Here is a 115,343-nt window from a genome sequence, read left to right as displayed (position 1 = left end):
AAAGCTAGCGGAATCAGACAAGTTATATGAAACAATAATCGCTGAAACTTGATCTAAGTCGATATCTGCGCATACGAGCAGACCTACTATATCGGCAAATTTGCCATTGGTTAGATAAAAATGAAGAAGCGTTTAACGCGTTGGTTAGCTGTTATTTTATGGTTAGGGACAACCGCGGTAAGTGCGAACAATGATGAATCTTGGGACGTGAAGCGAATTTTGGTGCTTCACTCCTATGACCCATCTTATCAATGGACGAATGATATTCAACACGGTATTGAAGAAGGCTTTGCCCAAGCAACTGGCGAAGTAAAGCTGTCTATCGAGTACCTGGACTCAAAACGTGTACATTCTCATGGTTACCTGCAGAGAATGGGGAACTACCTTCAACTCAAATATGAAGGCTATCAGTTTGATGGTGTCGTTGTAACTGATGATGCTGCTCTTCAGTTTATTAAAACTTATTACCCCAATGCTGAACGCAAAACTCCAATAGTTGCGGTTGGTATTAACAATCTCAAAGCAACATTAGACAACGTTTCTACAAATGGCAGTGTGCTATATGAAGTTGATCGAATTGATGAAAATATCAGTTTGATTAATAAACTGCGTCCTAAAATCAAGACTCTGTATTATTTAGCCGATCACAGCATTACAAGTGAACACATCCGTCAACTTGTATTAGAGCATATGAACCGCTTCCCACAAATCAAAGTGGTAGAAATTCGCAGCAAGACCTTGAGTGAGACTGCTGAGCTGCTGAAGCATATCTCTCCAGATGATGCGGTATTGCTGACTCACTATAATACCGAGACAAGCAAAGGCAAATACCATACTTACCAAGAAATCTCTCATGTTATTGGTACCTCAAGTGCTGCGCCTGTTTTTGTTTTTTGGGAGCACTATTTAGGTGAACCTGGCATTCTTGGTGGCTACTTAAATCGATCTAAGAACTTTGGCTTTGAAGCCGCTGAGTTGATGGCTGGGAAAGTAGGCTTATCGCTATTACCTACCATAAAAGAGCAACCGGTTACCGAAGCCGTACTCGACCATATTGCCATTGAGAAATACAACATCAGCCGTTATTTGATACCGAAATCGGCAAAAATCATCAACAAACCAGCACCGTTAATAACGATAAATTACAAAACCTTATTAGTTGTAGGTGCGATTATTGGTGTACTTTCGTTAATTGTCGTAGTTCAGTTTATGGTTATTCGGCAACGAAAAGAAATTGACCGAAAGAACCGTAAAATAGTGGTTTTGCAAAAACGTACATTGAGTGTCCAAAAAGAGATGATACACGTATTAGGTGAAGCGATTGAATCCCGCTCGGGAGAGACAGGGAACCACGTTAAGCGTGTCGCCAAACTTTCCGCCAAATTAGCTGAGCTGTGCGGACTGAGTCATCGGGAAATTGAGATGATCGAAATTATCTCTCCAATGCACGATGTAGGAAAAATTGCAGTTCCAGAATCTATTTTGGACAAATGTGGACCACTAACACCCGATGAGTGGGAAGTGATGAAACTCCATACTACGAAGGGGTTTGACTTACTGAATACCAAAGAAGGTGATGTTACCAAATTGGCAGCAATCGTTGCTCATGAGCATCATGAACGCTGGGATGGAAATGGCTACCCAAATGGCTTAGAAGCCGAGTCTATTCACTTATTCGCCCGGATCACGGCAATTGTAGACGTTTTTGACGCACTATTGAGTGAGCGTTGCTATAAGAGAGCCTGGAGCATTCAAGAAGTGATCGAGCTTTTTGAAAAAGAAAGAGGGCAGCAGTTCGACCCGTTTTTGTGCCAATTGCTATTGGATAACCTAGATGATTTTGTAGAAGTAAGAAACATGCATCCAGATTTCGAGAATATTGCGAGCGTTTGCTCGGATAGAGATCTCACTAATTAAGAGTACTGAAAATAAATCGGTGATCTTGTCCAGAGTTTTCCTATTTTTCACCGCCATTTTACAGAAAATGCAAACTATGTCGTTTAAACATTTCTAAACTTAAATATCATGGGATTACATTTTTAGTAAAAAGAATTAAGTCGAGTTCTAATATCGACAATAGAATCGGAAGTACATCCAAACTTAACTACAACGATAATGTACCGCGATTTTGGGAGAAACGTCATGGCGATAAATAGTGTCAAATGTGTCATTTTCGATTGTGATGGCACATTAGTAGATAGCGAAAGGTTATGTTGCCAAGCTCTGGTTAATGTTTTTAGTCACTACAATGTTGAAATGCCTTTCGATGAATGTGTTGCCCACTTTAAAGGTGGCAAGTTAGCCGATATTTTAAGTGATGCAAAACAGCGTGCTGGCTTACGTGTTTCACTAGATGTTCTTGAACCACAGTATCGTGAACAAGTAAAAGAGCTATTCGTCCGTAACCTTGAGCCAATGCAAGGTGCTAAGGAGCTCATTGAATACTTAAACGACAAGGGCATCGAGTATTGTGTTGCTTCTAATGGCCCCAAAGACAAAATTGAGTTCTCTTTGGAATTAACCGGGCTACTACGTGCGTTTAAAGGGAAAGTGTTTTCCGCGTTCGATGCGAACAGTTGGAAGCCAGAGCCAGATCTTGTTCTTTACAGTGCGATGAATATGGGTTTTCTCCCTAGTGAATGTTTGTATGTTGACGACACTCCTAAGGGGATTGAGGCAGGTTTGAACGCCGGAATAAAAACGGTTCAGCTGTATAATGGCGCACCGATTAACCTTGTTGACGATGAACGTGTCATTCGTGTGCACCACTTAGAAGAACTCAAAGAGCAAATTGCTTGTTTATGATCTAATGGCAAACTTTACTGAGAGTGTGTATGTGCTTGAATTTTGTTTGTATCAAAGGGGTTTGATGTAGGCATTGAATGGACGAGAAGTTTTTGGTGTGGAATCCACATGAAGCACATGTGAACTTTTCTCCATCAGTGGAGACAATGTATTCGTCGCCTTGGCAAAGGGGGCAGTTTAGATCTTCCAAATTATTCTTATATTCTTTTTTTTTCATATAGTCACCAGCAGCAAATCAATGTTGACACTCCGAGAATAGCCCAATCAAAACGTATTTGAACGATCTTTGAACAAGAGTCTAATTTAATTGAGACTCACTTCAAAGTATATCATTCCGTATGCTTTGCAGGGGCTATTCTTTTATGGGGCAGTGGATTCTATTAATCAACGAATTTATTGTGAAACGATCTGCTTTCTCACGGTGCTTTACTTGTCTCTTTCCTTTACCGAATTCTTTTTAGAGCTCGTGTTAATTAGGCAAAAAAATAGGGCTCCAATCGGAGCCCTTTTTATTGAGTAAGCCTTTAAGCTGTTCGGTACCTTTCTAGTATCTTACCGAGCGAAACTGACGCTTGAGTAAGGTTTGCAACACCAACGGTAGATTGTTCAGCGACATCTTTGATGGTATTTGACTGGGTACGAATATCCGATAATTCTGAGGCAATATCGTTAGCAACAGCGCTTTGTTCTTCTGCTGAAGTAGAGATCTGAATGCTCATGTCCATTAACGAACGAGCGGAATCGGCGATCGATTGTACATCTTGACCAATCTCATCAATCAACTGGCTGCTTGTTTGTGCTTGTTTTACGGTTTGCTGAGTAATGGACGCAATGTTTTGGCTTTCTGATTGTAACTTTTCAATCATCGCTTGAATCTCAACGGTAGCTTGCTGCGTTCGACTTGCTAGAGTGCGAACTTCATCAGCAACAACCGCAAAACCACGCCCTTGCTCACCTGCACGAGCCGCTTCAATCGCAGCGTTTAGCGCAAGAAGGTTGGTTTGCTCAGAAATGGCATTGATGGTAGTGATTACATCGTTAATCTGAGTGGTGTTTTCATTCAGGCTTGTAACAGAGCTTGATGCTTGTTCAATGTAACTGGAAAGTGTTTCAATTTCTGAAATTACTGACTGTACGCGTTGACGACTGTTGTCAATTTGATGAGTGTCCTGCTCAGAACGTTGCATTGCATTTTGCGCAATAGATGATACTTCATTTGAAGAAGCGGTCATTTCTTCCATTGCAGTAGCTACAGAATCAAGAGACTGATATTGCTGGGTGATTTGAGTTTCACTTAACTTCATGTCTTGTTCAAACGATGAAGATGTTTCACTCAACGTATTCGCATTGTCTTTAACGTTGTTTACCAACTCTGAAAGTGTATCCATTGACTTATCAAGAGCGCAGCCGATCGTTCCAAATTCATCGCGCCCTGGATGGAAGCCTAAGCGTGATGTTAGATCTCCGTTACCAATTTTTTCAGTTGTCGTGTAAAGCACCCAAAGTGCGCCGCCTAAGAAGGTCGCGACCCAGTAAATAAAGATACCAAATGGAACAGCCCACAGATAACTGATAAAGAAAGAGGATAGGGCATCTGATTTGGCATCTTCGTAGCCTTTACTACTATCAATGGTCAACTGCACATTTTGGCCATTACCGAGTTGGCCAGATACAGTTGCAACACCGTTGTTAAAAGATGAATCGTTGATTGCATTCACCTGAGTTAGGCCGGATATGTTTGGCACGGAATCGCTACTTGAAGAAATAATACCTTCAAGCTTACTTTGTGCTACTTCAACTGCGTGATTTTCAAATTGTTCAACTTCGTTGAAATACCGTGTGGTTGCGAGTGACGTCAATGTCACGAAGAACATTAAGAATATGACCCACATTTTGTCGTTGATCGACATTTTGATAAATAGTCGATCTATGGTTCTAAACTCAACTTCTCTCATTCGTTGCTCCATTTGAGATGGTTGGGGGGGGAGATGGTTAAAGGTAAAGGTATATCGAAACAAAATATGCGATGGAGCGCAGCAAATAATGTAACAACTCATTGTTGGATTTCAATAAATGCGATCTTAGATCGCATATAACGGTATTCCATTCTAATAACTTGAGCTATTTAATAAAATAGCAAGTGCAAATGATTGAGTAGGGATTTCGTGACGGGTAAACCAGTTATTTACTAATCGAAAGGCGATCGGTGACAAACGTCAGTTTGGGCGTGGGAAGGAAGAAATAACTGTAGAATCTTGTTTTGAGCTCTTATCGCAAACGTTTACTTATGATTCCTGTCATAGCTTTCTAAAACTTTACTTCTCGCTGTCATGAATGTGTCATATAAAGGCTATAAAAAGGAGTTACTGTCATCAACGAAAAAGAGATATGGCGGTAAAAATGGAAGCATGTTTGCTTCAGGAGATATAAACAAAGGAGGTCACAATGAGCGACCAATACCAAAACGACGAATGCCTAGAGATGCTTGATGCTCTTGAAATCGGTATTATCTTGTCGGACTACATTGGCTCAGAAGACGAAGCTGAATAAGTACAATTAGTACTCTCACCGCGTCACAACAGACGTTATACTAAGTTCATGTAAGACGAGCCCAAAGGCCACTCACAGCGTCTAATGAACTTTCTAGCCCACCTGCATATTGCAGACCACTGTAATAGCCATTTAATGGGAAACTTGCTTGGAGATTTCGTAAAGGGAGATCCAAGCAAGCAGTATCAAACTGATATTTCCAATGGCATCAAACTTCATCGCTTTGTCGACCGTATTACCGATCACCACGCCATTGTTGAAGAGTGCAAACCGCACTTTACTGGCGTTGCACGTCGCTTTGCTCCCATTGCCCTCGATATGTTTTGGGATCACTGTTTAGCCAAGCATTGGCATTCATTTAGTGATCAATCGTTAGATTCCTTTGTTCGTTATGCTTATCAGCAGGTGAATGAGCAAATATCGAATGATCTACCACCTCGCTTTTTATTGCTCCATAGCCGGATGTGGAGTGGGGGGGGTGGTTGCAATCCTATCAAGACTTAGAAAACATCGAGTTTGCGCTTCATCGAATGTCACAAAGAACGCCGCGTATGGCTGACCTCACCACAACGTTCGAGGTTTTAGATAACGAATATGAGCAATTGGAAGCGAAATTTTCTGCGCTTTATCAAGATGTATTGAATCAAGCCGCTGAGCATCATCAACAGTTAATTAATTCATAACGCTTCGAGTGCTAAAGGTAGTATGACCAAAGGCGCTCTGGTAAACTCTGCGCTCCAAAAATTATGAGGTTTATCATGTCCGTTAATTTCGCTGATCTTGGCATTGAACAACAGCTGGTTGATACCCTAAGTGGTATGAATATCGTGACCCCAACGCCGGTGCAAGAAAAGTCGATTCCACACGTATTGGAAGGTAAAGATCTACTGGCTGCTGCACAAACTGGTACAGGTAAAACTGCAGCATTTGGCCTACCTATCATCCAAACGGTTCAGCAACAGAAACGTAACGGAACACCACAAGCTTTGATCCTTGTGCCTACGCGTGAGTTAGCGCAGCAAGTGATGGATAACCTGACGCAATACGCGACAAACACTGACCTTAAGATTGTTTGTGTTTATGGTGGTACGAGCATTGGTGTACAAAAGAGAAATCTAGAAGAGGGCGCAGATATCCTTATCGCGACGCCTGGCCGTTTACTTGACCATTTGTTTAATGGCAATGTAAACATCTCTAAAACGGGCGTTCTTGTGCTTGATGAAGCAGATCGCATGTTAGACATGGGTTTCTGGCCAGATCTACAACGTATTCTTCGCCGTTTGCCTCAAGATAAACAAACCATGCTGTTCTCTGCGACGTTTGAAAAACGCATTAAAACGATCGCTTACAAACTGATGGATTCTCCAGTTGAAGTGGAAGTTTCACCTGCAAACACGACCGCAGAAACCGTGAAGCAAATGGTTTACCCGGTCGATAAGAAGCGTAAACGCGAACTGCTTGCGTACTTGATTGGTTCTCGAAACTGGCAGCAGGTGTTGGTATTTACAAAGACCAAGCAGGGCAGCGATGAACTGGCGAAAGAGCTTAAGTTGGATGGCATTAAAGCGGTTTCTATCAACGGTGATAAATCCCAGGGTGCGAGACAACGTGCGCTTGATGAGTTCAAAGAAGGTAAAGTACGTGCGTTGATTGCAACCGACGTAGCAGCTCGTGGTTTAGACATTCAGCAACTTGAGCAAGTGGTTAACTTTGATATGCCATTTAAGGCAGAAGACTACGTCCATCGTATTGGTCGTACAGGTCGCGCAGGTAAATCTGGTCTTGCGGTTTCTTTGATGAGCCGTGATGAAGAGTATCTACTGCATGCTATCGAAAATCTACTCGATCAACGTTTACCACAAGAATGGTTAGAAGGCTTTGAACCAAGTCTGGTGGAAGAGGTTGAACCGGAGCGTAATGGTGGTGCTCGTCGTAAGAGCCGTTCATCTGAAAAACGTAAACTAAAGGCTAAGTTAGCTATCCACAAAAACCGTGGTAAAAACCGCCGTTAGAAAAGGTGATGGAAGATATCAGTAACCCTGATTACGCTGTCTTTGCTTCTTGGTACGCTTCAAGCGTTTGCGGCATAGCCAATAAGTAACCTTGATACATATCGAAACCGAGTTTTTTCATTAAGTTAAGTTGATGCTCGGTTTCAATTCCTTCGATAACTGTTTTCGAGTTGATTTCCCTCGCTAGCGTAAGTGCTTGTGTCAGTTTCTGGCTATCACCATTTTCGTACTGTAACAGCAGCGATCGATCGAGTTTGATAATGTGGGGTTTGACACTCTTGGCCCGTTCTTTGGTTGACGCATTTATTCCGTAATCATCAATCGCCAGCATATAACCGCTATGACCTAGTTTTCTCGTTGCATGGTGAAGTGTCGCTTCGCTACTTGCATCCACTTCGACGAGCTCCATCACAACTTGTTGTTTTTGCACACCTGCCTGCTTGAGAGTTTTCTTCAATAGGTTGTAGTAGGAGCGATCCAGTGCCAGCATTTCTGCGGCTTTTGGGAGTACGTTTAAAAACAGTTTTTTGGCGTGAAATCTGGATTGACCGAAGTTTTGAATATGGATGAGTCGACTTAAGCGTTCAACATTGAGCTGATCACTTTCGTGAACGGTGTTTGAATGAAAAAAAGAATCAGGCCTTATCATTAACCCGTCTTTATTTGAGATTCTCACTAGAGCCTCGAGACCAATGATCTTCAGCTCATTCTGATATATGGGTTGAAAGACACTTCGCAAAGTAAGGTGTTTGTACTTTGCAATAAACTGCCCATCCAACTGTTTATGAATGCAACTCACTAGTTGCTGTATGCTCATCATTGTTACGTAAACCTAAGCCAACTGCTTATTTTAAAAGACTTTTAAGTATGAGGGTTACTTATTTTTCGCCAATAATCTTTATCTAATAGATTGTTATTACAGTTAGCAAGTGATGTCGTACGAGATGATTAGAAATGTCGAGTCGTATCAAATTTAATGGTGTCAAATGTGATAGCGACAAGATTATTTTATGAGGTTCACCACTGTAAAACCGCATACAATTGAAGGTATTTTCTTACGAGCTGTTCTTTGTTTGATCGTCGAAGTGGATGCCCAAACTTGATATAGCAAGGGCTGATACCAAATCGTGAGTCCAGAGAGTGGGTTAATTGGGATTCACTCGTGTACAAGGTTATTCCTTGCTCTGTGTACTCATTTATTGAGTCAGGTAGCTCTCCCATCCACCAATGCAGCAACTCTCTACTTGTTTTGCTTCGGCTAATCCAATGATCACTTACCAGCAACAACAGATCATTTGGTTGAAGGGCATAACCATATTCGCTTTGCCACTCTGTGATCGAAGACAATAAGTTTTCACGGCACGCCTTTCCCGCACTGACCAAGTGATGAGTTAACACCCATACAGTGCCTATTTCTGATGAAATTCGGTAGTGGTGAGGCTGTTCTGGAGTGTCGAGCACCTCTAAGGATTTGATCACGCTGTTATGACCAAAATGTGAAAGCGTATGCTCCATACGACGAGCAAACGCAATACCGAGGTGGTGTTCACTCATGCCCTGATTATGTACCGCTGGGTAATGCTTCTCACACAGCTTGAGACAATCGTCTTGAAAATCATTGACGCTTTGGATAACTAAGTCGAGTAGCAAGTATATTCCCTTAACGGTTACAAATTAGGACGGCAAAAGGTTAGCATAGTCTTTTCAGGATAGACTAATTTAGATGGGCAACTTCTTGATCTAAACATCAAAATTGAGAATAGAGTTCCGCGAGATATATATGATTAAACTAGAAAGAGCACAAAAAGAAATCCTAGCTGTAGCCATTCAAGATTATATGCAAGATGAACTGAGCGTTGAGATTGGCCAGTTCGACAGCGAGTTTTTGATTGATTTCATTACGGAGAAACTGGCTCCAATCTATTACAACAAAGGGATTGAAGACGCAAAAGCAGTAATCGAACGACGCATGCTAGAAATGAGTGATGAGTTGTATGAAATAGAACAAGAAGTCCAACTCTAAGTTTTCGTTTTACAAACGGTTTTAAGTTCCTTCAAATTTTTCGAACAAGTTGTTTTAACGAGTTATATTGGTTAGATGTAAAGGATGGTAAATAATCTGTTTCACACAAGGTAAATAAGTTAATGTTGTGTTTCTTGCTCAACATCAACTTAGGAACATATCTAGGAACGTGAGATGGAAACACTGGTAAAGAACTACAACCTACCTGCACGAGTTATGCATTGGCTATCAGCACTTTGTATCATCGGTTTGTTTGCTGTGGGGTTGTGGATGGTCGACCTTAGCTACTACAGCGAATGGTATCGTACGGCACCACATTATCACCGCTCTGTGGGCATTCTACTCGCAATACTCACTTTAGCGCGCATCGTATGGAAACATGTGACGGCGTCACCAAAAGTGGAAGGGAAACCTTATGAAGTGGTCGCAGCAAAAGCTGCGCATGGTGTGATGTATCTATTGCTTATCACTATCTTTATTTCAGGTTACCTCATCTCAACATCTGATGGTCGCGGTATCGAAGTATTTAATTGGTTTACGGTACCTGGTGCAGGGGAATTATTCCCTGGTCAATCAGATATTGCAGGTGAAATTCACTTCTATGCGGCTTGGGCGGTGATCCTAATGGCTGGTTTGCACGCCGCTGCTGCACTCAAACATCACATTATCGATAAAGACAACACATTAAGAAAAATGTTAGGAGCTTCAAAATGAAAAAGTCACTTTTCGCTACAGGATTAGCTATTGCAATGGCACTACCGTTTGGTGCTAATGCAGCCGATTACGTTATCGATACGAAAGGCGCTCACGCATCTATTAACTTTAAAGTTAGCCACCTAGGTTACAGCTTCATCAAAGGTCGTTTTAATACATTTTCTGGTGACTTTTCTTTTGATGAAAACAACATCTCTGACGCTAAAGTCAACGTAGTGGTTGATACAACTAGCCTTGATTCAAACCATGCTGAGCGTGACAAACATATCCGCAGCGGTGATTTTATCGATGCAGGTAAATACAGTGAAGCGACGTTCAAGAGCACAAAAGTCGTAGATAAAGGCGACGGTAAGCTAGATGTAACGGGTGACCTTACTCTTCACGGAGTGACTAAACCAATCACGATCGAAGCAGAATTTGTTGGTGCGGGTAACGACCCATGGGGTGGTGAGCGTGCGGGCTTCATTGGCCAAACTCGTCTAGAGCTTGCTGATTTTGAAATCCCGGTAATGGGTTCTTCTAGCTACGTTGATATGGAACTGCACATTGAAGGTGTTAAGAAGTAATTTCTTAACTTTCATGACGCAAGCTTGCACTGCTTAAACTCGCATGGCTTGAACGAAGAAAGCGCTCTAAATAGAGCGCTTTTTTATTGGTGCCAACTTGTCTTGCTAGTTTTTATTGTCTTATGCAGTTTCTAGTACTTTGTCTTCAACTAGGTTTAGACGCTCGCCGTACACAGGGCGAAGAGCTTTAAGAACTTCGCAACGTGTCACTACGCCAACCATCAAACCGTTTTCTAGTACAGGAAGCACTTGAGGCTTACTTACTTTGATGCTCTTAGCACGCTCTTCTAGAGAAAGAGAAGTAAAGCGTGTCGCCATACCCATGCTTGTTGTTGGGTAAAGTTGCTCTTTGTCGATACACAAGAACTCAACTACATCCACTAGACGGTCGTTTGCGTCAATTGCTACCACGTCGCGGCTCATCAAATCGACAACCTTCTGCTCTTGAGCTGGGATGTAATCTTGACACCAAAGCTCTACCATTACGTCGTGAGCAGAGAAGAAGCCGACTAGACGATTTTCAATGTCAACAACAGGAGCACTGATTAGATTGTTGTCTAATAGGGTATCTAGTGCAGTTGATACTGGCATTTCTACGCTCAGAGTAACTGGGCTCGGGTTCATAATCTCTTTTACAATCGATGCGTTTTTCATAGTGCGTTCCTTAACTGACGTGAGTGTTGTAGTGTTTGTAATAGATGCAACTTCTGCTGCTTTTAATTCTGGGCGACGGTAAATGCACCAGTTAGCTAAGCCAACCAATACGGCACCACCGACGATGTTGCCAAGTGTTACTGGAATTAGGTTTGCAGTGACAAAGTGACCGACATTTAAATCTGCATATTGAGAAGCCGGTACACCAACTGCAGTCCAGAATGATTCCGGTGCGAAGTTCGCGATAACGATACCTAGCGGTACCATAAACATGTTTGCTACACAGTGCTCAAAGCCGCTGCTGACGAACATTGCTACTGGTAGAATCGTCATGGCTGCTTTTGTCATTGCATTTGCAGAGCTGAATGTCAGCCAGATAGCAAGACAAACTAACAAGTTACATAAAATGCCCAATGCAAAAGCTTGAACCAATGTGTGGTGTAGCTTGTGCTGTGCGATGTTTAGTGCATTTAAGCCCCATTGACCGGCATCCATTTGGTACAAGCCTGCTGCGCTTACCAATGCAAGTAGGAACATTGCACCGATGAAGTTGCCCACATAAACCTTGCCCCAAATCGACAACATCTTGCCGAATGAGATTTGTTTGTTTGCCCATGAGATGCTCGAAAGCACTGAGCTGGTAAACAACTCACCACCGCAAATAACGATGAGTATTAAACCCATACTGAATGCCAAACCACCTGCAAGACGGCTAAGACCCCAACCCGCATCCGCACTACCTGTTGTCACTGTGATGTAAAACAAGAATGCTAAACCGATGAATGCGCCTGCCATAATTGCCAAACCCAGTGTCATGCCGCTGGTTTTGTTTGCTTTACTAAGAGCAAACTTCTCAGCTTCAGCCATCATCTCTTTTGGAGAGAAATACTGGTGATTTTGAGGGCTGGTCACCGCCATAATGACTCCTTAGTCTGTGGTTCCATATGAACTCCTTGGTTAATGAACTCGAGTGTTTTCTGTACTCGAAAGTGAAGGTGTTATTGTTTTTTGTTGCGGTGTTCCCGAACCGCATATCCAGATTAAGCAGGTCAGAGCTACAGGTAAAATTGATAATATTTAGAATCCTCATCAAATTATTTGATAAGTTTTTAAAGGCAGGTAAAATGAACCTCATTGCGTATTAGCGCATGTATTTTTGGGTTGCGAGAGTATGGGGAATACTCGCCAATTAGGGAGGACACTTTGCGCTACTCACTTAAGCAATTAGCGGTTTTTGACGCAGTTGCAGATACCGGCAGTGTAAGCCAGGCCGCGGATAAACTGGCTCTAACTCAATCGGCGACGAGCATGTCGCTTGCTCAGTTGGAAAAAATGCTTGGTAGGCCTTTATTTGAAAGGCAAGGCAAGCAAATGGCTTTAACCCATTGGGGGATGTGGTTAAGACCGAAAGCAAAGCGTTTACTGCAAGATGCGCTACAAATTGAAATGGGTTTTTACGAGCAACACTTGTTGAGTGGACACATTCGATTAGGCGCGAGCCAAACACCTGCAGAACACCTAGTTCCTGACCTTATCAGTATCATTGATAATGATTTTCCTGAGATGCGTATCTCACTAGGGGTACAGAGTACGCAGGCTGTCATCGATGGCGTCTTGGATTACAAATACGATCTGGGTGTCATTGAAGGGCGCTGTGATGATAACCGTTTGCACCAAGAGATTTGGTGTCGTGACCACCTTACTGTAGTCGCAGCTTCTCACCATCCATTTGCACGTAACCCTTCGGTGAGCTTAGCTCAACTTGAACAAGCGAAATGGGTGTTGCGTGAACATGGTTCTGGTACTCGCAAGATTTTTGATAGCTCTATTCACCATCTTATTGAAGATTTGGACGTGTGGCGTGAGTATGAGCACGTACCAGTACTCAGAAGCTTGGTATCCAATGGGCAGTATCTAACCTGTCTGCCTTACCTTGATGTAGAACGCTATATTGAAGCAGGGGACTTGGTTGCGCTGAACGTACCTGATCTGAAGATGGATCGAACCTTATCGTTTATCTGGCGTGCTGATATGGCGGAAAACCCGCTTGTTGACTGTATTAAGCGTGAAGGATTAAGAATGATGAAAGGCAAACCTTCCGTTCTTTAAGTGATATCCAAAACAAAATGGTCGAATTTTGGAATTGGCTCTGCATTTTGTAGGGCCTTTTTTGTGATTTTCGCTCAATTCACTGCGTTTTTGTTATTTTCGAAATCTGTTGATTTATCGGTTGCGTCAAATTTAACGTGTAAAACATGCAACTTGGTAGGGTGTTAATGAGATCTTGATCACCGAACTCCTCGGTGGATATGCCTAGTATTGACTGCCTGATTTCAATGTATGAAGGCAGTTTTCGAACCATAACGGTACGAAACGAGCAAAGCGGGTAAGAATACCATGACCACACTTTTAGCAATTTCGATTACCACTGGCATTCTCTCTGGCGTATGGGGCTGGATCGCTATTTCCCTTGGCCTTTTATCTTGGGCGGGCTTTCTTGGCTGTACAAGCTACTTTGCATCCCCGACAAGTGGCTTGAAAGGGTTAGCAGAAAGCTTACTTACCAATATGACTGGCGTATTCTGGGCGATGGTTATCATCTATGGCTCAACATACGTGGGTTTAGAGATTGTCGGTTACGTAATTACTGCTGTTGTTGCGTTCTTCATGTGTATTCAAGCTAAGCAAGCTTGGTTAGCGTACATCCCTGGTACTTTTATTGGTTCATGCGCGACTTTTGCTGCAGACGGCAATTGGCAACTTGTTGTGCCATCGCTGATCTTAGGTGGCGTATTTGGTTACTTAATGAAAGCAACAGGACTTTGGTTACATGCGAAATCAGCCGCTACTTCTTCGCTCGCTGAGCAAGTACAGTAGTGAACCCCCGATCTTATTTGTATCCGCTGTGTATTGAGACTTATCCCGTTCAATACAGTTAATCAAAATTACTGATTCTTGATACGAGCACACCAAATTGGTGTGCTTTTTTTTGCATGCTGTTTATTGATGGTTCATGACTAAGTGTTTCCGTTTGCCATCGTGACAACACGTTTAAGTGTCCAACGTAACAACACCGGAATGCACTCCATGCCTTTCTCCTCACAATGAGCCACAATGGCTAAGGCTAAATCGGGCTTAGCGTGTTTTTTCAAGACGCGATTAACGACTTTTTTAGCGGGAATAGGGTGTTCATGAGGAACTTTGATGATGTCCTTAAAGAAAATTTCAAACCCATTGTTATATAGAAAGTGTTCGATATCGCGATCTGGTAGTTCGGTAAGGCGATGGCGCTCTTGGTCATGTTCTAGATGGGCTCGGACGGTATTAGCATATTTCTTACCGGCAGGATCGCCATCGGTGACAACATGCCAGTCGATTCCGAATCCCTGAGCGACTTTTATCAGTGACTTCAAACCAGATTGCGCAAATTCAACAATTTGAACGCCTTCTGCCGCTAAGTCATAACCACACTGTCGAGCGAGTTCATTGAATAGCCATACCTCTGTTTCACCTTCAACTAACAACCAGCAACGTGCAAATAGTGCTCCGGCCCTATGAAAACGAATATGAAAGCCAATCCTGCGTAGCTGATCGACACTGAATCGGTTCGTGTTAAGCGATCGAGCCATAGTTCGATCTGACAAGCGAACCAAGCGACGGATAGATGCCAGAGGGACGGAACCGAGTAAACGAGCACTGTTCGTGGTTAGGATTTTTTGCATGGGTAGTAGCTGTAACAAGCCCCATGCCCTTGACAGGTGAGTGGGATGTAATCGACCTTCTGGATCTTCAATCGTCAGTATGGGTCTCGCACAACGTCTAAGGTCATTAGGCCCTTTTGCTTGAAGATAAGCGTTGAGCAACCCCATCAATAGTAAACGTGTTTGCTTGTTATTCGTTTCTCTCAAAAACTGCGATAGCCCTTTTTCAGCGGAAGGACTCGCGTAGAAAAGGCCATCACGCGGTTTTCTAGGGTTACCTTTCTTCACACTGCGGAACGCAAAGTAGTGTTCCACTAATGTTTGCATTGAGTCTAAACTACTACGAACTTCACCTTTATTTACGTGCCCTGGCATAGCAAACAGACGTCGACAAGTGTTATCAATCCGTTTTTCTATACGTGCGTTTTTACTATCCCCATTGACATGATTTTGTTGTGGGAAGCGGCGAGAGTCACGAAGTCGAATGACTGGGTGTAAGGTCATTAACTCGACGGCTAACTTATCTGAATGATGCAGTTGTTTTGGCTCGCCATCACAATTTAAGAATGCGTATTTGGTCGTGATATTGTGCCCGTCGCGAGTTGCACTTAAACGGTAATAGATGACATGTTCGTTATCTTCATTAATGCACCAGGTTGGTTTTATTCGTCGATAACGTCCTGCATTTGCCTCGTGCTTATCTTGTGCTTTGAAACAGAGGATGATTTGAAGGTGTTGAGTTTGTGGGTGCGAAATCGCATAGTCGACATGAAAGTCGGTCATTTCAAATTGATAGAGCGAACCATCAGCGGGTAAGGCGAGAGACAAGGCGTCGAGTAGGGATGATTTCCCCCACGTATTCTCACCGATTAAAGTGGTCAGTTCGTCAAAAGAGAGTGAAAGGCGTTTAATGCCTCTAAACCCAGAGATTTCGATGCGTTCTAGTCTCATCTCACTCCTCCTTGCAATTATTTGAATTATCGAGAGTTCTTTTGCTTCTCCTAAAGCATATATTAAATTGATCTAGGCAAGTTAAGCTCAGTTCACAAATTTAAGAGCATTCACCCTATGAATACAGACCGTTTAGGCGTAGAGTCACTTTCAAACTTGTATGTCTAACGTGTGTTGATCACGTAAAAATGAAATAACTAATTCTCTGTTTCATAAAATTCATGATTCTGTCATGATTCAGTTCTAATAATTAAAAGGAATGAAAAGAGAGAAGATGACGATGAATAAAAATCATAAGCCAGTCAGAATCAAATTGGTACACATCAATGACACTCATTCCTACTTTGAGCCAACGTCATTACAGCTAAAACTCAATATTGATAACGAACGAACACTAGAACCTTACGTGAGCGCTGGTGGATTTTCACGTATCGCAACACGTGTAGAACAGTTACGGGACGACGCACAACGTCAAGGTCAGGGCATGTTATTTCTTCATGCTGGAGATTGTTTCCAAGGTACGTTGTATTTCTCGTTATTCAAAGGCAAAGCAAACGCCGACTTATTAAACGCGCTAAACATCGATGCGATGGCTTTAGGCAATCATGAACTTGATATGGGTAATGAACCCGTTGCTTTGTTTTGTCAGCGTACCCACTTCCCTTTGCTTGCAGGTAACTGGGATCTATCGAATGAGTTGCCAACAAAAGATCACCGCATGGGCGATTGCGATAACGTATTGAGCTTCGATACTACGACTCAAAGCGCGCAATATCTGGTGAAAGAGTTTCACGGAGAGAAAGTTGCCATCTTTGGTCTTTCTATCGACAAGATGAGCGACATTGCTAACCCAGATGCGGATACGCCTTTCATCTCTGCCATTGAAACGGCTAGACATACTGTTGAACAAATTCATCAGGCGGGCATTAATAACATCATCCTTTTAAGTCACTTAGGTTATGAAGGGGATTTAGAGCTTGCAGCACAAGTGGATGGCATCGGTATCATTGTTGGTGGACATAGTCATAGGTTACAAGGTAACTTTTCAGCTATCGGTTTAAGTGAAGATGATCCTTACGGCATCCAAGTAAACGAAACTTATGTTGTACAAGCTGGTTATCACGCTTTAACCATGGGTCACTGTGTGCTTGAGTTTGATGAAAACGGTAAAGCGACCATGTTAAGTGGTCAAAATGAATTGCTACTCGGAAGACGCATTTTCTGGGATTCGACACTAAATGAGCAGCTTGACCAAGGTGTGTTTGAAGAAGCGTGTGACTTTATTCATGGTCAACCAAACGTAGTTGTTTGTAAAAAGCACCCAGAGACACAAGCGATCTTAAACGATAAGTACATCCCAAGAGTGCGTAAGCTTCAGTCACAAGTAATTGCAAATGTGGCAGAGAAGAAGCGCCATGTACGTATTCCTGACGAATTTGGTGGAAGTGAACTTGCTCCGGCAGTCGCACATTCATTCTTGTATGCGCTTAATAAGCGTGGGCACAAGGTTCAATTTGCCATTCATAATGCGGGAGGTGTGCGTACATCTCTAAACCCGGGAAATATTACCGTGGCAGATGTTGCCGGACGATTGTTGCCATTTGCCGTTCCAATCGGTTGTTATGAGGTGCAAGGAAAAGCCGTTCGCTTGGCATTGGAAGGTGCAATCAATAACGCCCTGAATAACGGTGTCGAAGGAACGGGTTCAGGTAGCTACCCTTATACGCATAACTTAAACTTTGAATACCTAGCAGAGGCACCGAAGGGGCAACGCGTTAAAAATCTGGAGGTTTTCGATGGTAGTCGTTGGTGTGAAATGGAAGATGAGTCTTGGTATTGTGGCGCTTCTTCTGCATACACAATGAAGGGTAAAGAGGGCTATGAAGCGTTGCTCAATATGGAGGGTGAAGGCTTTATTAGCAATCTTTCCATGGCAGATTGCTTTATCGAGTTACTGACGGACCAACCGAACTGTTTGAACCAAAGTCACAAACTTTACTCCCAGAGAAACCAATGACGTAAATTGGTATCTTTTTTGCTCAAATGTTATTGCACATGCGAGTAAGAGGAAGAGAGTATGTGGAATAGCGATTGGGCTGATGCAGCGGTTGTTGTTGCGTGGGTTACTGTTTGGTCAACACTGGTTTACTTTGTACCACTAACGGGTTTATAAAGACCAAGCATTCCGAAAATTAGGAGCACATATGTGCTCCTTTTTTACGTTTGAACCTTTTAGAATTCATGCTGTTGATAAATTGTTCTCAACAAAATACTGTGTTTTTATCGATAACGATTTTTTGTTGGAGATCCCTCCGAGCAGGCGTATGATGGCGGCGTTTGGGGAGTAGTTAGCGCAAGTTTATTTATCGTCATCTCGTTAAGCATCAGCTTATCCGGTAAATAAAGGTGTCACCTGATTCGTCACGTGATCACTTCAACGAGACCAACGCATTCATTGATTAGCAGACACATGGGTAATGTGACTGCTGGTTTGTATTGTTTGCGGAAGGTCAGCCCGAATAATGTCCTTCCGCATGGGAGGAAGCATGTCTCTTATCGAAAATACCACCCAATTAACCCAGTCTGTTCCACTGCAAGAATCACTGACAATGTACGGTGTGTTCGGTCTATTTACCTTGGTTTTAGTCGCACTTGATATCTATCAGACTCGTGGCGGCGTGATTACCATGAAAAAGGCAATTGGCTGGAGTGTCTTTTGGTTCTTACTAGCGTTTGTCTTTGCAGGCTCTATCTATTTCTTCTGGGATTATTACGCGCCACACAGCGTGTATGGTCACGAGAAAGCAACGATATCATTCTTAACAGGTTACTTACTTGAGAAGTCATTAAGCGTTGATAACCTATTTGTGTTTGCGATTATCTTTGCGCAATATAAGGTGCCAGAACATTTGCGTCCACGTGCTCTATTATGGGGTGTGATTGGTGCACTTGTACTACGTGCGATTATGATCGGAGTTGGTGCTCAGTTACTTGCACAATACCATTGGGTACTTTACCTATTCGCAGCGTTCTTAATTTGGACTGGTATTAAACTAGCGCGAGATAAAGGCGAAGAAGAAGAGGTTAACCCGTACCCAGAGCAGTTCATTCGCAAATTTTTACCAGTTACGGATGAGTATCAAGGAAACCACTTGCTGCTGAAACAAGCGGGTAAGTGGGTCGCGACGCCGATGCTGATCGTTGTTGGTGTGATTGCGGTGATGGACGTAATGTTTGCTTTGGATTCGATCCCAGCAATTTTTGCAGTTACACGCGAACCGTTCTTAGTCTTGGCTGCTAACGTATTTGCTCTGCTTGGTTTACGTTCTCTGTACTTTGTACTTCAAGCGATGTTGGACAAGTTTGTGTACCTAAAACCAGCTCTATCTGTAATCATGATGTTCATTGGTACGAAAATGCTGTTGGTGGGCACACAATACGAAATTCCAACTGTTTGGTCACTTACGTTCTTGGTGACGGTAATGACAACTGCAGTTATTGCTTCTATCTATAAGAACAAAACAACCAATACAGTTAGCGTTAAAATTACTAATCAAAATCCATAGTGATTTTGTAAAATCCTAAACATTAGGAATAATTGTTAGTTAAAATAATGTTACTAGACAACTTGGGTTTACAGGCGTAAATCCAAGTTATTCAACAATAGATGCGTCAATCTGCATAAGTATGCATTTGGTTGAGTTTTGTATTTCAATGATTTGTAATAAGTTTGTTTTATAAGAAAAACTAATCTGAATTACCAAATTTTGTCATTTTTTGCTCAGAGAAAAAATGACTAATATACAACCAACGAAACAAATTACTGCTTTTAAAGAGAGGCAATCATGGCACAAGCAATGCAAATGACAAATGTAGCTTTACCAACCTCTATGGATAAGAAGACCTACTCGGTTAACTTCAAAGGATTGATTGCTCACCTATTAGACATTCTTTTCGTAGATAACTCTGCACCGCGCAGTTACTACGCAGAAGACTTGTCTTCTCATATTCAGAAAGACATCGGTATGTACCGTTAATCTGACTGGAAAGCGAATTGAAAATGCCGGCTTCATCGCCGGCATTTTTGTATCTGAAATCTACACTTCCACTAAGGAATAGTGCGGACTAGCTTTGTATTTAAAGGGAACTTTTCCAATCTGACAGAGTTTTGATGTGTTCTGGTCCAATACCGCAGCATCCACCTATAATGGTTGCCCCTTGTTGGTGCCATTCTTGCGCAAAAGTTAAGTATTCCTCTGGTGATAGTTCTCGCATTGATTGTAATGCGCTGTTCGCTTCGTGGTTAGATTTGATAGCGGTGAAGTTGTTCGCGTACACCCCAATTTCAATATCGAGCATGTGTTGGTCTAAAACCGCCTTGGTGTCACTGACGGCTTTTGCCATCGCTTCAGGTACCGAGCAGTTAAAGTAAATGGTGATGGTATTTTTTGTGCGTCCACTTTGTGCCAGACATTCAATGGCTTGAACAACGGTTTCCCCAGAGCGCAACAACGCGGTTTCTAATGAGTCATCATTAAGAGAAAAGGCGTACGCAGTAGGTTTGACACTGTTTTCGAAGACCTTTTGTAAGCAATTTAGCTCTTCTAGGCTGCAGATGGTCTCTGCTAACCAAAGGTCAACATAATCTTCTTGAGCTTCATACAAAGTACGGAAAATGACTTCGCCTTGTTTAGGTTCGAAAAGGTCAGGGCGATAGCTACCAAATGCAGGCGGTATGCAGCCCGCTACTCGAACAGGTTTCAGCGACTTGTCTGCACATTCACGCGCAATTTGCGCGGCAAAGCGTGCTAGTTCACTACCTTGTTGCTCGTAAAGCGCTTGCCCAAGGTGGAAGGGCACGCAGGCATAACTGTTCGCGATGATGATTTCAGCGCCAGCTTGAATGAAGTTATTGTGCGCTTGGTAAACGAATTCTGGCGATTCAATTAGAGCTTGTGCGCTCCAAAGCGGTTGAGAGAATGGGGCGCCCATGCGTTTTAGTTCACGTCCCATGCCGCCATCAAGGATGGTTAACTTCTTCATACTATAATCCATCTTATTTTTTCCTTCTCGAACATTAATCGAAAATGGATGAGATCGAAAGCAACCAATTTAGGAGATTACGCGGGAAGGAAGAAAGGCAGGGGAAAGAAGGAACACAGAAACGAAAACGGGGTTCCGATTGGAACCCCGTCAAACAAAGTAATGTTGAGATTACTTCTTACGGCAGTATTCTGCGATCACGTACATTGACTGACCGCCGTTTGCCTTACCTGAAACAAGTTTAGGGTCGTCACCAAGGCTGATACCACGAATAACAGTACCTTGTTTGATTACTTGGTTAGTACCTTTAACTGGTAGGTCTTTGATTACTGTTACATCGTCACCTTTCTTAAGTTCAGTGCCGTTGCAGTCAACAGTTTTGTCGTCAGCAGACATACCTTTCATAGCCCAGTTCATTTGCTCTTCTTCCATGTACATCATGTCAAGAGCGTCTTGAGCCCAGCTTTCTGTGTTTAGGCGAGTAAGTTGGCGCCATGCAGTTACTTGTACTGCAGGAACCTGACTCCACATGCTGTCGTTTAGGCAGCGCCAGTGGTTAATGTCTTTAGGATCTTCGATCTCACCATGGCACTTATCACAAACCATGATAGCGGTATCAACTGTTACGTTACCGTGTGGTGGTACGGCGTAAGCAATTAGTTGAGATTCAGAAGAACACAGTTCACATTTTGACTCGCAGCGAGCAAGCAGAGTAGCTTCGATAGACATAAGGACTCACCTTAGTAATGTTTTTTGGGTGGCGGTATTATCCACTTTATCCTGAGAAATAAAAGGGTGTTAGAGAATTAAAGGCGAGATTTTACAATATTCCAACCTGAAAGGAGCGAAGATGTAAAATATTGGCTAAACAAATAATATATAGAATATAAATAATGGTGCTAATTGTTTGAAGTGATGAATTAATCGTATTGATAAACCACAAAAGAGATAGGATAACGCCTCCCAATTTCTTAGGAGGCGAGAGGTTTAGCGTTCTATTATTTGTACTATCTCATCTTTGGAAATACTCATTTCTTTGCCATCTACATCCTCATACTCATACATCCCAGTTTCTTCATTTAAATCTGGTTTTCCGTATGAGGTGATCATTTTCCCTTCACTTGTAGACATGAGATATTGGCTGCTACCACAAGCCACTAAAAGAACAGCTGTCACTATAACGGCTAAAGCTCGCATAGAAGTTTCCTTGTGTTAGGTTGGTGAACTACGATAACTATTCAAATATAGCAGAGGCTCTGAAAAGGACTGCTTGTTGAAAGAAATAAAAACGCCCAGCCAAAAGACTGGGCGCTTAATACTCATTAATGACGCTCTATTTTAGTACTGTTGTATTCGTAACAGTGGATAGAGAGTTGTCTTTAATGAAGTCAGCATTTTGAGCCTGCATTTCAAAGTAGTACGGTTGTTCAATCGTCGTTAGCGGCACAGCAAAGGTGCTGTGTTTACCATCGCTACCAAACTGAACAAAGCTCGCACCGCCGACAACGCTTGTATCTGATGCATTGACCACTTTCAGCCCTAGCTTCGCTGCGAGTGGTTGAGTACCAGCAAAAGGAGCTCCAGGGACACTATTTGGTACTGTGTCATCGCCTTCGACTTGAGCCATGTAGAATGGCGCTGATAAGGTACCATTTGCCGTTAGATCACTGACGTTGCTAAATGGGTCAACGGTGTCTAAAGCTGTCTGTGCTGCATAGATAAATGAGCTAAACCCAGCACTCAAAGCGGCGAGCTGTTCCGGGGAAGCTACCGATTCAAATGTCTCATAACATGCTTTGTCTTCAATATCTGCACAACTTGCGTCTGCATAGCTACGATAGTCAGCTGATGCAGCATACGCTAAGTTATGTTTGATTTGTGGACCATAGCTTGCCGAACCAAGTAGCAAATTGCCAATTTGTCCGCCTGAATTAAATAGTGACGCGGAGCTAAATTTATACAGAGCATCAGCTTGGTCTGAGCCTAGCGTATTGTTTGCAGCAGCGACGGTAGACGCACCAACAATGCCACCAAGTGAGTGACCTAGCATCTTCACTTGCGAGCCCGCGAGAGGGTTAAAACCTTGAAGAGGGCCGCCAACGAATAACCCACCTTGTGCAGATACAACTAAGCTAGCTCGAAGGCCAAGTACGTCAAGAATACTTTGACGAAGATTGTCACGTGCTACCGCGAGGTTAGACAGGTTTAGGTAAGCCAGTACATCCGCATTTGCTGAACGTTGGTCATCTAGGCTACGAGTACCGTGGATTGGCAGGTCAATGGCGATAACGGCAACACCTTCTTTGACCATGTTGAAGGCAAAGCCATACGCGTTCTCTTTTGCTGAAGTAATACCGTGCTGATAGATAACAACGTCTTTTGCCACAGAATCCGCTGGAGTGAATAGTAACACTTCAACATCTTCGACTGACTTAACTTGTGGTACTGGTGAATAACGTGTAATAAGGCGCTCTTCATCCAACTGCTGACCGTTAGAAAGGTGTAGCTCGGTACCAACAAGCTTAAGCTGTTCATTCATATCAGTAGCAAGTTTAGTCGGGTCAATACCAAGTTCTAACAGCGATGCAAGAATGGCCGGGTCTTCAATCGAACCACTTACTTTAGCCAAGCTTGGCATTGCCGATTCCATCGGCTGCATGTTCCAGTTTGTATCTTGCTCTAGATAGTGAGGCAGGCGAACCACGCCTTGAGTCACATTGACGTTAGCACCAGACATTACATACAACCCTTTAATCGCCTGTTTTAATTCAGGAGAAGAAGAGAAGTATTTATCGAAATCCTCGTCGTTATCAAATGCAGTAACAAAATCTTGAGTTTGCCCCAGAGACAGTGTGTAAGCGGTCGATAGTTCAATCCCCGTTTCCGCTGGATCGTTTTTATACAGGGCGTTAAGTGTGTTTGCACCGGTAGCGAAGCCTGTTGCCGTTACCCCTTTTACTGCTGCAAGCGTGTCCCCAACAGACTGAGTGCTAAACCATGAAGAGTAAACGATATCGGTAGGGTTAATGTTCGCTAAGCCAGCTTGAGTCGCTATACCAAAGATACCCTCAATGCCAGTTGTTGCCGCTTGTACGAGTGCAAGATCACCCGTTTCATACTTAACTTCTTTAGACTTGGCGACCGCGTAGCTAGAAGAGGTGCCGATAGGATCTCCGTTTACATCATTGACTTCTTGTGTCACCGCGAATACATACTCGCTTGATTCGTCAAGAGCATCTGCAAACTGAATGTATAGAGAGTTACCATTTGCTTGAACGACAAAGTCTTGGTTGATGGTCAAGACTTCAGAGATAGGGTTTGAAGCGCCGTCCCAGTCAGTCAGGCGTTGATTAATTTTAATCACGCTAACACCAGATGCTAGCATACCTGTTGCAAAACCCTCGCCCTTGAAGTTTAGTACGATAGGCATAGTGGTTGACCAACCATCCATCGTGTTCATTGCAGCGCGAGGATTTGTTAGCTGATCATCGCCATCGGTAGGGATCGCAAGTGTACCGTCGCTTGAGTCCATTAGTAGGAATGACGGGGCAGGGACATCTGCGTTTGCTCCTTGAAGGGTAAAGCTAATTTCGGTGTTTCGATCCAACAGCGCTTGCACTGCAGGTTCAAATGTGACGGTTTCAGACGTGCCTGAACTTGATGTGTTATCACCACAACCAGCAAGAAGGATTGCAGAACAAAGCAGTGATAGTTTGAATGTGTGTTTCATTGGTTTACTCCGTTATCCCATTACTTGAAGGTGTAGTTCATCTGTACTGCACTGATGTATGCACTACCTTCTGAGTCGAACGTAATTTCTTGATCTGCAGCATTGGTTTCTTTGAAAGAACCAGACTTACTTTTCACGTAGGCAAAGCCTGCATCAAATGTCAGATTTTCTTTCATTGCGTAAGTCACACCTGCGCTGTACCAAAAACGATCGCTATCAGGGATACTCAGTGTTGCTTTACCTGCTTGCTCGTCAAATGCGATACCTGCACGCAATGTCCATTCAGAGTTCAATGTGTATGTGCCACCAAATGAGTAACGGTTGTTGTCTTCGTATTTCTCTGGTTTGTAGAAGCATTGACCAGCAACACCATCGTTACATTGCGGGCTTGTTGCTTTTAGCTCCTCGAAGGTGCTCCAGTCGGTCTGTTGCCATCCGTAATGGATAGCCCACTGATCAGTAAGTTGGTGGAATGCAGACAGCTCGATGATAGAAGGAAGAGAGATTTGTAAACGACCGTCTACTTTTGCCGCTGAAGCGATCCCTGAATCGTAACTACTAAATTCACCTTCATCGAAGTCTAGGTCTACCTTAGAGCGGTAGCCGAAACCAAAACGGTTGTTTTCATTCAGCTCGTAGAGACCGCCGATGTTCCAGCCCCAAGCAATGGTATCGCCTTCCATGCCAATCAGATTGTCAGACGTTTTGCTATCGGAGCCGAATAACGGCGCTAACGCACCTTTGTGGCGAGTAAGTTTTGCGTGCGCATAGACAAGGTTAATACCACCACCAATACTGAATGACTCATTAATGCGGTAAGCGATATTCGGGTTAATGTTCACTGACAACAGGGATGTATCACCGGCCATGTCGCCAGCAGAGATATCATTAGGATAATCTGTTGCAACGCCATAAGTCGTAAACATGCCGATACCCCAAGCCCATTGGTCATTAATTGGGCTGATGTAGTAACCAGCTGGGACAATTTGCAGTGGCGCTACGTCGTCAGCATGTTCCTTGTGGTAGGTGTCGTAAACATTTACTTCAGGGTCAACGATAGATAGTGCACCTGAAAACTGAGCCTCTTTGAAAAGTGTCATAGCAGCAGGGTTACGTGCAAGAACGCTCGCATTGTCTGCGACGGCGCCTTCACCTGAAAATGCTCTACCAAGACCAGATGCTGAGTGTTCAGCGACCTGAAAGCCCGCCGATTGGGCGTTACACGCAAACAATATTGATATTGTTAGCAGAGAGCAGTGCTTCTTGTTCATCCTTGACCCTCCTAGGGTGTCATTATGGTGGACCGAAGTCCTTGTAATTGTTGTATCGTGCCTACACCTGTTGTCATCGAAGTGAATTTCGACCTTGATGTAAACGTAATGTTAATTCTATGTTTAATATCTTGTCAAAGAATGAGTGTCTTTTGTGTTTTAAATTTGATGCATAGGTCAAATGAGGTTTTGTAAGGGCATGTATTATGGATATATTTTTATAAGAAATGGTATGACCAGAATTCTTTTGTAAATCTAATGGCTAAAACGCCATCAAATACCTCTTGTTAACAGGGTTTGTTGAAAAGGGAACTTAGGGCATAATCGTTAAACTCGTTATTCTTGTTGTTAAGGTGAATTTTGGAATTAATGAATATTGAGTTTTTAGGTCGTCCATTACGACTTGAAGGCTCTATGTCAGGGTGGCAGCAATTATTTTGGGACAATACTTTGGTGTCACAAATTTCGGCCAGTGATGACGATTCCGGACAGACAAAACATGAATTCAAACTCGTATCTGGCGAGGAAGTTCTTCTATGTCGGCTAGATTGTGAGCTAAATTGGCAACCCTTTGATTATCGCTATCAAGTTAGAGTAAATGACACAGTGGTGAGTGAAGGAAGGCGCAATGAAAAAGACATTGAACGTCAAGTCCCAGTTGAAGCGCCACCAGCAGAGAATCGCTTTAGTTTGATTGGTCTTGTATCGCTTGGAATGAAGGCGCTGAAAAGCGCAAAAGTGATTAAGGTTGCACTAGCCTCAGCAAGTTTAGCTGCGTATTCATGGTTGTTTTCCATCGAGTTTGCCTTAGCGTTAGTGGCATGTCTTGTCTTTCACGAATATGGACATATCCGCGCGATGAAGCACTTTGGTATGAAGACTAAAGGTATTTACCTTATCCCATTTTTGGGTGGGTTGGCACTGAGCGATGAGAAGATAAATACACGATGGCAAGACGTGGTTATCTCAATAATGGGCCCCTTCTTCGGGTTAGTGCTGAGCATTGTGTTTACCATTTTATATTGGATGACCGGAGAGATGATCTTTGCTGGTCTGGCGGTATTTAACGCTTTGCTAAACCTTTTCAACTTGCTACCAATTCTGCCATTAGACGGTGGGCATGTACTGAAGAGTATTACCTTTTCCATGAATTCATGGATAGGGCTAGTCGGTAGTATCGCAACTGCAGCATTGGGAATTTACATCAGCTACGCATTCGGTTTAACGTTGCTAGGGTTCCTGCTAATCATGGGGATGTTAGAAGTAGTCATCGAATGGCGGTCACGACACCATAGCCATTTGCTGCCTTTAACGCGCTACGGGCAAATGTTCTCCTTTGTTTGGTACTTGCTTTCAGTCGGTGGTTTTGTCGCCATTATTTGGTATTTTGCAGGGCTTGGGGATAGCTTACTCAGTTTGCCACTGCAAATTCTTGGGACCTAGTCATAAAGCGTTCGACAAAAAAAGCTCCGTGAATGGAGCTTTTTTTATTAGAGTTCGGGGTGTTGTGCATCAAACTAGCTGCACTTAGGTGCCTTTACGTTATAAGCCGGCAATGTGTTGATCGTAGCCTGTAGGTCTTTGATACGAGTACTGTGCGAAGGGTGAGTTGAGAAGAACTCAGGAGGCTGCTCACCGCCAGCTTTACTCATATTTTTCCAAAGGTCGATGCTTTGAGTTGGATCGAACCCAGCTTTGGCCATGTAACCCAAGCCAACAATATCTGCTTCAGATTCCTGTGTGCGACCGTACGGTAGCATGACGCCATATTGTACACCAAGGCCTAACGCGGCCATGGTTGCTTGCTGGTATTGCTTGTACTCAGAAGCGCCAATAGCCACATTTGCTAGAGAAAGCCCAGCATTGGCGAGTTGGCTTTGAGAAAGACGCTCATTACTGTGGTCTGCTAAGACGTGTGCGACTTCGTGACCAATAACAGTGGCGAGTTGATCTTGATTTTTTGCAACTTTCAATAAGCCTGTATAGACGCCTATTTTCCCGCCAGGTAGCGCGAATGCATTAACTTGGTCACTATCGAATACAACGACTTCCCAATCTTTGAATCCCGTTTGAGGTGGGATAGTGTCTGTGATGCGTTTTGCGACACATTGTACGTAAGCGTTGGTCTTTTTGTCTTTGCTGATCGGGATCTCTTTCTTCATCTGATCAAAAGAGTTGGCACCTAAGGACGACATCTCCTGATCAGAGAACATAAGTATTTGATTTCGACCGGTCGGCGAAGCACTACAGGCAGTGAGACCGACGAGCGAAAAAAGAACAGACGCTTTGATCCATGTCTTCATAATGGGCTCCATATACAAATATTTTTTGTTTTGAAGCAATAGTATAACGCTTAGTGAAGAAACGTTAAGTCATTATGTGGATTACATTTAGAGTTGTGTTTCGTCTTGAAGTCAGGATGCGTTCAGGACTATGCTAGACGCACTTTTAAAAGAAACATCAACCGGTGCAATACTGGGTGAAACAAGAGCAAACAAATGAGTATTTGGAAAAAGCCGATCGACCTGGACATTCTTAACGCAACGTCAAAAAATACTATGATGGAGCACCTACAAATCATCTATACCGACTTTACGGATGACTCGCTTACTGCGACTATGCCTGTTTGTAGTTTTACTCATCAGCCTCTTGGCATGCTTCACGGTGGTGCGTCTGTAGTATTAGCTGAAACGTTAGGTTCGCTCGCCGCAAACTTTAGCGTAGGTGAGGGCAGTTACTGTGTTGGTTTAGACATCAATGCAAACCATGTTCGAGCTATGCGGAGTGGACATGTCATTGGTACTGCAAAGCCCGTCCATCTTGGTGTTTCAACTCAGGTATGGCAAATTGAAATCACCGATGAACGTGGTCGATTAGTCTGCACCAGTAGATTAACAATTGCTGTTAAACACCAGAAAGAAAAGTCAGTGTAAGAGAGAAGACAGCGAAGATGGTTATAGAATTTTCTCTTGGAAAAATTATCGCAACGCAGCGAGAAATCGTCATTAAACTGAGCGGTAATGGAATGGTTACAATGCAAGCTCAAACCGATGCGATTCAATTACTTGGTCGCGGTGCAAACGTTGTATTGGCACATGGAGCGGAAAGTAAATGGTCGATCAAACTCGACGATGAAGATCAATTACGCCAACTGGCGCAAGAAATTGGCATCGACATTCAATAATTTGCACGTCTGAGTTTGCACTTTTTGCAAAAAATGAGGAAACTTAGTTTATCGTTATGAAAACTAAAATTTCCTCTTTATGAGTAGCCCTCGTTTACGTGTTCAGTTCGAAACACTGTTTGAAAAATTCTCTGGTAATGACACGGAAGTTCAACTCGAAGACATTACCGACGCGCTTTTCTGTACTCGCCGAAATGCTCGAATCGTCCTCAATAAATTAGAGGAAGAAGGGTGGATTGAGTGGCATCCTGCCGCTGGTCGAGGCAAGCTCTCTACACTCATTTTTAAACGTAATCGCAGTGACGTTAGCGAGAATCTTGCACGCCGTTACTTAGATGAAGGCAAAATTGGTCAAGCGTTGGAAGCGTTAGATAATGACGCTGCCAAGCTTACCCAAGTTATTCAAGGTTACCTTGGCCTCCAACATCGTCAAGGCGAGCAAGTGGTACGTTTGCCGTATTACCGACCACTCGCTATGTTAAATCCGCAAAAGCCGATGCGTCGGTCCGAGCAGCATATTGCCCGCCAGGTATTCAGTGGTTTAACCAAGCTTGATGACAACGAACAACTTCAGCCTGACTTAGCGCATTATTGGGAGGCGCTGTCTGATACTCACTGGCGTTTTTATCTCCGCCGTGGTGTACGTTTTCATAATGGTGAATTGCTCTCTACTGACTGCGTCATTGAAAGCATCAGTGCATTAAGTGAACTGAACCTTTTTTCTCATATAGAAAAAGTGGTTTCCCCTGAGCCTTGGACGGTGGATATCCATCTGGTTCGCCCAGATAAGTACTTGCCGCTCGCGCTGAGCGAATCGCAGGCGAAAGTGCTGTTATCCAAAACCCTTCGTTCCGAGGAGTTTGATAGAAAACCCGTGGGCACCGGGCCATTTCAAGTGAAAGTGAACGATGACAAACGTTTAATCCTAACGGCATTCGATGGCTATTTTGGACTACGTCCGTTACTTGACCAAGTGGAGGTGTGGGTCATCGATGAGGCGTATTCGTCGATGGTGTACCCAAGCTTAACCAAGCCGCAAATGGATAAACAAGCTTCTACCGACGAAGTCGAGCTCGATCCTGGGTGTACTTTCTTACTACTGAATAAAAATACAGGTATCGCTAAAGATCCGCGTTGGGCTGAATTTCTTAGCCAAACGTTAAACAGTTACCAAGTATACGCTCATGTGCCTCAAGACAAAGTCATCGAGCTGGGGGTGCTTCAAGCCTTTGGTCTGAAACCAGGCTGGATTGACCTCAGACCAACTTCAATGGGCGAGGTACCTCAAAAAGACAAGGCCATTTGCGTGGCCTACCAAAAGAAACATCCAATGTTCCCTGTTATTGCAAAAGCAATCAAAACCTTACTTAAACCCTATGGGGTTGAGGTTGAGTTCATACGATATGATACGCAGCCACCGTCACCAGAGGCAGTGGATGTTTGGATTAAAGCTATGGGTATTGCGACTAACCGTAACGATGCTTTAGCAGGTTGGTTGTTGGATTATAGCGACATCGACAAGTTTAGTGCTGGTTACGATTTCTCCCGCTGGGCGGGGCTGGTGGACCAATGGCGTGCTGGTCAACACAGTGATTTTCCAGCTCGTGAGTTAGGTAGACAACTCGTGAAGAGTTGCCAAGTTATTCCTATGTTCCACTGTTGGCTAGGGGTAAATAAAGATCACAGTGGTGCGCTACAAAACGCCAAGTGTAATGCCCTTGGATGGTTTGATTTCAGCAACGTATGGGTAAAACCAAAAATAGAGAAAGATGGCGAAACCAAATAAAAAACAACCAATTAAGACGGTTGAGATATATTGCGCGAAATGTAAAACACAGTTGTTTAAATACCGTAAAGGTGGCAAAGGCGCGCTGGTGAAATGCTTCAAAGAACGCATTGTTGAAGACTTCACCAATACGCCTTGCATTTGCCCAGGTTGTGAACAAGAGTTTGCAAGAGATACGTTAGTACGAGGAACACCTGCCTACAAAATGATTGGTGGCAAGGTAACGATGAAATAAGAGTCAGTTATGAGCGAACAACATGAATACTGTATGGTACTGAGCACTGCTGGCTCAGAACAGAATCGAGACGAAATCATTAAAGGTTTGTTAGGAGGCCAACTTGCTGCGTGCATTCAAACCATGGCGATTGACAGTCACTACGTTTGGAAAGGTGAGGTGTGCAGCGACAATGAATGGTTGTTGATCATCAAGACGCGAAAAGATCTTTACGCGTTAGTTGAGGACAAAATAAAAGACCTGCACGAATATGAAGTAGCTCAAATCGTACAGGTTCCAATAGTAGAAGGCTTTAACCCTTATCTAGAATGGCTTCGCCAATCGACGTTGAGTTGTCAGTAAAAACAGTGACACTATTGCACCCATTGTGTCACACAGCATGTCTTTCTGGGCATCCCAAATATCACCTTGTGATCCTAGGAAGGCAATACCCTCATCACCCCCAGCGATTGCTGCATACCACCACTCAACGATTTCGTAGCCAGCTGCGAGTGACATAATCGCAAACAACGCAAACCAAGATGCAAAACTAGCGCTGATTTTTTTCTTATTAATCAGATACTCAGCAATAGGATAGGCGTACAGGCCAATCGAAAAGTGAGCAACACGGTCGAAGTTATTACGCTCAGAGCCAATCAAGTTATTAAACCAATCGAATGGAACTTCCGCGAAGGTATATTTCGCACCAATCGTGTGAAGACAAAGCCAAATAAACATCAGCACATAAGCGGTGTTACTAAACTGGTAACGGATAGAAAGTGCCCAAATAGCGATAAGAATACCGATGGCTGGAACGATTTCTGCAAACCAAACCGCGCGAGAGCTTGGTTCTAGGGCTGAGAACAAGAAAACGATAGCGTAGAAAATGGTCAAACCCAACAGGGTGGAAGTACTTTTCATACAGAAATTGATCCTTCAATTGAATACTGAGTCTATGATTACACTTAATTGTACAGTGTGCAATTAATAATTTTAACAGCGAGATGATTACTTTTTATGTTGATATATTGGCAAACTGCTCAACAATAAAACGTTTGCGCGTAAACATTTCATTAAAGTTTGATTTACAACATGGCCATCCATAGAATCCACCGTTCAGTCTAATAAAAAAAGAAGTTAAGTCATGAAACTGGAAACTGTCGATTATCTTGCTGACGACGCTGCTCAACAGTTCGTCACCTCACTGCGCGAAACGGGCTTTGGTGTACTTAAAAACCACCCAATCCCTCAAGAGCTGGTTGAGTCTATTTACAAAAATTGGTACGAGTTTTTTTGCTCAGAGCAAAAGAACGATTTCCACTTCAATGTTGAAACACAAGACGGATATTTTCCTCCATCAGTTTCTGAAGTCGCTAAAGGTCATTCCGTAAAAGACATCAAAGAGTACTTCCATGTGTACCCTTGGGGTCAGATGCCTGAGCAATTAAAAGAAGAAATCTTAGAGTACTATGAGCGTGCAAATGCATTTGCTCAAGAGCTGCTTGGTTGGGTAGAAGAATACGCACCAAAAGAGGTGCAAGAGAAGTTTTCTATTGCACTGTCTGAAATGCTCAACAACAGTGACAAGACGCTTCTACGTGTGTTGCATTACCCACCAATGACAGGTGAAGAAGAGCCAGGCGCTATCCGCGCAGCAGCGCATGAAGATATTAACTTATTAACGGTTTTGCCTGCTGCAAATGAGCCGGGCTTACAGGTAATGAGTAAAGAAGGCGACTGGTTAGACGTGCCATGTGACTTTGGTAATCTGATCATTAACATCGGTGACATGCTGCAAGAGGCGTCGGGTGGTTACTTCCCATCAACGACGCATCGCGTGATAAACCCAACTGGTGGTCGCCAAGAGAATTCTCGTATTTCTCTGCCGTTATTCCTCCATCCTAAACCAGATACAGTTCTTTCTGAGCGTTACACAGCGCACAGTTACCTGATGGAACGTTTGCGAGAGCTAGGCGTTATTTAACCTAACGAGATCTTGCTTCAAAAGGCTGACAGTATATTACTGTCAGCCTTTTTGTATTTATGGTACAAATTGACTAGCTTTAATAACAGGTACTTAAAACGGTTAGGGGATTCATGGACGAGCAATGTAACGTTTGCCAAAACAGCCAGCAATACATGGAAAACCCATTGTTATGGCCCATTCTAGAAATCCTCAAAAAGCAACCTTCGGACTGGAAGGTGCATACACTAGCACAGGAACTTAGTGAGCACGGTTACATCCCTCAATTAGATTCATCTCCAGACAAAGACTTGTTTAAACGTAACTTCTTACTGATGAACGCGCTTTATCAGCTACAAGAAACGTTATATCCCGACGGCTGGCTGCAAGTTGAGGCAATGAATATTGTCCTGATGTCGGCCATTGAAGCCTCTCGTCACAGTATCGATACCAATGATCCTCTCAGAGAGTATTACCTTGATTGGAAAAACTACGAGGCTAATGAAGGCGAGGTGCGCCGACTACTTAATGAATTCTGGAGTCGATACCAACGTTATATAGGTGGAAGCTCATCTTCTGATTTAGATCGCGCCAAGGCGCTGAGTTTATTTGAGTTAAGTGCAGATGCTACTAAAGCAGAAATCCGAAAGCAGTGGCGCAAACTCGCACTACGTTGGCATCCAGACAGAGACAATGGGGATTCAGAGCGCTTTCGGGTTTTATGCGACGCATGGAATGTTTTACGTAACGGATGATAGGCCTTGCGTTACGACGTAACAAGGTGAGCTTGTTTGTGATACTCCCCAATCTAATTCAAACAAAAAAGGCAGCGTTCTATCACTGCCTTTTGCTATTGGTGTTGCTCAGTATTAACGAGAAGGTTTGAACTGAGACTTACGCATGCGGTTTAGCGCAGCCATCACATCAAGAGTACGTGGCTTCGCTAGATCACCTTGTTTTGGTAGTGTAGCGTACCACTCACCAGACAGCATCTCTTCGATTTCTTTTGCTGGGTGGTTGCACCAACCTGGTAGCTGTGCGATTTGGAACCATAGCCAACCAATTGTATTTACTTCATCAGCCGACTCAAGTTGCTCAAGAGCACTTAGGTTAGTGAACTCTTTACCGAAACGAAGAGAGTCTTTACCTTTTGCACTTACTCGGAACTTACCGTCGGTCAAAATGTTCATTAGTGCGACGCGGTTTAACGCACGAGGACGGAACATTTGCAAGCTTTCTTCAGATTCGTTATGACGCTGAGTAGGGTGCTGTGCAATGACTTGTTTTGCTTTTTCTGTCACATTTACGGCTTGGTAATCGTGCATTTGGATTACCGTGTCAGCAACGTCTAGATAATCACCAGAACCGCCCATAACGATGATAGTTGAAATTTCGAGCTCATCGCGCAACTGGCCAATTCGGTCAACAAGCGGGGTAATAGGTTCATCGCCTTTAGCGACCAACGCCTGCATACGTTCATCACGAATCATAAAGTTGGTTGCTGAGGTATCTTCATCGATAAGCAGTGAACTTGCGCCTGCTTCAATAGACTCTTGCAGCCAAGCAGCTTGAGAGGTTGAACCTGAAGCGTCTTGTGTAGAGAAATCAGCCGTATCTTTACCCATTGGTAAATGGTTGATGTAGTTCGACAGATTCAAATGATGAACACAGCGACCATCTTCAGCGCGAATCTTCATCGCATTAGCGTCAGTAACGATGTACTCACGGCCATCGCCAGGAATGTGATCGTAGATAGAGCGCTCAATCGCATTCAATAGCGTTGATTTACCATGGAAGCCACCTCCGACAATCAGTGTAATGCCTTTAGGAATGCCCAAACCAGTCACATAGCCTTTATTTGGCGCATGCAGTGTTACTTGCAGTGACTCTGGAGCTTTGAACTCCACTGCGTCTTTCATTGGTAAATCACAGTTACCTGCAATACGAGGAAGTACACTACCATTAGCGACGAAAGCAATAAGGTTATTCACTTCCAATTGCTCGCGCAAAGCGGCTTGGTCTTCTACAACTTTACAGTGTTCAATCAAAGCTTCTTTGTTAAGTTCACGTTCAAGTGTTGCACGACGAACGAATTTCGGTAAGTAGAAGGTTAGAATGTTATTGGCTTTCTTACCTAAAACAGAACGACCTTCAGCAGGTAGGTTTACGCGAAAACGAAGTTCGATGCCTTCCTCAGTAAAGAGCACAGCTGTGTTATCTAGAACCGTTTGACCGTTAAGTGCAATAGAGACTGCATTTTCTTGTTTTGCAAACTCATCAAAGCTGCGAGCAATGAAATCGCGTGCTGCACGTTGGAATGCCGGAGATTCATCTTTTAGCCATTCAAGACCGGTTAAAGACCAAGCGCGAGTAGCACGTAGGCGAGAAGCAGAAGCATATGGGTCACCTTGTACATAGTCGATGTACAAGTCGAAATCACCAAAGTCGTACTGACCTTTGATTTGTTGGTATGCGCGGTAGTTCTGCTTTTCGATTTTCTTAAGCGTGGCAGTCAACTGATCCATGAAGATAATGGCCTTTTTATTGGAAGCGGGCGGGGATTATAGAAACCACCGCTATCAGAGTAAAGAAAATGCTTAGGAAGAATAGTGGTATTGACCTCCTAATAGGTTTTGATTAAACAAACTTTGCTCAAATTCATTGCAAGGCATGGGTTTACCATACAAAAAGCCTTGTCCGATATCGCAACCTTCTCCAATTAAAAATTGCTCTTGCTGATGGGATTCGATCCCTTCGATGACCACTTGAAGTTCGAGCTTTTTAGCAATGTGAATGATCGAACAAATGATGGCTCTATCATCGTCAGATTTTTCCATTTGTTGTACAAAACTCTTATCGATTTTTATCGCGTCGAAAGGGTATTTCTTCAAATAACTGAACGATGCGTAACCGGTACCAAAATCATCAAGTGACAATGTCACGCCTAGTTTGTGAAGCTTATTCAGTGTGTTGCGTGCGACAACTTCGTCGGCAATGAGCGCGCTTTCCGTGACTTCCAACTCGAGGAAGTGCGCAGGCAAATGGAAGGTTTCCAGCAAGTGCTCAATCTGCTCGGCAAAATTAACATTCTGTAGCTGAATTGGAGAGACGTTCACGGCTATCTTAAAGTTGTCTACCAGCTCAGACCATTGCTTCGCCTTGTCGATAGCGGTGCGAAGAACAAACGCACCCACTTCAAATATCAATCCATTTTGTTCTGCCATGTGGATTAAAGCTTCATTTGAAACATCTCCGAGCACTGGGTGGCGCCAACGCAACAAAGCTTCTGCCCCAATCCACTTGTGCGTATGGGGTAGCACTTTAGGTTGGAAGTACAACATTAGGTCGTCATTACGCACGGCTTGAAGTAAATAGCTTTCTAATTGGTTATGGTTATTGAGGGCTTGAGTGTGACTCTCACAGAAGTAACTGAATGACTCACCGGATTCTTTACATAACAGCATTGCGTAACAGGCATTCTGTAGCAGCTGTTTTGCGTAACTACTTTTACTTGCCTGAACTACGCCAATGTAAGAATGTAGGTGGACTTCGCTCTCATTGATATAGAAGTTACCGACACTAATGTGAGTAATGTCTTCCAATAGGTGCTGAACTTTTGATTCGATGTTCTCACCCGAAACAACAATCACCAAGTCGTTAGAGCTGGGTCTTCCTGTAATGAAATAACTTGACTCACTGTGGCCGAGGCGGAAGCGAAACTCTTTAAGCACTTCGTCAAAGGCTTCGAACCCATACTTCGTCTGAATGCTGCGCGCGTTACTGAAACCGATGTTAAGGACGACTAAAGATTCTGTGTCGTGATTCATTGCACTCAGCGTATCATCTAAGAACGCTTCAAGGGCCCCACGATTCAAAAAACCAGTCCCTTGATCATGAGTTTGTTGGTAATCCACTTGCTTCTCAGCGGCTTTGCGGCGGTCAATTTCTTTGGTCAATGAGTAACTGAGTTGGGCAAGGTCCGTCGTCCGGTTTTCTACCCGATGTTTGAGTTCATTATTCAATCGTAAGAGTTTGTGCTGCTGAAAAACAACAGCGAGTTGCGCTTCAATGGATTCTTTAAACGTGCTTAATAACTCACGATAAGTATCGGAATATTGATTCTCTTGTGTGTCGAGCATACAGATGGTGCCAAAGGTTTCACCGTTTGGCCAATAGAGTGGAAGGCCACAATAGGAAATCATCCCTAGTTTAATATCTGGGTTATCTTGCCATTGCTCATCAAGCAGCGCGTTAGGTACGTTTAGCTCGCGCTTATTTTCAATGACATGCTCACAATACAACCCGTGCCCAAGCTCTTCTTTATCCCCGACGCGATAGGGGTTCCCCGGTGTTTCGCTGGAAGTGTTCACCTCAATGTGCTCTGGATGGACACGCATTATCAGTGTCGTTGGCACATCGGCGATGCGAGCTAAAAGATTGACTATGTTTTGCCAACTCTTTCGCATTGATTTTGGGATTTCATAATCTAGTGTTTGAAATGTTCCCATAAGGTCATCCTTTCCCTTAAATTCACGTCCTGTGAAAAATACATTTTGTTGTTTTTATTGTTTTAGCTTTTTACCACTTGTTTTATATAAGTATAGGGGTGACGGGTTCTGAAACAAAAAAAAGTCCTGAAAACGTTTCAGGACTTTGAAATACTGCGCACTATCTCAGTAGTGAGACTGAAGAAATTAAGGTTTTAGCGCCTTCAATGTCTTCATAGAAATGCTTTGTGAATAGTCGACATCTTCAAAGTTAAAGCCATTTAGCTTCATAAACTCATCTTTAAAGCCTTCGTAGTCACCAAGATCTTTGAAGTTTTCCGCATTCATTTGCTCTAATAATAGCGACACTTCTCTTTGTACCTGAGGAGCAAGTTCAAGGTCATCAATACGAATCAAACGCTCACCATCGACGGGTACTTTTTCTTGGTCATACAGTTTAGTCGTAAATAGGCGCTGCATTTGTTCTATACAGCGTTCATGCGTGCCTTTTTCTTTCATCACTCGGTATAGAGCAAGCAGGTAAGGGCTTAGTGCTGGTATAAAAACACTAGCCTTGGTCACCAGAGCTTTACATACGGTTGCGTACGCGCCGCCTCCAAAGTTTGCCATCTTGATATTGAGAGCGTGGCTGGTTTGATGAAGATCGACTTTTGCGCGACCCAGAGTGCCATCAAGGTAGATAGGGTGGGTTACTTCTGGTCCCATGTAAGAGAACGCAATAGTTTTGCAGCCTTCTGCCACCGACTCGGAGTTGATTAGTGCGTCGATCCAGCTTTCCCAATCTTCGCCACCCATAACTTTAATCGTTGCTTCAGCTTCTTCTTCGGTTGCTGGTTCAAGCGTTGATTCAACCCACTGGTCGTTCTCTAGCATGATAGATGCACCAGTGACGGACTCGCCAATTGGTTTAATGACACTGCGCCAGAACTCGTCAGATCCTGCTTTAGGGCGAATACCTGTTGCTAAGCTATAAATCACTAAATCGACTTCACCCTCAAAGTAAGTTTCGATAGCTTCAATTACTTGGCTACGAACAGTATCGGAAAATGCGTCGCCGACGATATTTATGGCGGTACGGCCGTGATGAATGGCTTCTTCTTTGAAGTAAATATTGTTGTACCAACCCGCGCTACCAACTCCTTTATCAGAAGGGCCTCGTTCGAACGAGACTCCGATAGTGTCAGCTTCTGCACCGCCAAAGGTGAGAGCGATGCGGGCTGCTAAACCGAAACCGGAAGAAGCACCGATGATCAAAACACGTTTGGGGCCTTTTTTGATTTGTGGTGCTTGTTGTACGTAATCGATTTGCTCTTTGATAGAAGCTCGGCACCCATACGGATGTGCAGAGCGAGCGACAACACCTTTAATTAACGGTTCTATTTGCATTGTTATTATCTGACCTTGGTGAATAAGATACCGCTCAGAGTAACGTAAAGTTTGGTAAAACTTATTGAGCTAGACCAGTAAAATTAGAGATGTTTAACCAATTCCTGGGCAACGAAGTCCGCGATAAACGGTTGTGCCTCTGGTTTAGGGTGCAAGCCATCGTCCATCATCCATTCGGGTTTTACGATGATCTGCTCTAAGAAGAATGGCATCAAAGTGACTTGTTGGTGCTCAGCTAATTTCGGATAAATGTCATAGAACATATCGCTGTAGCGTTTACCGTAGTTGGGTGGAACACGGATTTGCATCATGATCACATTCGCACCAGAATCTTTGATCATGGTAATCATTTTCGATAAGTTTGACGTAATAAGTTTAGGTGGAAAACCACGAAGACCGTCGTTAGCACCGAGCTCAATGAGGACTAAATCGGGAGAATGTTGTTCAAGGAGGGATGGTAAACGAGCAAGGCCATTACCTGTAGTGTCTCCAGAGATACTGCCGTTTACAACTTTTACATCTTGACCATGTTCTAATAGCGCATCAGGAAGTAAGCTGGGCCAGCTCTCCTCGATTGGCATTTGATAACCAGCACTTAGGCTGTCTCCTAAAACAAGCAACTTTTCGCTTGCCTGAGTAGTCGCGGAAAGACAGAAAAAGAGAACTAAGGAAAGTATACGAATCATGCAAACACCTTTACTTAAAGCACCTATTGTTCAAGCTAATTTGGTTTCTAAACAAGTCTCTACTAATCACGAGCATTTAACAATCCTTAAAAATGTAAATGTTGATATTAGAAAAGGGGAAAAGATCGCCATTGTAGGCACCTCTGGGGCGGGTAAATCGACACTAATGACATTGCTTGCCGGATTGGATACACCAACCTCAGGTGAAATCACATTGCTCGGTCATGAGCTGTCAAAATTAGACGATGAAGCGCGTGCCAAAATTCGTGCAGACTCACTGGGTTTCGTTTTTCAAAGTTTCCTTCTAATCCCAAGTTTAAATGCGTTAAGAAACGTGACCCTACCTTGTCTTTTACGTGGCGAAGCTGAGAATGATGCAAGAGCGAAAGAGCTGCTCACTGCCGTGGGGCTTGAACAGCGCCTAACTCACTTGCCAAGTCAGTTATCCGGTGGCGAGCAACAACGTGTGGCGCTTGCACGTGCTTTCATGACTCAGCCAGAACTCTTATTTGCGGATGAACCGACTGGAAACCTTGACCACCAAACGGCGGAGAAAGTTATTGAGCTCCTCTTTGATTTGAATGAACAACATGGCACGACCTTAATACTTGTAACGCACGATAGTCACTTAGCCAGCCGTTGTGACCGAGTTTATCGAATGGAAGCAGGAGAATTACAGGAGGAGACAATATGACCGTGATCTCTTCCAGTGAACAAGAGCAAACTCAAGCTAGCAATCATGTAAAACAATCACCAAACAAAAGCCTATTGCGCTGGAGCTTAAGTGAAATACGTCAAGGCAATCTGTGGCCGATCAGTGTTGCTCTGATTTTAGTGATTGCGAGTATTTTTGCGCTTTCTGCATTAGCTGAACGAATGGAGCAAGTGATTGTTAAGCAAGGTAAAGACGCTTTAACGGCGGACGCGGTGTTTGTATCTGCCAATCCAATCCCAGACACGTTACTAGCTGCTACTGATGAGATGCAACGATCTTCCATGACACGATTTGCTACCATGGCTTTTAGTAATTCGGGTATGCAGCTTATTAATGTTCGCGCGGTTGACGAGCAATACCCTTTGATGGGGGATTTAGTGCTCGACAACAACTCGTCAGGTCATATCAAAGAAAGCCAACTGTGGTTAGATGAACGCATTATGGCGCAGTTGGATGTAGACAAGGGTGACATTGTCACAATAGGCGATGCCGATTTCACCGTTTCTGGTGCAGTCTTAATGGAACCCGGATTGAGCTTTAACCCTTTCCAACAAATGCCTTCCGCTTACATTCATAACAGTGACGTTGATAAGACAGGGGCTATTCAGGTGGGGAGTCGAGTGCAATATCGCTTATTCCTTAAAGGGGATGATGCGACACTAACACAACTGCAAGACAGTACTGAGCTTTCGCCAAGTGATCGTTGGCGTACGCAAGATACGGCAAGCCGAAGTAATGAAGTTTTTGAGCGCACGACTCAGTATCTTTCATTGACCGTGGCAATTGTCATCATCATGGCGGCGACAACGTTGGTTTTAACTTGCCAAAGCTACGTAAACAGTCGAACCCAAACTATCGCGATGCTGAAGAGTCTGGGTGCTAGTCGTCGTTGGATTGAAAAATGGTTGCTGATTCAAGTTACCATCTTGTTGGTTAGTGCGAGCATCGTAGGTTTGCTGCTTGGTAGCGGCTTGGAATATTTATTGAGAATTCCATTAAAAGATCTGCTACCTAATCCACTACCAAGTTACGGTGTCACTCCAATTTTAATTTCAGTTGTATCTGCGGTTCTCATCACAGTGCCTGCTTTGGGTATTCCTCTACTTGGGTTGATTAAAACACCAGCCCTTGAAGTGCTTCAACAAAGTTCAGGTAAGCGTTCATGGAAACGTATGTGGTTGGTCCTAGTGCCGGTTGTACCATTACTTGTTCTTTACGCAAACAATACGTTGGTTTGGATTGTGATTGCAGGCATCACGGGACTGTTTGTTGTACTTGCTGCGGTGAGTGTTGCATTAACCAAATTATTTGCTCGCTTCTCAACTCGCCCAGCGATGAAACTCGCACTCAGTCGAATTAACCGTACGCCAGTGACAAGTGGTTTGCAGTTTGGTGCCTTATCACTTTCTCTCATGTTGCTTTCAATTATCTGGCTAGTTCGTAGTGACATTCTTGCCGATTGGGCGAGGACACTACCTGCGGATGCTCCTAATGTTTTTGCTTTGAACATTGCCGACTATGAGTTAGAGAGCTATTTGGAAACATTAGATAATAACAACGTGACGCGGTCACAGGCTTTCCCGATCATTCGGGGTAGATTATCGGAAATTAATGACGTCAGCGTTAAAGAACTAAAATCAGAAGGTCAGGGCTCTGACGCGGTGAGTCGTGAACTCAATCTTACTTGGGGAGATTCTCTGCCAGAGTACAATGACATTCTTTCTGGAGAGTGGACCAACAAAGGCAGTGTATCGGTAGAAGCAGAAGTTGCCAGTGAGCTTGGCATTGAGTTGGGCGACAAATTACGATTTGTTATCAACAGTCAGAACTTCGATGCGACAGTAGACAGCATTCGTCATGTTGAATGGCGGGATATGAAACCGAACTTTTATTTCATATTCTCATCAGACGTCATGGCCAGTTTGCCTGGCTCATACCTGATCAGTTATCGAATTAATGAGGATAACGAAGCGCTGTTAACATCGATGTCACGAGCGCACCCGACCGTGTCTGTGCTCGACATTCGTACGATGGGAAATAAAATTCAAGAATTGATTCAACAGATTGTATCAGCGATAACGATCCTAGCATTGTTAGGGGTCGTTTCGGGACTGTTGTTGATATTCACGTTACTTCGTTTGAGTCTATCTCAGCGTCAACAAGAGATCCGACTATACCGAACATTAGGATCAAGCAAGAAGCGTATCAATACGACACTGTGGGCTGAGTATGGCATCATGGCGATAGTGGCGAGCGGGGTTGCCGTATTTGCGGCAGAAGCGTGTGTAGCAGCGGTAATGACCTATGGGTTTGGACTTAATGCACAGATCCACCCTGAATTGTGGATAGCTTTGCCATTTGTGACGTTTGTTGTACTTGCGCTGGTGGTCATGAGTCTGTTGAAAAGATTGTTAACGCCGGTAAACACTTAAATAGCCTCTATTTAACGACGGCGGGAGTACTCCATGACAGTTTTATTTTAGTTATCCACAAAAACAGTGGATAACTTTTGGGATAACTGAAGTCATAGTTATATGGGGTATTTCCGCAGGCTTTATGCCATGGGTGTTAGCGGAAAAATATTATTCACATAGGTGCAAAAACAGGGGTTCTCTACAATCTCGTCAAGCATTTTTTTTGGATTTTTTTTGCTTTCAAAAGTAACTTTTTACGTAAACCCTTAACAAACGCAAACCCATGAACTTTTTGTGATTTTAATCGTTCACAAACCCGAGTAGAATCCACCTTAAGTAAAGATTTGTTCTTATAAAGTTTTCAGTGAAGCAATGAAGTCTGAGTTTTCAAGCCGTAAAGATAAACACATCGCTATTGTTGGTGGAGGAGTAGCAGGCTCTACTGCTGCCATTCATTTTGCCGAACTAGGTTTTAAAGTGTCTGTGATTGAGAAAGGGGTCTCTTTGGTTAATGGGCCTCCGATTTGTCACTTACACGCGGGTGGTAACCTTTACCGAGAAATATCTGAACAACAGTGCTTAGACCTGCTTACCCAATCTATTGATACGATTCGTCTGTATCCTCACTCATTGAACATCCGTCCAACTATTATTGCCGTTCCACATTCGGATGGCGGTGATCCAGCAGTCTTGTTACCGCGTTTAGACATCATTAAGCAAGCTTATCAGACTCTTGTATCGAAAGATGAGCGTAACCAAGTGCTAGGGAGGCCTGAAGAGTATTATAAGTTGTACTCAAAAGAAGCACTCTTGGAACTTGCAAAGCAGATTCAACCTAAACAACCTCAAAGTATTGATGAATGGTGTATTCCATTTGCTCAGCATGCAGATCTCGATACGCTAAAATATCCAGTCGTTGCCGTTCAAGAATATGGGTGGAGTGTATTCAGACTTGCTGCTGTGGCCAATATGACCCTAGAGCGACTTCCAAATGTTGATGTATTTGCGCAAGCAGAACTTAAGCAAACACATTGGAATGGTTCTGATTGGGAGCTGGCTTACCTTCAAGCTGATGAGCAAAAAACTCTGTGTTGTGATTACTTGGTTAATGCTTGTGGCTTTGAAACGGGGGCAGTAGACGATGCGATTGGTGTAAAGCGCGATCGACTTGTGGAGTTCAAAGCTGCTTACGTTACACGTTGGAATGAATGTTCTCAGCAATGGCCAGAAGTTATTTTTCATGGTCCTCGTGGTACCGATAAGGGTATGGCTCAATTAACGCCTTATGGCGATGGGTATTTTCAGCTACACGGCATGACCAAAGGCATTACATTGTTCGACGATGGTTTAGTCGAGAGTTCGACGGCATCGGCACAGCCTGAACTACCAACTCGTTTGTTGTCGAAAATTCGTAATGGTTGGCGACAAGAGATTTTGGATGAACGTACCGATAACGCGATAAAGCACATGGCGCAGTTCATTCCGGAATTCCACGAAGCAGTGAAAGGTGGGAAGGCATTATTTGGTGCACAGCAAATCCCTGGGACAGACCCGGTGTTACGAGCGGCTGACGTCACGTTTGAAGATAAAAACTATGCTCGTATAGAAGTCGTTAAGGCGTCATCGACATTACTTGCAGCACAAAAAATGGCACACTGCTGGTTTGACATTGAACCTAATGACAATATAGAGCAACAACATCCCGAGACCGTTAGTTGGAGTGAAGATGAGGTGGAGAGATTCGCTGTCAAACTCACTCAAGAGCGAGGCTATCCAAAAGCATTGGCTGAGCGTTACGGATTGTAACGCTAACTCCCAACCATCAGCTTACTATATGGGCTCAATAGCCAAAAAACTGAGCCCATTGGCACCAAACATCTTGCAACCCTTGTCTATCTCCTTGTACGAAGCTAACGGATTGTCCTGGCTTAGCTTGGGCTAGGCGCGGTAAATCGATTCTTGCAACACAGCCAAACTTTGGATAACCGCCAATTGTCTGGTGATCATTAAGCAAAATAATTGGGTTGCCATCGTTAGGAATTTGAATTGAACCGAGTGCAATGCCTTCTGATAAAATGCCTTCATATGGCGGTTTGATCGTTTTACCTTCTAGCCGATATCCCATGCGATTAGAATTCGGTGAGATTTCAAAATGTCCAGAATAGAACTCGCTTACTGATTCTGGGGAAAAGTCATTATGCTGGTAGCCCTCAATGACTCGAAGCGTGATAGGGAGGTTATAATCCGGTTTGAAGCGAAAAGTCATTTGCCTAGATTTTCTAGTAGGGACGGGATGTGGCTTGAATCCTATGATGTCACCAGCTTTTAACGCATCACCATTTCGCGCGATTCCGCCTAAAGACTCCCTTACCACAGTGGAAGTACTTCCTAAGTGTTTCTCGACTTCAAATCCGCCTTTAACTGCTAGATAGGACCGTAGGCCGTTACGTGGCATACCGAACTTGAGTGTTTGCCCTTTTCTTAATGAAAAATCAGACCAATTGGAAATTGGCTCCCCATTTATGGAAGCGTTTAAATCACCGCCACAAATCGCCAGATGGCAGTCTTCTAGCGCTTTAAAGCTGGCATTACCCAAGGTGATTTCAATGGTCGAGCAATTAACAGGGTTCTCTAAGAGGTGATTTGCCCAACTGTAAGCGTAGTCATCAACAGGACCACCTTGTGTGATACCAAGGTGTGCTAGCCCAAAACGACCAAAATCTTGAATCAAAGAGAGCGAGCCAGGTTTTTCAACGATCAAGCCAGTAAAACTCATAATTTGCCCCCTAAGTTAATGTACTCTTGTTTTGTTATTGAACCAAACGTGACCTTGTCACCAACTTCGAAAGGAATAAACGGAGGTGTATCAGTGAACAATGAGATAGGCGTTCGGCCAATGATATTCCAGCCTCCCGGACTGTCTGATGGGTACACTGCCGTTTTACTGTCAGCTATAGCAACACTGCCTGCAGGGACATAAGTGCGCGGAGTTTTGTGCCTTGGCATCTGTAATGCTTTTGGTACGTCTGAAAGAAATGCAAAACCCGGAGCAAATCCGATCGCTGATACCGTAAAAACGGATTGGGTATGCAGTTCAATTATCTGCGCCAATGATATGCCAATATCCTTAAAGCGATCTAAATCAAGTGCGGTTTCGTCAGAGTAGTAAACTGGAATTGAAATATAGTTAGGTTGCTTATTGTCCATAGACTGCACATCAAAACGAGCGATGATGTGGTTTAGCTCTTGCAGGATTTGGGACTCATGAATTCTAAAGGGCAGGTAATCGATTAAAATGGTTCGGTATGAAGGAACGACATTCATGACAATATGGCTAAGCTTATCTGTAATTTGATGTGCTAATTCACCAATGTGTTCAACCGTAATCTCTTCGTGAAAGCGAACTAAAATGCTGCACTCCGAGATGGGAGAGATAGAGAACTGCCCTTGATTCATTAATTTCCTCCGGTGTAGAGACTTTGTCGAATCTTTTGAATCAAAGCGATAGACTCGTCATTATCTCCATGGACGCAGATTGTATCTGCTTCTAATAGAATGTATTGCCCAGACGCGGTTTTGACTCGCCCTGATTCTGCAAGCATTTTGACTTGTTCTAGGATAGCGTGTTCACTGTTTAACACCGCATTAGGTTGCGCTCTTGGTGTTAACATTCCATCATCTTGGTAAAGACGGTCAGCAAATGCTTCAAATAATAAGGGGACGTCAAAGTCATCTGCTATTTCGAGATACTTTTCATTTTCTTGAGAGGCGAGAATCATCAATGGGACTTTAAATAGTGCTGCGGCTTTAACGACAGCAAGAAATACACTGTCGCTCTGCATCATGTCATTGTATAGCGCACCATGGGGCTTTATATAGCCAATATCGGTGTATTGTGCCTTACACAGTGCCTGAAGTGCCCCAACTTGATAGATGACCATGTTAGTAATTTCTTCATCGGTCATACGCAAACTTCTTCTTCCAAATCCCTGTAAATCCGGGTAGCTAGGATGGGCTCCTATTTCAACATCATGTTGATTGGCAAGTTGAATAGTGTCATGCATGACACAGGGATCGGACGCATGAAATCCACAGGCAATATTTGCCATGTCAATATAGGGCATTGCCTGCTCATCAGCGCCCATTTTCCAAGCACCAAAGCTTTCACCCATATCACAATTTAAAGTCAGGTCTGCTTTATTCAAAGTAATGATTCTTCTAACTGTATGATTATATCCAAGTGACTTCGAAGTGAAGAATTCAGTGTGCCTTCACTGATTCAAGTTCAAGGAAAACAACGCAGCGTAATCGCTATTGCCTCCCAGTTGTTAATTGCTGAACTGAACCAAGTACCTCGATATCACGTGGGCATATATAAAAGTGCATGAAAATGGTTCCCGCTTCAGTGACGAGAATCATCATTCGTGCGTTTGGTTATAACGAAACGACAATTTTAGCATTAGCTTTATTTGAGATGACGCGAATTCTCAATAAATTAATAACTTAATACTATATCTTTTTGCCTAATAAGGTTTATTAATTACGGTTCTATACTAACCTTTTCTTCTTAGATGTGAGATTATATGCATAGCTATATTAATCAGACTATGCACATAGATTGTGTCAGGAATTATTATGTCTGTTCGTACCAAATTACTTTGGCCTATTCTGCTTCTTGTTTTGTTCGCTTTCATTACATTGAAGGGGTATCACTCCTATAAGATCTATCAAGTAGAAAAGTCACAATTGATAGAAAGCACTCAGGTGTTAATCAAGGGAATCTCACACGGTTTCGAAGCCCCTATACGCGAAAGAGACATCGTTGGAACTCAGTCTCTAATGAGTGCTTTCTTTGCTGAACCTTCGATCGTTCGTGTGAAGATACTTGATTCTGAACGATCATTGTTTGCAATGCTTGAGTCTGATACTGGTGTGGCACGGGTTCCTAATGACAGAGAAAAACAAGAGATCACTTCTATTGGTTACGCGTTCTCTCATCAGTTCGTTTATGTCATGGAACCCATTCTTTCAAATGGAGAAGTCATCGCATTTGTGCGCGTGACCCTATCATCAGAAAGCTTAAAGCAGATAAAAAAATCACTCTTTAAAGACGCTTCACTCTTCGTATTACTCACTCTTGTAACTAGCTCTTTACTCGTGTACCTACTAAATAAAATCGTTGTCTCACCAATTAGCGCATTAAGTCATGCGATGAAAGACTTTACGGAAGGAAGGGATTCGAAACCCTTTATTCCATTTGAATCTGCCGATGAGATTGGCGATTTAATCACGAGTTTTCAAACGATGGTCGCCAGATCTCGGCTAAAAGAGAGTCAGGCACAATTCACAATGCAGAAACTAGAGAAAGAAAGAGCGTTTCTAGAATCAATCATTAATGGTGTGCAATATTCGATAATCGTAACTGATAATGACGGACATATACATTATCAAAACCAACAGTCCCAGAAGTCATTCAATACAGCGCCATCAAGTGAGGCTCCGAGCAATATCCTAGAGCTCGTTCGAACTCGTGAGCCACAGATTTTGGACAAAATAGTGAAGCTCTCATTAGAAAGAAGTCAGATCCATCTCAGTCAGATGGGAGAAGAAACACGTCAATTTAGTTTAACCAGTGTTCGTCTTACTGGCGTGAACAAGATGTTATTTGTCATTGAGGACATCACGAGAGTAGAGGAAGCACTAAGCAGGCAACGGATAGCCACGAGGGTGTTTGAAAATAGTGATGATGGACTATTGGTTCTGAATCAAGATGGCCTTATTACTATGGTCAATTCGGCCGTTACGTCATTATTTGGTAGTACTTCCGAGAAACTGACAGGCATGCCATTCTTCAAGTGTATAAAACTACGAGAGCTGCAAATCCGCATACCTAGCATCATAGAAAGTATCGAGCACTATGGTCAATGGCAAGGAGAGGTTGTTGAACAAAATCACCTCGGCAAGCTTATCCCACTATTTGTAAAGGTTAACCGCATATTCAAAGAAGGAAGAACGGATCAATACGACATTGTTATTTTGCTGACCGATCTTTCTGGTTCAAAAGAGATGGAGCGATTAGAGTACTTGGCTCATCATGACCCCCTTACCGGACTCGCTAACCGAGCGAAGTTTCATCAACAACTCGATGCATTGCTTGACCAATCAGGGTATTTAAGAGATGAGTTTGCGGTTCTTTATCTGGATTTGGATGGGTTTAAAGCAGTAAATGACACCTATGGTCATGATGCTGGTGATGAAGTCTTGTCTGTGATTTCGCGAAGGTTAAGTGGCTTAACCAGACATGACGATTTAGTTGCTCGCCTATCAGGAGACGAATTTGTCTATTTGATGACCCCAACAAACCAAACTGAAGTGACGAAGTTTGTCGAAAAAATAATTAAAAGTGTCCGCCAACCAATAGAATATAAAGGAGCCCAACTCACTGTTGGTGTAAGTATTGGTGTCAAACTGGTAGGGCATAATGAAAAAGATGCATCTAGAGTCTTAAAAAATGCTGATAACGCGATGTACGAAGCTAAGAGAGCCGGTAAAGGGCAAGCAGTACTGATTGGTGCAGAGTTAGAAGGTACTGTTTAAAAAGACAAAAGAAATCTATAGACTAGCTAAAGTTGCGTCAGAAGGAACAAACAATGAAAGTACTTGTTACGGGTGGTATGGGCTATATCGGCAGTCACACTTGTATTCAAATGATCGAAGCTGGTATGACACCGGTGATCTTCGATAACCTCTACAACAGCAAATCAACAGTGCTTGACCGCATTGAAAAGGTTTGTGGTGTGAGACCTGAATTCATTCAAGCAGACATTCGCGATAAAGCAGCGTTAGTAGACGCAATGACTACGCATCGTATCGAAGCTGTGATTCATTTTGCTGGCCTTAAAGCAGTTGGTGAATCAGTTGAAAAGCCGCTTGAGTACTACGATAATAACGTCAGTGGCACTCTTGTTCTTGTAGAAGCTATGCGTGAAGCTAACGTTAAATCGATCGTATTTAGCTCTTCAGCGACGGTTTATGGTGACCCTGCGACAGTGCCAATCACTGAAGACTTCCCAACCAGTGCGACAAACCCTTATGGTCGTAGCAAATTAATGGTTGAAGAATGTCTAGCGGATTTCCAAAAAGCGAATCAAGATTGGAGTATTACGCTTCTACGCTACTTTAACCCTGTAGGTTCTCATCCGACGGGTGAACTTGGTGAAGATCCCCAGGGTATTCCTAACAATCTAATGCCTTTCGTTTCTCAAGTCGCAGTAGGTCGTCGTGAGTTCCTATCAGTATTCGGTAGCGATTACCCAACGAAAGATGGTACTGGCGTTCGTGATTACATCCATGTAATGGATCTTTCTGATGGTCACGTTGCTGCGCTAGAGAAAGTAGGCCGTAAAGCGGGACTTCATATCTACAACCTCGGTACAGGTAATGGATATAGTGTTTTAGAAATGGTTAAAGCATTCGAAAATGCATCAGGCAAAGATGTGCCGTTTAAGCTAGTAGAGCGCCGTCCAGGAGATATTGCAGAATGTTGGGCAGATCCTTCTAAAGCAGCGAACGAACTTGGTTGGAAAGCTGAACGTTCGTTAGAAGAAATGACAGGCGATACTTGGCGTTGGCAATCAAATAACCCTCAAGGCTACCCAGACGCTTAAAAGATTAAAACTTACACGTTTTTAACATAAAGGCACAACTCTGCGCCTTTTTTGATCTAAATCGGAAAAATTCGTAAATTTCTGGTTAAAAGCTAGCTAAGGTGAACAGAAGTGTTAAACTATGCGCGACTCTTAATTTAGAGCGTAAATTTTCTTAAGACTATCGGGGTAGTTAATGGAACTTGGTCTAATCATCGCATTCATTGTGGCAGCAGCAGTCATGGTGAAGAAAGAGATGGCAAAGCAGTAGTTTTTCATTTTTCATTCTTTTCTTAACATTTTTGAAATGAAAACGCGTTAAAAAAGCCAGCATTATGCTGGCTTTTTTGTTTTTGTAACACTTAGAATTCGTATTTCACACTAATGTTGTAGTTTCGCTCCGCTTGAGTGTTATCAGGGCTAAGCTCAGTCGCACCACGAACATCATTCCATAAGTGGTACTCTTCGTTAGTCAAGTTCATCACACCAGCACGAACGGTTAGGTCTTTCATAGGTTTATAGTATGCAGTCAAGTCAACCACGGTTGCTGATGGAAGTTCCACTTGGTCGCTAGTTCCACCGTTGTCACCGTCAGAGTTGATATCGTTGTTAGACTTCTTCGCCGTATAGTTGACTTTCAAGCTTGTGCCCCAAAGCGTATTTGGCGAATCATAGTTAATTGCTGCAACTGCATTCCAAGGGTTGACACTGTTAAGTGGTTTGCCATCGCCGCTCTCACCATCTGTATACGCAGCTACAAAGCGAGTTGTCGTACCTTTCGGCAGATTTGCAATTTCGTGCCAATCGAGGCTATTTGATAGCTCAATGCCCTTAATCGTTGCTTCAGCAATATTGATGTTCGTAAACTCCAACATCCCACCATTATTTGTAGACGTTTGCTCAATGAAATCGCTGTAGTCGCTGTAGTATAGTGAGAATTCAGTCGCCGATGCTGAAGTGTTATGACGGTAACCCAATTCATATGACAAGCTCTTTTCAGATTCTAGATCCGGGTTAGGGCGATTGACGTAACCGTGTCCAGGGTTGTCATATGTGTAGTACAACTCATCAAATGATGGGGCGCGGAAGCTTGGCTAATCTGCGCAAATACAGTACCTGGTTGGTTGACTTTGTAAGTCGCACCCAAACGACCAGTGAATGCAGAGTCACTGAATTTATTGAATGTTTCTTCGGATGTACTTGATGGATCTGTAGAGAAATAATCGTAACGAACACCAGGAGTGATGATTAACTTGTCGTTAAGCAGCGTGATTTCATCTTGCAAGAATAGGCCGAAGCTCTGCTCTTTGGCATCCGGAGTGTATACATAGATTTTATCCGGTGTACCTGGATCAGAGTTGAACTCTCGGTTTGTGTTGCTAATATCACTGTGCTTGTAAGACAAACCATAAACTAAGTAATGGTTTTGAATCTCTTTATCTAACTGAGTCTCGAATTCAATTTTGTCTTCGGTGTAGTCGTAGTCTTTCTTCTGTTGATTATCTCCACTCGCTGGCACGTAAGGAGGAAAGCCTGGACTTGCCTCTTTAAAACGATTGGTGACACCATTTTCTTTTTTGCTCGTCCAAGTTAATTGAGAGGTAATGGTGTCAGACACTACAAAGTCGGTAAACCAAATATGCTTCAAGCCAAGACGGTTTTGCTTAGTATGGTCTTCAGAATTGAAGTTTTTGTAGGACTGATGCGCAATGTCTGAGTCTGTTTGGTTATAGATGGCTTCACCTAAAAACTCCAAACGGTGGTCTTCATTCAATTGCGATTGAAGTTTAACCAACAAGTCATTCTTGTAGTAATCCTGGCCGGTTACAGAGTAATTCTCATAAGGTGCTTTTGAAAAGTTTTGTAACTCAGAACCATCACGGCGAGTGTATGCGACTAATGTTTCAAGGTTATCGAATCGCTTGGCTACAGCGACATGCTCACTAAAAGAGTTATCTTCTGATGAATAAGAGAGCTTAGCCTGTCCACCGAAGTCTTTACCGTCTTTTAGAAAGTCACGCGGGTCTTTGGTTTCAAACGCGACAACACCACCGATAGCATCACTACCATGTAAACTAGAAGCTGCGCCTTTTACAATCTCAACGCTTTTTAGCATGTCAGGGTCAACAGTAACCGCGCTTGAGTTGATAAAAGAGTAAGGACCGCCGTCAAATGCACCTGGCTGAGATGCTCCGTCTACCAAGATCTTGACTCGTTTGCCTTCCATACCACGAATATTAATGCTCTGAACCCCCTGACGTTGAGTACCATTGACTGTTACTCCAGGTGTATACTCGAATACGTCGCTGAGATCTTTCGCCATGTTTTCTTCGAGATCTTTCTCAGAAATAACGGCAACAGAAGCGGCTACTGTATCCATAGTTTGGTTGGTTCGAGTTGCAGATACGACGACTTCATTAAACGTCGATTGCTCTTCAGCGTATACCCCTTGAGATAGAGCGATTAGTATAGAGGCTGACAAAAGTGATTTCTTATACATTTGACTTAAATACCTTGATCCATAATAGGTAACAACAACGTGCGGTATCTTAGTTTATGTAAATAATAATTACTATCATTACCTTTGCGATTAACTCGTAATTTTTGTCAGTGACCGTTTGCGTTATTCATAAGCTAGTCTTTAATTATCAATCTGTTATATTATTTTAAATCGTTTTTTAGAATTAGTTTTTAAATGACACTACTGTGATTTAAATCACACAAATAGGGAGCTATTGTGCAGAGCCCAATCACGTTAGAAGCACTTCATATCTTGGATGCTATTGATAGAAGAGGAAGTTTTGCGGCTGCCGCGAATGAGTTAGATCGCGCACCATCTTCTCTTAGTTACCAAATACAAAAGCTAGAACAAGACCTCGACATCATTATTTTCGATCGCTCGGGGCACAAAGCGCATTTCACGGATGCTGGTAAACTGATTTTGGAACGGGGAAGAGCGATTCTTCAGGCAAGCGAGAAACTTGTAAATGATGCGACTTTGCTTGCGAATGGCTGGGAGCTTGATATTACCGTCGCGTTCGATGGAATTATTCCGATTTCAAACTTCTTTTCTATGGTAGACGCTTTAGCCAACGTCAGTAGCACGAGAGTACGCCTACAAGAAGAAATTCTCGCAGGAAGTTGGGAGTCCTTGAATACAGGAAGAGCCGATTTACTGATTTGTCCTGCTCTAGATACACTGCCGCAAGATGTCAAAGCGGAGAAAATCGGTAAAATGAGCATGGTATGGGTGGCTGCGGCCGATCACTATGTTCATAAACGTAGTGGTGAATTCAATGATAGCGCCCGAGAAAAATATCGCGTTATTGCCATCGCTGACACAGCGAGAGAGCAGCCAGCCATGTCAATTAATGTCATGCAAAAGCAACCGAGACTCACAGTCACCAATTTCCCAGCTAAAGTTGAAGCACTAACTTCCGGGTTAGGTATCGGCACACTACCGAGTCAAATCGCACAACCTTTGATTGATAGTGGTGTTCTAAAGCGTATCGAAGGTACGGAGGAGCAGCCAATTGATATTATCTTAGCGTGGCGCAGGAATACGATGGGCGAAGCCAAATCTTGGTGTGTACAGTACTTGAAGAAAAACTGGAAACTCAAATGACAATGTCACATTTTGAGTTAGTCTAAAGGGACAATTCATTGTCCCTTTTTTATCGTGTTATGTTCTTGATACAGTCACTAATCGTTGCTGAGCGGCAACACCATATCGGCAGTGCCATCGGCAAATTGTACGTCTAACTCAAATCCTAGACTTTGAGCAAGAGATAACATACCTCTGTTAGTCGGCATCGTCATACCAGAAATTTGCTTGGTACCTTTCGCTTGGCAGTAACCAATGATTTTTTGCATCAGCACTTTACCTAACCCTTTGCCTTTTAAATCAGAGCGAACCAGAATCGCAAACTCTGCATCACTATTGTCTGGTGTTATCAGTGCACGAGATACACCAATAATTGAAGGTCCGTTATCATCGAAGGCGACAGCAACAAACGCCATCTCGCGGTCGTAGTCAATCTGTGTAAGGTTCGCGAGCGTCTCATGATTAAACTCACCGACGTCAGAGAAAAATCGGTTATAGAGATCTTCTTTAGAAACGCTATTTATGAACTGAGCGTGGGTAGGCTCATCTTCGGGTAAAATTGGGCGAAGTAGGATAGGTTGACCATCGCGAAGCGTGACAGTTTCAACAAACTCTGCGGGGAAAGGGCGAATTGCCAAACGCTCTTGCGCATCACCTTGGTACTTCTTAAGTGTAACATCGGCATCAATAATGGTTAAATCACTGCCTGATGCTAGCACTGGATGTATATCCAGCCTTTCAATTTCAGGTAACTCTACTGCCATTTGAGAAATTCGAACCAAAAACTTCGATAGTTCGGTTACATCGATTGCGTCTTTGTGTTTTTGCAGGCGCACCTTCCCAGATTTTAGTGCAATAACCACTAAATAGCGCGCTAAGTTCATGTTAAGAGGTGGCAACGCTGCTACGGCATCCTGAGTAATATTCCAATCAGAGCCACCTTGTCCAAGTAGAATGACAGGGCCAAATACCTTATCAACGACGATGCTCACTCGTAACTCTTCAGCGCTACCTAATTTCGCCATACCTTGAACTAATAGTCCTTGAAGGTTGGCAGAGGGATAGCTCAATTTTGCAGTGTCAAGAATGGCTTGTGCTGCGCTTGATACTTCTTGGCTATTGCGCAAGTTAAGTGCGACACCATGTACATCAGACTTATGAGGAATATCAGGTGAACGAAGTTTAACAGCGACGGGATAACCGATATTTTCGGCCATATGTACTGCTTCAGTTACTTCGGATGCAATCCAAGTAGGGAGGATATTAAAGCCAAATTCTTCAAACAGAGGGCTTGTTTGATGCGTATCTAGCGTAACTGTGTTTTTATCCAGCAGTTGTTCGTCCACCCATTCACGCGCAGAACTTACACTACCGGAGTGCAAAGGCTCTGCTGTTGTCGGCGTTTCCATGAGCTGCTTTTGATTTCGCCTATATTCCACCAAGTGCATGTAAGCAACTACCGCACTTTCTGGCGTTCGATACGTTGGGATTCCGGCTTGAGTAAATGCTAAGCGGGCTTCTCTTGATGTTTGTTCTCCAGACCAATTCGTTAGAATATTGAAATGCTTATGCCGTGGGTGATTTTGAATAGCTTCAATGACCGCATTTGCTGTTTCTAAAGAATCTGAGACTGCAGAGGGGCTGTGCATAATTAAGATTGCGTCTGCGCAATCACCATTCATAAGCGAGTTGAGCGTATCAACATAGCGTTGTTTAGTGGCATCACCAGCCAGATCTATTGGGTTTGCTCCACGCCAATTACTCGGTAATACAGCTTTTAGCTGAGCGACAGACTCTTCATCAAGTGATGCTAGCTTGCCACCACGCTCTAATAATGTATCAACTGCCATTACTGCAGGGCCCCCGCCATTGGTTGCGATGGCAAGGCGCTCACCACGGAGTGGTACTGAGTGAGTAAGGGTTTCTACTGCAGCAAACAACTCATGAGTATTGCCAACACGCAGCATACCCGTTCTTCGAATAGCAGAGTCATAAATGATATCGAGCGAATCAATGCTGCTAGCGCCAATAGGGCGGGCCTGGGAGGACTTACCCGCTTTTAGCACTAAGGTACGTCGGTTACGGGAAGCCGCACGAGCAGCAGACATAAACCGGCGAGCGTCTTTAATTGAATCGACATAAAGGAGAATAGCTTCAGTTCTTCCGTCCATACTCAAGTAATCAAGCAGCTCTGCAAAATCTATATCTTGGCCTTGCCCAATCGAAATAAAGGAGGAAAACCCAATGCTCTTATCGTTTGCCCAATCGAGCACTGTGGTACAGACCGCCGCTGATTGAGAAATAAAAGCGATCTTACCAGGCTTTGCAGCTACGGGAGAAAAAGAGCAGTTAAAATTATGCCAAGGAAGGATGAGACCAAGGCTGTTTGGACCTAATACTCGTATATTTAACTGTGAAAAATCGATACTTTCAGCGTCATCTGAAATAACAATTGCAAACTCAGTTCCTCGTTCATCAAGCTCTTTTAGTAATTGGTTGTTTCGAGATACATTGGTACACAGAATCGCAATATCTGGCGTATAGGGCAGGGAAGCGACATTTGGATATGCAATCACCCCGGAAACGGATTTGTACTTAGGTGTGACAGGCATAATTGCACCACCAAAGCCACTTTGCAGTAAATTGCGCATTACTATTTGCCCCGCACGTAACTCTTTTTGAGATGCGCCAATGACCGCCACTGAGTTAGGTTTGAAGAGCTTTTGTAGTTTATTCATTGTCACTCCTGTGCCTATAGTTCCATGATAGTTGCTCATTCTTCCTACAATCATAAACGAAGATTGCTTTCATTTAACAATGGCAACTCAGACAATGACGAAAAGATGAGCCATGCTTATACAGTTTGTGTCACTCATCACACCAAAATCACAGTTTATTGTGTTTGGTGCTTGATAAAATAGCCGGCTATCGGCATGATTTATCGTAATATTTATTCAGAGCGTTTGTTACTTCATGAAAAAAATCGCAATTATCAGTCTGTCAGTACTATTATCTGCTTGTGCATCTGAAACTTATCTCACAGATGTAACTAGTGAAAGCTACCGTGAAGACTATCAAACTCAGCCTGTTTCTAAGCCGGTAATGGCGCCAGAAAGCGGCATCGTAGAAACGAGTGTTGAAACAACCCAAGTTGTTAAAGTTCCGGTTGTTCAAGAAGAAAAGAAAGTGGTGAAGCTCACACCACAAAGCCAACAGAAACCCGTTAAAATCGTACCACCTAGCAAGCAGCAACATGCTGTCCAACGCTTTGGATATACAATTCAGGTTGTAGCAGTGGGTAGCCAAGCTAAAGTAGACCGCTTCGCGTCGAAGTTACCAAGTAACGAGCAGCCGATATGGGAAAACTATAAAGTAGTAAACGGTACAAAATGGTTCACGGTTCTATATGGCGATTACGCGACACAGCAAGAAGCTAAGTCGGCAATTTCAACTCTTCCTCTTGAGTTCAGACAGTTAAAGCCTTTCGTGAAAAGCATTGATTCTATCAAAAATTCGGCTTATCCAACGCTTAACAAGCTTAATTAATTGAATATGAGAAGGGAGCGTTTGCTCCCTTCTTTCTTTGGTTAAATCCTATTCGAACAGTATTCCTCACAGTAAAATTACTGTACGTAGCTACACAAAGGTTTATCATACTGAATAGTATCTTTTGTAGATCACGGAAAGATTGATTCATGATTAAAAATATCCTTTTACTATGCGGTGGCGGCTCTTCTGAGCATGAGATTTCATTACTGTCAGCAAATTTCGTTGAGCAGCAATTAAACCTTATTGATGATGTAAGCGTTACACGTGTAGAAATCAAAAACGAAGGTTGGGTGACGAACCAAGGTGAGTTGGTTTATTTAGACCTCAACACCAAAAAGCTGTGTTCTGAAGATCAAAACTTAGACATCGACTTCATTGTTCCTTGTATACACGGTTTTCCCGGCGAAACTGGTGACATCCAATCGATGTTTGAAATCGCAGGTATTCCTTACCTAGGCTGCGGCCCTGAGGCGAGCAGCAATAGCTTCAACAAAATTACTTCGAAGCTATGGTATGACGCAATTGGTATTGCTAACACACCCTATTTGTTCCTCACCCGTAATGATGAGCAGGCTCATGTCCAGGCGCAGCAAGCGTTTGATAAATGGGGCAAAGTATTTGTCAAAGCCGCTCGACAAGGCTCTTCTGTTGGTTGTTACAGCGTCATAAAAGAAGATGACTTGTCCCAAGCTATCAATGATGCATTTGGCTACTCTGACCAAGTTTTGATTGAAAAAGCGGTGAAGCCACGTGAACTTGAAGTTGCGGCCTACGAGATAGATGGTAAATTACGCATCACAAAACCCGGGGAAGTAATAGCTCCAGATGGTGCATTCTATTCATACGATGAGAAATACAGTAGTACGAGTCACTCACTGACTGAAGTCGAAGCTAGTAATCTAACTGACGAACAGGTTGAAATTATTCAACAAGCTTCAGAGACGGTCTTTAAGCAAATGAATTTACGCCATTTATCGCGTATTGATTTCTTCTTAACCGAAGAGGGTGAGATTTACTTAAATGAAGTAAATACTTTCCCAGGCATGACTCCAATCTCCATGTTCCCTAAAATGCTACAGAATAACGGCGATGAATTTCATCTATTTCTAGAATCTTGCATTAATCACGCAACTTTCGAAAAATAAGCCACTTTTGCAGTGAACTTTATATTTTAATTATGTGATTTTGGTGACTTTTTGCTTAGTTATTTAGAATAATGTGACTACAAAGTGTTTGCGATTCATTACATAGCATTTATGATTAAATTACCGCAAGAAAAGACGATTCAGTGATATGGCAATTTCAAATTATCGAGGCTTCAATCTTCAGTCCGGCGGACCTGATGGAAGTACATGGAAAGTTAAAATTAAAAATCACGTGCTACAAGGTAACCTAAGTGCTGTAAAGAAGAGCATAGACTGGTGGTGCGACACCGCGTCAATCATTGACCCAAAAGAGTTTGCTTCCCTTGGACAAAAACGAGGTGAAGGTGGAGCTAATCAAGTTGAGAATTTCAACGGTTACTCACTTAAAAATGACACTGGTGAGCCAAATGCTTGGTATTGCATGTTTAATGGCAAGTTAATCAAGGGGTCAAAAACGGCCATACAAAGGCATATTGAAGCTTACTTAGTCGCGAAGCAAAAAGCACTGCAGGCACAGCAACAGAAGAAGTAACAATGACTTTAGTATACTCAACTGAAACCGGAAGAATCAAACAAGAGCCTGAGAAAACCGAACGTCCGAAGGGCGATGGTGTTGTGAGAATCCAGCGTCAAACTAAAGGCAGAAAAGGTAAGGGAGTGTGTATCATTACCGGCCTTGATTTGGAAGATACAGCACTAAAGCTACTAGCAGCAGAGCTGAAAAAGGTTTGTGGTTGTGGTGGCTCAGTTAAGGATGGCAACATTGAGATCCAAGGCGACGCTAGAGATAAAATTAAAGCGCACCTTGAAAAGAAAGGCATGACAGTCAAACTTGCCGGCGGTTAAATACAAAGCCTTCTAGAAATAGAAGGCTTTTTAGTAACCAATAACTGATCTTGAATAGTGGCTGTTCTTCAGTGCTCTTTTCAAGCAAACGGCGATCAACATGCTTAATGACACTACAAAAATAAGCACTGTTAGAAATAGAACTATATCTGCCTGAAGCCCGTTTGCGTGTTGATACAACGGAGTTCGCTTCATTACCGTTAACACCCAAGGGTGTATAAAAAACACACCAAAACTAATTTTTGCTAGAAATGACAGCCACCCAATTTTAAATGGGAAGGCTTCAAGCAGAAAATAAATCCCCACAACTAAACATACCTTTTGAAGATACATTGTATCGATGCCGTTGTAAGTGATTAGCGGCTTAATGTAATTACCTTGATGGCCGATACTTGCATCGTATATAGCGAGAGCGATTGCTAACGATAGAAACAGAAGAGACTTAATTTTTGCATTAGAGGCGAGGGAAGTTCGGTACAAAGATACATACATGCCGATTAGATAATATGGTGTAAAGTAGATTAACATTTGCAACGGGTTGGTATTTTCGTACGAGCGATGAACTAGCATCGACACAAGACTTAAAGTAAATATTATCAATAACTTGTACTTTCTACGTACGACGAGAAACCTATCATGCAATGGTGCCATTGAAAAAAGCATGACCACAAACGGTACATACCAATAGGCTGTAAGCATCCGTCCACTTAAGTAGTATTTACCAATTATAATAAGAGCGTGATCATCAGTATTGAAAATGGTTTTTCCTTCAAATAGCTCCTCACCAGAAAAGAATCCGGCTTTAGAGATGTATAAGAGAAAAATAGCTCCGGTTCCCAATAGCAGATACGGCAGCAAAACGTTTCGAAACTTACTACTCAGGAATTCAATGTATGGCGTTTTCTGTTTGAAGAACACATGGTGATACATGTAGCCAGATATAAATACAAATGCAGCAGTCGCACCATAGATTAGATTCTGGAAGACTAGCCAAGGACCGGAGTCAACCGACATTCCATAAGGCATGCAGTGTACAGCGACGACCAATATAATAGCGATCGCACGAAAATTATCGATTGAAGATATATGGCGTGCCAATACAAGCCCTCCTAAAATCAATAAGTTTATCGGTTCAGGACACGTTGTGTATTAAGCCGTGTAAAAATCAGAAGTAACTCAATCGATAACACTTAGAGCTAATAGGTCTTTTCTAATGATTTCTAGCCAAGGACTGAGAGCGTGACTTGATTAATATAGATCTTAACAATCGTAGATTATTAAGATCTATATTAAGTATTTTATGGTAAATCGCCATTATGTTTAATGACATCGCCAAAAAGCGCAGCATTTTAAAATCTGAACGGGATAGGAGACCAAACTAGAGAAGATTTGGCGTACATGGATAGTTTATTTAACATAACACATATAATGCGCACTTGGTAACTTCTAGGTTTTAAGTATACCAAGATGTAAGTTATTGCCCGATTAAGCTAACACGCAGTTATAAGGTGCTTAACGTAACGCATTGTAAAATTCCATGCGTTACGTTCGCCACTAAGACACGATCTGCATAGCTAACCATACAGCGGTCAACGCTGGTTTTGTTTCACCTTCGATTTCAACAACCACTTCTGTACTAAACACATACTGTCCGGGCTTCCTTTCATCAACGGCTATCAACTTGGCATGCGCCCGAATACGGCTATTCACTTTTACTGGGTGAATAAAACGCACCTTATCGAACCCATAATTGAGACCAAGCCTAGCACCCTCCAAATGGTACCCAAAACTCTCTGCAAAATATGGAAGCATAGACAAAGATAATAAGCCATGCGCAATTGTAGATTTGAACATTGTAGCCCGTGCTTTAGCCGGATCCGTATGGATAAACTGATGGTCTAAGGTACAATCTGCAAATTGATTAATTTGGTCCTGATTCACAACAAACCAATCTGTTGGCTCGATATCAACACCGATATACTTATCGATGTCATTCGTTGAGATTACTTTCATAGCTTCCTTTACGTCGAACTAGATTTTTCTATGGCACCAAGTGTATCAAATGAGCTAACGTCAACTGGAATGACTTCGAGTTGATACTCTAATCATTGAGCATATTACCCAGCGTTAGAATAGAGCTTGGAACTGTGGCAAGAATCAAAGCTAAACCCACGATATATGACTCTCCTCGCCCAAATCTGGATTCCCTAGCACTCCTCAGTATCCTCTTTTACCCAAATAAGTCACAGTGTAACACATAAGTAAAATCAATAGGTGAAACTACATAAGCTGACAATGTAAGCAAATGATCATTTATTGAAAATCTACCTGCACCAATTTCGCCTTAATCCAACTCGGAAAGACGAATTCATCCGTTATTTTCACATCTAAAAATCGGACCAGGCTTGAAAGCCAAATTTGATTGCAAGCACTTACTGCACCCACTAACTCCTATTTGTCTACACTATTTGTCATCTCATAAAGTGACGGCGTCTCTTTTAGATTTCTTCAGAATATTCCACTGCTGAATTCGACAGCGAAATTACACTCTGTAATTTAATTACAAGACTGAGTGGTACTTAGGTGTAAACCAGGCACTTATCTCGCCTTAAGTAATTGTATTTAAAGAAATAACCGAGATTACTAAGCTTTAGGTAGTGTTTTTGCCTATCTATAATAAGTGACAGTTAACTTCTATTGGTAAAGTTTTACCTACTTATTATGGTAGAGTTTTCTTCTCTACTTGAGGGTTATTGTTGTGACGTGGTAACGCATTATTTTGTTAGAAGTAATGCAGCGGTAGGTCGTGAATAGTTAATTTTGCGGTGTGTACGACGGGCATAAAAAAGCAGGGTCTGTGCCCTGCTCTTCGTAATTTCTTAGTCTTGTTTCTTTGCTGCGTATTCTGCTCGAATTTGCTCAGCAACGATCTTAATCGCTTCTGCGGTACTGGTACCCTTTTGCATTAGCTCTTGAATACGTTCTACTGCTTGTTGTTGTTCTTGATGGGACAGAGGTGGTAAATCATCAAACATAAAAAAAGCTCCTCAATGTGAGGTGCTGACTATAACGATTCAGTTAGTAGGTCGCAAGGAAATTAATCGAAGCACCCATTGCATTTTCGTTGGTATATTGAGCCGCGATATCGAGTTCAATCAGATTGAGTGGTGATAATCCGATACCTGCGGTAATCGTTCCATCCTCACTTGAGCGAGCCATGTTTTTCTTATAGCCTCCGCGCAGTGCCATCTGTCTTAAAATGTCGACTTCAAAGCCAGCTCTTAGCATTTGGCTATTATCATCAAATGTTGAAAACTTTTTCTCTTCATTTAAGTCATAATCAACACTTACTGTGAAGTAGTCGGCGACGATACCTGCACCAATTGTATAGAGCGGACGCATGCTGTATTCGTACGAAGCGATTGGATCACCGTTCGGAGCTGTAAATGCTTTAGTCTTAATATCTCGACCCACTAAGTTTTTTGCAGCTAAACCTACACGGAAAGGTCCATAAAACCAGAGAGCACCTGCATCCAAGTTGAAGATGGTGTCAGCAGTCTCATTTTCTCTTAAATCTTTTGTGTCAAACGCGGCAAAGCTACTTGCATAAGAGTATGTATAAATGCGTTGCAGTTTTGGCGTAAAACCAAAAGAAAGATGCTGATTCATGAATGTCGTGTACTTAGCAAGCGAAATACCTGCTTCGGCAACACCGATTGAAACACCACGCACATAACTGTTGTCGAGAGAACTAGCTGGTACCGAAGTGTCGACTTCAGGTGTAACAAAGGATTCAGTATACAGCTTGCCGTAAGCGGTCGCAGAAAGAAACTTGTTTGGAATACCAACCGCCACTACACCGCCTAAGTCAAAGTCCAATTTAGCGTTATCGATGTTATTTAGCGAGTTAACGATTTCAGTGTCGTCGGTGAGTTTGCTAATACGATCAATTTCGTCGATCAATCCATCCTGATCGTCATAACTAATACCAAAGCTTGGTACTATCATGCCGGCGTCATCGTTTCTACGATAGATTGCTGTGAGTGCTGGGTTAAAGAAAGGTGCGGTTAGGTAAGAGGCAGATACTGTACCTACTCCACCCATCGCATCACTGCGAGCTTCGATTGCGTATGTAGCTGCATTGGTTGAAAAAGAAAGGCATGCGCTAGTGACGCTGAGTGCTAATAGTTTGTGTTGAATCTTCATATGGGACTAATTCATTGTGCGTTATGAACTTTGTATCGACCAATATGAAGATTCTTTAGCTATTCTTCTAGGGAAAGATCATAAGTGCGGCTAATAGTTTGAGCTTGCTCAACAATTATGTCCCCTTGCCAACGTCGGCTGTTAATACCAACTGCGAGCACGTACCGATCGTTAGGGATACCTTCTAGCTCAAGAGAGTTAGGGTAATTGGATTCGTAACTCTTTTGCCAAACTTGTTCGTACTGACCATCTACATAATCATAGAGGCCAACATTGAGCTCAGGAAGTGGACAGTGTGGATTTCTCAAGGCACTTTTTTCGACTTTCCAATTCTCTTTTGATGTCCATCGTACATATTGTGAAGAGTTGGAGTCACCCAAGACTATCCATGTTCTAAAAACGCGACCATCAACGGCAACGATAGATAGGTGATACAGGCCAGCTTCGATTTTTCCTGTTAGGTTGTAGCGTTTTAGGTAACGTTTTTCATTCGCAATCGTGTTGGTAACAACGTCTTCTTGGCTTAACGAAGCGTCGGCTGAGATAGACTCATCAACCCAACGTTCAAACATGATGTCATCTAGCTCAGTCACTGCCCTAAGTTTTATAACCAAGCGGTAAGTATCGCGGCCAGGGCTCTGAATGGTTTGGCGAATGATATTAACGCCACTAATCCATTCAGGTAACGTAACCGTAGATAGTGATTTGCCACAATCCTTAGTAAGAGATTGTGCTAACAGGTCATTTAAATGGGGGGGGTAATAGCCTTATTCGGTTCTGACTGCCAAAGTTCCACTAGAGAAAGAAACATATCTGGCAAGTTATCTTCCAATAGATGTTGGTGGGCTTGGCTTAAAGGCGTGTTAGACGAAAACCAGTCCATACCATGGACTGGTTTCATCAAAGTTGCCGCTAATAATATTGGCAGGACTAACTTCATCGTTACGCTTTCATTTTGTAGCCAACGCCACGCAACGTTTCAATTTCAAGACCAGGCAGCTTTTGGCGAAGCTGTAGCACGTGTGTGTCTACAGTACGCGTCGTTGGGAAATGGTTGTAACCCCAAACGTGGTCAAGTAGCTCGTCACGCGTAAATACACGGCCTAGGTTTGAAGCTAGGAACAACAATAAATCAAACTCAGTACGGGTTAAGGTGATAAGTTCGCCTTTAAAAAGAACCTCACGTGTTGCACGATCGATTTCAAGCTCGTTTGTAATAACTTTGTCCGCATTGCCCTGTTCTGCTGAATCAGGAGCACGAAGCTGAGCTCTAATACGAGCAAACAGTTCTGCTTCAGCAAAAGGTTTTGTTAGGTAGTCGTTTGCACCTGAGTCCAGTCCTGCAACTTTGTCTTTCACAGTAACTAATGCGGTTAATAGAATAACCGGGACATCTTTAATTTTCTTCCACTCTGGCAGAGATTCTACTGAATCACCATCCGGTAGTTGGCGATCTAGAATCACTAAATCAGCCTTTTTCCATTGTGGTTCTACATCTGAAATACGCTCCACATGCAAACACTCATACCCTGCTTGTTCAAGGCTCACAAGTAGGCCATCAGCAAGGTTTTTATCATCTTCAACGAGAAGCAGAGTCTGTTTCACAAGGTATCTCCAGTATAAATGTTGTAGGTGGACCTATCAGAGACATTTTGCCTCCCATACGTCCCATCATAGATTCGACAATAGTTAATCCCAATCCTAGGCCACTCTTACTTACAAATGGTTTTCTTAAGTGAGCCCAGTCTTTAGATGAAAGTTTCCCTTCATCGATGACACGAATAACTAATTTTTGAGCACTGGTTTCAACATCAAGTCTTACCGGTGCTTCACCATATTTAATTGCGTTTCTCAACAAGTTATCGATACAAGTACCTAGCCAGTATACGTTAATTTTGGCCGAGATATCCTGGTTGATAACAAATTGAATGGATTCGTTAAATTCTTCTTCAATCTTAAACTCTAACCACTCTTGAACAGAAGGAACCCATTCTGTTGCAAGCGGTTGGTTGTCCGATTGCAAGTAATCTTTACTTGCTTCAGCTAACTGCCTTAAGCGTCTTGTATCCTCACACAAACGACGAAACTCGTCGTATACACTTTCAGGAAGACGTTCAAACTCACGCCTAAACCCCTCTACTGTTAACGATAATGAGGCGATTGGAGTTCTAAGCTCATGAGTCAAAATCTGTAAAACAAGCATTCTGCTACGTAGCTCTTGTCGCTTGCTATTCCAGCGATAGACAGCCCAACCGATAACAAGAAATATGTTGGCAATCACCAGGATGATCATGCTGATCCGCAGCACTTGCGAATGATCTTCTACATCCCAACATATATTGCCGCGTTTAACGAAGCAGCTTTTGGTTTGACTCGCTAATTTAAAAGAGAGTCCTGCGTTGGCAACGTTTTCCTGCCAGACTGACTTCGGAAATACGAAGTAGTGATCTCCTCTTCTAAGCCAAAGCTCGTTTTGTTCGATAAACATGCTCGCACCTGCGATTAAAGCGTTTATCGCGTCATCGTTCATACTCTTTAGGCTTGCGAGTAATTCATCGCCTTGCACATTCTTGCGTTCTTTAATGTGCATGTATTGCGCAAGTTTATCTTGGAGCTCTGGATACTTATCAACATACCGAGCGGCATAACTACCGCCTCCGGGATGGATAAGCCCACTTCTAGAAAACCATCTTGGAGTCAGTTGCGTACCTTTACAGATAGCTCTCGTAAACACCAAAGGTTCGGTGATTAAGGGGCTCAAAGGTAGCTTACCACGGCAAGTGTTCGCTAATTGGTACAGCTGCTGTATATCCTTCAACGGGTAATCAGCAGTTTGAGGCAACATTGAATCCGGCGACAATAGCTTAGTCGGATAATTGGATTGCAAAACCCGTATGTCGTACGATTTCTCGGCCAATTGGTAGTTAAACAACTCGGTAAAAGTGTCTATTCTTTCTGGCAGTGAGTCTGCCTTCACGATTGGTGCTGCAGCTAGTATTGCGACACTAAGTAATAAACGTTTAATCAAACTGTAACCGTTGTTCGTTCCATTGCTAGAAACTATACATCATCCAAATTAAAGTTGTCATCGATACAAGTAAAGGTTTTGCATTTCTATTACATTGAATGTACAAAAAAAAGACCAGCATACGCTGGTCTTTTCAATTAATGGCAATTCCAAATTACAAAGCTTTGAAGATTGCTTCGACACTTTCTTTTGCATCACCAAACAACATTGATGTGTTTTCTTTGAAGAATAGTGGGTTTTGAACGCCAGCATAACCAGTATTCATTGAACGCTTGAATACAATGACATTTTGCGCGTTCCAAACTTCTAATACAGGCATGCCCGCAATTGGACTGTTCGGGTCGTCAAGCGCTGCTGGGTTTACAGTATCGTTCGCACCAATAACCAGAACCGTATCAGTCTCAGAGAAGTCATCGTTGATCTCGTCCATCTCTAGTACGATATCGTAAGGTACTTTTGCTTCTGCCAGTAGAACGTTCATGTGACCTGGCAGACGACCAGCTACAGGGTGAATACCAAAGCGCACTTCAATACCCTGATTACGTAGTGTTTCAGTAATTTCATGCACTGGGTACTGTGCCTGAGCTACTGCCATACCGTATCCCGGAGTGATGATCACTGATTTTGAGTTCTTCAGCATTTCAGCAACTTCTTCTGCTGATGTTTCGCGGTGCTCGCCCTGCTCTTCATCACTTGAGATCACAACTTCTTGACCGAAGCCGCCAGCGATAACGCTGATGAACGATCGGTTCATTGCTTTACACATGATGTACGAAAGGATCGCACCTGAAGAACCAACTAGTGCACCTGTTACGATCAATAGGTCGTTTGCTAGCATGAAACCTGCTGCTGCTGCTGCCCAACCTGAGTATGAGTTCAGCATTGAAACCACAACCGGCATATCTGCACCACCGATCGATGCTACTAAGTGGTAACCAAACGCGAATGCAATCAACGTCATTACAATCAATGCGAACATGCTGCCGTCCGCTTTTACGAAGTAAATCATAAGAAGGGTAGAAACGACGATCGCAGCAAGGTTCATTTTGTGTTTGTGAGGCAAGTTAAGTGGCGAAGAAGAGATCGTGCCACGTAGCTTACCAAACGCTACGACTGAACCAGTGAAGGTTACCGCACCGATGAACACGCCAAGGAATACTTCCACTAGGTGAATCACATGCTCAGCGTGCATACCAGCAAGGTCAGTTGAAACTGGCGCCGGTGGCTCTAGGTAGCTGTTGTAACCTACCAATACTGCTGCCATACCTACAAAGCTGTGTAGGATAGCAACCAGTTCCGGCATCTGAGTCATTTCTACTTTCTTAGCGTAGTGGATACCGATGCTACCACCGATAACCATCGCGATGATGACCCAAACAAACCCTTCCGCATTTGGGCTGAAGATCGTCGCAATAAGCGCAATCGCCATACCCGCAATACCGTAGTAGTTACCGTTTCTTGCCGATTCTTGTTTAGAAAGTCCCGCGAGACTTAAGATGAAAAATAGCGCAGCAATGATATATGCCGCTTGTACTAATCCTGCAGACATTGGTCACTCCTATTATTTATCTTTGCGGAACATTTCAAGCATACGTTTGGTCACGGTAAAGCCACCAAAGATATTTATGCTTGCTATGAGTACAGCAATGAATGATAGGAAGGTAACGACACCATTACCCTGACCAATTTGTAGCAACGCACCTACTACAATGATACCTGAAATCGCGTTGGTAACAGACATAAGCGGAGTATGCAGTGCGTGTGTTACGTTCCAAACTACGTAGTAACCTACCACACACGCCAGTACGAATACGGTGAAGTGAGATAGGAACGCTGCCGGAGCAACAGAAGCAACCCATGCAAAGGCACCTAAACCGACAGCGAGCACACCAAACTTCTTCACTGGTGACGTTGGCTCCTCAACTTTAGGTTGAGGTTTAACAGGTTCTTGCGGTTTAGCTTGAGGCTGTGCTGACACCTGAATTGGTGGCGCAGGCCATGTCACTTCGCCTTCTTTTACTACTGTTACGCCACGAAGTACGACGTCTTCGAAGTCGATATTGATGTTGCCATCTTTCTCTTTGCAAAGCAGTTTTAGAAGGTTTACAAGGTTGGTTGCATAAAGCTGAGAAGATTGTGTTGGCAGTCGACCTACCATATCGGTATAACCAACGATTTTGACACCGTTCGCCGTGGTGATTACTTGATCTTTTACCGTGTATTCACAGTTACCACCGTTTGCGGCAGCAAGGTCAACGATCACGCTACCCGCTTTCATGCTATCCACCATTTCTTTGGTGATAAGCGTTGGTGCAGGTTTACCAGGAATCAGTGCCGTTGTGATGATGATATCAACGTCTTTCGCTTGCTCAGCGTATAGCTCAGCCGCTTTTTTGTTGAATTCATCCGACATTTCTTTCGCGTAGCCGTCACCTGAACCTGAATCTTCTTTGAAGTCTACCGTTAGGAACTCTGCGCCCATCGATTCAACTTGCTCTTTTACTTCAGGACGAACGTCAAAAGAGCGAACGATAGCGCCAAGGCTACCAGCAGCGCCGATAGCAGCAAGACCTGCTACACCTGCACCTGCAACCAGTACTTTCGCTGGCGGTACTTTACCTGCTGCGGTAATTTGACCGGTGAAGAATCGACCGAATTCATGAGCGGCTTCAACCACTGCGCGGTAACCGGCAATGTTCGCCATAGAAGAAAGTGCGTCTAATGCTTGCGCACGAGAGATACGAGGAACCGCGTCCATTGCGAGAACGTTAATGTTCTTGCTAGAGAGTTGTTCCATTAACTCTGCATTTTGAGCAGGCCAAATAAAGCTGACTATTGTCGCACCGTCTTGCAGTAATGCGATTTCATCAATGCCATTTTCTTCATCTACGATTGGCGCATTAACTTTAAGAATTAAGCCTGATGTCCATACTTCTTCACTAGAAACAATTTTCGCTCCTGCTGCTTCATAAGCTGCATTGTCGAAACTGGCTAGCACCCCCGCTTGAGATTCGATTGCGACATCGAATCCCAATTTAATTAGCTGCTCAACCGACTTAGGCGATGCAGCTACCCGCGATTCACCCGCGAGTATTTCTCTAGGTACACCGATTTGCAAAACGCATACTCCTTGTATACATATCAATAATTAGTCCCAAAACAGAGCAATGCTCTACTCTAATTCTTTTTTATTTCTATCTGTTCACTACGCAAGAAAACGCAAACGAATGATGGTGTTTGGGGTCACCCATTTGCACTGCCACATCTCGCCTCACAGTCCGTTATTATTCTGTTTTTAGCGAACGTCAATCGTGACTTCAAGTATTTTGTAATAAAAATACTAAATTTCATTACATATAACGTCTAGTAATGAATAATTCTCTACTTCAATCTGAAAAATAACAACGACTGACTTTACTAAGCAGAGGTCTAACCAGATGAGTGCTAACCGCTTATTTAACAAATATTTAAGTAAATAAAAAAAGAGTCATCAGCATATACACTAATGACTCTCTTTTTGATGATTCGTATCAAGTTGGAGTGAATTGTTAATCGAAGATCTTTTCACCCATTTGGTCGATAAACATCTGCGATTTTTTCAACATCAACTCGTTAGCATCTTGTTCTGAACCCAACAAGTCAGACCGAATGAAACGGTGTGACTTCCCCTTCGAAAGCTTTTTCAATGCGGCCTGCAATACGATATTGGCCTCCTTCTGAAATGCTTTCTTGGTAGATTAGATAGCCTTTGTATTCGACAGGCTCAACAGTTTTTACCTCAGCAGACTTTTGACTGCCACCAAACAAGCGTGAAAAAAATCCCACGACTCCTCCTTGGTTTTTCTCTGCGTCTCTTACAATAGTCAGAGACAAACTAGAATTACTTAATATTGATGTTGAGGATTGGTTTTTCGAACCAATCCAGCTCTTGTTCTTCATCATAACTGGTGTGGGTCAATATGACCGGAACTTCGTGGTCGCGATTCTCACGTCGGTCCTCACGAATCATAGCAGCTGCATTTTCAACGGCCACATCGACACTTAGCTTAAACTGAGTCAGCTTGCTTTCAGGTAACGCCGACAAGAAGTCGATATCATGACGGATGTAGACAGGCTTTAGCTGGATCAATGCGAGACACGCGATATCAGCTAATTGTTCGTTATCGAATTGCTCAACATAGACGTCTGAAGCTAACACCTGGCCAACTAATGTTTCCATATAATTGTGTACGTCTGAACTGATTTGCATCAACTTTCTCCTTTAGGCAACAGACCTAAAGTATAGCAGTCGATAAAGCCCTGCAACTCATTGATTGGTCTAAATTTAGTCAACCTCTCCATTTTTGTGTTAATACGTCCTAAAATACTTGGAAAATCCGCAAATAAACGTATTCTTGTTAGTTTCGAGTCTGTGATAATTAATACCTAATTTAAAGCATTAAACAAGATTCATAATTTATTTGAATAACATACGATTAAGATAAGGTTTTGAACTGTAGATGGTTTCATCTTTAATGACCTCTCCCGCTTTTCGCTTTCTGTTCCCACTCCTGTTACTGGGAGCTGTCAGCTTGGGCATGGATAATATTATTGAAATGACCAGAGCGAACTGGGGCATAGCATCAAACCTACCTTATATCTTACTTAGCTGTGCGTTGATCATGTGCTACTCGTTCAAACAAGGGCGAGAGTCTATGGTGTGCATTAGCATGATTTTTGCCTATTTCATTATTCAAACTCGGTTGCAAGTTCCGTTGCACGTTGGCACAACGTTGCTTGAACTGGCCATTTTGACATGCCTGTTACCTGTCTCTTTTTTAGCTGTATTTTTATTTAGTAAAGAAGGGTTCAACTCAAAGTCGACCGCAGCGTACGTCTTTATGCTGTTTATGTTTTCTTTTTGGTCTTACATCACGCTTATTTATTATGTCGAGGGTGGGTTTGATGAATGGACTGCGGGTTCTTTGTTTATCGTACCGAGTGTGTCGAAGTTACCCTTTGTTTTAGTGCTGTATTGCTTTGCTCTTGCTTGCTTCCTAGGAATCCTTGTTCTCAAAAAAATAGAATCATTCACGCGATCACCTATTCAGCCATGGTGTTAGCAACTGCAACTTTTGTGTTTTTTGATGTTCAGTACATATCTAGTACCATGTTTACTCTGTCTGGACTCTTGATCATCATCTATTCTACCTCTGCGAGCCATCAACTTGCGTTTACCGATAGCTTAACGCTGATTCCAAGTCGCCGAGCTTTAGATCTCGACCTGAAACACACCGGACGAAAGTTCACAATTGCAATGCTGGATGTTGACCATTTTAAAAAGTTCAACGACACCTATGGCCATGACACAGGTGACGACGTGTTAAAAATGGTAGCAGCTCGATTGGGCAAAACGCAGGGTGGTGCCAAGGTTTACCGATTCGGCGGAGAAGAGTTTACCATCGTCTTTAAGGGTAAATTCGCAGAAGACTGTGAAGAATTTATTGAAGAAACTCGTGAGTCCATTGCACAGTATGAAATGGTACTACGAGATCAAGACGGCCGCCCTGACGATCATAAAGAAGGTAAAAAGCAACGTGGCAAGGCGTCCGAAAAAAGAGGTGTGGTAAGTGTAACAGCAAGCTTTGGTGTCGCTGATAGCCGCAGTGCCCGCAACCCCTCAGATGTCATTAAGCTCGCAGATGAGGCCCTTTATAAAGCCAAAAAAGCTGGGCGAAATTGCGTTAAATTCTGCCGTACTTAATGGCCTTTTTCAAAATGAGTGATGATACTCAACCTAATTACACCTGATTGAAAAACATAACCAAGCTGCCACCCTTAAAAGCACTACCATAGTTTAGACTCATGCCCACTCCCATGTTGATAACAAATGGAATTTTAATTGGTGGTGTCATTAGCCACCCCATACTAGCCTCATAGTAATGATCTGTATTGAGAGGCCTTTTCGTATCCCCTCCGATATCAACACGATTAAAACTAGTGTAGAAAGATTGAACCATGTTTTGCCAAATCGCTAAGCGATAAAAAACCTTTACCCCATTCACCCAATACCAACCCTCTGGGTTAATCAAAGTATCACCGTTACCAAGGTTTGCTCCAAATCCATTGAAGTAGTGCGGAGAAGACCATAGATACCATTGCTCAAAATGCCCATAAGGGCTATATCTTAGCGTTGCATTGAGCTCTGCCACCATCGCTAATGAACTGGTATTAACGTAAACACCATCTATTTGGCTTTGGTAATCTTCAAGCGCATTGCTTTGATAGCGATAATCATTTTGGTAGTACATTAGGTGTGTGCCTGCTGCACCACTCAAAATGAAGCTGCGGTTTAAATATGCTTCTTGCTCGACTTCTAAATATCCACCCAAGATTAATTCATCCAGATCATCAGGCTTAGTTGCATCCAATGCATATACCTCCTGGTTACCGCTAAGCAGGTATCCACGTCCATTGACTTTAGTTTGATATGGTGAATACCGATTACGGCCAACTGGAACACTAAACGGTAGCGACATCACTGAAAGCTTCTTACGGAGCTCTACAGATTCACTGCTACCCAACAGGTCTTCATCTAGGTTTAGATATTCATTAGGATCAAAATTTGAAAAACCGAAAGTAAACACATCGCTATCGGAAAGTACGATACTTGCCGCATAGTTATAATCGAATTCTTTCTCAAGTTGCTTTTGGATGGAGCTGGAGTGAGATGAAGTTGAAGCGAAAATCATCGCTAAGTAAACCAACTTACGCATGAGTCTTTAATATTTACAAGAGTCATCCGATGACTAAGGTTATGTGCTTATGTTCCTATAAGCCGAAATGGGGCGCGATTTTGGCTCGAATATGTGATTAATGCAATGGTTTTCTTTGCGTATTTATTACTCTTGATTGAAGAACAATACTAAACTCCCTCCCCTTAGCGCACTGCCATAATTCACAGTGATTCCAAGGCCAATATTATCTATCCAGTCAGACTTAAATGGCGGCGTCATTAACCACCCAACACTTGCTTCATAATAGTGTGAGGTATTCATTGGTCTGCTTGTGTCTCCTCCCACATCAACGCGATTAAAACTCGTATAGATAGACTGAACGGTGCGGCCAACTTTGGTAAAGTCATAGAAGAGTTTTACGCCATTTACCCAATACCATCCTTCTGGATTGCCAATATCACCGTTATTGCCGTCGCCCCAGCCTGTACCATAAAAATAATGTGGTGAAGACCAAACATACCACTTGCCCCAGTTTACGGTGTCTTTGTATTTCAGCTCGGCGTTGATCTCTCCAATCAAAGCCCATGCATCGGTATTAAGATAGATGCCTTCTAGGTATGGCTTAAGCTCATCAAGAGCATCACTACGATATTCATACCGGTTACGATAATACATGAGATGCGCGCCAGCAGCTGCACTGAACGTTATATGATCAGTTAGCTTATTTTTGCGCTCTACCTCGCTGTATGCGCCAAGAATCCACTCTTTATTTCTGTCTGGAGCTTTACTTTCGTTCAAATGAACGTCTTGGTCGATGCCCAAGACATAGAGGCGCACTGAGTAAGAGATTCATCGTCATCAGTGAGGGATAGATGATAAGGGAGTGTAGAAAGCGCAACCTGCTTTCTTAAATCAACGGAGTCTTGAGTCCCAATATCTTCATTGTCGATATTGAGATATTTATTTGGATCAAAGTCATGAAAGCCAAGGTTAAATACATCGCTATCAGACAACACAATGCCTATTGCAAAATTACGCTCAAATTCCTTTTGTAATGTGTGTTGTACTGGGCTAGCGTGAGAAATGGTCGAAATTAGTGACAACGTCACCACAAAATACTTCATTATTTGTCTAACTTAACTTGCGTTTACCACTGTGTACGTATTTCTACCGCGAGATTTTGAAGTATATAGCGCTCGGTCCGCTGTTGCGTAGAGATCGGCAACATTTTCCTTACCCGTGGCCTGGAAAACAAACACCCCTTGTGACACGGTCACGAACGGTTCAACACTCGAATACTCATGCTTATACTCTAAGCACTGTATTGCTTTATGAATACGCTCGGCTTCTTTTTCTGCTCCGTTAGCATCCGTACCACCAAGTAAAATGACAAACTCTTCGCCACCATATCTACCTACATATTCTCCCGAGCGGCTGAATGTCGCTTTTAGTTGATTTGCTAACGCTTGAAGGCAGCGGTCACCTTCAATATGGCCATAGTTATCGTTAAAAGGCTTGAAAAAGTCTACATCTAACAGGATAAGCGCCATAGATTCACCACGCCTCCCATGCCAAGCCACCATATCCGTTAGTTGCTGGTCTATATAGCGTCTGTTATAAAGCTTAGTAAGCCCATCTTCGTTTGCTTGCTGCTGTAAGAGCTCGTTAACTGTCTCTAGCTGCGCCGTGGTCTGCTTTAGCTCTCTTCTCATATGAGCAATGCGCTGCATTGCGATAAGCTTTGAATTAAGGACAATCTTGTCTACGGGCTTAATCAGGTAATCATCCCCCCCCGGCATCAATTGCTTTTGCAATCATTTCAGGTTCTTCGTGACTACTTAAAAATATGATTGGGATCCAATCTGGAAAGGCTTCTCTGATATGAAGCGAGACTTCAAAACCATTCATGCCTGGCATGGCAATATCAAGAAGGATTAGCTCTGGGTCAAAGCCTTCATATTCATTCAGAGCTTCGAGACCGCTTCCTACGGCTTTAACAACGTGTCCGAGCTGTTTTAACCTAATCGCCAACTGCATTCTATCAAGTTGTACATCATCAACGAGTAGAATGCGCATCGATGTTCCTAGTGGCTGCATACCATGGTCCATTTCTAGTTGTTTATTAAACGTATACCATATGAAAGTGGTATGTGCATTACTACCCTCACTAATCTGCGAGATTTTTGCGGCTTTATCACGTAATCAAGAGGTCGTTATGGTAGCTATTTGATGAATTTGGTATTAATATTCCCGCCTTTTGTAACGAGAGACACACCATGTCAGAAGCAACTAACAACGAAAGCAAAAAAATCGATCTAGAAACCATTTCTCCTGAACTACGCAAAGTTATTGAATTTGACGAAGTACCTGAGCAAATGTTCGAGATGGTTACCTCTATCCATGAAGTGTCTGAAGAAGCTGTGCGTGCATCTTGGGATGAAATGCCAGCAAGTGCACAAAACATTCTGGACAACTTTGAGCAATTCCACGCTCTAGTGACTGTAGGTCAAGCATTTGCAGGTCTAAATGTAATGGAAGAGTTCCCGACTCTAAATCTGCCAGAAAACATGACAGACGAAGACAAAGAAGAATACCGTTCTCAACTGTTAGACAATGTCCTACACAACTGTGTAAAAGACATGGTTAAGCAGCTTAAGAAAGCGCGTCGTGACCCTCTTCTTAAGCGTGAATTCAAAGAAGTATTCGAAAAGTAATTTCAATACTGACTTTAAAGTAAAGGCCGCAGATGCGGCCTTTTTTATGTACATAATTCGCGAAATTTAATGATGTGCTAATGCTATATCTCGTTGCGTGACACTCACACCTTTTACTTGTGCATAAACCGCATCACCAACTTTCAGGCACAGATCATCCAACGCCCAAGGTGTAATGGTTGCCCACAAATGACAACCCTCATCTAACTTGAGTGATACTGTGATACTCTGCTTGTCTTCACCGGTATTAAGTTCTTCTATAGATGCGACGGTCGCTGTTAACACGTTACGTATCGATGTAGATACAGGTTTCTCTAACGCGATAGATACGTCGTTTGCACGCACTTGAAGCCGAATTGGTGTATCTGGCTCTCCATCGACTTTTTGAACCCACAAACAAGCGCTCGGTGCGAGCTTTACGCACGTCAGCGCGTATTTCTCGTGGTGCATCGCGATCTTTCCTTCGAATAAGCTACTGTGGTCTGAGAATGACTGCCAAGGACGCATGGCATGAGATGCCCACACATCCTCTAACTTACCAGACATCATGATTCGACCCTTATCGAGAATTGACAGATGCTGCGCTAAACGAAGAATCTCTTGCAAACTATGCGTGACATAGACGATTGGAATATTGACCTGTTCAGATAACTCTTCCAAAAATGGCATCACTTCTCGCTTACGGGGCATATCCAACGAAGCCAAAGGTTCATCCATCAATAGCAGATTAGGTTTCGAAAGAAGCGCTCTCGCGATTGCTACACGCTGTTTCTCCCCACCGGATAAAGAAATTGGAAAGCGTTTAAGTAGAGGCCTAATCGCGAGCAGTTCTGTCACTTTGTCGAAGTAATCATCATCTTTTTCAACTACGCCGTAGAGTAAGTTGCCTTTCACGGAGTAATGCGGAAACAAGCGAGAGTCTTGGAATACATAGCCAATCTTGCGCTTGTGTGTTGGTAAATTAATTCCGGTATTACTATCGAAAAGAACGTGTTCACCAATCAACACTTTACCTTGCTTGGGCGTCACCAACCCGCTGATAACGTTAATTAGTGTGGTCTTCCCGGCACCAGAACGGCCAAACAATGCGCTTATCCCGTTACCCGGTAACGAAAGATCGATATCAAAATTTGTTTCACCAAGTGATTGTTTAAATTGAATTTCTATACTCATCGTTTAGCTCCCAGTCTCGCTGCAGCTTTGCGATTTAACCATTCTGATATCATTAATGTCGAGAGAGCCAAAGCAATGGAAATGATGCATAAGCGCGCGGCTTCCATCTCTGCTCCCGGCGTTTCGATAAAGTTGTACATCGCCAAAGGAATGGTTTGGGTCTCGCCGGGAATGTTAGAAACAAAACTGATTGTAGCGCCAAATTCGCCTAAACTGCGAGCGAAAGAAAGCATCGTACCTGTGATAATACCTGGGATCGTTAAAGGCAAAGTGATAGTAAGGAAGACCTTTAAAGGTGATGCACCTAGTGTCGATGCGGCATGTTCGAGCTTAGGATCAACGTTATCTAAGCTGAGGCGAACTGAACGCACCATCAAAGGCAACGCGACAACAATACACGCGACAACAGCCCCTTTCCAGTTGAAGCTAAACACCAATCCAAAGTGCTCATAAAGCCAGCTACCAATTACCCCTTGTCGGCCTAATGAGATCAGCAATAGGTAACCAATCACCACGGGCGGCAATACCAATGGTAGGTGAATTAAGCTATCGAGAATGGATTTACCGATAAACTCTTTTCGAGAAAGTAGCCAAGCCAGAGCAATGCCCAGTGGTATTAACCAAACGACGGCATAGGCGCCAACTTTTAGGCTTAGTATTAAGGCTTGGTATTCAAGTTCTGTCACTCTGTGCCCTTTTTATTGAAAGCCGTATTGCACAAAAACTTGTTTAGCATCGTCAGATTTCAAATATTCAAAAAACTGCTTAGATTGTGTCGAGTATTTAACAATGGCCGCTGGGTAAACAATATCCGCGTGTGAGTCATTCGCAAACTCGCCGACCACTTTTACTTTTTTTGTTAAAAGCGCATCGGTTTTGTACACAACACCAAGCGGTGCCTCACCACGCTCAACTAATGCTAATGCAAGACGAACATTTTTCGCTGGCGCCACTTGTCGCTCAATCTGCTTCCAAACACCAAAGTGAGTAAGAGATTCTCGAGCATACATACCAGCAGGCACCGAGACAGGGTTGCCAAGCGCAAGGCGATTGCCATCTAATGCTTGGCTCCATGCATTGCCATCTGAGAAGTTAAAAGGAGTAACACTTGAAGCTAGTGGTGCAATAAGAACGAGGCTGTTGCGCACCAAATCAGTGACACCGTCACTCTCAATTGCGTTTGATTTTACTAAGTAGTTCATCCATTTAGTGTTCGCAGAAATGAACACATCAGCTGGTGCGCCATTTAGGATTTGGCGAGCAATAGATGACGAGCCTCCGTAAACGGGAGTGACTTTCACATCATATTGCTGTTCAAATTTTTGTGCGATATCGTCAATCGCGTTAGTCATAGACGAAGCCGCGTAAACTTTAATATCGGTCGCTGCGTTTGCTGCTGATGAAACGCTCAATATTGCCGCTAGGCAAGCATGAATCTTCCATGCTTTCATAAAAACACTCCGGTGCTAGACTGGCAGAAAAAGAAATTGTGGAACAATGCGCCCACTTTTATTTATGCTTCAAACAGTTAAAAACTGGTTTTATTTGAACAGAAAGTCAAGATTCATATGTTGTTCTATCGCATCTGCAATGCGATTAATGCCTTGTTCCTTTAACTCTTCAAAGTCTTGTTGTTTGATTTGAGTCCCGTTTACCCATTCAGCCACAAGGCTTAAAACGTCGGCCTCATCAAAGAACCCGTGAAGGTATGTTCCCATTACTTGGCCACACTCACTTATCGCGCCCTCTGCTTCGCCAGAACTCAATGTCAGAGGTTGAGCGCCCTGCACTTCACTTCGACCAACATGAATTTCGTAGCCTTTCACATCTACAGTTTTACCGTTTAGGCAAATCTGCGCTTGTGTATGCGTTAATTGTTTGCTGTTGGTTAGAATCGTATTGACGTCTAACAACCCTAACCCTTCACTTTGGCCAGGGGTGCCTTCCACACCATTGGGATCGTCAATAATCTTACCAAGCATTTGGTAGCCACCACAGATACCAATGACTTTTCCGCCAAGTCGGATATGGCGTTGAATGTCTTTATCCCAGCCTTGGCTACGCAGATAATCCAAATCGTCGCGAACTGACTTAGTGCCCGGCAAGATAACCAAGTCGGCTTTGTCGATTTTTTCGCCTTTACCAATGTAGCGAAGGTTAATGTCTGGATTAAGACGCAACACATCAAAATCGGTATGATTACTGATGCGTGTTAATACGGGCACCACAACATTGAGTTTAACGTGTGAAGATAGCTCTTGCTGAGCCGTAATGGCGTCTTCTGCCTCTAGGTTCAATCCGTGAAGATACGGCAATACACCGAGTACAGGCTTGCCGGTTTTATCTTCTAGCCAATCAAGACCAGATTCAAGCAAGCTGATATCGCCACGGAAACGGTTTATTACGAAGCCTTTAACGCGAGCTTGTTCTGATTCGGATAGTAATGCTAGCGTTCCGTACAGATGGGCAAATACACCACCACGGTCAATATCCGCAATAATAATGACTGGAACGTCGGCTTCTTCAGCAAAGCCCATGTTAGCGATGTCATTTTCTCTTAAATTGATTTCTGCTGGGCTGCCAGCACCTTCAATCATAATCGATTCGTATTCGTCCGTCAGTTGTGCAAATGAATCCAGCACCGTTCCCATTGCAACTTTCTTATAATCATGAAACCCGACTGCGTCCATATTCGACAATGCTTTGCCTTGTAAGATGATCTGAGCACCTGTGTCGCTGTTAGGCTTAATTAGCACAGGATTCATGTGAACCGTAGGCTCAACGTTGCAAGCTTGCGCCTGAACGGCTTGAGCACGCCCAATTTCTCCCCCATCTTTGGTAACTGCACTATTCAGAGCCATATTCTGTGGCTTGAATGGGGCAACTTTTACCCCTCGCCTTGCCAACACACGGCATAACCCTGCCACAAGGACACTTTTTCCGGCATCTGAAGTTGTGCCTTGAACCATTAATGATGGGATTGGTGATTTCATGAACGCTTAATAAGAGAAAAAAGAAGGTGAACAATCATAACGTTATCTCAGCATAGGACTCAAGAAAATGAATCGAATATGAATGTTCGAATCAGTAATGGTTCAAATAAGGTTTGTTTTAATAGCATCATCAAAAACGAACACCTATATAGAGAAGCCAAATTATGAAAAACACTGTTATCACTACTATCGCTGTACTTGCTATCGCTCCTACTGTTGCAATGGCGAAAGACGACAACCACGGCCAATCAAGCATTCAATTTAATGGCCCTGTTACGGTAGAGAAAGTCGACGCTTTGATTAAAGATTCAAGCATGTTTACCGAGAAAGACGTGGTTGTAGAAGGTAACCTACTTCGTCAAACGCGCGCCGACCAATTTATCTTCAGCGACGGTTCTGGTGAAATCATGGTTGAGCTAGATGACGATATTCGACTAACGACGCCAATCGACCAAACCACGAAAGTACGTCTGTTTGGTGAGTTCGAAGGTGGTAACAAACCAGAAATTGAAGTAGAGCACCTTGTGGTACTGTAAAGCTCAAGTACCTATGCTTACTGTCTAACCTAGCATAGGTAATCTCAGAAAAGTGATATAAAACACAACTTTGGCCTGCTAATTGCAGGCCTTTTTCTATATTATTGTTTTTTCACTTTATAAAGCCCGGAGACATCATGCTAGCAAAGGCTCTCAAACTAACAGCTATCGGCGTGTGTGCCCTATTACCACTTTCATCACATGCTAATAATTTCAACTACAACATGTTGGAGTTTAGAATGGGGACAAGCCCGGGCACCTTTGGTGGTGAGTTTACAACTTATTTTACTGAAAACACTCACTTTATCATCCGTGGAGATACCGAGTTTAATTCTGATTGGGATGTAGCTGGAGGTATAGGTTTCAATGGCCCAGCAGGTCAATTTGCAGATATATTTGGCCAAATGCTCGTTCACAATATTAATGAAGAAGTCGTCGAACAGTATAGCTCTTACTACGATAATAACTGGCGTGCAGAAGTAAATTTAGGTACCAGAATGTGGTTGATGCAAGATATTGAGGTACATGCTCAATTTGGACAGTTGATTGCAAATGACGGTAACGCAACAACCTACTCTTTAGGGGGCCGTTTTCATTCGACCCAACAACTATCTCTTGGCTTAGAAGTAAGAAATACTGGTGTTTACGGTTCTCAGGTAGCCATGGCTGCAAGATTTTCATTTTAAAAAAAGCCTTCCATATGGAAGGCTTTTTTATTTACTTTTTCTTGTTTGGTTTTTTCTGAACATATTTCTGAGACACATCTATGATTGCCACGTCTCTAAAAAAACTACGCCCAAGTAGAATTGGAAACTTCATATGGCCTCGTTCAGCTAGCGTAAACTCGGTTTGTTCATTCATATCACCAACCTGTATGTACGCCACAACAACCGCTCGCTTATCAACTTCATCACTTGATGACTGCTTGATCTTCGCCCATCGCTCCACCGGTAGCTTGAACTCTTTGCTGGCCTTGCCATTCACATCAATTTTGAACTGTACCCAGTCTTTACCGTCCCGCTCAAACGGTACAATATCTGTTGCACTAATTGACGATGTTGTTGCTCCAGTATCGATACGAGCTTTAAATGTCTGGTCAATAGCTGGTACATAAACCCATTCTTCAGCACCTAAAACCAATTTCCCATCCGGCGTTTTTGTTACCTTCGGTGGCTTTTCAGGCTTAGGCTTAACCTCTGGTTTAACTTCAGGTTTTTGTTCGGGTTTAACCTCAGGCTTAGGTTCAATTTCTGGTTTCACTTCCGGTACATCGACTGGTTGCTCTACCTTTGGTGTATCTGGCTCAACAGGCTCAGTAGTCGTTGGCGTCGACGTACACGCAATAAGACCGCCGCTCATCATTAGCGGCAGAATCAGTTTCCAGTTCTTCATCAACTCTCCCAATTAACGTTGAGATACTTTTTGGATAGCGTCAGCAACGTAAGGAATATGAGTTTCGGTCAAACCAGCGATGTTAATACGACCATCACCGACACCATAAATACCATAATCTTCACGCAGTTGCGCCATTTGGTTTTCACTAAAGCCTAGCACAGTAAACATGCCTTTGTGGCTCTCAATGAAATCAAATTGATCTGTATTATGGTTATTTCTCAACTCGTTACATAAAGTTTGACGAAGATTCAGCAAGCGTTGCTGCATTTCGCTTAGTTCTTGTTTCCAAACTGAAGTCAGATTTGCATCTTGCAGGATCGTTTTTACCAATGCGGCACCATGGTCTGGCGGCATCGTGTAAGTCGAACGCGCTAATGTTAGCAGCTTGCCTTTCGCGTTTGCTACATCCTGGGTGTTCTTACCGATCACAATCGCAGCACCAGTTCGTTCTCGGTACAGGCCGAAGTTTTTCGAACATGAAGTTGTGATCAGCATTTCTTCAACATTGTGAGCCATAAAGCGGAGACCTTTTGCATCTTCCTCTAGACCGTCACCAAAGCCTTGGTACGCAATGTCGACAAATGGCGTAAAACCGTTTCTTTGCGAAAGTTCGGTGATCGCTTGCCACGCAGAGAAATCAATATCCGCACCCGTTGGGTTGTGACAACAGCCGTGCAGAAGCACAACGTCAGAAGGGCCTGCTTTAGATAGGTCTTCTAGCATTTTCGCCGTATCAACTTGTTTCGTTTCTGGTGAGAAGTAATGGTAGAACTTCACTTTCAGTCCAGCTGCTTCCATTACTGGCTTGTGGTTTACATAGCTTGGGTTTGAAATCCAAACTGTCGTATCTGGTTGTGCAACCTTCATTAGGTCACCCAACATACGCAATGCTCCACTCGCACCAGGCGTTTGAATAGCGGCTACACGATCCATTGCTGACGTATCCGTCAGAAGAAGATCGATCATGCTTTGGTTGAATTCTTCACAGCCTGCTAGACCAACGTAAGATTTGGTCTTTTGATTTTCGATAACCACTTCTTGCGCCATCTGAATGGCTTTCATGATTGGTGTTTCGCCAGCACTGTTTTTGTACACGCCAATACCAAGGTCAACCTTGTTTGGACGTTCATCGCCGCGGTATGCGACGGAAAGAGATAAAATAGGATCTAATACGGGAGTTGGTAGATTAGAAAACATGAAAGTCATAACCCTTTGAAATTCAAGTATCGAACCTCACGGTAACACTTTCGTTAAAAATGGCGAAACTATTTTTCACTCATTTCGCCAATTAGAGTACAAAATTCTGGTGACTGCGGAATTTTATGAACTCAATCGTTCACAAAAAGTACAACTCACTAATCAAAGTGCGAATCAAGCTTTCCGTTTTTCCTAAATTCACGTGGCGTCATGCTCGACCAGGCTTTAAAACGCGTACTGAAGTTCGCCCCTGTTGGGTACCCTACTATCTCGCCGATATGTTGAATCGACCATTCAGTTGACCGCAATAAACGCGCCGCATATTCCATTCGCATGCGGGTTAGGTGCGCCATTGGACTTCGTCCAAACTGCTGCTGAGTCAAACGGTGTAGGTGTGGTTCAGAACATGGGTACAACGCAGCAAGTTGTTCAACCGTCCAGTCTTTGTGAAGCTGCCTTTGAACCAAGTCAAACACACGACGCAGTTTTAATTGATTACGTGATATAGAATCTGAATGTGGCATGTTCAGCATGAGTTCGAGCTGAGCAACGCTATGCGCCCCCACCTCACCGCCATAATCGATAGGCAGATTAATACTACGTAATAGCGTTTGAATGCAGGAATACATCACTTCTGGTGCCGATGTAAGTTGATATTCGATTTCTTCATTGACCATCGGCCATCCTTTATTTTGAGAAAGGAATACCCACGCGATTTGCCACGTTTCATCTTCCATTCCAAAGCCATTTTCAATGCCCGCGGGCACGATCACTAACGATCCTGGCTCCAGATCATAGCGGCAGGCACCGCTCTCTAACCAACCTTTGCCGCGGACAGTGTAAAGCAACATGTGTTTCTTCTGGTTTTTGCGGTAAACAGAAAAGAACTCTCGACAAGTGGCGATACCACACTGGACGATCCCCCTTTCTTCGAGGGCAAGGACTCGCGTATGGTCAACGAACTCTTGGTAGGTCTTCTCTGAAATTGTGTAACGTTCTTGCTTTTCTTCCATGATTCGATGGCTCACAAGTGCACTAAGGGCAAGCGTGCTCTATCAAACAATCGACAGACACTGGATAGTTTGACAAAACTTTTGGATGTATTTGAAAAATACAACGTCAAATCATGGGGATAAACTACTCGCATTGTTCTTAAAGGAGAAATGCGATGCTCTTAACACGCGAATACATAGACAAAGCATTTTGGAAAAAACTGGTTGCAATTGGCGTTCCTGTGTCACTGCAATCCATGTTGTTTTCTCTGCTGGGTGCTGTAGACATTTTTATGGTGAGTCAACTTGGTGAATCAGCCACTGCAGCTGTTGGTGTTGGCAACCGAATCTTTTTCTTTAACTTGGCCGTCGTATTCGGATTGTGTGGCGCAGTGACGGTATTAGCGTCTCAATATTATGGCTCTGGCAACATGGCTGGTATACGTCGAACACTTGCCCAATCTTGGTTTATTTCGATGCTTGTTACCTTACCATTCATTTGGCTGTATGTGGTTTATGACAAAGAGATTGTCTCATTCATGGCAAATGACCCTGAGTATGTTAGCTATGCTCGTGAATATCTGGTGGTGACTGGATTGAGTTTATTAGGCACCGCTGTCGTCGTACCTATTGAGTCAGTCTTGAGATCAGTAGGCGAGGCAAAGATGCCAACTTATGTAAGCATTGCTGCCATCGTTGTGAATGTCTTCCTCAATGCGGTTTTAATCTTTGGTTTACTTGGGTTCCCACAATGGGGCGTATTTGGAGCTGCTGTCGGTACTTTTATCTCGCGCTTTTTCCAAACTGCAGTGCTGGTTTACTTCTTTTGTCGTCGATATTCACATCTTCTTCCTACTCGTTCAGATTGGCTTGAAGGGACATTAAAGAGGTACAGAAACAAATATTTCAAAGTGTCGATGCCAATGTTGATCCACGATGCGTTGTGGACCGGCGGCTTGATTGTCTACAGCATTATTTACGGTCAATTAGGTGTCACGGAGCTTGCGATTATCTCTTTCCTATCCCCGATTGAAGGTGTATTGATTTCAACCTTTATGGGATTTGCTGTCGCTGCATCCGTACTGCTGGGCAATGACATTGGTGCTCAAGAGTATGACCGAGTGGAGAAAACCGCTTGGTGGTATGTGTTTACCAGCGCTGTGCTCGCAACAATATTATTCTTAGTTGTTTGGGCGTGTTCACCATTGATTTTGAACTTACTTGAGATGAGTCCACTTACCGATAAGCAAATGGCACTAAATGTATGCTTGGTGTTAGCACTAGGTATGATTCTGCGAGTGTTCAACATGGTCGGCATCGGCGGCGTGTTGAAAAGTGGCGCAGATATCCGCTATAGCATCTTCATCGACACGTTTGGTCAATGGGCGATTGGTATTCCACTCACTTACTACACTGGAATGGTATTAGGTTTACCACTGCACTGGGTGTTGATGTCCCTACTTGTTGAGGAACTAGTGAAAGGCATTCTGACCACCCATCGCATCCAGTCTAAGCGTTGGATTAATAATATGGTTGAAGACGACTCCGGAGTGACAGCGTAACTACAAGATTATGCTATGTTTATACAAGCAAGAGCTAGCATAAGTCTCTGTTTATAATGAATAGCTTTAAAGAACTCACACCAAAAGGGCACATTCGAAATGTACGAATGTGCCCTTTTCTTATTTGGATCTTGCTCGAAATTGAACGACTAGATATCCGTAAAGCGATGGATAATTTGATTCGAGCTGCCTCGCCATTCTAGATTGAGGTCTCGTTTATCTTGCTCATATTTGCCATCAATTAATGTGTCGATGTATTGCGTCACTTCACGCTGTTCATCGTTTAGCTCTTCAAGCGTGTAACCCGTCCAAACCCAAATGTCTTTGCCTGGGCACTCTTCTCTTACCCGTTTCACGAGCTTAAGAATGTGCGGCACGTTTGCTGGATGCAGAGGATCACCACCAGACAGAGATAAACCACGGCGTTTGATGCGCGTGTCGTTTAAGTCTGCGATGATTTTATCTTCAGCTTCTTGCGTGAAAAACACACCCGAGTCCAAACGTTGTGTCGACTGGTTATAACAGCCGCGGCACTGGTGTACACAGCCCGACACAAACAGCGTGCAGCGTGTACCTGGTCCGTTAACAACGTCGATTGGATAGTATTGGTGGTAGTTCATAATCGTGCCTTGTTTTGCTGGCTAGAAAAGAAAATCAACCCACGACAGGTTGATTTTCATTATTAGGTTCGAGCTTGAGTTAACCTTATAGGTGCTTAACTCGACGCTTCACTTCTTCTTGTTTACCAAAGTTAAACGGGCGTGCATCTGGGCTGCCTAGGTAGCCACAAACGCGGCGTGTTACTGACACTTTCGTAGAGTCATGGTTGCCACAGCTTGGGCAAGTGAAGCCTTTACTTGTACAGTCAAACTCACCGTTGTAGCCACACTCGTAACACTCATCGATTGGTGTGTTGGTACCGTAGTAAGGAACACGTGTATAACTGTAATCCCATACGTTTTCTAAAGCTTCAACGTTACGCTGCATGTTCGGGAACTCGCCGTAACAGATAAAGCCGCCGCTTGAGATTTCTGGGTAAGGCATCTCAAAGTCGATCTTGTCGTATGGGTTCACCTTCTTCTCTACATCTAAGTGGAAGCTGTTGGTGTAATAACCTTTGTCTGTTACACCTTTAATCACACCGAATTCTTTTGCGTCGATGCGGCAGAAACGGCTGCATAGGTTTTCACTTGGTGTTGCGTATAAGCTGAAACCATAGCCAGTTTCATCAGCCCAACCATTAACCGTATCTTTTAGGTGCTTGATAATAGATACTGCTTTTTCACTCAGAACCGCATCGTCGTATACGTGCGCTTCTGTACCGAATAGCGCGTTGATTGTCTCGTGTACACCGATGTAGCCAAGAGAGATAGAAGCTCGACCATTCTTGAAGATCTCTGCGATAGAGTCATCGGCTTTTAGGCGAACACCACACGCACCTTCCATGTATAGGATTGGCGCTACACGTGCTTTCACGTTTTCTAGACGCTGGATACGTGTCTCTAGTGCTTTACGAGCAAGGCGAAGACGATCGTTTAGTAACTCGTAGAACTTCTCTTCACTTCCGTTTGCACGGATAGCGATACGAGGAAGGTTCAAGCTCACTACGCCAAGGTTATTACGGCCTTCGTGGATTAGCTCACCGTTCTCTTCATAGGTACCTAGGAAGCTACGACAACCCATTGGCGTTTTAAATGAACCTGTCACTTCTACTACTTTGTCGTAGTTAAGAATGTCTGGGTACATGCGTTTTGTCGCACACTCAAGCGCAAGTTGTTTGATGTCGTAGTTTGGATCTTCTGATTTGTGGTTCAAACCATCTTTAATACCAAATACCAGTTTCGGGAATACCGCTGTTTTACGGTTTTTACCTAGACCGGCAATACGGTTCTTCAGAATAGATTTCTGGATAAGGCGAGATGCCCAGCTTGTACCAAGACCGAAACCGAACGTAACAAATGGTGTTTGACCGTTTGCGGTATGCAGCGTGTTTACTTCGTATTCTAGAGATTGGAACGCGTCGTAACACTCTTTTTCTGTACGCGCTTTTGCAAACTCTTCAGGCTGCGCAATATCCCATTCTTTAGCGATCTCTAGGTGTTTCTCATAGCTTGTCATTACGTACGGTTCTAGTACTTCATCAATACGGTTGATGGTTGTACCGCCGTAGATGTGGCTTGCTACTTGAGCAATAATCTGTGCTGTTACCGCTGTTGCTGTTGAAATTGATTTTGGCGTATCAATCTCAGCATTACCCATTTTAAAGCCATGAGTCAGCATACCTTTCAAATCGATAAGCATGCAGTTAAACATTGGGAAGAACGGTGCGTAATCCAAATCGTGGTAGTGGATATCGCCCACTTCGTGCGCTTGAACCACATCTCGTGGAAGGATGTGTGTCTTCGCGTAGTGTTTCGCTACAATACCTGCCAACAAGTCGCGTTGAGTCGGAATTACTTTGCCGTCTTTGTTCGCGTTTTCATTGATTAGGTCTAGGTTGCTTTCTTCAATCAAACCTTCAATTTCGCGAGTCAGTGCGCTTTGCTTCTCACGCGCGATGTCGCGATCGTGACGATATTCAATGTACGAACGCGCAAGTGACTTGTAAGGACCTTGCATGAGTTCATTTTCGACTAGATCTTGAATCTCATGAATGTGAACCTCATCGTGACCCTGTAACTTAAGCTCAACAGCAAGCGCAACATTTAATGCATGAATTGCGATATCTTTGTCTTTTTTCTCCGCTGCAGATTCCACTGCTGATTGAATACGATCCCTGTTAAACGGAGCTCTTGAGCCGTCACGCTTGATTACGATTGGTTTCACTTTTTCTCCTTACCCAGAATGTTCACAGACTTATCCACAAACACACTATATAGGGCTAATTTTTATTCGACTGACACAATATATTGTGGCGTATTTAACGAGAAGCACCAATTGAAAACATTGATTTTGATCAATAAAAATTGGCTAGCGGATAAGATCAAATCGATCTTATCGGAGTTGATCTCAGTTGCGAAGAAAACTGTGAAAATTGCAAAATTGGAGCGAAATCCACTTGCTTTTTTTAGAGGTCTTATAGGATAAAGGATGGAAAGGAATGCGCTAAAAAATAGGAGTGCAACAGACCAAAATGCGATCACTTTTTGTTACGACGATATTACTTTTTAGTTCTTTTTCATTTGCTCAAAATTCAATCAAATTAACCAGCTGGAATATTGAATGGTTATCTATAGATGGCAGTAAAGTTTCTAGAACATCACAAGATTTTGAAAAACTGAACCACTATGTGGATAAAACCCAGGTGGACATTCTTGCTTTCCAAGAAGTAGAAAGCGCCGCTGCTATACAAAAAGCCGTTGGTAATGATTTCACTATCTATCTGTCTGATCGCGCTAACAAGTCTAACCAACATCTTCAGTTCAACGACACCAATCAGTACACGGGCTTCGCAGTGCGTAGCGGTGTGAGTGTGTTAGATAAGCCCGATTTTTCTATCACACGAGGCAATAGCAAACTGCGCTTCGCTAGCTACCTTGTTTTGAATCCAAATCAAGATGAAGAGACTCACCTACTCTCTGTACATCTAAAAGCGGGTTGCAGTGGCGCGTATCGCAATAACCGCGATTGTAAGATTGTGAAACAACAAGGACAGGCGCTAGCCAAGTGGATAAAAGCGCGCGAGGACAATCAACAACAATATGTCGTACTGGGCGACTTTAACCACAACCTAGGCTATCGAGGTGATTGGTTATGGGAAGTGCTATCGGATAATACCGATGCAAAGCTAGTGACCAAAAACACCAAAGCGGAATGTAAGGTGCGTTCTAATCGTAACCCGAATAAAACCCACCAATTCCGCTCAGTGATAGGCCACATCATTGTGAGCGGTGATTTAAATGCATCTTCTGGTGTGCAAACCGTTTTCAAAACACAAGATGTGCTTGACTATAAACTGAGTGACCATTGCCCGGTGTCTACAACGCTCACTTTTTAGCATTGAAGAACTCTTTAGCCACGAACCATTCTTTTAGCGGTGAACGAACCGACCAGCATCGCTGCAATAAATAGCAGGACTTGCGTGTTGCCAGTGAAAAGGCTGGCAACCGCAGGACCCGGACACACTCCCAGCAAGCCCCACCCGATACCAAACAGTGCCGCACCAACAACTAGCTTTTTGTCTATCGCTTTTGAAGTCGGACATATGATCTCATCACCAAACACAGATTCGCTTCTTGGCTTTATTAATAAAAGATAAGCTGGAACGAATACCGCAAGTGCTCCGCCCATAACGAAGGCTAAGCTTGGATCCCATGCACCAGTGATATCAAGAAAACCAATCACCTTTGCCGGATCAGCCATACCGGAAATCACCATACCAATACCAAAAAGAACACCAGAAAATGCAACGATGGAAATTTGCTTAACATTTTTCATAACGACACTATTCCTCACGATACTAGCAAGACGGTTAACATGGCTGTTGCCATAAAAGTACACGTCGCGACAACAGAACGGACAGAGAAACGCCCCATCCCACAAATACCATGACCACTCGTACAACCATTACCTATACGTGTACCGATTCCGACAAGTAAACCAGCAACGACAACCAAACCAAGAGAACCGCTGTACTCAGTTGGTACGTGTCCGCCAATGGCATAAACGGCAAACACACCGCCCAATGCCATCGCAATTAAGAAGACAATTCGCCAAACGCGGTCTGCATTCTCAACTGCACCATTTAAGATCCCACTAATTCCAGCAGTCTTACCAGTAAATAGCATCAATATGACTGCCGATGCGCCAACCATTATGCCGCCTAATAACGACATCCAAGGAACTTCAAACATAGCTACCACCAAAATAAAGTTTGAATTATTGCTTACAGAAAACTTGGTTAAACGCTTCAATAAGCGGCCCAACTCTTTCATCTGAAATGGAATAGAAGACGTGCTGAGAAACCTTGCGGGCTTTGATAATGTCGTGTTTTCTCAAAACGGTTAAATGTTGTGAAAAAGCAGATTGGGTTAAAGTAGAACCTTCAAACAACTCTCCAACCCCTTTTTCGCCCTCTATCAGCTTGCACATTACAATTAAACGCTCTGGATGAGCCATAATTTTAAGTAGATCACTCGCTTCAGTTGCGCTTTGTAGCATACTGTCGCCCATTCTTATGCCCCTTCATCAATACGTTAACTTTTATTAGATATTACTAATTAACATTATTAAGTCAATACTAATGTAGAATAAATAACATTAGACACTGCTAATTTATTTAAGTAAGGTGTAGGCGTTTTCGATCATTCAGTAGGAGAAATCCATGAGCAAAATCGTGATTATTGGTGGCGTTGCTGGCGGTGCGTCTGCAGCAGCTCGTGCCCGTCGTCTTAGTGAAGACGCAGAAATCATTATGTTTGAACGCGGTCCATTTGTTTCTTTCGCAAACTGTGGTTTGCCATACCACATTGGTGGTGACATCCAAGAACGCAGCAAATTACTACTTCAAACTCCGGAGAGTTTTTTAACCCGCTTCAACGTAGACGTTCGTGTGATGAACGAAGTGGTTTCAATTAATCGTCAAGACAAAAGCGTAACCATAAAGAACTTACTTGATGGTTCTGAATACCAAGAAAGCTACGATTTTCTTCTATTAAGCCCTGGTGCAGGTCCAATTGTGCCGCCTATTCCAGGTATTGATAACCCATTAACGCACTCGCTGCGCAATATTCCGGATATGGATCGCATCATCAAAACAATTGAGACTAACAAAGTTGAACATGCAACGGTTGTTGGTGGAGGGTTTATTGGCTTAGAAATGATGGAAGCATTCCACCAGCTAGGCGTGAAAACCACATTAGTTGAGATGGCGGATCAAGTAATGACGCCAGTAGACCGTGAAATGGCTGGCTTCGCTCATGCCGAGATTCGTGAGAAAGGCGTCGACCTACGCTTAGGTGTTGCCCTTTCTTCGGTCGAATACGTTGCAAACCAATCTGTCGCTAACACAGAAGCAGGTGAAGATGATGAGCATCAACACCTTCAAGGCAAGCTAACACTATCACTCAACAATGGTGAGCAACTGGATACCGATATCCTAATCATGGCGATTGGTGTGCGTCCTGAGACAAAACTTGCACAAGAAGCGGGTCTACAAATTGGCGCCCTCGGCGGTATCTACACCAACGAATACATGCAAACCAGCGATCCCTCAATCTATGCGGTTGGTGATGCAGTCGAAGAGAAAGACTTTGTCACTGGTGAACAAACGCTTGTTCCCTTGGCAGGTCCAGCAAACCGTCAAGGCCGTATGGCGGCAGACAACATGCTTGGTCGCCAAGAAACTTACCAAGGAACACAAGGTACTGCGATCTGTAAGATCTTTGATTTAGCAGTGGCTTCTACCGGTAAAAATGAGAAACAGCTTAAACGTGAAAACATCGCTTATGAAAAAGTGTATGTTCATGCCGCAAGCCATTCTAGCTACTACCCTGGTTCAGAAACTGTATCATTCAAAATGTTGTTTGACCCTGCATCCGGCAAGATCTTAGGGGCGCAAGCCGTAGGTAAAGATGGTGTCGATAAGCGAATTGACGTAATGGCCGTAGCTCAACGTGCCGGAATGACCGTAGAACAGCTTCAGCATCTTGAGTTAACTTATGCGCCACCGTATGGCTCTGCAAAAGACGTGATTAACCAAGCAGCTTTTGTTGCCAGCAACATCATTAAAGGCGATGCAACTGCGATTCACTTTGATGAAATCGACAACCTGTCAGAGGACCAAGTTCTGCTTGATGTTCGTAATCCGGGAGAATTGGAATCTGTAGGTTTCATTGAAGGCGCGATCAATATTCCTGTCGACCAACTTCGCCAACGTATGAATGAACTGCCGAAAGACAAAGAGATCGTGATTTATTGTCAGGTCGGTCTACGCGGTAACGTCGCTTATCGTCAACTTGTAAACTCAGGGTTTAAAGCATGTAACCTGCTTGGCGGTTATCGTACCTATAAGTTCGCAAGAGCTTAATCTCTAATTCTGCCTAGTTAGACAAAGGGGCACGTTATGTGCCCCTTTCTACATTTCGGATTCGACTAAATGAATAATTCTGGTCGCTTTTTCGAAGTGGTCAAGTTGATGAGTTTGAATCCACCAGGTTGCGGCTTCCATCAATAGCTCAGGATTGTCATTCTTATTAGCGAAAAAGGCATAAAAGGACACGCCAACATTGTCGCCTTTCTGCTCTATTTTCTTCTTACACACCTGAATGATTTTGTCTCTTAACGCGATGTTCATTGCCTTTCCCTTTCTCTTTGCGATAGCAAAATTAACCCAAAACAAGAATAACTGTATTTATATACAGTTATTCTTAGTAAGGCAAACAAACATAATCATCTAGATGAATATTCTCGCGCGAAGACCTAATACCCAAGTGCTACTTTTGTTCGAAAATGCTGGGTCTTTGATGTACTGAATATCCGGTGTGATTTGAATGTAGTCGTTCAACTGCATGTTGTAGTAAAGCTCGGCGGTAAATTGTTCAGAGTCATCCACACCATAAGCGTGTTCTAGGTTATCGTTTACATGGCTCCAGTTAACCGCGAAGCCTAGGTTGTTGGTTGGTTTACCTAAACCAAAGTAACCAATCCCCACCGTTAGCGAGCGATCATAAAGCGCTACATCACCTTCCGAGAAACCACCGCGAACAAATGGCATCAATTGCTCTGTAGCAAAATAACTTGCTGAAAAGTTAATACCCTGCCCGCTGTCTTTATTCGTTAGGTTATGCTGCGTGTCGCCATCCAAATGCCACGCCGTTAGGTGGACGTTATCGGTATAGATTTGATCTTGAGAAGCCGTCCAACCCAGTTCAAACGTCGTAAACAATTTATGATCGTTGAATAAGGTATCGAAGCCATCAAAAGGATTGTCTGAACGACCTTTACCATCAGCCACACCAGCAACCATATAGAAGTTATCTGTCAGCATGTGTCCAACGGCTAAGCCAAGAATACCATCATCAGGCAGACCAATTGCCCCTCCGCCTGTACTGAAAGCAAGGTTAGTAAAACCTGTCCAAGGACTGGCTAATGCATATGTATCAACATAGTCACTTGTATCTAAAAAGCCGACCATGAACGCGGTTTTTCCACCATTCAGTTGCTGCTGCCAGTAAAGGTTGGTTAAACGCGCGCCTTGATCGCTATATGCAGAACCAATCATGCCCGCGTAACCTAACCCGTTACCGATAAAGCTAAACTCTTTTGGCGATAATTTACTGTAAGCATGGCGGTGTTCCACTTTCCAAACCAATCCACCAGTATTACCAGATTCAAGACCTACCAAATTCCAACTACCATAAAAACGCGCTACGCCAGCACTTGCGGCATCTTCACCGGCACTTTGTGGGTCAGAGGCCGTTAAGCCAAGCGCTTGGTAATCCAAACCAAACGTTAAGTTATGATCTTCGGCTAGCAACTCTCGCCATGTGCGTTTTTCGCGAGTGTTTTCTGTTATAGTATTGTCTACCGAATTTGGGCTACCGAAGTTTGCCGCATTAACCGATGACGCCATTACAAGTGAAAGAGCGATAGAACTAAGCTTTGGAACAGTTACTTTCATATCTGGCTTCTCATTAAGTTGATGTATACAACAAGAGTTTAATGATTCAGATTTTTGAAAATTGCCATTAAGCGACAGCTCACTGCTTTCTGGATTTTCTGTATTCGATTCTTACTGATAAGGTCGAATAGAGACATCATCCATTTGGTAAATAGTCTCTACGTTTGCAGCTCCATCCGAATAAGATACATCCGCTTTGGTCTTTTTAATGTGCAGATCCCCTTTAACCCAAATAGGTTCGTAAAGAGATGTGAGCTTTAGGCCTTTCGGGTAATCGACTAATACAATCTGGTTTGCTGGTGGTGGTGGCGTATGGATACAAGCGCCCATGGTTGGAACAAGAAAGAATTTTGTGACAACGTCATTGTTAAATTCTACAGGCGTTACAAAACCAGGAATTTCATACGTTTCTTCTGTTAGTGTTACGTTTGGCGTCGACGCTAGCATGCGACGATGTTGAGTAATTTCTTTGCGCTTTTTGAACAGCCATTCAATGTTTAAATCGTCAGCTTTTAAGCTATCTTCCAACTCTTTCATGGTTTGCTTTTGCTGGTCATTGAGATTTTGAGAATCGCGATACCTAGCAAGAGAACCAAGTTCGAAAAGCTGTTGATCGGTGAGTTTTACAAATGGGTCTTCAATTTGAGGAACATTCACCGGCAGCAGTTGCTCCCAGCTCAATTGATCGGCAGATACATTCGATGAAGCTAGCAAAACTAAGCCAGCCAATAGGTACTTCTTCATACGTTCCCTTGAATAGGTTCTTTGTCTTTTTGAGAAAAATTTGGGGACAACCTGTGCCCCCAAATAGTCGAAAGAGTTTACTACAAGGTGTTCTTGTGGATCTTGCCGTCTTTCATAATTACTTTGAATTTATCTTGGTAATCGTTAAGAATTGTGATGTCTTGCAGAGGATTTCCGTCCACCAGCACAACATCAGCATAAGCCCCCGGCTCTACCACGCCTAGTTTTCCGTATTTATAAGGGTTCATACCACCCGACCAGCTCAAGACTTCCGCTGCGTTCGATGTGCCCATTTTCATGATCTGATACGGCGTAAACCCGACTTTTTCCATCCATACCATATTGTCTGCTTGGCGTGTATTGTAAGCCGGACCAAACATATCGCCGCCCGTCACAATCAACAGGTCGTATTTACGTGCCCATTCAAACATTTGTTTCGCGCCTTCGTTTACCTTGGTCGCTTTGGCTTTTTGATCTGGACTGAAGAAGGTGATCTTTTCAGGTTCGGCAAACGCTTCGAGAGACATCACCGCTTGTGCAGAAAGTGCTACGCCCTTCTCTTTCATTCGCTTAATGGTTTCCTCAGAGATAAGGAAGTTATGCTCGATGACTTTGACGCCAGCATCAATGGCACGGTTAACCGAACGATCATGATAAGCGTGGGCCATCACATACGTGCCGTAATCTTCGGCGACGCCTACAATCGCTTCCATCTCTTGTTTGGAGAATTGCGTCATGTGAATTGGATCGAACTCACTCGCAACACCACCGCCAGCCATGATTTTAATTTGAGTTGCTCCTGATCGAAGGTTCTGACGTGCGGCTCGGCGAGCTTCCGTTTCGCCATCGACGATATAGCCAAAACCATGACGTTCAAGATCATCAACACGCCCAGGAACATCGTTAAAGCTGCCTGTATCCGCGTGACCACCAGTTTGGCTCAAGAAACCGCCAGCTGGGAACAATCTCGGCCCTTCAAGCAAACCATTGTTGATTTCTTTTGCTATCCCAAGAATATTGCAGCCAGCATCACGAGCGGTCGTAAAGCCTTGGTCGAGATACTACATCATGGAGACATGAGCACGAGCGCCCATCGCCATTTGATCATAACCATCTCTACCAACCAACATACCCTCCTGAATGCACATGTGGGAGTGCATATCGATCAAGCCAGGAATCATGGTTAAGCCTTCACCGTTAATCGTCGTAGTTTTCTTGTCGGTTTTAATTGGCTTCGATGAGATTTCCTTAATCATGTTATCCACGACTAAGACGTTCTGGTTTTGAAGTAGCTTTTCATCCGTACCATTAAAAACATCCACGTTAGTAAACAGTGTCGAGGCTGCATTCGCGTTTAAGGCAAATGCACAAGATAGCGCAATGAAAGAAAGGTTCTTCTTAGAAATTGTCATTATTACACCTACGTTTTTGGATAGTTGGGGTCCATTTCCTATAACTTCCCTGTAAGAACAGTGGTGTTATGAGGGCGCCTGATTCAGTGATAACCAAAGACAAATAATCACCAAATACAAAAAGTACATATGAAACAGACGGCTTACGTTAAAACTAGGAGTAATAATGAAGAAGTTCAAGCAGGGTTAATTGCCTTTACATGACAACATGCGATATTAACTCTGTAATGTGAATTCACACTAAAACCTCCAAAAATCCAGAGGCTTTATGTGTTAGTAATGATTACAAAGACTGACGATATGCTTTAGGCGTGAGATTCATCATTCGCTTAAATGCTCGGGTGAAATGAGCAGAATCTGAGTAACCTGTTTTAAGCGCTATATGTGTAATACTGAGGTCTCGGTCAGCTAACAGTTCTAGTGTTTGTTTAAACACTAGTCCTTCAATCACTTCGCGATATGTTGTGTTCTCATTTGCTAGGCGTCTTTGAATGGTTCGAGCATTCATATCAATCAATTCACCAGCAAACTGAATCGAGATTTTACCCATAGAGAGGTATGGGGTTAGTGCTCTTGCTAAGGCGGCACTAAACTTATCGTCATCACCACGAATAGCTGTATGATGAACGGCTTGTGATGGCGAAAAAACTATCGCTTTATCAATCCATTCATTAGGAATAGAAATTGCGGTAACGGGGCGTCCAGTAAAAAACTGGGCACTTTTCATTCCCGGGAGTTGGTGGAACGGCTCTGCTTCGACATCTTGGATTCCGACTTCTGCTAGTCTCCATTGCGTACCAATCAACTTCTTCAACAATTCATTCATAAACATGGCAGAGAACATTTCTGCATAACGAAACCACTCTCTATCTGCGTTCTGCTTTTCTCTAACGAGCCACCATTTACCGCCACTAGATTGGACAGAAATACTGACGTTATCGGAGATCTGTTTTAGCAATTCAGAGACTTCTTCTAATGCCGCTTTAAGTGAGTGCGTTTGGGTAATTTGATTGGCAAACCTAGGAACGTAGATGTCGTGGCAAAGCGTCCAAGTTAGCAAGGCAAACTTCTCAGGCGATGCACGCTCACCTAAGGTTTGGAATACTGACTTTAGTGCACTTTCCGGTACAAACGTATCAAGGGAATTGTTGGACAAAATATCTTGTGGCATACGTGCGGTTTCGAGTAAGGAATGAATATCGCCATCGAGTTCGTTGAGCATCGTGGCAAACAACTTTACTTCTTCCGAGTGGACCAAAGGGATATCTGTATTGGGCATGCAAGCTATCATCTTAAAATACCGAGGATTATTCTAGTTTATGCACAAACGTCCATGCTGTCATTAGTCGCGCCCTAAGTGCTATGTGATATTGAGAGACGACTCACTCAGGGTTAGACGAGTCTATTCGTCTAGATATGAGAACATAACTCTGCAGCCATATTAATACTTGCCAATTCACGCCATATATACTTATTCGCACTTCTATTTATAGAACTATGAATGTGACGATTTTCACGCTTTCAGGTTCAATTTTAGTTTTCTAGGAATTTTTCCTAGTCGATCTAAGCCCTCCTCTCATGTGGTTCAAAAGCGGACTCTCTACAATCGCCGACAGTTAAAAGAAAGCGAGCACGCAAGTGCATCACACTAATACAAGAGAGTTCACGATGTTAAAATTCCTTGAACAAGTCCGGAAGCCTACCCTAGACCTTCCAGTCGAAGCGCGTAGAAAAATGTGGTTCAAACCATTTATCCAATCTTACCTAGTGGTATTCATTGGTTACTTGACCATGTACCTGATCCGTAAAAACTTCAACGTCGCACAAAACGACATGATTTCTACTTACGGTTTGTCGATGACAGATCTAGGTTTGATTGGTCTGGGTTTCTCGATCACTTACGGTATCGGTAAGACCGTGGTTTCCTACTATGCCGATGGTAAGAACACCAAGCAGTTCCTTCCTTTCATGCTTATCCTTTCTGGTCTGGCAATGCTTGGTTTCAGTTTCAGCATGGGCGGTGGAAGCGCGAGCTTGTTCTTGATGGTGGCGTTCTACGCACTAAGTGGTTTCTTCCAAAGTACTGGTGGCCCTTCTAGTTACTCGACCATTACTAAGTGGACGCCGCGTAACAAGCGTGGTTCTTACCTAGGCCTTTGGAACATGTCTCACAACGTAGGTGGTGCAGGTGCTGCTGGTGTCGCTCTGTTTGGTGCTAACTACTTGTTCGACGGTCACGTAATCGGCATGTTCGTATTCCCTTCTATCATCGCGATCATCGTTGGTTTCATCGGTATGCGTTTTGGTAATGATTCTCCAGAAGCATATGGTCTAGGTAAAGTAGAAGAGCTATTTGATGAAGCAGTCAGCGAAGAAGACGAAGCGGCTGAAGAAAATCAAATGACTAAGAAAGAGATCTTTGTTGAGTACGTTCTAAAAAACAAAGTAATCTGGCTACTTTGCTTCGCAAACATCTTCCTTTACATCGTGCGTATCGGTATCGACCAATGGTCAACGGTTTACGCATACCAAGAACTTGGTCTATCAAAAGAAGCTGCAATCTCTGGCTTTACCCTATTCGAAGTGGGTGCGTTAGTCGGCACATTGATGTGGGGTTACCTGTCTGACCTTGCAAACGGTCGCCGTGCGTTAGTGGCTTGTGTTTCTTTGGGTTTGATCATCGTATCACTAGAGTTCTACCAACACGCAACCAGCGAGTTCATGTACCTAGCGTCGCTATTTGTTCTTGGCTTCCTAGTGTTTGGTCCTCAACTTCTTATCGGTGTTGCTGCGGTTGGCTTTGTTCCTAAAAAAGCAATCAGTGTTGCAGATGGCGTCAAAGGCACATTCGCTTACCTAATTGGTGACAGCTTCGCGAAACTGGGTCTTGGTATGATTGCAGATGGCACACCAATCTTTGGTCTAACTGGTTGGAAAGGCACGTTTGCTGCCCTAGATACCTCCGCCATGATTTGTATTGTTTTGCTTGCTTTCGTAGCTATCGCGGAAGAGAAAAAGATTCGTCAAAACAAGAAGAAGCTTGAACTCGCCGAAAACCAAGCTTAACCAACTCGCGCGCTTTGCCAGTCAAAGCGCGAGATCATTAAATAAACTGGGTCAATTTAGTATCATTGTAGGTTTTTATTGAGCTCTCTATATCAAAGGTGCCAAAGGATTGTCTCCTATCTCGCGCCAATTGGTATTGAGCTCATTTTCGTTTGTGTATTGCTGAAGTTTGGTATTTAAGATGATTAACGTAGCGCTTGTCGATGACCATGTCATTGTTCGCTCTGGATTTGCTCAGTTGTTGAGCCTTGAAACAGATATGAATGTTGTAGGTGAATTTAGCTCGGTAGCAGAAGCTCGAGTGGGATTACCTGCGTGCAAGCCAAATGTAGTTATCCTAGATATCTCGATGGCAGACGAAAGTGGGCTTACCCTACTCTCCGAAATCCCTTCTGGCATTGCTTGTGTCATGCTTAGCGTACACGACTCTCCCGCAATGGTTGAAAAGTCACTCAAACTGGGCGCGAAAGGTTACCTAAGTAAACGTTGTAGCCCTGACGAGTTGATTCAAGCAGTAAGAACCAGTGCATCGGGCGGTTGTTACTTAACGCCGGATATTGCATTGAAGCTCGCGACACCAAGTGACAAAGCAGCGACGCTAACTCAACTGACTCGCCGAGAAAACGAAGTGTGCCAATTGCTGGCTCGTGGTTTAGATGTGAAGTCCATCGCCACTGAGCTTGGCTTAAGCCATAAAACGGTTCACGTTCACCGTGCAAACGCCATGGATAAGCTTGGCGTGAAGAACAACGTTGAGCTCGCCAAATTATTCTCGCAAGAGTCGTTTTAATGCGTAGTTACACCATCACCTCCATTTGCGGTTTATTCATGACAGGATGCTCGTGGTTCTGTCTGTGGGTGATCGCTTATTACTTTGTGAACGATGCGGAGCTGGCGATCTTGTTGTTTCCCTTCGCGTTGCGTTTGGGTCTAACACTGCACACACGCACAAAGTATTGGGCAACGATTTATCTCGCCGAATGGGGGTTGACCGTTGCACTGGCTCTGCTGCTTGAACAGCCGCAATGGTTAATGGTGTTGGTAGCCAGCGTATTAAGCATTCCCGTGGTTTACCTTGCTAAGCATTATTACAAAGGCGATCAGAATCAGCACTTAGCGGTGATGGCGGTCGTGTTGCTCGTCACATCTTGCATTAACGTACTTGCGGTTGGTTATCACGTCCAATCTGTCTATATGGCATGGTTGGCGAGCATTGCTGGCGGTTTGTTGGTGCTGCCGATGTGTTACTTGCTCTGGAATTATCTCTTCCAAAGCCCTTGGTCACCGCTGACCTCGAACTTGTTAGCCAACGAAGTTCAATTCAAAGTTCGTCATATTCTACTTTATAGCGTGCTGTTGATTGCCAGCATTTTGGTTCAAACCAGCTTGCCTGATGAACTGGCTCGATTTGCACCTTTCTGTATGGCGATCCCAATCATTGTCTTGGCACTGCGTTACGGTTGGCAAGGTGCACTGCTTGCGACCATGTTAAACAGTATTGCCTTGATTGCTGCGCGAAGTGGTGTTTCTAATCTAGAAATCACTGACCTTCTGTTGTCCCTTTCGGCGCAAACCTTAACGGGAATCATGCTCGGTTTAGCGGTGCAGAAACAAAAAGACCTTAACCAAAAGCTTCGTGGCGAATTGTCGAGAAACCAAACCTTGTCCCGACAGCTCATTCAAGCAGAAGAGTCGGTACGCCGTGACGTGGCAAGAGAACTGCACGATGAGATTGGTCAGAACATCACAGCGATTCGTACCCAAGCCAGCATCATTAAGCGCGTTGATAACGCAGAAATGAACACGCGCTGTGCCGACATGATCGAGAACCTCTCACTCAATGTTTATGACACCACCAAACATCTGCTGAGCAAACTGCGTCCGAAAATGCTCGATGATTTGGATTTGAAAGATTCCGTTCACCAGCTAACCCGTGAAATGGAGTTCGACAATCATGGCACTCGCGTGGTGCTTGATTGGCAAGGCGACTATGAGTCTTTGGGCGACACGTTAAAAGTCACCCTATTCCGTTTGTGTCAGGAAGCGTTAAACAACGCAGCTAAATACGCGAATGCGACGTCTATCGTAATCGAGTTGTCTATTGACGAGAGCATTTCGTTGAACATCGCTGACAACGGCATTGGTTTCAAAACCGAAGACTGCATGAAAGGCATGGGCGTTCGCGGCATGCAAGAACGTGTGCAAGCGCTTGGTGGAAAAATGTATATCTACTCTTTGAACGATCATGTGGATGGTACGCAAATCGCCATCACATTACCTAAGGTGTAACGAGCATGTTTGGATTATTTCAGTCTCCGAGCTATAACCAAGCTCCCCTTAGCAAAGACCAAGTGGATGAACGTTATCGTTATTGGCGTCTGCACATCATGCTAGGCATGTATCTTGGTTATGCAGGCTTTTACTTCACTCGTAAAACCTTCAACTACGCTGCACCCGCGATGATTGCTGATTTAGGTTTAGATAAAGCCGATATCGGTATGATTGGTACGCTTTTCTACATCACCTATGGTTTATCGAAGTTTATCTCGGGCACCATTTCTGACCGTTCTAACCCTCGCTTTTTCATGGGGGTCGGTTTAATTGCGACGGGCTTGATCAATATCGCATTTGGCTTCTCTAGCTCTTTGGTTGCACTCGCAGCACTGTGGGTAATGAACGCTTGGTTCCAAGGTTGGGGTTGGCCTTCGTGCTCTAAGTTACTTACCACTTGGTATTCACGCTCAGAACGTGGCTTCTTGTGGGCAATTTGGAACACCGCTCATAACGTAGGCGGCGCTTTGATTCCCCTACTCGTGGGATTTCTTACATTCCATTACAGCTGGCGAGAAGGCTTTATCGTACCGGGCGTTATCGGCGTGATTCTTGGTGTGGTTGTTTGTTGGCGCTTGCGCGATAAACCGACCACTCAAGGACTGCCAACGGTTGGTCAATGGCGTGATGACAAGTTAGAACTGGCGCAAGAAAATCACGGGCAAGGTCTTAGCTACAAAGAGATCCTCAAACAATACGTGTTCAACAACAAGTACATTTGGTTACTCGCGTTCAGTTATGTTCTGGTTTACATCGTGCGCACTGCCATCAATGACTGGGGGAACTTGTACCTGACAGAACAACACCACTACAGCCTAATCAACGCTAACGCTGCGCTGTCGATGTTTGAGATTGGTGGCTTTGTTGGTTCTCTGGTGGCTGGTTGGGGCTCGGATAAACTGTTCGGTGGTAACCGAGGCCCAATGAACCTCTTGTTTGCCGCAGGTATATTCTTATCTGTCGCTGCACTGTGGTTGATGCCATTAACCAACTTCGCGTTCCAAGCTGCGGGCCTATTCTCGATTGGCTTCTTCGTATTTGGTCCACAAATGTTGATTGGCATGGCGGCAGCGGAATGCTCACACAAAGATTCCGCTGGTGCTGCCACAGGCTTTGTTGGTTTGTTTGCTTACATGGGTGCCGCACTTTCTGGCTACCCATTGGCATTGATTCTTGAAGAATACAGCTGGACCGGATTCTTTATCACTATCTCGGTATGCGCAGCCGTTATTGGCTTGTTGTTATTACCGTTCTTACAGGCTCAACCTTCCAGAAAGCCGCTCGCTCCCAAGCTTAGGTTGTAGACACATCATTGTAGAAGCGACTTCTACACCTCTTAGGGTGAGTTAACCGCTCACCCATCTAATCTCCACTATTTTTTGCTTCCGATTCAGTTCGGAGGGTTTTCTACGGGTAAAATTCATGAATTCGAATACTATTTCATCAAAATGCTTCTTCAAAATGGACAATAAAATCCAAAACTACGACTGGGGAAGCCGCACAGCTATCCAAGATTTGTTTGGTTTTGCTAACGAAGCTCAACAACCTCAAGCCGAGGTTTGGATGGGCACGCATCCAAATGGTTGTTCTATGATTGAAGAAGGAAGTTCGTCAGTTTCATTGTCAGAATTGATCAAGCAAGATCCATCTGCATTTCTATCGCAAAGCGCGACTAAAGCCTTTGGTGACCTACCTTTCCTCTTCAAGATTCTTGCCGCAGATAAAGCGTTGTCGATTCAAGTGCATCCAAACAAGCAAGATGCAGAGCTTGGTTATGCAAAAGAACAACAGCTAGGTGTACCGCTGAATGCATTTAATCGTAATTACAAAGATGCCAACCACAAGCCTGAGCTGGTTTACGCCCTAACAGAATACCAAGCGATGAACGGCTTTCGTCCGTTTGATGAAATCATCGCTGAGTTCCGCCAGTGTGACATTCCCGAGATTAACGGCTACCTAGAACAGTTTGAGCGTAACCCTAACCAAGACGGCTTGTGTCACTTCTTCGTGGAGATTCTTTCTATGGAAGAAGCACGTAAGGTTAACGCAGTGGATCACTTATTAAGTTACGCAGCAATGAACAAAGAACGTTCAGTATGCGAATTGATTTTAGACCTTGCTGATCAGTACCCAAATGACGTTGGTTTGTTTGCTCCAATGCTACTAAACGTTATTACGCTCAAGTCGGGTGAAGCCATGTTCCTAAGCGCAAGAACGCCCCACGCGTACATTAAAGGCACCGGTCTTGAAATTATGGCGAACTCAGATAACGTACTTCGCGCTGGTTTGACACCAAAACACATGGATGTGGAAGAACTGGTTAAGTGCACCGACTTCATTCCAAAGCCAATGAACACGCTACTAACCAAAGCAGAAATCAAAGGCTGTGAGCATCACTTTCCTGTTCCTGTGCAAGACTTCAAGTTCTCTGTAATCCAAGAGCCAAAAGATCAACAAGTCGAGATGAGCAGTGCGGAAATCTTGATGCCGATCGATGCGGACGTAACACTACTCGCAGAAAGCGGTGAAACATTAGTACTTGGTAAAGGGCAATCGGCTTTCATTCCTGCTTATGTAGGGAACTACACAATCAGTTGCGAAGGTCGCGTCGCTCGTGCGTTTAATGGCTAAGTTCATTACCTCTTAAAACAAAAATGGCGGAGACTCTTCAGCTCCGCCATTCAAATCACTCCGTCTTATATCTAGCTCTGCGCTTGAGCCAAACGAATACTCACCAAACTTGCCACCATAATGGCCAGATAGAAGCTCCCGACTATCGCCTCAAAGAAAACGAAGAACTGAGCCACTGGAACTGTTGGTGAAATGTCTCCATACCCCACCGTCGTCAACGTGATAAAGCTAAAATACAACGCATTAAACAAGTTCGACAGCCAAGGCTTTGCTTCTAATCCAGTGAAAGAGCTCGGGAAGAACTCCAACACCAACAAGTAAATCACCGCCCATGCAAGCCCTAGTAGCAGATAGATACAAATCGAACCGATGATGTGGTTTGTCGTCACCGACTTAGTTAACACCACCTGCTTTAGCGCCGAGTATATGTGCGAAAACAAGAAAACCAGTAACGCACCTAGCGTCAAAATGGACAGATCTAAATGCTCTAGAAACGACATCCCATAGGAGATGACGGCCACAATCAGTAACACGCCATACCATGTTCGGTTGGATTTGTTCTTCTTGTTGATACCTGCAATCGAAGCACCTAATGTCACCACCAAAAGAGCAAGAACAAATTCCTGCCCATCTGGATAAAACTGATGCATCACAGCACAGCCGAAGAACAGCGCAATGAGCGCGAAAAACAAAAAGTAGAAGTTATCTTCCCTTGTCATCGGTTTCATGATACCACCTCTACTTTGTCTTCCTCCTTCGCTTTTTGGTCAATGTTCAGAGCTTTGTTTGCTTCAGCGTCATCTTCATCTAACCAGTTCACCATCAACTGGTAAGTCAGGCTCAGTACTACGGCACCAACAAACAGACCAACGATGCCAGACATTGCCATACCACCCAGTGCACCTAACAGTGTCACAAGCATCGGTGTGTCAGAGCCACGGCTTAGAAGTACTGGTTTCAGTACCGCATCACTCGCACTCACCAAAATACACCAAACTAGGAAGATGCCAGCAACCAGTGTTGATTCGACGCTAAACACGTAAATAATCGCAGGAATCAACGCCAGAATCGGCGGCAACTGAACAATCGCAATCAGAATAACGGCAACCATCCAAAGTGCAGCAGCAGGAACGCCAACCGCGACCATACCAACACCCGCCATGACAGATTGAATCAGCGCAACGCCAATTACACCTTGAACGACACTGCGAACGGTCGATTTTGAAAGATCAATCAACGCTTCGCCTTTCTTGTTGGTGAGGCGGTCTGCTAGTTTGGTAAAACCTTTCTGGCATACTTCTGCATTGCTCATGAACGCACCAGCAATCATGGTCGAAATAATGAATTGAACAAAACCACCACTTACCGAGCCAACAATTGAGGCAGCTTGAGAAATAAAGCCTTTCACTTGTTCGCCATACTTAACTAAGAAGCCTTCCATGTTGGTCGATGCGTAGTTAATCGCAACGAACAGCTTGTCGCCCACTACAGGGATCTCTTTTATGCTTTCTTGGGGCTTAGGTACGACTAAAGTGCCATCTTGTAACCCAGTGACCACCTCGGTTCCACTGGTATAAAGACCGGATGAAAGTGCAATGAGGGGAACTAAAAGTAACAGCACACCGATGGTACTGAGGAGCGCACTCGCCTTGCCTTTTGAAATGCCTAAGCGATTATGAAGGGATATCATGACTGGGTAGAGAGCAATGGCAATAATGCCACCCCACACAACCAACATAATGAATGGACTGAGGATAGAGAAACACCACCAGATCAGTAACGCTACGGCTCCGATCTTGATAGCGGCGTCTATCGCCTGTTTAGAGAAATCATTTGAAGCTTTCATAGCGTTACCTTTTCACTGTCTGTTAAGTGTTATGTTTGCAAAAACTTCCATTGTCTGGTTTCCAAAAAGAGTGATGCGAGGATCATGTATGTCCCGACCAACACCAGTTGGAAGATTCGAATAAATGTGTTGCTGTCGATATCGCCGGAGCTCATTAGCGTGCTGCCGATTAAGACAAGCAAGGTGCTGAACGCCGTGGCGAATATCGGTGCCTTCTCTGGTGCGGTGTAAATCTTCTTCCCGATCAATACCGCCAACAACGCGATAAAGGCGGTGTAAAAGAAAATGTTTGGCACGATGGCGAGTATCGAGAACGCCGAGATGGCAAGTATCCCGCCGATACCGTTACTGATGATTAAAAACGCGCTTAATTTGACTGACTTCTCTGACGTAATCATCAAAGACAGCAACGCGACAAACATCATGGTGAGCAATGCTTCTGAAATCTGAAAGACAAAGAAGAAGCACACCACAGGAAACGAAATCAGCATGGCTCGAAATGACGCATGCCAACGTTGTTCTTTACCAATTGGTGGAGCCGCATACCCCGCGAACTCACTGTCTGGCTCTGGTAGATAAATATGAACCAGAGCAAAAATCGCCACCGATACCGCACCGGAAATTGCCAAGCCACTCGCGAGCACAATAGAAATTGCTGGGTTATTTATTGCCATAAACGGCAACATCAACACCGCAATCAACAAAATGGTCGCGAACAGATTCCATTTGGGGTCAGTAAACAAGTAGTAACCCCATGCCATCATCAAACCGACAGCAATCAGTAGAACAATTGGGTACTGAGTAATGCCTCCTGAAAGAAGCAGCCCCAATCCCATGGTGGCAATCAATGCCAGCAGCAACTCGTAAATCGTTTCTCTGTGAAGGTTTGGCTTATCAACCAAGAACTTCGCGGTAAATACCGGCGCGACAAACGCCAGTTGCCAATTAATCCAAGCAGCGAGAAACACCGCCAGACCTACACCAATGGTGAAGCGCAGAATCCGGCGTTGAGTTGCGTTATCGATGCTCAGGTTATCGGACATAAGACAGTACGCTCAGTAGACGAATCCAAAGTTTGCCAAGGGTGTTGAACACGAAGTTGTCACCGCTGTAAACAATCACGTCTGCTTGCCCACCAACACGTAGCATTCCTGTTACTTCTTCACGATCAAACTCAATCGCGATTGGTAACATTTGCGTTTGACGTAACCAACCTGTTTGTTGATTAGCTTGCGCGAGCTTACCCGCTTGTTGGTTTTGTCCCCAATCGACACCCCAGTCGATGCTGCTCACTTTGCCTTTGATGACTTTGCCAGGAACAAAATCGAGGGCAATTTCTACTTCGTCACCAATGCTGACGTTGCCTAAACTGTTTTCACGAAAGTATGCTTCTATCCAGATGTCCTCTGTCGACACAAACGTCATGATTGGCTGACCTGCTGAAGCATAGAAGCCTTCGGTCAAACTGAAGTTTGAAACACCACCTTGAGTTGGCGCACGAATCACAGTACGTTCTAAGTTCAGCTGAGCTTGCTCAAGTGCCAGCAATGCCGCTTTAACTTGGCTGTTTTCTTCACCTTCAGCACCGAGTTGTTGTTTCGCTTTTTCAAGATCCGCTTCGGCATTTACGACGTTTGCTCTAGCGGTTGCTAAGGACGCTCTTGCTTTATCTGCGTCTGATTTCGACACTACGCCTTTCTCTGCCATGGCAAGGACACGGTTCGCTTGCGCTTCTGTGTTTTGGCGTTCAACAATCGCAGAGGTTAATCTTGCTTGAGCCGAAGCGATGGACGCGGTTTGCGCTCCAACATTTTGCCCAGCGATTTCTAGATTCTCTTCGGCTTGCTTCACCACGATCTCGTAATCAGATTTATCGAGAACGGCAAGCTCATCACCTTCTTCAACAAGTTGGTTAGGACGAACGTTAATGTTGAGGACATTGCCAGAAACCTGCGGTTTTATAGGTACAATGTAGCCTTTGACTCGTGCATTGTCGGTCACTGGAATAATACGGTCTGACACAATGCTGAAGCCGAGCATGACGACAATGAACAAAAGCAGATAGTTGGTGACCGTCTTCACCTTGTCTTTTTTACTCGTATCTTTACTTTCCGCCACTTCCGCTGGCTGTTTTTCTTTTTCGTTCTCAGACATGTTATCCCCTTGCCATTGAATAGATTGAACATTTTAAGAATATACCGTCCTGTCCAACCTGCCATTAATTGAACAATAATTATCGAGCTATATCTAAAAGCAAGCGTTGTGCGCTAAGATAGTTTGAGGTTAATTGGCTATACATGGAGTATCCGCTTAATGCCAAATCCCGCGTTTCATTTCCCCGTTGTTCAAAGCAACTACGCACGAATTATGGTAGAAGTCTTTGCCAACTATGGTTTGGACAAGCACAAACTACTCAGTGACGCCGGACTACCAGCGGATCTATTCCAGTCTGACAGCGACTATATTCCATCTGAATCGATAAAACGTTTAATCCACTTAACCTCTTCTCAACTTGGTGTCCGCAAGTTTACTGACTTATTAGTACTCATCTTTCGTCGTCGTGTCATACCTAATGTCTTGCATCAGTTTATGCCATTTCAGACCATTGGTGATTCGATGCAACACATCGACGAGATATTCAGTTTAGACTCACCCGGAAGTAACGTTTCTTTCGAAATCCACCATGGTCACGCTTGGTTCTGTCGTTTCTCAGAACAGAAAGACACTCAAATCGCCGACTGGTCAGAAGCATTTGCAGTCATTTACATTACTGAGCTCATCAGCATTTTGACCAAAACCACGTGGTATCCAAGCAAGGTGCGTCTACAAGGGCACAACAGCGACATCGTAAAAAGTATCGTGCCTAACCAATGCCAGATCTTTGTGGGTCAAGAAAAAGCTGGCGTTTACATACCAGAAGATATTCTGGCCTTACCAATCCAAATATCAGACTCTCAATTAGGCGCCAAACCTAGTCAGCTCCAGTGGCATACGAGTTTTACTGATAGCGTGTTTGAACTCCTTCGCCCTTATGTGCGAGAGCGTAATTTGTCGATAGAAGAAGCGGCTCAGTTGCTGAGCTATTCTGTTCGAACCTTTCAACGAAAGTTAAAGAATGAAGGGACTTCTTTTCGACATATTAAAGAGTCATTGATGTTCTCTGTGTCTTGCGAATTGATGGAAGAAGGACACTCTCTCACTTATATATCCAATCAACTTGGCTACACCAGTATTTCGCACTTTTCACGCGCATTTAAAAGAGTGTCCGGGTTATCTCCTAAAGTGTATAAACAGTCTATTGCGCTGAACGCATCCAGCACTTCGTGACGTTATACTGCTCAGTCCATTTGAGGCTTGGTAGTTGGTAATTGTTTGAGCTTGGCTTGCATCAGTGTTGCGAGGTCTATTTCATCACACAGCACTTCTACGTCCTGAACTCGAAAGTAAACAATCATACGTTACCCTCAATTGAAAACGTGGGGCTATTATGCCGCAGCACTACTCAAGTTATTTACCATTTTACGCCACGTTAGCATATTTCAATTTCATCATTTTGATGTTCAAAATTAGAGTAATTCACCCACTTTGCGTAATTTTAACAATGATGAGAATTCGGCGTTCTTTTCGCATCTTGTTCATCTACCTCACGCGCCATTGCGATTTTTAATTAATTATTTTCAATAGGTTAAGTCTCAATAAAATCTCATATCTCGTCTTTCATGCAGCCGTTAGCACGCGATCTTCGGCTTAATCCGAATATTCATCTGTTTGAAGCTGAGCAACCTTTTGTTGCAAAACGTATACGCGGGATTGTAATCACGTTTTGTATCACTACAATTCCAAACCAAATGAATAAAGAAACGTTTGTATGCCGAAATTAAATTTAGACAGCGCAAGGAATAGCTCTGCACTCTCCGAGAATGAAACCTGCGAAAAAGTACAATCGGCATTAGAACCGAAATACCACAAGCCAGAAAAGAAACTCTGCCTTAGTGCAGGTCTGACGGAAAAGCACATTGCACGTCGTTGGAAAGTTCTAGAATCCATGACGGACAAAGATCTTCTTCTGGATCCTTTCACTCAATCGAATTACAACCAATACGCCAACAACATTGAGCACTTTATCGGCACGGTGAACCTCCCTGTAGGCATTGCTGGCCCACTTCGCATTAACGGCTTGTTTGCTAATGACGACTACTTAGTTCCACTTGCTACAACAGAAGCTGCCCTAGTTGCCTCTTATAGTCGCGGTGCGAACTTAATTACGGCCTCTGGTGGCGCAAGCACGCTTTTGATCAGCGAGGGCGTCAGCCGTACACCCGTATTTGGATTCCAATCTCTCGCAGAAGCCGCACAGTTTGTTAGTTGGGTGGTTACCCAATATGACATCTTCCGTAGAGAAGCGGAGTCAACTACGACGCACGGAAAGCTAAAAGATATCAACGTCAACATTGAAGGTAATCATGTTTACTTGGTGTTTGAATACGTAACGGGGGACGCTTCTGGTCAGAATATGGTGACCATCGCAACACATAAAGTGTTCCACTACATTCTTGAACACAGTCCTATCCAACCAATTGATGCTTTCTTAGATGGCAATCTGTCCGGTGATAAGAAGGCAAATGCGCATACTTTACGTTCTGTGCGCGGAAAAAAAGTATCAGCGGAAGTGACCATTCCAAAAACACTTGTTGAGAAATACCTCCATACCACCCCAGAAGCCATGGTTAAATTTGGCAAAATGACCATGGTTGGTGGTTTACTCAGTGGGTCGATTGGTATCAATGCACACTATGCAAATGCTCTTACCGCACTTTACATCGCGTGTGGGCAAGACGCGGCATGTGTTGCCGAATCAGCCGTTGGTATTACAAGAATGGACGTTGACACAGACGGTAACCTGTACGCTTCTGTGACTCTTCCAAACATCATGGTCGGTACGGTTGGTGGCGGTACTGGCTTGCCAACACAGAAAGCGTGTTTGGATATTCTTGGCTTGCATGGGAATGGCAAAGCGAAAGCCTTGGCAGAAGTTGCTGCCGGCCTATGCTTAGCGGGTGAGCTTTCAATTGTTGGCGCATTCTGTGCCGATCATTTTTCTAGAGCACATCATAAGCTCGCCAGAAATAGTAACTGATTACTTTGTTGTATAGGTAGCACGCGAAGTGCTGCCTACCTTATCCCTCAGCCTGAAAAATGAGCTATCAGCTAAAGTAATTCATGCTTTTGCATGATGGTTTTTGCCCCCAACACGCCGTTAAATAGCCCGCCAATACTTATTGTTTACATAAAATTAATTGATGCTTAGATCACGTTTTTATACGGCTGTTTCAATCTTTTACCTCGTTTTTTTGAACTAACGAAAGCCTTGATTTTAGTATTTGTCTCACGCACCCGCTAAATCTCCGCTTTAGTTTGTCTATACTCGCTTTGAAACAGTATGTTAGCTTTTTCTTAATTAGCTCAAACGATTTTGCTCTTTCATTGTCACTCACTCCCATACGGCTATACGTAGGTAAGAGAGTTTATATGAAACGTCAGAAACTATATCACTTAACCCTATTTTTCTTCTTCGTGCTTTCAGTTGGTTCCATGCAACCCGTTATGGCTGAATTAACACAGCAACAAATTACGCGCACACTATATCAAGCGACTTTTGGGCCTACTCCTCAGAGTAGAGCGCAGCTTGAGTCGCAAGGCTTAAACCTTTGGCTAGAGAATCAACTCAATTATCCACCCACTCTCCACATAAACTTGTATCAAACCCCATTTACTCGAGGAGCCCAAGCAAATAGAGAAAATTCTTGGTATCAAATTTCAGTAACGTCTCAAGATCAATTAAGACAACGAACTGCGTTCGCACTAAGTCAAATACTCGTAGTGTCTAGGTATGGAAACAGCCTTTCAGGCAAAGCACTAGGACTCGTGACCTACTACGATCTTTTAGTTGAAAACGCATTCGGTAATTATCGGGATCTACTTTATAAAACGGCCACACATCCAGTTATGGGCAGCTACCTCTCGATGATGGGAAGTAAAAAAGCAGATAATACGACTGGCTCCCTACCCGATGAAAACTATGCCAGGGAGCTTATGCAGTTATTTACTATTGGCTTATATGAGTTGAATCTGGATGGTACAAAGAAACGAGACTCCGCTGGAAACGCCATTCCTACCTATAGCCAGTCAGATGTGCAAGAGTTAGCTCGTTCACTAACGGGATGGTTGAAATCAGATAGCGCTTTTACAAAACCCATGCGTATTGTTGACTGGCGCCATGACGATGGCTCAAAAGCTTTTCTTGGGAGCACGATTCCTTCCGGTTTGAACGCCGATGATGAACTAAATCTAGTCATGGATATTTTAATGGCCCATGACAATATTGCACCTTTCGTGTCAAAACAACTAATACAACGCTTAGTAACATCGAATCCAACACCTGACTATGTCGAGCGAGTTGCGTCGGTATTTAATGACAACGGTAGCGGGACAAAAGGCGATTTAGGTGCGGTTGTTAGTGCAATATTGACTGATCCCGAAGCCTTAGGCTTAAGCACGGTACAACCTATTAAATTAAAAGAGCCCATTATAGTTTTTATGAACTTTCACCGTGCTCTAGGGTTTGAGCCAATCGATAATCGCTATTACGGTGCTGTCGGCCTAATGAACTCAGCTAACCAAGGCGCATTGCGCTCGCGAAGCGTTTTCAATTTCTATTCTCCGGATTATGTGCCTTCTACATCATTTAGCAATGCGGGTTTAGTGGCCCCTGAGTTTGAACTGCTCGATTGGTCTGTTTACACCGATGTGGTGAACACAATGTACAACGAAATACGCCAAAATGGCGGAAGGACTCATGCTCTGGCACTTAATGAGTACTACCAACTGCTTGATGATCATCCTGCACTCGTTACATTAATCGACCAACGACTGCTTGGTGGTGACGCATCAACTGAACTCAAAGAGACTCTGCTCAACGTTCTAGATGCCTACAAATCCAATTACGTTGCCAAAACCAAATTGTCGTTAGCCTTTTTTACCGTGTTATCTAGCCAAGAATTCTTTGTTCAAGATTAGGAGCTCAACATGGATATATCTCGAAGAAACCTATTGAAAAGCACTGCCTCCCTTAGCGTCCTAGCATCCATGGGCTTGCCGAGTCTGACGCTTGCCTCACCAAGTAATGATTACAGAGCGCTGATTTGTGTATATTTGTCCGGCGGAAACGATGCAATTAACACCGTACTACCTCTGTCTGATTCCCATTATCAAGCGTATAAAGCGGTGAGAAGTAATTTGGCTGTAGAGCGAGATACGATTCTCTCAACTCACTTAACTGCCACCGATAATTATGGAAATGAAGTCCCTCTGGGCTTACATCCAAGCCTTTCAGCACTTCAGCCCCTGTTCGAACGCGGTGATGCTAACGTCGTTTTAAACAGTGGTATTCTTGAACGCCCTCTGAGCAAGTCTGAAATAGAACAAGACAAGGATGTACTCCCTACTCACTTATTTTCTCATAACTCTCAAAGGAATAGCTGGTTATCCGGTGGAATGCCCGTTGATTCAAATTTAGGCTGGGCCGGAAGAATGTTGGATGTATTGAGTTCACAGGCTGATGTAACACCGTTATATAGTATCCATGGAGATTCTCTATGGCTCAGATCTGTCGACCATACACAGACGGTTTTAAAACAAGACAGGGTACTTCAACTAACAGCAATTAATAAAAGTGATTTCAACGAGGCATACGCAAAAATACAGGCCATTAAACCTGCAAGTCTTTTCGGTAACCATTTCAATACGATGACAGAGCAATCTATGTTGATGAGCCAACTTTTAGCGAGTGAGCTTAAATCCGTCGAGCCAGTTGCAGGGTTTAGTAAATCAAGCTTAGGGAAACAGCTTAATATGGTATTTAAGCTAATCTCACGCCAGAGCTCTCTGTCACAACAACGACAAATCTTCTTTGTTAAACATACTGGCTATGACGTGCATGATGCTCAGTTAACAAAACATCCTTCGCTTTTAAAAGATCTTTCGGAGAACCTCAGTGCTCTATATCAAGCCCTTGATGAACAAGGACTTAGTGACAGCGTAACTACCTTTACCATGTCTGATTTTGGCAGAAGAATGACCAGCAATGGTAACGGCACTGACCATGGTTGGGGTGGGCATCAGCTCGTCATTGGAGGGGCAGTAAAAAGCGCTCAACCAATTGGTACTTGGCCTGAACTAGTATTAGGTGGTGAAGATGATTATTCCAAAGGTCGGTTAATTCCTAAGATTGCCGCAGACCAAGTCGGTGCTACTTTGGCTCAGTGGATGGGGATCAGTGATGGCGCGGCACTAGATTACGTATTCCCTAACATTCGAAATTTCTCGACATCGAACTTAGGCTTTATGGCTTAATTTACCAAAACACAAAAGACAAAAAAGGGAGCAAAATGCTCCCTTTTGTTTATCGCATGTATTGCTTCGTTTACGCGTCTTCACTGCGAGGGCGTTCGTTACA

At 43.5% G+C, this 115,343-nt stretch carries 98 protein-coding genes and 7 pseudogenes (2 of these 105 cut by a window edge); 47 read left to right on the top strand and 58 right to left on the bottom strand.

The window, feature by feature from the left end; translation table 11 throughout:
* The 3 genes from B853_RS23150 to B853_RS23140 all read left to right on the top strand — a co-directional run.
* Nucleotides 1–52 carry the 3' portion of a hypothetical protein gene (locus B853_RS23150; protein ID WP_010451916.1) on the top strand. The gene continues 458 nt to the left of window position 1, outside the view, so 52 of the gene's 510 nt are visible here — the last part of the coding sequence; its start codon lies off the left edge, out of view; its stop codon occupies nucleotides 50–52.
* Between the two features lie 68 nt (nucleotides 53–120).
* Nucleotides 121–1,917: an HD domain-containing phosphohydrolase gene (locus B853_RS23145; protein ID WP_038884035.1), complete on the top strand. Its 1,797-nt coding sequence runs from the start codon at nucleotides 121–123 to the stop codon at nucleotides 1,915–1,917.
* 225 nt (nucleotides 1,918–2,142) lie between these two features.
* Complete coding sequence (locus B853_RS23140; RefSeq protein ID WP_010451912.1) at nucleotides 2,143–2,805, top strand: HAD-IA family hydrolase; 663 nt, start codon at nucleotides 2,143–2,145, stop codon at nucleotides 2,803–2,805.
* Nucleotides 2,806–3,329: 524 nt separating this feature from the next.
* On the opposite strand, the gene B853_RS23130 is transcribed toward B853_RS23140, so the two are convergent.
* Nucleotides 3,330–4,760 carry a methyl-accepting chemotaxis protein gene (locus tag B853_RS23130; RefSeq protein ID WP_038884037.1) on the bottom strand — a complete coding sequence of 477 codons (1,431 nt, stop codon included), beginning with the start codon at nucleotides 4,758–4,760 and terminating at the stop codon, nucleotides 3,330–3,332.
* A gap of 679 nt (nucleotides 4,761–5,439) precedes the next feature.
* On the opposite strand from B853_RS23130, the pseudogene B853_RS23120 reads away from it, so the two are divergent.
* Both B853_RS23120 and B853_RS23115 read left to right on the top strand, forming a co-directional pair.
* Nucleotides 5,440–6,038, top strand: a pseudogene (locus tag B853_RS23120) (acyl carrier protein phosphodiesterase).
* A 75-nt stretch (nucleotides 6,039–6,113) separates the two neighbouring features.
* Nucleotides 6,114–7,367 (top strand): DEAD/DEAH box helicase, encoded by a 1,254-nt coding sequence (locus B853_RS23115; protein ID WP_038884040.1) that lies wholly within the window; start codon nucleotides 6,114–6,116, stop codon nucleotides 7,365–7,367.
* Nucleotides 7,368–7,398: 31 nt separating this feature from the next.
* Here B853_RS23115 and B853_RS23110 read toward each other — a convergent pair whose 3' ends face one another.
* Both B853_RS23110 and B853_RS23105 read right to left on the bottom strand, forming a co-directional pair.
* Nucleotides 7,399–8,187, bottom strand: a complete 789-nt coding sequence (locus tag B853_RS23110) for an EAL domain-containing protein (protein WP_038884041.1) — start codon at nucleotides 8,185–8,187, stop codon at nucleotides 7,399–7,401.
* 197 nt (nucleotides 8,188–8,384) lie between these two features.
* Complete coding sequence (locus B853_RS23105) at nucleotides 8,385–9,017, bottom strand: hypothetical protein (protein WP_038884043.1); 633 nt, start codon at nucleotides 9,015–9,017, stop codon at nucleotides 8,385–8,387.
* Nucleotides 9,018–9,147: 130 nt separating this feature from the next.
* On the opposite strand from B853_RS23105, the gene B853_RS23100 reads away from it, so the two are divergent.
* The 3 genes from B853_RS23100 to B853_RS23090 all read left to right on the top strand — a co-directional run bounded on the left by B853_RS23100 (nucleotide 9,148) and on the right by B853_RS23090 (nucleotide 10,670).
* Nucleotides 9,148–9,390 carry a DUF2164 domain-containing protein gene (locus B853_RS23100; protein WP_038884045.1) on the top strand — a complete coding sequence of 81 codons (243 nt, stop codon included), beginning with the start codon at nucleotides 9,148–9,150 and terminating at the stop codon, nucleotides 9,388–9,390.
* Between the two features lie 174 nt (nucleotides 9,391–9,564).
* Nucleotides 9,565–10,104 (top strand): cytochrome b, encoded by a 540-nt coding sequence (locus B853_RS23095; protein ID WP_038884047.1) that lies wholly within the window; start codon nucleotides 9,565–9,567, stop codon nucleotides 10,102–10,104.
* A complete protein-coding gene (locus tag B853_RS23090; RefSeq protein ID WP_010451889.1) occupies nucleotides 10,101–10,670 on the top strand; it encodes a YceI family protein in 570 nt (189 codons plus the stop codon). The genes B853_RS23095 and B853_RS23090 overlap by 4 nt, the downstream gene beginning before the upstream one ends.
* A gap of 120 nt (nucleotides 10,671–10,790) precedes the next feature.
* Here the strand turns inward: B853_RS23090 and focA are convergent, their stop codons facing one another.
* Complete coding sequence (gene focA / locus B853_RS23085) at nucleotides 10,791–12,242, bottom strand: formate transporter FocA (protein WP_010451887.1); 1,452 nt, start codon at nucleotides 12,240–12,242, stop codon at nucleotides 10,791–10,793.
* Between the two features lie 285 nt (nucleotides 12,243–12,527).
* Between focA and B853_RS23075 the strand changes: the two genes are divergently transcribed.
* Together B853_RS23075 and B853_RS23070 are read left to right on the top strand one after the other, a co-directional pair.
* On the top strand, nucleotides 12,528–13,433 hold the full coding sequence (locus B853_RS23075) for a LysR substrate-binding domain-containing protein (RefSeq protein WP_010451883.1): 906 nt from the start codon (nucleotides 12,528–12,530) through the stop codon (nucleotides 13,431–13,433).
* Nucleotides 13,434–13,721: 288 nt separating this feature from the next.
* Complete coding sequence (locus B853_RS23070) at nucleotides 13,722–14,201, top strand: DUF1097 domain-containing protein (RefSeq protein ID WP_010451881.1); 480 nt, start codon at nucleotides 13,722–13,724, stop codon at nucleotides 14,199–14,201.
* 140 nt (nucleotides 14,202–14,341) lie between these two features.
* On the opposite strand, the gene B853_RS23065 is transcribed toward B853_RS23070, so the two are convergent.
* Nucleotides 14,342–15,976, bottom strand: a complete 1,635-nt coding sequence (locus B853_RS23065) for a DUF2813 domain-containing protein (RefSeq protein WP_010451879.1) — start codon at nucleotides 15,974–15,976, stop codon at nucleotides 14,342–14,344.
* A 274-nt stretch (nucleotides 15,977–16,250) separates the two neighbouring features.
* Between B853_RS23065 and B853_RS23060 the strand changes: the two genes are divergently transcribed.
* From B853_RS23060 to B853_RS23050, 3 genes are all read left to right on the top strand, one after another.
* Nucleotides 16,251–17,993 carry a bifunctional metallophosphatase/5'-nucleotidase gene (locus B853_RS23060; RefSeq protein WP_038884049.1) on the top strand — a complete coding sequence of 581 codons (1,743 nt, stop codon included), beginning with the start codon at nucleotides 16,251–16,253 and terminating at the stop codon, nucleotides 17,991–17,993.
* A gap of 529 nt (nucleotides 17,994–18,522) precedes the next feature.
* On the top strand, nucleotides 18,523–19,542 hold the full coding sequence (locus B853_RS23055) for a TerC family protein (protein ID WP_038884051.1): 1,020 nt from the start codon (nucleotides 18,523–18,525) through the stop codon (nucleotides 19,540–19,542).
* 279 nt (nucleotides 19,543–19,821) lie between these two features.
* Nucleotides 19,822–20,013: a hypothetical protein gene (locus tag B853_RS23050; protein WP_010451858.1), complete on the top strand. Its 192-nt coding sequence runs from the start codon at nucleotides 19,822–19,824 to the stop codon at nucleotides 20,011–20,013.
* 100 nt (nucleotides 20,014–20,113) lie between these two features.
* Here B853_RS23050 and B853_RS23045 read toward each other — a convergent pair whose 3' ends face one another.
* The 5 genes from B853_RS23045 to B853_RS23025 all read right to left on the bottom strand — a co-directional run bounded on the left by B853_RS23045 (nucleotide 20,114) and on the right by B853_RS23025 (nucleotide 26,020).
* Nucleotides 20,114–21,019 (bottom strand): homocysteine S-methyltransferase family protein, encoded by a 906-nt coding sequence (locus B853_RS23045; RefSeq protein ID WP_038883075.1) that lies wholly within the window; start codon nucleotides 21,017–21,019, stop codon nucleotides 20,114–20,116.
* 171 nt (nucleotides 21,020–21,190) lie between these two features.
* Nucleotides 21,191–21,748 (bottom strand): PhnA domain-containing protein, encoded by a 558-nt coding sequence (locus B853_RS23040; protein WP_038883072.1) that lies wholly within the window; start codon nucleotides 21,746–21,748, stop codon nucleotides 21,191–21,193.
* Between the two features lie 258 nt (nucleotides 21,749–22,006).
* Nucleotides 22,007–22,216 (bottom strand): YgdI/YgdR family lipoprotein, encoded by a 210-nt coding sequence (locus tag B853_RS23035; RefSeq protein WP_038883070.1) that lies wholly within the window; start codon nucleotides 22,214–22,216, stop codon nucleotides 22,007–22,009.
* Between the two features lie 136 nt (nucleotides 22,217–22,352).
* Nucleotides 22,353–24,749 carry a VolA/Pla-1 family phospholipase gene (locus B853_RS23030; protein WP_038883068.1) on the bottom strand — a complete coding sequence of 799 codons (2,397 nt, stop codon included), beginning with the start codon at nucleotides 24,747–24,749 and terminating at the stop codon, nucleotides 22,353–22,355.
* A 20-nt stretch (nucleotides 24,750–24,769) separates the two neighbouring features.
* A complete protein-coding gene (locus tag B853_RS23025; protein ID WP_038883065.1) occupies nucleotides 24,770–26,020 on the bottom strand; it encodes an outer membrane protein transport protein in 1,251 nt (416 codons plus the stop codon).
* Nucleotides 26,021–26,434: 414 nt separating this feature from the next.
* Between B853_RS23025 and B853_RS23020 the strand changes: the two genes are divergently transcribed.
* Nucleotides 26,435–27,463, top strand: coding sequence for a site-2 protease family protein (locus B853_RS23020; protein WP_171052007.1), 1,029 nt, complete (start codon nucleotides 26,435–26,437; stop codon nucleotides 27,461–27,463).
* A 74-nt stretch (nucleotides 27,464–27,537) separates the two neighbouring features.
* Here B853_RS23020 and B853_RS23015 read toward each other — a convergent pair whose 3' ends face one another.
* Entirely contained in the window at nucleotides 27,538–28,323 is a 786-nt protein-coding gene (locus B853_RS23015; RefSeq protein WP_128827022.1) for a M48 family metallopeptidase, read from the bottom strand.
* Between the two features lie 195 nt (nucleotides 28,324–28,518).
* On the opposite strand from B853_RS23015, the gene B853_RS23010 reads away from it, so the two are divergent.
* From B853_RS23010 to cutA, 5 genes are all read left to right on the top strand, one after another.
* Nucleotides 28,519–28,953 carry a hotdog fold thioesterase gene (locus tag B853_RS23010; protein ID WP_038883062.1) on the top strand — a complete coding sequence of 145 codons (435 nt, stop codon included), beginning with the start codon at nucleotides 28,519–28,521 and terminating at the stop codon, nucleotides 28,951–28,953.
* Between the two features lie 17 nt (nucleotides 28,954–28,970).
* On the top strand, nucleotides 28,971–29,204 hold the full coding sequence (locus B853_RS23005) for a DUF3389 domain-containing protein (RefSeq protein WP_010451840.1): 234 nt from the start codon (nucleotides 28,971–28,973) through the stop codon (nucleotides 29,202–29,204).
* 79 nt (nucleotides 29,205–29,283) lie between these two features.
* The gene (locus B853_RS23000) at nucleotides 29,284–30,990 is read left to right on the top strand and encodes an SgrR family transcriptional regulator (protein WP_038883060.1); all 1,707 of its coding nucleotides are present in this window, start codon (nucleotides 29,284–29,286) and stop codon (nucleotides 30,988–30,990) included.
* Nucleotides 30,974–31,225, top strand: a complete 252-nt coding sequence (locus B853_RS22995) for a hypothetical protein (protein WP_038883058.1) — start codon at nucleotides 30,974–30,976, stop codon at nucleotides 31,223–31,225. The genes B853_RS23000 and B853_RS22995 overlap by 17 nt, the downstream gene beginning before the upstream one ends.
* A 9-nt stretch (nucleotides 31,226–31,234) precedes the next feature.
* A complete protein-coding gene (gene cutA / locus B853_RS22990) occupies nucleotides 31,235–31,567 on the top strand; it encodes a divalent-cation tolerance protein CutA (RefSeq protein ID WP_038883057.1) in 333 nt (110 codons plus the stop codon).
* Here the strand turns inward: cutA and B853_RS22985 are convergent.
* A complete protein-coding gene (locus tag B853_RS22985; protein WP_038883055.1) occupies nucleotides 31,529–32,125 on the bottom strand; it encodes a DUF2238 domain-containing protein in 597 nt (198 codons plus the stop codon). The genes cutA and B853_RS22985 overlap by 39 nt on opposite strands.
* 223 nt (nucleotides 32,126–32,348) lie before the next feature.
* On the opposite strand from B853_RS22985, the gene B853_RS22980 reads away from it, so the two are divergent.
* Together B853_RS22980 and B853_RS22975 are read left to right on the top strand one after the other, a co-directional pair.
* Nucleotides 32,349–33,188: an isopenicillin N synthase family dioxygenase gene (locus tag B853_RS22980; RefSeq protein ID WP_038883054.1), complete on the top strand. Its 840-nt coding sequence runs from the start codon at nucleotides 32,349–32,351 to the stop codon at nucleotides 33,186–33,188.
* A 113-nt stretch (nucleotides 33,189–33,301) separates the two neighbouring features.
* Nucleotides 33,302–33,922 carry a DNA-J related domain-containing protein gene (locus B853_RS22975; protein ID WP_038883053.1) on the top strand — a complete coding sequence of 207 codons (621 nt, stop codon included), beginning with the start codon at nucleotides 33,302–33,304 and terminating at the stop codon, nucleotides 33,920–33,922.
* A 114-nt stretch (nucleotides 33,923–34,036) separates the two neighbouring features.
* On the opposite strand, the gene B853_RS22970 is transcribed toward B853_RS22975, so the two are convergent.
* The 4 genes from B853_RS22970 to tesA form a co-directional block, all read right to left on the bottom strand.
* Complete coding sequence (locus B853_RS22970) at nucleotides 34,037–35,692, bottom strand: ABC-ATPase domain-containing protein (RefSeq protein ID WP_038883052.1); 1,656 nt, start codon at nucleotides 35,690–35,692, stop codon at nucleotides 34,037–34,039.
* Nucleotides 35,693–35,764: 72 nt separating this feature from the next.
* Nucleotides 35,765–37,675, bottom strand: coding sequence for a bifunctional diguanylate cyclase/phosphodiesterase (locus tag B853_RS22965; protein WP_038883051.1), 1,911 nt, complete (start codon nucleotides 37,673–37,675; stop codon nucleotides 35,765–35,767).
* Between the two features lie 186 nt (nucleotides 37,676–37,861).
* Nucleotides 37,862–39,061, bottom strand: a complete 1,200-nt coding sequence (gene fabV, locus B853_RS22960; RefSeq protein ID WP_128827021.1) for an enoyl-ACP reductase FabV — start codon at nucleotides 39,059–39,061, stop codon at nucleotides 37,862–37,864.
* 83 nt (nucleotides 39,062–39,144) lie between these two features.
* Nucleotides 39,145–39,747: a multifunctional acyl-CoA thioesterase I/protease I/lysophospholipase L1 gene (gene tesA, locus B853_RS22955; RefSeq protein WP_010451818.1), complete on the bottom strand. Its 603-nt coding sequence runs from the start codon at nucleotides 39,745–39,747 to the stop codon at nucleotides 39,145–39,147.
* On the opposite strand from tesA, the gene B853_RS22950 reads away from it, so the two are divergent.
* The 3 genes from B853_RS22950 (at nucleotide 39,746) to B853_RS22940 (ending at nucleotide 44,682) form a co-directional block, all read left to right on the top strand.
* Nucleotides 39,746–40,441: an ABC transporter ATP-binding protein gene (locus B853_RS22950; protein ID WP_010451815.1), complete on the top strand. Its 696-nt coding sequence runs from the start codon at nucleotides 39,746–39,748 to the stop codon at nucleotides 40,439–40,441. The genes tesA and B853_RS22950 overlap by 2 nt on opposite strands.
* Nucleotides 40,438–42,894: an ABC transporter permease gene (locus tag B853_RS22945; RefSeq protein WP_038886350.1), complete on the top strand. Its 2,457-nt coding sequence runs from the start codon at nucleotides 40,438–40,440 to the stop codon at nucleotides 42,892–42,894. Before B853_RS22950 ends, B853_RS22945 begins: the two co-directional genes overlap by 4 nt.
* Before the next feature lie 354 nt (nucleotides 42,895–43,248).
* Nucleotides 43,249–44,682, top strand: a complete 1,434-nt coding sequence (locus tag B853_RS22940) for an FAD-dependent oxidoreductase (RefSeq protein ID WP_038886353.1) — start codon at nucleotides 43,249–43,251, stop codon at nucleotides 44,680–44,682.
* A 34-nt stretch (nucleotides 44,683–44,716) separates the two neighbouring features.
* Here B853_RS22940 and B853_RS22935 read toward each other — a convergent pair whose 3' ends face one another.
* The 3 genes from B853_RS22935 to B853_RS22925 are packed head-to-tail and all read right to left on the bottom strand — an operon-like array spanning nucleotide 44,717 to nucleotide 47,087.
* Nucleotides 44,717–45,652 (bottom strand): 5-oxoprolinase subunit C family protein, encoded by a 936-nt coding sequence (locus B853_RS22935; RefSeq protein ID WP_038886355.1) that lies wholly within the window; start codon nucleotides 45,650–45,652, stop codon nucleotides 44,717–44,719.
* Entirely contained in the window at nucleotides 45,649–46,332 is a 684-nt protein-coding gene (locus B853_RS22930; RefSeq protein WP_038886356.1) for a 5-oxoprolinase subunit B family protein, read from the bottom strand. The genes B853_RS22935 and B853_RS22930 overlap by 4 nt, the downstream gene beginning before the upstream one ends.
* The gene (locus B853_RS22925; RefSeq protein WP_029561102.1) at nucleotides 46,332–47,087 is read right to left on the bottom strand and encodes a 5-oxoprolinase subunit PxpA; all 756 of its coding nucleotides are present in this window, start codon (nucleotides 47,085–47,087) and stop codon (nucleotides 46,332–46,334) included. The genes B853_RS22930 and B853_RS22925 overlap by 1 nt, the downstream gene beginning before the upstream one ends.
* A 424-nt stretch (nucleotides 47,088–47,511) precedes the next feature.
* Here B853_RS22925 and B853_RS22920 point away from each other — a divergent pair, with 424 nt between their 5' ends.
* Complete coding sequence (locus B853_RS22920) at nucleotides 47,512–49,473, top strand: diguanylate cyclase domain-containing protein (RefSeq protein ID WP_038886357.1); 1,962 nt, start codon at nucleotides 47,512–47,514, stop codon at nucleotides 49,471–49,473.
* A 53-nt stretch (nucleotides 49,474–49,526) separates the two neighbouring features.
* Nucleotides 49,527–50,543 (top strand): UDP-glucose 4-epimerase GalE, encoded by a 1,017-nt coding sequence (gene galE / locus B853_RS22915; protein ID WP_038886358.1) that lies wholly within the window; start codon nucleotides 49,527–49,529, stop codon nucleotides 50,541–50,543.
* Nucleotides 50,544–50,884: 341 nt separating this feature from the next.
* Here the strand turns inward: galE and B853_RS22905 are convergent.
* A pseudogene (locus tag B853_RS22905) lies at nucleotides 50,885–53,022 on the bottom strand (TonB-dependent hemoglobin/transferrin/lactoferrin family receptor).
* 237 nt (nucleotides 53,023–53,259) lie between these two features.
* Between B853_RS22905 and B853_RS22900 the strand changes: the two are divergent.
* Nucleotides 53,260–54,147 carry a LysR family transcriptional regulator gene (locus B853_RS22900; protein ID WP_038883079.1) on the top strand — a complete coding sequence of 296 codons (888 nt, stop codon included), beginning with the start codon at nucleotides 53,260–53,262 and terminating at the stop codon, nucleotides 54,145–54,147.
* A 77-nt stretch (nucleotides 54,148–54,224) separates the two neighbouring features.
* Here B853_RS22900 and B853_RS22895 read toward each other — a convergent pair whose 3' ends face one another.
* A complete protein-coding gene (locus tag B853_RS22895) occupies nucleotides 54,225–56,864 on the bottom strand; it encodes a bifunctional acetate--CoA ligase family protein/GNAT family N-acetyltransferase (protein ID WP_038883081.1) in 2,640 nt (879 codons plus the stop codon).
* Nucleotides 56,865–57,099: 235 nt separating this feature from the next.
* Here B853_RS22895 and B853_RS22890 point away from each other — a divergent pair, with 235 nt between their 5' ends.
* The 4 genes from B853_RS22890 to yciH all read left to right on the top strand — a co-directional run bounded on the left by B853_RS22890 (nucleotide 57,100) and on the right by yciH (nucleotide 59,666).
* Entirely contained in the window at nucleotides 57,100–57,672 is a 573-nt protein-coding gene (locus tag B853_RS22890; RefSeq protein WP_038883082.1) for an SPOR domain-containing protein, read from the top strand.
* Nucleotides 57,673–57,821: 149 nt separating this feature from the next.
* Entirely contained in the window at nucleotides 57,822–58,820 is a 999-nt protein-coding gene (locus B853_RS22885) for a D-alanine--D-alanine ligase (RefSeq protein ID WP_038883084.1), read from the top strand.
* A gap of 148 nt (nucleotides 58,821–58,968) precedes the next feature.
* Entirely contained in the window at nucleotides 58,969–59,352 is a 384-nt protein-coding gene (locus tag B853_RS22880; protein WP_038883086.1) for a DUF3319 domain-containing protein, read from the top strand.
* 2 nt (nucleotides 59,353–59,354) lie between these two features.
* A complete protein-coding gene (gene yciH, locus B853_RS22875; RefSeq protein ID WP_038883089.1) occupies nucleotides 59,355–59,666 on the top strand; it encodes a stress response translation initiation inhibitor YciH in 312 nt (103 codons plus the stop codon).
* Nucleotides 59,667–59,696: 30 nt separating this feature from the next.
* Here yciH and B853_RS22870 read toward each other — a convergent pair whose 3' ends face one another.
* The 11 genes and pseudogenes from B853_RS22870 to B853_RS22820 form a co-directional block, all read right to left on the bottom strand.
* Nucleotides 59,697–60,764: an acyltransferase family protein gene (locus tag B853_RS22870; protein WP_038883090.1), complete on the bottom strand. Its 1,068-nt coding sequence runs from the start codon at nucleotides 60,762–60,764 to the stop codon at nucleotides 59,697–59,699.
* 456 nt (nucleotides 60,765–61,220) lie between these two features.
* Complete coding sequence (locus tag B853_RS22865) at nucleotides 61,221–61,679, bottom strand: MaoC family dehydratase (RefSeq protein WP_038883092.1); 459 nt, start codon at nucleotides 61,677–61,679, stop codon at nucleotides 61,221–61,223.
* Between the two features lie 866 nt (nucleotides 61,680–62,545).
* Entirely contained in the window at nucleotides 62,546–62,701 is a 156-nt protein-coding gene (locus tag B853_RS22860; RefSeq protein WP_005427041.1) for a YoaH family protein, read from the bottom strand.
* 43 nt (nucleotides 62,702–62,744) lie between these two features.
* Nucleotides 62,745–63,872 carry a conjugal transfer protein TraF gene (locus B853_RS22855; RefSeq protein WP_038883094.1) on the bottom strand — a complete coding sequence of 376 codons (1,128 nt, stop codon included), beginning with the start codon at nucleotides 63,870–63,872 and terminating at the stop codon, nucleotides 62,745–62,747.
* A gap of 59 nt (nucleotides 63,873–63,931) precedes the next feature.
* Nucleotides 63,932–64,812, bottom strand: a pseudogene (locus B853_RS22850) (DUF2861 family protein).
* Between the two features lie 2 nt (nucleotides 64,813–64,814).
* Nucleotides 64,815–65,477: a response regulator transcription factor VxrB gene (vxrB, locus tag B853_RS22845; protein ID WP_038883097.1), complete on the bottom strand. Its 663-nt coding sequence runs from the start codon at nucleotides 65,475–65,477 to the stop codon at nucleotides 64,815–64,817.
* The gene (vxrA, locus tag B853_RS22840) at nucleotides 65,452–66,900 is read right to left on the bottom strand and encodes a sensor histidine kinase VxrA (protein ID WP_038883099.1); all 1,449 of its coding nucleotides are present in this window, start codon (nucleotides 66,898–66,900) and stop codon (nucleotides 65,452–65,454) included. Before vxrA ends, vxrB begins: the two co-directional genes overlap by 26 nt.
* Nucleotides 66,901–67,054: 154 nt before the next feature.
* Nucleotides 67,055–68,449 carry a Re/Si-specific NAD(P)(+) transhydrogenase subunit beta gene (gene pntB / locus B853_RS22835; RefSeq protein ID WP_010451772.1) on the bottom strand — a complete coding sequence of 465 codons (1,395 nt, stop codon included), beginning with the start codon at nucleotides 68,447–68,449 and terminating at the stop codon, nucleotides 67,055–67,057.
* Between the two features lie 12 nt (nucleotides 68,450–68,461).
* Nucleotides 68,462–70,018, bottom strand: a complete 1,557-nt coding sequence (locus B853_RS22830) for a Re/Si-specific NAD(P)(+) transhydrogenase subunit alpha (RefSeq protein ID WP_038883101.1) — start codon at nucleotides 70,016–70,018, stop codon at nucleotides 68,462–68,464.
* Between the two features lie 430 nt (nucleotides 70,019–70,448).
* A pseudogene (locus B853_RS22825) lies at nucleotides 70,449–70,725 on the bottom strand (HlyU domain-containing protein).
* A gap of 55 nt (nucleotides 70,726–70,780) precedes the next feature.
* The gene (locus B853_RS22820; RefSeq protein ID WP_010451766.1) at nucleotides 70,781–71,149 is read right to left on the bottom strand and encodes a late competence development ComFB family protein; all 369 of its coding nucleotides are present in this window, start codon (nucleotides 71,147–71,149) and stop codon (nucleotides 70,781–70,783) included.
* Between the two features lie 250 nt (nucleotides 71,150–71,399).
* On the opposite strand from B853_RS22820, the pseudogene B853_RS22815 reads away from it, so the two are divergent.
* Nucleotides 71,400–72,643 (top strand): annotated as a pseudogene (locus B853_RS22815) (GGDEF domain-containing protein).
* Nucleotides 72,644–72,680: 37 nt separating this feature from the next.
* On the opposite strand, the gene B853_RS22810 reads toward B853_RS22815, so the two are convergent.
* The 3 genes and pseudogenes from B853_RS22810 to B853_RS22800 form a co-directional block, all read right to left on the bottom strand.
* Complete coding sequence (locus B853_RS22810; RefSeq protein WP_038883102.1) at nucleotides 72,681–73,655, bottom strand: Solitary outer membrane autotransporter beta-barrel domain; 975 nt, start codon at nucleotides 73,653–73,655, stop codon at nucleotides 72,681–72,683.
* Nucleotides 73,656–73,781: 126 nt separating this feature from the next.
* Nucleotides 73,782–74,740, bottom strand: a pseudogene (locus tag B853_RS22805) (Solitary outer membrane autotransporter beta-barrel domain).
* A gap of 12 nt (nucleotides 74,741–74,752) precedes the next feature.
* Nucleotides 74,753–75,713, bottom strand: a pseudogene (locus B853_RS22800) (GGDEF domain-containing response regulator).
* A 179-nt stretch (nucleotides 75,714–75,892) separates the two neighbouring features.
* On the opposite strand from B853_RS22800, the gene B853_RS22795 reads away from it, so the two are divergent.
* Complete coding sequence (locus B853_RS22795; protein ID WP_010451758.1) at nucleotides 75,893–76,330, top strand: DUF3069 domain-containing protein; 438 nt, start codon at nucleotides 75,893–75,895, stop codon at nucleotides 76,328–76,330.
* 66 nt (nucleotides 76,331–76,396) lie between these two features.
* Here the strand turns inward: B853_RS22795 and modC are convergent, their stop codons facing one another.
* From modC to B853_RS22775, 4 genes are all read right to left on the bottom strand, one after another.
* Entirely contained in the window at nucleotides 76,397–77,503 is a 1,107-nt protein-coding gene (gene modC / locus B853_RS22790; RefSeq protein WP_038883106.1) for a molybdenum ABC transporter ATP-binding protein ModC, read from the bottom strand.
* Nucleotides 77,500–78,189, bottom strand: a complete 690-nt coding sequence (modB, locus tag B853_RS22785; RefSeq protein ID WP_038883107.1) for a molybdate ABC transporter permease subunit — start codon at nucleotides 78,187–78,189, stop codon at nucleotides 77,500–77,502. The genes modC and modB overlap by 4 nt, the downstream gene beginning before the upstream one ends.
* A gap of 12 nt (nucleotides 78,190–78,201) precedes the next feature.
* Entirely contained in the window at nucleotides 78,202–78,954 is a 753-nt protein-coding gene (modA, locus tag B853_RS22780) for a molybdate ABC transporter substrate-binding protein (protein WP_038883109.1), read from the bottom strand.
* Nucleotides 78,955–79,044: 90 nt separating this feature from the next.
* Entirely contained in the window at nucleotides 79,045–80,496 is a 1,452-nt protein-coding gene (locus B853_RS22775; RefSeq protein ID WP_038883112.1) for a cobyric acid synthase, read from the bottom strand.
* Nucleotides 80,497–80,660: 164 nt separating this feature from the next.
* Here B853_RS22775 and B853_RS22770 point away from each other — a divergent pair, with 164 nt between their 5' ends.
* Nucleotides 80,661–81,032, top strand: a complete 372-nt coding sequence (locus B853_RS22770; protein ID WP_038883114.1) for a YgiW/YdeI family stress tolerance OB fold protein — start codon at nucleotides 80,661–80,663, stop codon at nucleotides 81,030–81,032.
* Nucleotides 81,033–81,169: 137 nt separating this feature from the next.
* Entirely contained in the window at nucleotides 81,170–81,718 is a 549-nt protein-coding gene (locus B853_RS22765; RefSeq protein ID WP_038883116.1) for a hypothetical protein, read from the top strand.
* A gap of 31 nt (nucleotides 81,719–81,749) precedes the next feature.
* On the opposite strand, the gene B853_RS22760 is transcribed toward B853_RS22765, so the two are convergent.
* The 3 genes from B853_RS22760 to B853_RS22750 form a co-directional block, all read right to left on the bottom strand.
* Nucleotides 81,750–82,424: a putative ATP-dependent zinc protease gene (locus tag B853_RS22760; protein WP_038883119.1), complete on the bottom strand. Its 675-nt coding sequence runs from the start codon at nucleotides 82,422–82,424 to the stop codon at nucleotides 81,750–81,752.
* A gap of 12 nt (nucleotides 82,425–82,436) precedes the next feature.
* On the bottom strand, nucleotides 82,437–83,624 hold the full coding sequence (locus B853_RS22755; protein WP_038883120.1) for an amino acid aminotransferase: 1,188 nt from the start codon (nucleotides 83,622–83,624) through the stop codon (nucleotides 82,437–82,439).
* A 158-nt stretch (nucleotides 83,625–83,782) separates the two neighbouring features.
* Nucleotides 83,783–84,637: an AraC family transcriptional regulator gene (locus B853_RS22750; RefSeq protein WP_038883121.1), complete on the bottom strand. Its 855-nt coding sequence runs from the start codon at nucleotides 84,635–84,637 to the stop codon at nucleotides 83,783–83,785.
* Between the two features lie 155 nt (nucleotides 84,638–84,792).
* Here B853_RS22750 and B853_RS22745 point away from each other — a divergent pair, with 155 nt between their 5' ends.
* Nucleotides 84,793–86,178: an MATE family efflux transporter gene (locus B853_RS22745; protein WP_038883122.1), complete on the top strand. Its 1,386-nt coding sequence runs from the start codon at nucleotides 84,793–84,795 to the stop codon at nucleotides 86,176–86,178.
* A gap of 149 nt (nucleotides 86,179–86,327) precedes the next feature.
* Here B853_RS22745 and nrdG read toward each other — a convergent pair whose 3' ends face one another.
* Both nrdG and nrdD read right to left on the bottom strand, forming a co-directional pair.
* Nucleotides 86,328–86,798, bottom strand: coding sequence for an anaerobic ribonucleoside-triphosphate reductase-activating protein (nrdG, locus tag B853_RS22740; RefSeq protein ID WP_038883124.1), 471 nt, complete (start codon nucleotides 86,796–86,798; stop codon nucleotides 86,328–86,330).
* A gap of 85 nt (nucleotides 86,799–86,883) precedes the next feature.
* A complete protein-coding gene (gene nrdD / locus B853_RS22735; protein ID WP_038883126.1) occupies nucleotides 86,884–89,004 on the bottom strand; it encodes an anaerobic ribonucleoside-triphosphate reductase in 2,121 nt (706 codons plus the stop codon).
* A gap of 307 nt (nucleotides 89,005–89,311) precedes the next feature.
* On the opposite strand from nrdD, the gene B853_RS22730 reads away from it, so the two are divergent.
* The gene (locus tag B853_RS22730; RefSeq protein WP_038883128.1) at nucleotides 89,312–90,175 is read left to right on the top strand and encodes an endonuclease/exonuclease/phosphatase family protein; all 864 of its coding nucleotides are present in this window, start codon (nucleotides 89,312–89,314) and stop codon (nucleotides 90,173–90,175) included.
* A gap of 14 nt (nucleotides 90,176–90,189) precedes the next feature.
* On the opposite strand, the gene B853_RS22725 is transcribed toward B853_RS22730, so the two are convergent.
* From B853_RS22725 to B853_RS22715, 3 genes are read right to left on the bottom strand one after another with little or no spacing between them, the layout of a single operon-like run.
* Nucleotides 90,190–90,615 carry a YeeE/YedE family protein gene (locus B853_RS22725; RefSeq protein WP_038883130.1) on the bottom strand — a complete coding sequence of 142 codons (426 nt, stop codon included), beginning with the start codon at nucleotides 90,613–90,615 and terminating at the stop codon, nucleotides 90,190–90,192.
* A 14-nt stretch (nucleotides 90,616–90,629) separates the two neighbouring features.
* Entirely contained in the window at nucleotides 90,630–91,031 is a 402-nt protein-coding gene (locus B853_RS22720) for a YeeE/YedE family protein (protein WP_038883131.1), read from the bottom strand.
* A gap of 25 nt (nucleotides 91,032–91,056) precedes the next feature.
* Nucleotides 91,057–91,350, bottom strand: coding sequence for an ArsR/SmtB family transcription factor (locus tag B853_RS22715; RefSeq protein ID WP_010451739.1), 294 nt, complete (start codon nucleotides 91,348–91,350; stop codon nucleotides 91,057–91,059).
* A gap of 151 nt (nucleotides 91,351–91,501) precedes the next feature.
* On the opposite strand from B853_RS22715, the gene B853_RS22710 reads away from it, so the two are divergent.
* On the top strand, nucleotides 91,502–93,205 hold the full coding sequence (locus B853_RS22710) for an FAD-dependent oxidoreductase (protein WP_038883132.1): 1,704 nt from the start codon (nucleotides 91,502–91,504) through the stop codon (nucleotides 93,203–93,205).
* Nucleotides 93,206–93,253: 48 nt separating this feature from the next.
* Here the strand turns inward: B853_RS22710 and B853_RS22705 are convergent, their stop codons facing one another.
* From B853_RS22705 to B853_RS22685, 6 genes are all read right to left on the bottom strand, one after another.
* On the bottom strand, nucleotides 93,254–93,472 hold the full coding sequence (locus B853_RS22705) for a DUF6500 family protein (protein WP_038883134.1): 219 nt from the start codon (nucleotides 93,470–93,472) through the stop codon (nucleotides 93,254–93,256).
* A 99-nt stretch (nucleotides 93,473–93,571) separates the two neighbouring features.
* Nucleotides 93,572–94,798, bottom strand: coding sequence for a carbohydrate porin (locus B853_RS22700; RefSeq protein ID WP_038883135.1), 1,227 nt, complete (start codon nucleotides 94,796–94,798; stop codon nucleotides 93,572–93,574).
* 111 nt (nucleotides 94,799–94,909) lie between these two features.
* Entirely contained in the window at nucleotides 94,910–95,542 is a 633-nt protein-coding gene (locus tag B853_RS22695) for a DUF3299 domain-containing protein (RefSeq protein WP_038883138.1), read from the bottom strand.
* Between the two features lie 80 nt (nucleotides 95,543–95,622).
* The gene (locus B853_RS22690; RefSeq protein ID WP_249027438.1) at nucleotides 95,623–96,537 is read right to left on the bottom strand and encodes a metal-dependent hydrolase family protein; all 915 of its coding nucleotides are present in this window, start codon (nucleotides 96,535–96,537) and stop codon (nucleotides 95,623–95,625) included.
* 66 nt (nucleotides 96,538–96,603) lie between these two features.
* A complete protein-coding gene (locus B853_RS26625; RefSeq protein ID WP_227741879.1) occupies nucleotides 96,604–96,954 on the bottom strand; it encodes a hypothetical protein in 351 nt (116 codons plus the stop codon).
* Between the two features lie 283 nt (nucleotides 96,955–97,237).
* Nucleotides 97,238–98,233, bottom strand: a complete 996-nt coding sequence (locus B853_RS22685; RefSeq protein WP_038883140.1) for a helix-turn-helix domain-containing protein — start codon at nucleotides 98,231–98,233, stop codon at nucleotides 97,238–97,240.
* Nucleotides 98,234–98,622: 389 nt separating this feature from the next.
* On the opposite strand from B853_RS22685, the gene uhpT reads away from it, so the two are divergent.
* The 5 genes from uhpT to manA all read left to right on the top strand — a co-directional run bounded on the left by uhpT (nucleotide 98,623) and on the right by manA (nucleotide 104,982).
* A complete protein-coding gene (gene uhpT, locus B853_RS22680) occupies nucleotides 98,623–100,020 on the top strand; it encodes a hexose-6-phosphate:phosphate antiporter UhpT (protein WP_038883142.1) in 1,398 nt (465 codons plus the stop codon).
* Nucleotides 100,021–100,201: 181 nt separating this feature from the next.
* On the top strand, nucleotides 100,202–100,810 hold the full coding sequence (gene uhpA, locus B853_RS22675) for a response regulator transcription factor UhpA (RefSeq protein ID WP_005435246.1): 609 nt from the start codon (nucleotides 100,202–100,204) through the stop codon (nucleotides 100,808–100,810).
* Nucleotides 100,810–102,309, top strand: coding sequence for a signal transduction histidine-protein kinase/phosphatase UhpB (uhpB, locus tag B853_RS22670; RefSeq protein WP_038883143.1), 1,500 nt, complete (start codon nucleotides 100,810–100,812; stop codon nucleotides 102,307–102,309). Before uhpA ends, uhpB begins: the two co-directional genes overlap by 1 nt.
* A 5-nt stretch (nucleotides 102,310–102,314) precedes the next feature.
* Nucleotides 102,315–103,655: an MFS transporter gene (uhpC, locus tag B853_RS22665; protein ID WP_038877356.1), complete on the top strand. Its 1,341-nt coding sequence runs from the start codon at nucleotides 102,315–102,317 to the stop codon at nucleotides 103,653–103,655.
* 118 nt (nucleotides 103,656–103,773) lie between these two features.
* Nucleotides 103,774–104,982, top strand: coding sequence for a mannose-6-phosphate isomerase, class I (manA, locus tag B853_RS22660; protein WP_038883146.1), 1,209 nt, complete (start codon nucleotides 103,774–103,776; stop codon nucleotides 104,980–104,982).
* Nucleotides 104,983–105,053: 71 nt separating this feature from the next.
* Here the strand turns inward: manA and B853_RS22655 are convergent, their stop codons facing one another.
* From B853_RS22655 to B853_RS22640, 4 genes are read right to left on the bottom strand one after another with little or no spacing between them, the layout of a single operon-like run.
* Entirely contained in the window at nucleotides 105,054–105,710 is a 657-nt protein-coding gene (locus B853_RS22655) for a potassium channel family protein (RefSeq protein ID WP_005446913.1), read from the bottom strand.
* Nucleotides 105,707–106,828 (bottom strand): AI-2E family transporter, encoded by a 1,122-nt coding sequence (locus B853_RS22650; RefSeq protein WP_038883149.1) that lies wholly within the window; start codon nucleotides 106,826–106,828, stop codon nucleotides 105,707–105,709. The genes B853_RS22655 and B853_RS22650 overlap by 4 nt, the downstream gene beginning before the upstream one ends.
* A gap of 29 nt (nucleotides 106,829–106,857) precedes the next feature.
* Nucleotides 106,858–107,871, bottom strand: a complete 1,014-nt coding sequence (locus B853_RS22645; RefSeq protein WP_038883152.1) for a DUF2955 domain-containing protein — start codon at nucleotides 107,869–107,871, stop codon at nucleotides 106,858–106,860.
* On the bottom strand, nucleotides 107,861–108,982 hold the full coding sequence (locus B853_RS22640) for an HlyD family secretion protein (protein WP_038883154.1): 1,122 nt from the start codon (nucleotides 108,980–108,982) through the stop codon (nucleotides 107,861–107,863). Before B853_RS22640 ends, B853_RS22645 begins: the two co-directional genes overlap by 11 nt.
* Before the next feature lie 159 nt (nucleotides 108,983–109,141).
* On the opposite strand from B853_RS22640, the gene B853_RS22635 reads away from it, so the two are divergent.
* The 4 genes from B853_RS22635 to B853_RS22620 all read left to right on the top strand — a co-directional run bounded on the left by B853_RS22635 (nucleotide 109,142) and on the right by B853_RS22620 (nucleotide 115,240).
* Nucleotides 109,142–110,155, top strand: a complete 1,014-nt coding sequence (locus B853_RS22635) for a helix-turn-helix domain-containing protein (RefSeq protein WP_038883156.1) — start codon at nucleotides 109,142–109,144, stop codon at nucleotides 110,153–110,155.
* Nucleotides 110,156–110,696: 541 nt separating this feature from the next.
* Nucleotides 110,697–111,965 (top strand): hydroxymethylglutaryl-CoA reductase, encoded by a 1,269-nt coding sequence (locus tag B853_RS22630; RefSeq protein ID WP_038883159.1) that lies wholly within the window; start codon nucleotides 110,697–110,699, stop codon nucleotides 111,963–111,965.
* Nucleotides 111,966–112,357: 392 nt separating this feature from the next.
* Nucleotides 112,358–113,905, top strand: coding sequence for a DUF1800 domain-containing protein (locus tag B853_RS22625; protein WP_038883160.1), 1,548 nt, complete (start codon nucleotides 112,358–112,360; stop codon nucleotides 113,903–113,905).
* 9 nt (nucleotides 113,906–113,914) lie between these two features.
* Nucleotides 113,915–115,240, top strand: a complete 1,326-nt coding sequence (locus B853_RS22620; RefSeq protein WP_038883162.1) for a DUF1501 domain-containing protein — start codon at nucleotides 113,915–113,917, stop codon at nucleotides 115,238–115,240.
* Nucleotides 115,241–115,310: 70 nt separating this feature from the next.
* On the opposite strand, the gene B853_RS22615 is transcribed toward B853_RS22620, so the two are convergent.
* Nucleotides 115,311–115,343 carry the 3' end of a ketoacyl-ACP synthase III gene (locus tag B853_RS22615; protein ID WP_038883163.1) on the bottom strand. The gene runs 1,065 nt beyond the window's last position, so only the last 33 of its 1,098 coding nucleotides appear in the window; its start codon lies beyond the right edge, outside the window; its stop codon occupies nucleotides 115,311–115,313.

Origin of the sequence: Vibrio rotiferianus CAIM 577 = LMG 21460 (genome assembly GCF_002741985.1) — a bacterium.
Classification (GTDB): Bacteria; Pseudomonadota; Gammaproteobacteria; order Enterobacterales; family Vibrionaceae; genus Vibrio; species Vibrio rotiferianus.
The sequence above is the reverse complement of the archived record's forward strand: the minus strand, read 5'-3'. Positions and strand labels throughout refer to the sequence as shown.

What these genes read in the sequence shown, in the direction of transcription:
- tesA (WP_010451818.1), bottom strand. Translation starts at nt 39,747, where the DNA reads ATGATTCGTATACTTTCCTTAGTTCTCTTTTTCTGTCTTTCCGCGACT.
- B853_RS23010 (WP_038883062.1), top strand. Translation starts at nt 28,519, where the DNA reads ATGAGTATTTGGAAAAAGCCGATCGACCTGGACATTCTTAACGCAACG.
- uhpC (WP_038877356.1), top strand. Translation starts at nt 102,315, where the DNA reads ATGTTTGGATTATTTCAGTCTCCGAGCTATAACCAAGCTCCCCTTAGC.
- uhpB (WP_038883143.1), top strand. Translation starts at nt 100,810, where the DNA reads ATGCGTAGTTACACCATCACCTCCATTTGCGGTTTATTCATGACAGGA.
- B853_RS22865 (WP_038883092.1), bottom strand. Translation starts at nt 61,679, where the DNA reads ATGAAAGTAATCTCAACGAATGACATCGATAAGTATATCGGTGTTGAT.
- B853_RS23005 (WP_010451840.1), top strand. Translation starts at nt 28,971, where the DNA reads ATGGTTATAGAATTTTCTCTTGGAAAAATTATCGCAACGCAGCGAGAA.
- B853_RS22730 (WP_038883128.1), top strand. Translation starts at nt 89,312, where the DNA reads ATGCGATCACTTTTTGTTACGACGATATTACTTTTTAGTTCTTTTTCA.
- B853_RS22880 (WP_038883086.1), top strand. Translation starts at nt 58,969, where the DNA reads ATGGCAATTTCAAATTATCGAGGCTTCAATCTTCAGTCCGGCGGACCT.
- B853_RS22885 (WP_038883084.1), top strand. Translation starts at nt 57,822, where the DNA reads ATGATTAAAAATATCCTTTTACTATGCGGTGGCGGCTCTTCTGAGCAT.
- B853_RS22760 (WP_038883119.1), bottom strand. Translation starts at nt 82,424, where the DNA reads ATGAAGAACTGGAAACTGATTCTGCCGCTAATGATGAGCGGCGGTCTT.
- B853_RS23090 (WP_010451889.1), top strand. Translation starts at nt 10,101, where the DNA reads ATGAAAAAGTCACTTTTCGCTACAGGATTAGCTATTGCAATGGCACTA.
- nrdG (WP_038883124.1), bottom strand. Translation starts at nt 86,798, where the DNA reads ATGAACTACCACCAATACTATCCAATCGACGTTGTTAACGGACCAGGT.
- B853_RS22975 (WP_038883053.1), top strand. Translation starts at nt 33,302, where the DNA reads ATGGACGAGCAATGTAACGTTTGCCAAAACAGCCAGCAATACATGGAA.
- B853_RS22725 (WP_038883130.1), bottom strand. Translation starts at nt 90,615, where the DNA reads ATGAAAAATGTTAAGCAAATTTCCATCGTTGCATTTTCTGGTGTTCTT.
- B853_RS22705 (WP_038883134.1), bottom strand. Translation starts at nt 93,472, where the DNA reads ATGAACATCGCGTTAAGAGACAAAATCATTCAGGTGTGTAAGAAGAAA.
- B853_RS22685 (WP_038883140.1), bottom strand. Translation starts at nt 98,233, where the DNA reads ATGCCCAATACAGATATCCCTTTGGTCCACTCGGAAGAAGTAAAGTTG.
- B853_RS22965 (WP_038883051.1), bottom strand. Translation starts at nt 37,675, where the DNA reads ATGGGAACATTTCAAACACTAGATTATGAAATCCCAAAATCAATGCGA.
- B853_RS23095 (WP_038884047.1), top strand. Translation starts at nt 9,565, where the DNA reads ATGGAAACACTGGTAAAGAACTACAACCTACCTGCACGAGTTATGCAT.
- B853_RS22645 (WP_038883152.1), bottom strand. Translation starts at nt 107,871, where the DNA reads ATGTCCGATAACCTGAGCATCGATAACGCAACTCAACGCCGGATTCTG.
- B853_RS22890 (WP_038883082.1), top strand. Translation starts at nt 57,100, where the DNA reads ATGAAAAAAATCGCAATTATCAGTCTGTCAGTACTATTATCTGCTTGT.
- galE (WP_038886358.1), top strand. Translation starts at nt 49,527, where the DNA reads ATGAAAGTACTTGTTACGGGTGGTATGGGCTATATCGGCAGTCACACT.
- B853_RS22895 (WP_038883081.1), bottom strand. Translation starts at nt 56,864, where the DNA reads ATGAATAAACTACAAAAGCTCTTCAAACCTAACTCAGTGGCGGTCATT.
- B853_RS23100 (WP_038884045.1), top strand. Translation starts at nt 9,148, where the DNA reads ATGATTAAACTAGAAAGAGCACAAAAAGAAATCCTAGCTGTAGCCATT.
- B853_RS23065 (WP_010451879.1), bottom strand. Translation starts at nt 15,976, where the DNA reads ATGAGACTAGAACGCATCGAAATCTCTGGGTTTAGAGGCATTAAACGC.
- modA (WP_038883109.1), bottom strand. Translation starts at nt 78,954, where the DNA reads ATGAAAGCATGGAAGATTCATGCTTGCCTAGCGGCAATATTGAGCGTT.
- B853_RS22720 (WP_038883131.1), bottom strand. Translation starts at nt 91,031, where the DNA reads ATGTTTGAAGTTCCTTGGATGTCGTTATTAGGCGGCATAATGGTTGGC.
- B853_RS23035 (WP_038883070.1), bottom strand. Translation starts at nt 22,216, where the DNA reads ATGCGAGCTTTAGCCGTTATAGTGACAGCTGTTCTTTTAGTGGCTTGT.
- B853_RS23050 (WP_010451858.1), top strand. Translation starts at nt 19,822, where the DNA reads ATGGCACAAGCAATGCAAATGACAAATGTAGCTTTACCAACCTCTATG.
- B853_RS23145 (WP_038884035.1), top strand. Translation starts at nt 121, where the DNA reads ATGAAGAAGCGTTTAACGCGTTGGTTAGCTGTTATTTTATGGTTAGGG.
- B853_RS23130 (WP_038884037.1), bottom strand. Translation starts at nt 4,760, where the DNA reads ATGAGAGAAGTTGAGTTTAGAACCATAGATCGACTATTTATCAAAATG.
- B853_RS22855 (WP_038883094.1), bottom strand. Translation starts at nt 63,872, where the DNA reads ATGAAGATTCAACACAAACTATTAGCACTCAGCGTCACTAGCGCATGC.
- B853_RS22980 (WP_038883054.1), top strand. Translation starts at nt 32,349, where the DNA reads ATGAAACTGGAAACTGTCGATTATCTTGCTGACGACGCTGCTCAACAG.
- B853_RS26625 (WP_227741879.1), bottom strand. Translation starts at nt 96,954, where the DNA reads ATGACAATTTCTAAGAAGAACCTTTCTTTCATTGCGCTATCTTGTGCA.
- B853_RS22765 (WP_038883116.1), top strand. Translation starts at nt 81,170, where the DNA reads ATGCTAGCAAAGGCTCTCAAACTAACAGCTATCGGCGTGTGTGCCCTA.
- B853_RS22940 (WP_038886353.1), top strand. Translation starts at nt 43,249, where the DNA reads ATGAAGTCTGAGTTTTCAAGCCGTAAAGATAAACACATCGCTATTGTT.
- B853_RS22985 (WP_038883055.1), bottom strand. Translation starts at nt 32,125, where the DNA reads ATGAAAAGTACTTCCACCCTGTTGGGTTTGACCATTTTCTACGCTATC.
- B853_RS22970 (WP_038883052.1), bottom strand. Translation starts at nt 35,692, where the DNA reads ATGGATCAGTTGACTGCCACGCTTAAGAAAATCGAAAAGCAGAACTAC.
- B853_RS22945 (WP_038886350.1), top strand. Translation starts at nt 40,438, where the DNA reads ATGACCGTGATCTCTTCCAGTGAACAAGAGCAAACTCAAGCTAGCAAT.
- B853_RS22640 (WP_038883154.1), bottom strand. Translation starts at nt 108,982, where the DNA reads ATGTCTGAGAACGAAAAAGAAAAACAGCCAGCGGAAGTGGCGGAAAGT.
- cutA (WP_038883057.1), top strand. Translation starts at nt 31,235, where the DNA reads ATGAGCGAACAACATGAATACTGTATGGTACTGAGCACTGCTGGCTCA.
- B853_RS22650 (WP_038883149.1), bottom strand. Translation starts at nt 106,828, where the DNA reads ATGAAAGCTTCAAATGATTTCTCTAAACAGGCGATAGACGCCGCTATC.
- B853_RS22655 (WP_005446913.1), bottom strand. Translation starts at nt 105,710, where the DNA reads ATGAAACCGATGACAAGGGAAGATAACTTCTACTTTTTGTTTTTCGCG.
- B853_RS22630 (WP_038883159.1), top strand. Translation starts at nt 110,697, where the DNA reads ATGCCGAAATTAAATTTAGACAGCGCAAGGAATAGCTCTGCACTCTCC.
- B853_RS22995 (WP_038883058.1), top strand. Translation starts at nt 30,974, where the DNA reads ATGGCGAAACCAAATAAAAAACAACCAATTAAGACGGTTGAGATATAT.
- B853_RS23055 (WP_038884051.1), top strand. Translation starts at nt 18,523, where the DNA reads ATGTCTCTTATCGAAAATACCACCCAATTAACCCAGTCTGTTCCACTG.
- B853_RS22700 (WP_038883135.1), bottom strand. Translation starts at nt 94,798, where the DNA reads ATGAAAGTAACTGTTCCAAAGCTTAGTTCTATCGCTCTTTCACTTGTA.
- B853_RS23045 (WP_038883075.1), bottom strand. Translation starts at nt 21,019, where the DNA reads ATGAAGAAGTTAACCATCCTTGATGGCGGCATGGGACGTGAACTAAAA.
- B853_RS22935 (WP_038886355.1), bottom strand. Translation starts at nt 45,652, where the DNA reads ATGAGTTTTACTGGCTTGATCGTTGAAAAACCTGGCTCGCTCTCTTTG.
- modC (WP_038883106.1), bottom strand. Translation starts at nt 77,503, where the DNA reads ATGAGTATAGAAATTCAATTTAAACAATCACTTGGTGAAACAAATTTT.
- B853_RS23025 (WP_038883065.1), bottom strand. Translation starts at nt 26,020, where the DNA reads ATGAACAAGAAGCACTGCTCTCTGCTAACAATATCAATATTGTTTGCG.
- B853_RS23115 (WP_038884040.1), top strand. Translation starts at nt 6,114, where the DNA reads ATGTCCGTTAATTTCGCTGATCTTGGCATTGAACAACAGCTGGTTGAT.
- B853_RS22620 (WP_038883162.1), top strand. Translation starts at nt 113,915, where the DNA reads ATGGATATATCTCGAAGAAACCTATTGAAAAGCACTGCCTCCCTTAGC.
- B853_RS23000 (WP_038883060.1), top strand. Translation starts at nt 29,284, where the DNA reads ATGAGTAGCCCTCGTTTACGTGTTCAGTTCGAAACACTGTTTGAAAAA.
- fabV (WP_128827021.1), bottom strand. Translation starts at nt 39,061, where the DNA reads ATGCAAATAGAACCGTTAATTAAAGGTGTTGTCGCTCGCTCTGCACAT.
- focA (WP_010451887.1), bottom strand. Translation starts at nt 12,242, where the DNA reads ATGGCGGTGACCAGCCCTCAAAATCACCAGTATTTCTCTCCAAAAGAG.
- B853_RS23110 (WP_038884041.1), bottom strand. Translation starts at nt 8,187, where the DNA reads ATGATGAGCATACAGCAACTAGTGAGTTGCATTCATAAACAGTTGGAT.
- B853_RS22755 (WP_038883120.1), bottom strand. Translation starts at nt 83,624, where the DNA reads ATGTTTTCTAATCTACCAACTCCCGTATTAGATCCTATTTTATCTCTT.
- B853_RS23030 (WP_038883068.1), bottom strand. Translation starts at nt 24,749, where the DNA reads ATGAAACACACATTCAAACTATCACTGCTTTGTTCTGCAATCCTTCTT.
- B853_RS22920 (WP_038886357.1), top strand. Translation starts at nt 47,512, where the DNA reads ATGTCTGTTCGTACCAAATTACTTTGGCCTATTCTGCTTCTTGTTTTG.
- B853_RS22810 (WP_038883102.1), bottom strand. Translation starts at nt 73,655, where the DNA reads ATGCGTAAGTTGGTTTACTTAGCGATGATTTTCGCTTCAACTTCATCT.
- B853_RS22625 (WP_038883160.1), top strand. Translation starts at nt 112,358, where the DNA reads ATGAAACGTCAGAAACTATATCACTTAACCCTATTTTTCTTCTTCGTG.
- B853_RS23060 (WP_038884049.1), top strand. Translation starts at nt 16,251, where the DNA reads ATGACGATGAATAAAAATCATAAGCCAGTCAGAATCAAATTGGTACAC.
- B853_RS22950 (WP_010451815.1), top strand. Translation starts at nt 39,746, where the DNA reads ATGCAAACACCTTTACTTAAAGCACCTATTGTTCAAGCTAATTTGGTT.
- B853_RS22745 (WP_038883122.1), top strand. Translation starts at nt 84,793, where the DNA reads ATGCTCTTAACACGCGAATACATAGACAAAGCATTTTGGAAAAAACTG.
- B853_RS22860 (WP_005427041.1), bottom strand. Translation starts at nt 62,701, where the DNA reads ATGTTTGATGATTTACCACCTCTGTCCCATCAAGAACAACAACAAGCA.
- B853_RS22770 (WP_038883114.1), top strand. Translation starts at nt 80,661, where the DNA reads ATGAAAAACACTGTTATCACTACTATCGCTGTACTTGCTATCGCTCCT.
- B853_RS22715 (WP_010451739.1), bottom strand. Translation starts at nt 91,350, where the DNA reads ATGGGCGACAGTATGCTACAAAGCGCAACTGAAGCGAGTGATCTACTT.
- B853_RS22635 (WP_038883156.1), top strand. Translation starts at nt 109,142, where the DNA reads ATGCCAAATCCCGCGTTTCATTTCCCCGTTGTTCAAAGCAACTACGCA.
- B853_RS23020 (WP_171052007.1), top strand. Translation starts at nt 26,435, where the DNA reads ATGTCAGGGTGGCAGCAATTATTTTGGGACAATACTTTGGTGTCACAA.
- B853_RS23040 (WP_038883072.1), bottom strand. Translation starts at nt 21,748, where the DNA reads ATGTCTATCGAAGCTACTCTGCTTGCTCGCTGCGAGTCAAAATGTGAA.
- B853_RS22750 (WP_038883121.1), bottom strand. Translation starts at nt 84,637, where the DNA reads ATGGAAGAAAAGCAAGAACGTTACACAATTTCAGAGAAGACCTACCAA.
- B853_RS22930 (WP_038886356.1), bottom strand. Translation starts at nt 46,332, where the DNA reads ATGAATCAAGGGCAGTTCTCTATCTCTCCCATCTCGGAGTGCAGCATT.
- B853_RS22775 (WP_038883112.1), bottom strand. Translation starts at nt 80,496, where the DNA reads ATGAAATCACCAATCCCATCATTAATGGTTCAAGGCACAACTTCAGAT.
- B853_RS23070 (WP_010451881.1), top strand. Translation starts at nt 13,722, where the DNA reads ATGACCACACTTTTAGCAATTTCGATTACCACTGGCATTCTCTCTGGC.
- manA (WP_038883146.1), top strand. Translation starts at nt 103,774, where the DNA reads ATGAATTCGAATACTATTTCATCAAAATGCTTCTTCAAAATGGACAAT.
- B853_RS22795 (WP_010451758.1), top strand. Translation starts at nt 75,893, where the DNA reads ATGTCAGAAGCAACTAACAACGAAAGCAAAAAAATCGATCTAGAAACC.
- pntB (WP_010451772.1), bottom strand. Translation starts at nt 68,449, where the DNA reads ATGTCTGCAGGATTAGTACAAGCGGCATATATCATTGCTGCGCTATTT.
- B853_RS22710 (WP_038883132.1), top strand. Translation starts at nt 91,502, where the DNA reads ATGAGCAAAATCGTGATTATTGGTGGCGTTGCTGGCGGTGCGTCTGCA.
- B853_RS22820 (WP_010451766.1), bottom strand. Translation starts at nt 71,149, where the DNA reads ATGCAAATCAGTTCAGACGTACACAATTATATGGAAACATTAGTTGGC.
- B853_RS23015 (WP_128827022.1), bottom strand. Translation starts at nt 28,323, where the DNA reads ATGAAGACATGGATCAAAGCGTCTGTTCTTTTTTCGCTCGTCGGTCTC.
- uhpA (WP_005435246.1), top strand. Translation starts at nt 100,202, where the DNA reads ATGATTAACGTAGCGCTTGTCGATGACCATGTCATTGTTCGCTCTGGA.
- yciH (WP_038883089.1), top strand. Translation starts at nt 59,355, where the DNA reads ATGACTTTAGTATACTCAACTGAAACCGGAAGAATCAAACAAGAGCCT.
- uhpT (WP_038883142.1), top strand. Translation starts at nt 98,623, where the DNA reads ATGTTAAAATTCCTTGAACAAGTCCGGAAGCCTACCCTAGACCTTCCA.
- B853_RS23140 (WP_010451912.1), top strand. Translation starts at nt 2,143, where the DNA reads ATGGCGATAAATAGTGTCAAATGTGTCATTTTCGATTGTGATGGCACA.
- B853_RS22695 (WP_038883138.1), bottom strand. Translation starts at nt 95,542, where the DNA reads ATGAAGAAGTACCTATTGGCTGGCTTAGTTTTGCTAGCTTCATCGAAT.